This window comes from Billgrantia sulfidoxydans (assembly GCF_017868775.1).
In the GTDB taxonomy this organism is placed as follows: Bacteria; Pseudomonadota; Gammaproteobacteria; order Pseudomonadales; family Halomonadaceae; genus Halomonas; species Halomonas sulfidoxydans.
Genome location: NZ_CP053381.1, coordinates 3,506,143 through 3,618,245 on the forward strand (window position 1 = coordinate 3,506,143; position 112,103 = coordinate 3,618,245).

A 112,103-nucleotide genomic window follows, 5' to 3' on the forward strand; every position below is an offset into this window, starting at 1 on the left:
ATGGGGCCGCGCGAATTGGAAAGCTGGCGGAAGCCGTTCTCGCCCCAGGCCAGCGGAATCACGCCGCGCGATTCGATGGCCTCGAAGATCATCTCGCCGGCCGCACCGCCGGTCACGGCATCCACGGCGGCCTCGTCGGGCATGAAGAACGGCAGCGAGAAGAGGTTGAGTTCGGGTACCTGCGGCGACCAGTTGATGGTCGAGCCGACGGCCATGTCGATCAGGCCCGAACGCATGGCCGAGAATTCCCGCGTCTGATCGCCGTTGACCAGCTGCGAGTTGGGGTAGACACGCAGGGTGAGCTCTCCGTCGGTGCGCTCTTCCACCAGTTCGGCCCACTTCTCGGCCGCCTGCCCCCAGGGGAATGCATCGGAAAGCACGGTGGAAATGGAGAGTTCGCGGGCCTGTGCGGAGAGCGACGCGGCCAGCACGGTGGCCCCGGCCACGGCAGCGGCGATACGGGAGATACGGCTTGCTGAGATCATGACGTGTCCTTGCAGCTGAGGCCGGTTGCGGCACGACCGGCCATGATTATCGTTCCGGCGGGCATCGACGTAAGCATCGCCGCGCCTCGACATTCTACGACGTCACGCGTTGAATGGTAGCCCGTTAACGATATAGGACGACGCCCGGAGACCACCTGCTACCCTCGCCGGGCCGAAGACATGAAGGAATCCGCCGTGCCGCTGCGCGACCTGCTGCTTGGCCTCTCGATCGTGGCGATCTGGGCCCTGAACATCATCGTCATCAAGCTGGGCGTCGAGGAGCTGCCGCCGCTGCTGCTGACCACCCTGCGCTTTCTCCTGGTGGCCGCCCTGCTGGTGCCCTTTCACCCCGTGGCGCGCCACCAGCTGCCCTTCCTGCTGCTGTTGTCGGCCACCTTCGGTACCCTGCACTTCGCCCTGCTGTTCATCGGCCTGGGGCAGGCGGAGGCCGGTACCGGCGCGCTGCTGGTGCAGATGGGCACCCCCTTCGCCACCCTGCTGGCGGTGATCTTTCTGGGCGAGAGGCTGAGCGCCAAGCGGCTGGTCGGGCTGGCGCTGTCGTTCGGCGGCGTGGTGGTCCTGGCCGGCGGCCCCAGCCTGCCTTCGCCGTTGCCCATGGCATTGCTGCTGCTCAGCGCCCTCGGCTGGGCGGTCTCGCAGCTGTTGATCAAGAAGGGACCCAACCTGGCGCCGATGGCGCTGGCCGGCTGGACGGCGCTCTTCGCCGTGCCCCAGGTGGCGCTGGGCTCGTGGTGGTTCGAGCAGGACCAGGTGGGCGCCATGGCCGCGGCCGGCTGGTTCGGCTGGGGCGCGGTATTCTATACGGCGGTGATGTCGTCGATCGTCGCCTACGGGATGTGGTACGGCCTGCTGCGCCGTCATCCGGTCAGCCGGCTGGCGCCGCTGAGCCTGCTGGTGCCGGCGGGAGCCGTAGCGCTGGGTATCGTGCTGCTGGGCGAGACTCTCAACGCCCATATCGTCCTCGGCGGAGCCATGGTCATCGCCGGGGTGGGGCTGATCGTGATTCGCTTTCGCGCCCTACTCGGCCGCTGACCGGCAGCCACTCCGGCGCCCGGGCCAGCTCACGCAGGCGCCCTCCTCGATGCCGCGCGCCTCGAAATAGCCGGCGTTGACCTCCAGCGCGGCGTGGTAGGCGGCACCGGCCAGGGTCACGGGGCAGTCGTAGGGGTTGCGCGAAGGGCACGGCTGCATGGTATGCACTGCGACGATGTGCCCGTCGGCGTCGAGGAAGGCGATGTCCAGCGGAATGCGGGTCCGATACATCCAGAATCCCGCCTGGGCGGGTTGGAGCTCGTCGTAGAGGAACAGCATGCCGGCCTCCGCCGCCAGCTGGTCCCGATCCATCAGCCCCTGGCGCCGCTCGGCCGGGGTGCGTGCCAGCTCCACCTCCAGACGGTGGCGCTCGGTGCCCGCCTGAATCTCCAGCGGTGCGCGCGGCAGCGTCGCCGCCGCATCGGCCCAGGCCGGCACCTGCCAGGCCAGCAACGTCGTCAGCCAGGCGACGGGCAGCACTCGCTTGACAAGCATGGCGTTACTCCTTGCCCAGGCTCATCGCGGCGCCTTCGCGCTGGCCGAGGATCGCCATCAGGTCGATGCGCGATTCGCGGGTCGTGAGATCGAGCAGCCCTTCCAGCGCCCGGAGGTGGTCGTGAATGCCGCGTCGTGCGGCCTCGCCGTCGCCGCTGCGCAGGTGGGCGAGCAGCGCCGGGTGGTCCTCGGCCAGGTAGCAGCTGGCCAGGCCGGCGCGCTTGTACAACGCGATGACGATGGAGGTGCGCAGGATCAGGTCGGTGAGCATGGCGCCGAGCACGCGGTTGGGCGAGTGCTCGGCGAGCAAGTGATGAATGGCCAGCGAGTGCTCGATGCGTGCCGGCTCGTTGCCGCGGGCATGCGCCTCGGCCTCGCGATCGACCAGGGCGGCGATCTCCTCGAGCAACGCCGGGCTGGCGCCTCCCGCCAGCAGCGCGGCCACCTCGCCCTCCACCAGGCGGCGGGCGGCGAAGGTCTCGCGGGTCTCCTCGATGCTGGGTGCGCGCACCCGCGCCACCTGGTTGGGCTGCTGGCTGACCACATGATCGGCCGCCAGCCGGGTCAGCGCCTTGCGCACCACCGAGCGGCTGACGCCGAAGATCTCGCCCAGCGCGACCTCGGGCAGGCGGGTACCCGGCGGCAGGCGCTGGGTCAGCACCGCCGTGCGTACCTTGTCGACGATGAAGCGGTCGCTGATACGGCCACCGGCCCGCGTCTCGGCGGCAACCTCCTCCTGCCAGGTATTGCTCATGGTAGCCTCTCGAAGCCTTTGCTCATGGGCTTACCTTCGCACGTTTCCCCCTGGCCTGACCACAACAAACCGGCCTTTATGTATACAAAAAGGCTCACGCCGGGCAGTGCCGCTCCCCCACGTCGAGAATCTTCAAGGTATTGGTTCCACCGTGGGCGTTCATGTGGTCGCCCCGGGTCAGGATGACATGATCGCCCGGTTCGGCAATCCCCTGTTCCACCAGCAGCGAAAGCGCCCGGTCGTTGAGTTCGCCGGCCGCCATCGCCGTGGTGTCGAACGGCAGCGAGACCACCCCTCGGTAGAGCGCCATGCGGCGCTGGGCCACGGGGCTGTGGGCGAGCCCGACGATCGGCAGCCCCGAGCGGATGCGCGAGGCGATCAAGGGCGTGTAGCCGGTCGAGGTCATGCAGGCGATGGCGGCCACCCCGCTGAGGTGGTTGGCGGCGTACATGGCGGAGAGCGCGATGGTCTCGTCGATGCGCGAGAAGCCCTCGTGGATGCGGTGGCCCGATTCCTGGGCGATGCGCTCGCGCTCGGCGCCGAGGCACACCCGGCGCATGGCCTCGAGCGTCTCCACCGGGTAGTCGCCGGCGGCGGTCTCGGCCGAGAGCATCACCGCGTCGGTGCCGTCGAGCACGGCGTTGGCGACGTCGAACACCTCGGCGCGGGTGGGCAGCGGCGAGCCGATCATCGACTCCATCATCTGGGTCGCGGTGATCACCGCGCGGTTGAGGGTGCGGGCGCGCTTGATGATGCGCTTCTGCATGCCGATCAGCTTCTCGTCGCCGATCTCCACGCCGAGATCGCCGCGCGCCACCATCACCGCCTCGCTGGCCTCGATGATGCCGTTGAGCGTGGCGTCGTCGGCCACCGCCTCGGCGCGCTCGAGCTTGGCGACCAGGCCGATCTCCTTGCCCGCCTCGCCGAGCAGCCGGCGCGCCTCGTGCATGTCCTCGGCATGCCGCGGGAAGGAGACGGCGAGATAATCCACGCCGATCTCGATGGCGGTCGCGAGGTCGGCCTTGTCCTTGTCGGTGAGCGCCGGGGCCGAGAGCCCGCCGCCCTGCTTGTTGATGCCCTTGTTGTTGGAGAGCTTGCCGCCGGTGACCACGGTGGTGTGGACCTGCGCCCCCTCGACCCGCTCCACGTCGAGCACCAGGCGACCGTCGTCGAGCAGCAGGCGGTCGCCGGGGGCGACGTCGTCGATCAGCTGCTTGTAGTCGCAGCCGACGCGGGTGGCGTCGCCGGCGTCGCCGGCCAGCGCCATGTCGAGGACGAAGGGCTGGCCCTCCTCGAGGGTCACGGCGCCGTCCTGGAAGCGGGCGATGCGGATCTTGGGGCCCTGCAGGTCGCCCAGGGCGGCGACGCTGCGCCCCAGGCGGTCGGCGATCTGGCGCACGGCGATCAGCCGGCGGCGGTGGTCGGCGGCGCTGCCGTGGGAGAAGTTGAGGCGCACCACGTCGACGCCGGCGCGGATCATCGCCTCCAGCACGCCCTCGCGGTCGCTGGCCGGGCCCAGGGTGGCGACGATCTTGGTGCGGCGAATGGGATCGTGGATGGGGGCATGGGGCGGAAGCGTCATGGTGTCCTCGGCAAGACCAGGATGGCACGGAAGTCGTTGACGTTGGTGCGAGTCGGCCCGGTGACGATGAGCCGATCCAACGCCTGGAAGAAAGTATACGCGTCGTTGCGTGACAGGTAATCGGCGGGATCGAGGCCCCGCTCCTTGGCACGACTCCAGTCGCCGGGCGAGAACAGCGCGCCGGCGTTGTCCTCGGAGCCGTCGATGCCGTCGGTGTCGATGGCCAGGGCGTGGATGCCCGGCGCCCCGGCCAGCGCCTCGAACAGCCCCAGCAGGTACTCGACGTTGCGCCCGCCGCGGCCGTCGCCGCGCACGGTGACGCTGGTCTCGCCGCCGGAGAGGATCAGCAGCGGCGCGCTGGCGCCGCCTTGCGCTTCCAGGGCCAGGCGCGCATGGTCACGCCCCAGTTCGCGGGCCTCGCCCTCCAGGTCGTCGCCCAGCACACGTACCAGTACGCCGGCCTCCTCCGCCGCGTTCCTGGCGGCTTCCAGGGCGTCGCGGGCGCGCGCCAGGGTCACGCTGTCGTCGCGCTCGAAGGCCTCGTCGTCGGGCGATGGCGCCCCCTGGGACTGCTCCAGATGGCGACGCACGTGAGCGGGCACCTCGATGGCGTAGCGCTCGAGCACCGCCAGGGCGTCGGCCGGGGTCGAGCGATCGGGCAGGGTCGGCCCCGAGGCGATCTGCGTGGCGACGTCGCCGGGAATGTCGGAGATCAGCCAGGTCACCACCTGGGCGGGGTGCGCCGCCGCCGCCAGGCGCCCGCCCTTGATCGCCGAGAGGTGGCGGCGCACCGTGTTCATCTGGCCGATCGGCGCCCCGCAGCGCAGCAGCTCGCGGTTGATGGCCTGCTTGTCGGCGAGCGAGATGCCCTCGGCGGGCAGCGTCATCAGCGCCGAGCCGCCGCCGGAGATCAGCGCGATCACGCGGTCGTCCTCGCCTAGTGGCTCGACGGCTTCGAGCATGCGCCGGGCCGCCTTCTCGCCCAGGTCGTCGGGCATCGGGTGGGAGGCTTCGAGTACTTCGATCACCTCGCAGGGCTCGCCATGCCCGTAACGGGTCACCACCAGCCCGGTGAGCGGCGCATCGGGGCAGCGCGCCCGCCAGGCACGCTCCAGCGCGGCGGCCATGGCAGCGGCCGCCTTGCCGGCCCCCACCACCACGGTGCGCCCCGGGGGCGGGTCGGGCAGCAGGTCGGCGACCAGGGTATCGGGATGCACGGCGGTCACGGCCACGTCGGCGAGCCGGCGCAGCCAGTCCGAGACCTCTACCGTGCGATCCAGGGAAGGGAGTTCATGCGACATGGCACACCTCGGCGGAAGACAGCATCGACGGTAACAGCAGGGTGGGCAGGAAAAAAGCCCGGCGACGGGCGGGGTCCAGCCGGGGATCCCGCCGCCGGGTCAAGGCCGCACCCAGTACGGCCGGTTGGCGGACGCCGGGCCGACGCCCACCTGGAGGGAAATATCGGCTCAGCGTCTGCACGACTGGCAGGCCGAATGGTGCCTCCTTCGAACGCGAATCAGTGGCCCACCTCGTGGTCGGCCAGCGCCTCCAGTGCACGCAGGATGCCGGCGTGATCCCAATCCTCACCGCCGTGGGCGACACAGGCCTGGAACAGCTGCTGGGCGTTGGCGGTACCGGGCAGCGCCAGGTTGAGGCTGCGCGCGCCTTCCAGCGCCAGGTTGAGATCCTTCTGGTGCAGCTTGATCTTGAACCCCGGGTCGAAGGTACGCTTGATCATGCGCTCGCCGTGCACATCGAGGATCTTCGACTGCGCCAGGCCGCCGAGCAGCGATTCGCGCACCTTGGCCACGTCGGCGCCCGCCTTCGAGGCGAACAGCAGCCCCTCGGCCACCGCCTCGATGGTCAGGGCGACGACGATCTGGTTGGCCACCTTGCAGGTCTGGCCGGCACCGTGCCCCCCAATATGGGTGATGGTCTTGCCCATCACCTCGAGGATCGGCTTGGCCCGCGAGAAGCCCTCCTCGGTGGCGCCGACCATGATGGTCAATGCCGCGTTGATGGCGCCGCCCTCGCCGCCGGAAACCGGGGCGTCGACGTATTCGCCGCCGGCCTCATGGATGCGCTTGGCGAAGCCCTGGGTGGCAATGGGCGCGATGGAACTCATGTCGATCACCAGGGTGCCCGGCTTGAGCCCCTCGGCGACGCCGCCCTCGCCGAACAGCACCTGCTCGACGTCGGGGGTGTCCGGCACCATGGTGATGATCACCTCGGCCTGCTCGGCCACGGCGCGGGGGCTGTCGAGCTCGCGCATGCCCTTCTCGGCCAGGGTGGCGTCCAGCGTGCCGCGCTTGACGGTGACGAGTTCGTGGCCGGCATCCAGCAGATGCCCCGCCATGGGACGGCCCATGATGCCAAGGCCAATGAAACCGATCTTGCTCATGATGCTTCTCCTTTCCGCTTGTCTTTGTCGTTGCAATCGGATGCAGTGGCAGTCGCGAATGACGTTGCCACTCGGGGCTGATCCGTCGACAGGCCGTCGAGGAGGCGCTGTGAACCCATCCCTGGGCGCTACTTTTGCCATCCATGGCAAAGGACCTCCTCTTTGGCCTGCCCCCGGCGCCCCTCGTTAGGAGGGGCTGCTGCGCCTCAGCCGCGGCCTTGGTCGAGCCAGCCCAGCCCTTCTTTCGTCGTCGTGGCCGGCTTGTACTCGCAGCCGATCCAGCCGTCGTAGCCCAGCCGGTCGAGGTGGGCGAACAGGAACGGGTAATTGATCTCGCCGGTACCCGGCTCGTGGCGCCCCGGGTTGTCGGCCAGCTGCACGTGGGCGATGCGCCCCAGGTGCTTCTCGATGGTCGGGGCGAGATCGCCCTCCATGATCTGCATATGATAGATGTCGTACTGCAGCTTGAGGTTGTCACTGCCAACCTCGTCGAAGATCGCCAGGGCCTGTTCCGTGCGGTTGAGGAAGAACCCCGGAATGTCGCGAGTGTTGATCGGCTCGGCCAGCAGCACGATCCCGGCGGCCTCGAGCTTGTCGGCGGCGAAACGCAGGTTCTCCACCAGGGTGCGGCGCGCCTGCTCCAGGCTCACGCCCTGGGGCTGGATGCCGGCCAGGCAGTTGACCTGCTTGCACCCGAGCGCGGTGGCGTAGTCGATGGCCTTCTCCACGCCGGCACGAAACTCCTCGACGCGATCCGGGTGGCAGGCGATGCCACGCTCGCCGGCACCCCAGTCGCCTGCCGGCAGGTTGTGCAGCACCTGGGTCAGGCCGTGCTCGTCGAGGCGCGCCTTGATCTCGGTGGCGGGGTAATCGTAGGGAAAGAGGTATTCCACCCCCTTGAAGCCCGCGTCGGCGGCGGCCTTGAAGCGATCGAGGAAATCCTCCTCGGTGAACAGCATGCTGAGGTTGGCGGCAAACTTTGGCATGTGGGTCTCCCTCTCTTGTGTCATCGACTGTGGTACATCGCCGCGCCATCGTCCCCGCGATGGCACGGCGCAAGGCCTTACGTGAGCGCCGCGATCGAGGTCGGCGCATCCTCGCGGTTCTCGGCCAGCGCCTCGAATTCGTTGATGCCGTCGAGATCGGTGCCCATGGCGATGTTGGTCACCCGCTCGAGAATCACCTCGACCACCACCGGGACCCGGTGCTCGGCCTTGAGCCGCTTGGCCTCCTCCAGCGCCGGGGCGATCTCCTCGGGACGGGTGACGCGAAGGGCCTTGCAGCCGAGCCCCTCCACCACCGAGACGTGATCAACGCCGTACTCGTTGATCTCCGGGCAGTTGATGTTCTCGAACGAGAGCTGCACGCAGTAGTCCATCTCGAAGCCGCGCTGGGCCTGGCGGATCAACCCCAGGTAGGAGTTGTTCACCAGCACGTGGATGTAGGGCAGGTTGAACTGGGCGCCCGCGGCCAACTCCTCGACCATGAACTGGAAGTCGTAGTCCCCCGACAGCGCCACCACCTCGGCGCTTGGGTCGGCCTTGCACACACCGAGCGCGGCGGGAATGGTCCAGCCCAGCGGGCCGGCCTGGCCGCAGTTGATCCAGTGGCGCGGCTGGTAGACGTGCAGGAACTGGGCACCGGCGATCTGCGACAGGCCGATGGTGCTGACGTAGCGGGTGTTCTTGCCGAAGACCTTGTTCATCTCCTCGTAGACCCGCTGCGGCTTCACCGGCACGTCGTCGAAGTGGGTCTTGCGCAGCAGAGTGCGCTTGCGCTCCTGGCACGACTCGGCCCAGGCGCTGCGATTCTTGAGCGTGCCCGCCGCCTTGCGCTCACGCGCCACCTCGACGAACAGCTCGAGCGCCGCCTTGGCATCGGAGACGATGCCGTAGTCGGGGCCGAAGATGCGCCCGATCTGGGTCGGCTCGATGTCGACGTGGACGAACTTGCGTCCCTTGGTATAGGTCTCGAGGTTGCCCGTGTGGCGATTGGCCCAGCGATTACCGATCCCCATCACGAAGTCGGACTCGAGCAGCGTGGCGTTGCCGTAGCGGTGCGAGGTCTGCAGCCCCACCATGCCGGCCATCAGCGGATGGTCGTCGGCGATGCTGCCCCAACCCATCAGCGTGGGGATGACCGGCACGCCGGTGAGCTCGGCGAACTCGACCAGCAGCGCGCTGGCGTCGGCGTTGATGATGCCGCCGCCGGCAACCAGCAACGGGCGCTCGGCCTCGTCGAGCATGGCCATGGCCTTCTCGACCTGGGCGCGGGAGGCGCTGGGCTTGTAGGCCGGCAGTGGCTCGTAGGTGTCCGGGTCGAACTCGATCTCGCTCATCTGCACGTCGATCGGCAGGTCGATCAGCACCGGCCCCGGGCGCGAAGAGCGCATCAGTTGGAAGGCCTGCTGGAAAGCCCGTGGCACCTGGGCCGGCTCGAGCACGGTGACCGCCCACTTGGTTACCGGGCCGGCGATGGCCTGGATATCGACCGCCTGGAAGTCCTCCTTGTGCAGCTTGGCACGCGGCGCCTGGCCGGTGATGCACAGGATCGGAATGGAATCCGCGCTGGCCGAGTAAAGCCCGGTGATCATGTCGGTGCCGGCGGGGCCCGATGTACCGATGCACACGCCGATGTTGCCGGCCCGGGTGCGGGTATAGCCTTCGGCCATGTGCGACGCCCCCTCGACGTGACGCGCCAGCACGTGGTCGATGCCGCCGATCTTGCGCAGGGCGGCGTAGAAGGGGTTGATGGCGGCCCCGGGCACGCCGAAGGCGACGTCGATGCCTTCCTTGCGGAGCACGTGAACGGCGGCTTCTGCTGCGGTCATACGAGCCATGACGGTTCCTCCCGTGAGTGGCGACCAGATTGTTTTTGGAAAATATTTCTGTATATCAAGATTAGGCTCGGCCTCGCAGGCCCGTCAAGAAATTTGGAAAATATTTCCAATTAACTTTTCTGAGCTGAAAAAACCCAGGCAATATCAGTTGCCTGGGCTTGTGGCACGCGTCGAACGGCTGCCTAGAACCCCTTGGCCGAGCCGCGTGGCCTGGCGGGCTGCGGCTTGTCACATTTGAGGAATAGACCGTGCCCCGCGTCCACCATGGGTTCGCCGCCACGCGATACCACCCGCCCCCGACACAGGGTCAGTACCGGGCGGCCGGTGAGCTCCACTCCCTCATAAGGGGTGTAGTCGACGGCGTGATGCAAGGCTTCGTTGCGCACCGTCATCTTCGCTTCGCTGTCCCACAGCGTCAGGTCGGCATCGCTGCCGATGGCGATGGTGCCCTTGCGCGGGTAGAGGCCGTAGATCTTGGCCGGATTGGTAGCGGTAAGGGCAACGAAGCGGGTCGCGTCGATGCGCTGCTTGACGACCCCCTCCGAGAACAGGATCGCCAGACGCGTCTCGAGCCCCGGAATGCCATTGGGGATATGGTGGAAACCCGCATCTTCCCCATGCAGCTTCTTGCCCTGCGGATCGTCGTAGCGAAAGGGGGCGTGATCGGAGGAGAAGACCTGGAACACGCCGTTCTCCAGCGCCTGCCAGACCGCCTCTTGCGCCTTCTCGTCGCGCGGCGGCGGGCTGCACACGCACTTGGCCCCCTCGAAGCCCTCCCGGTCCAGGTCATTGGCGGTCAGCATCAGGTACTGCGGGCAGGTCTCGCCGTAGACCCGTAGCCCCCGCCCCTGAGCCCAGCGGATCTGCTCGATGGCCTCGGGCCCCGAGACGTGCACGATCAGGATCGGCACGTCGATCAACTCGGCCAGGGAGATGGCGCGGTGGGTCGCCTCGCGCTCGGCGATCGCCGAATGGGCCTCGCCGTGGAAGTACGGCGCGGTCTTGCCCTGGGCCTCGAGCAGTTCGGTCAGGTAGGCGATGCAGTCGGCGTTCTCCGCATGCACCATCACCATGCCGCCCTCACGGCGCGCCATGGCCAGCACCTCGAGCACCTCGCGATCGTTGAGCTTGAGGTCGTCGTAGGTCAGGTAGATCTTGAACGAGCTGTAGCCCTCCTGGATCAGGGCCGGCAGCTCCTCCTTGAGCACCGTCTCGGTAGGGTCGGTCACGATCATGTGGAAGGCGTAATCGACCATCGCCTTGCCTTCGCTGCGGCGGTGGTAGTCCTCCACCGCGGCGCGCAGGCTCTGGCCCTTCTGCTGGGCGGCGAAGGGAATCACCGTGGTGGTGCCGCCGCAGGCCGCCGAGCGGGTGCCGGTCAGGAAGTCGTCGGCCATCACCGCGCCGTCGCCGAGGGGCTGGTCCAGGTGGCAATGGGCATCGATGCCGCCCGGCATCACCCATAGCCCCTGGGCATCGATGACCTCGTCGGCCCCCTCCAAGCCCTGCCCCAGGGCGACGATGCGTCCATCCTTGATGCCGATATCGGCGTCGTAGCTGTCGGCCGCAGTGATGATCCGGCCGTTCTTGATCAGGGTGTCGAAGCGTGTCATATCGCTCGTCTCGTCATGTCGAAAAACGCACGGCCGGCGCTCACCGGCCGCATTGGTCTAGCCCATGGCCTCGGGCAGCCAGAGCACCAGGCCGGGCCAGAGAATGATCGCCAGCACGAACAGCAGCATGATGGCGAGGAACGGCAGGCTGCCGACCATCACGTCGGTGATGCCACCTCGCCCGCGCACGCCTTGCACCACATAGAGGTTCATGCCGATGGGCGGGGTGATCAGCGAGATTTCCATCATCACCACGAGGAAGATGCCGAACCACACCGGGTCGAAGCCGAACTGGACGACCATGGGCACCACGATCGGGACGGTGGCGATCATCATCGATAGCGTCTCGAGGAAGCAGCCCAGTACCAGGTAGAAGACCACCAGCGCCAGGATCAGCCCGACGGGGGTGAGCCCCAGGTCGGCCACCCAGCGGGTCAGCGTGGTGGGAATACCGAGGATGCCGACGATGTAGTTGAGGAAGAAGGCCGCGACGATGATCAGCATGATCATGGCCGTGGTGCGGGCCATGGAGAGGAAGCTCTCATGCAGCATCTTCAGGCTCAGCTTGCGGTTCCATGCGGCGAGGCCCAGCGCGGCGATCACCCCCAGCGCGGCCGCCTCGGTGGGCGTGGCCCAGCCGCTGTAGATGCTGCCGATGACGATGGCGAAGACGAAGGCCGGCGGCAGCAGGTCCACCAGCGAAGCCAGGCGTTCACGCAGCGATGCCCGCGCGGAGGCCCGGCCCACCACGCCGGGCCGCAACAGGGCAAAGGCCATGATGGTGAGCATGAAGGCACCGGCCAGTGCCAGCCCCGGCAGGATCCCGGCGATGAACAGTTTGCCGATCGAGGTGTTGGTGATCGCGCCGTAGATGATCATGTTGATGCTGGGCGGTATCAGGATGCCCAGGGTCGCCCCGGCGGCCAGGGTGCCCAGCGCCAGCCGCTCGCTGTAGCCGCGCTCGGCGAAGGCCGGCAGGGCCACGGTACCGATGGTGGCGGCCGTCGCCACCGACGAGCCGGACATGGCGGCGAACACCGACGAGGCGCCGATATTGGTGTGCAGCAGGCCACCCGGCAGGCGATCGAGCCACACGGACAGGGCGCTGTACATGCGCTCGGTGACGCCGCTGCGCAGCAGCAGCTCGCCGAGCAGGATGAACAGCGGGATGGCCGTCAGGATGAAGTCGTTGAGCGTGCCCCACAGCGTGTCGCCGAACGAGTAGAGCAGTGGCGTTCCCAGGTACATCAGGGTGCCCAGAGTGGCGACGGTGAAGATCGCCACGGCGACGTGGATGCCGGCCGCCATCATGCCGAGCATGACGAGAAAGCCGACCATGACCTCGAAGGCACCGATCATGACGCGGCCCTCCCCGGTTCGGCGGCGACGTCGCGGCCGTAGTCCTTGCGCGCCTCGTTCAGTTCGTCGTCGGTGGAGCGCGGGCCGTACTCCCGATCCAGCGCGTCCAGCCGGCCGGTGATCAGGAGCCCCAGGGCGTGAGCCGCCAGCAGCAGGGTCAGCACACAGAACACCCCGAGACCCGCCACCCACAGGCCCTGCGGGATCCACAGCGGGGTCTGCAGCGGCGTGCTGGCCAGGCTGCCGAACTCCAGCGTCTCCTCCAGCGTCTCGACGGCGCGCCACAGCATGAAGGTCGCGAAGGCCGCCAGCATGGTCATCGCGGCGGCGTTGAGCGGTGCCTGAAGCGCCCGCGGCAGACGCGTCAGCAGCACGTCGACGCGGGTATGCGCGCGGTGCAGCAGCGCATAGGCAAAGCTGAACGAGACGCCGATGGCCAGCACGTAGCCGCCGATCTCATCGACGCCCTGCAGCGAAAAGGCGAACAGCTTGCGTGCGATCACCTCGAAGGTGATCAGCAGCGACAGTCCGAGGGCGGCATAGCCGGCGGCAATCGCGGCGCCATGGGCCAGCTGTCGGGCCAGCCGGTAAGGAAGCGGTGAAACCATCGCATTTCTCCCGTGTCGCCCCGGCCACCCCCAGGCAGCCGGGGCGAGGCAGTGACTTACTGGGAAACGGACATGCCAGCGGCCTGTCCCACCGTTTCGTTCCAGACCTCGACGCAGCCGTCGTACCGAGCGCTGCAGCTCTCGGCCCATACCGGCAGGACGGCCTCCTGGGTGATCGCCTCCACCAGCGCGCGCGATTCGGGGTCGATCTCCACCAGCGCCATGTCGTAGGCCTCGTGCCGCGAACACTCCGCCTGGCCGGTATTGCAGGCGATGGCGTCGTCGTTGACCTCGTAGGCCAGCTCCCACATCTGTTCCTCGAGCCGCGCGAAGGCCTCGGTCAGCGCCTGCTGCTGGGCCTCGTCGAAGCGGTTCCAGGTGTCCAGGTTCATGAAGTGACCCTGCACCGAGTAGGAGAGCGGCAGCGGCACGAAGGTGTCGGTCACTTCCGGCCACTTGCCGTTGTTGCCGGCCGAGGGGGCGGTCACGCCGCAGTCGGCCACGCCGCGCTGCAGTGCCAGGTAGACCTCGCTGAACTGCAGGGTGACGGGGGTGGCGCCAAGCCCTTCGACCAGCCGCGACATCGACGGCGTGAAGACGCGCACCTTCTTGCCCGAGAGGTCGCCGACGTCGTCGATGTCGCCGTTGCAGAACATCATCTGCGGCCCGAAGGGCCATAGCGTCATCAGCTTGGCGTTGAAGCGGGACTGCAGCCGGTCGTCGAACGCCGCGCGCACGGCGTCGACGGCCTCGCGCTGGGCGTCCAGGTCCGGCGAGACGCCGGCCAGGTCGATGCCCTCGAAGAAGGGTTCGTCGCGGGAGGCCATGCCGATCTGCACCGACATCACGTCGAAGGCGCCGGAGCGGAGGCTGCGCAGCGCATCCGCCGCCTCCACGCCGATGGCATCCATGGTGTTGTAGACCACCGTCACGTCGTCGCGCTGGCCAAGCGACTCGAAGAAGGGTCGCTCCACTTCGTCCACGTGCAGCTTGTTGCCGGAGAAGTTACCGACGACGCGCAGGGTCGTTTCGGCCTGGGCCAGGCCGCCGGCCAGCACGCTGGCCAGGGAAACCCCCAGCGCCAGGGTCTTGATGGTTGCCTTGCGGGGCATGGTGTCACCTCGTGATTGCTGTTGTTGGTGGGTGTTGCCGATGCGTTGCATTGCGATGCGGTCGTCCCTGTCCTGGTACGCCGAGGCGCGAACCCTGTGCCTCACGCGCCGAGGCGCGGATCCTGAAACAATTGTCCCCAGCCACTGATCCGGGCGGGATCCACCCCGGCCAGCACCAGCGACTTCCATACCGTCACGCTCACCGAGTCATAGATGGGCATGCCGATCTCCTGCTCCAGCGCCGGGACGATGCCCGCCCCGCGCAGGTTGGTGCACAGGATGGCGATGGCCTCGGGCTCGGCCCTGGCCACGTCGCGCACCAGCCCCGCCAGCGTCGTCTCGTCGTACTCGGAGAAGGAAAAGTTGCCGCGGTCGCCCAGATGCCGCTCGGCGACGATCTCGATCCCCGCGGCGGCATAGTTGGCGACGATTGCCGCCTGGATATCGTCCAGGTAGGGCGTCACCAGGCCGAGCCGCGTCACGCCGGTACGCGCCAGGGCTTCGTTGAGCGCCAGCACGCTGGTGGTCGCCGCCACCCCGGTGGCCTCGGTGATGGCGGCACACAGCCGGCGATCGGACTCGAAGCCGAGCCAGCTGGCCGAAGTGCCGCCCCAGGCGATGACGTCCATGCGCGCATCATTGAGCCGTTCCGCCGCCGCCAGCAGCGGTGTCGGATCGAACTGGGCCAGGGCCTCGTCGCGCAGGGAGATCTCGCGGACGGTGAAGCGCTGGAAGTGGGCGGTAACGGCGGGAAAGAGATCGCGCAGCAGGGCCGCGCTGAAAGGCTCCAGCACGGTATTGGAGGACGGCGTCAGCATGCCGATCAGCGTGCGTTCCATGGTTGTCTCCGGCTTGTTTTTGGTATTCGGTATACTGTATCCAGGCACGGACATAGCCTTGCACAGCCGCCGAAGATTGCAAGCCAGAAAACCGAAAAACTCCCGAAAAACAGCAAATTTTAATACTTAATTGACTGATTTTTATAGTAAATAAAAAATTTGGTATCCAGTATTTTGTATTCTGATAGATTTTGCCCTAAGGTTCACAAGAGTCGCCCAGGATCGACGGGCGACGTCCACCCAAACGTGAAGAGAGAGAAGCTCGGATGACAACAACAACCCGCCTTGCCCGTCGCTCCGCTACGGTCTTGCTGGCTCTGGGCCTGGGAGCCCCGCTGCTGGCCGGCGCCGAAACCCTGCGATTCAGCGGCAACTTCACCGACGATCACTCCAGCAGCCGGGCCATGGAGGTCTTTCGCGACACCCTGGCCGAGCGCACCGGCGGCGATCTGAACGCCCAGCTGTTCCCCAACATGCAGCTGGGCGGTGCCAGCGAGAACGTTGACCAGGTCAGCACCGGGTCGATTGCCGGCACCTGGATCGGCATCTCCTACCTCTCGCGCACCGTGCCCGAACTCGAGGCGCTGAGCCTGCCGTTCGCCTTCGACAGCCGCGACGAGGCCTTCCAGTTGATCGACGGCGAGGTGGGGGAACTCCTCGACGAGAAGCTGGCCGAGAAGGGCTTCACCGCGCTGGGCTACATGGAGCTGGGCTTCCGCCACGTCACCAACAGCGAGCGCCCGCTCGAGACGCTCGAGGACTTCCAGGGGCTCAAGATTCGCCTGCAGCCCAACGAGACCCACCTGGACACCTTCCGTGCCATCGGCGCGAGCCCGGTATCGATGGACATCAACGAGGTCTATGGCGCACTGCAGCAGGGCGTGCTGGACGGCCAGGAGAACCCCTACAGCATCATCAGCACCAAGCGCATGGACGAGGTGCAGCAGTACCTCTCCGACAGCGGGCACTTCTACGACTTCATCGTGGTGGTGACCCACCGCGACACGTTCATGAGCCTGAGCGAAGAGCACCAGCAGGCGGTACGCACGGCCATGGACGAGGCGGTCGCCTGGCAGCGTCAGACCGCCGCCGAGGAGGACGAGGCCGCGCGCCAGGCGCTGATCGAGCGTGGCATGGAGTTCACCCCCATCAGCGACGCGACCCGGACCGCCCTGCGCGAAGCCAGCCAGGGGGTTGTCGGCGACCTGCGCGACAAGATCGGCGCCGAAATCGTCGATCGCGTGCTCGCGGAGCTCGACGCATGACACCCGCCTGGCAACGGCTGGAGGCGAGCGCCTCCAGCCCGGTCAAGCGCCACTTCCTGCATGGTCTGGCGCTTCTCGACCGGACGTCCTATTACGCCATTCTGGTCGCCATGGGCATGATGACGCTGCTGGTCTCGGCCCAGGTATTCAGCCGCTACGTGCTGTCGAACTCCATCGACTCGGCCGACGAGCTCTCCCGGCTGTGCTTCGTGTGGGCGATCTTTCTGGCCATCCCCCATGGCATCAAGGTCGGCATCCACGTGGGCATCGATGCCCTGGTGACCCATCTTCCCGGCTCGCTGCAGCGGCGGCTCGCCCAGCTGATGGCCTGGCTGAGCGCCGCCATGATGGCCGCCCTGTTCTGGGTCAGCCTCGGCGCGGCGGCCAGCAAGTGGCAGGAACTGATGCCGACGCTGCCCGTCACCGCCGCCGTCTTCTACATCGCCGTGCTGGTCTGCGCCGGCCACAGCTGCCTGCACCTGGTGGCCCAGGCCCTGCGCCTGGAGCCGCTGCCCAGCGCGCCCGAGCGACCCCAAGGAGCCGACTCATGACACCCGCCATCGTCTTTTCCTTCCTGGGGCTCGCCCTGCTGCGCATGCCGCTGGCCTTCGCCCTGGGCCTGGCCTCGCTGGTCGGCCTCTATGTCGGCGGCATGGACTTCTCGGTGCTGCCCCAGCGCATGATGCACTCGGTGAACAGCTTCCCGCTGATGGCCATCCCGCTGTTCATGCTGGCCGGCGAGCTGATGGTGGCGGCGGGCATCCTGCAGCGCCTGGTGGACTTCGCCAACTCGTTGATCGGCCGCGTGCACGGCGGGCTGGCCCACGTGGCCATCGTCGCCGGCATGGTGCTGGCCGCGGTCAGCGGTGCCGCCGTCGCCAGCGCCAGCGCGCTGGGCAGCTCGCTGGTGCCGTCGATGCGCCAGCAGTACGACACCGGCTACAGCAGCGCCGTGGTGGCCTCGGCGGCCAACCTGGGCGCCATCATCCCGCCCAGCAACGCCATGATCGTCTATGCGCTGATGGCCGGTTCCTCGGTCTCGGTGGGCGGGCTGTTCATGGCCGGCGTGGTGCCGGGCATCCTGCTCGCGGTGGGCTTCATGGGCCTGGCCACCTTCATCTCCATGCGCCGCCGCTACCCGCTGGCCGGCGGCGAGATCGGGCTCAAGCACGTCCTGGTGCAGACCTGGCGCGCCCTGCCGATCCTGCTGATGCCGATCGTGGTGGTCGGCGGCATCGTCGCGGGCGCCTTCACTCCCACCGAGGGAGCCGCAATCGCCGTCGTCTATGCGCTGTTCGTCGGTTTCTTCGTGACCCGCAAACTGCGCCTCGCCGATCTCCCTCGGGCGATGTTCAACGCCGCCGTCACCGCCGCCATGGTGGGCGCCCTGATCGCCTTCGCCTCGACCATGACCTTCGCCTTCACCCTCGACCTGATCCCCATGCAGCTGACCGGCTGGCTGCAGGATTTCACCCAGGATCCGCTGGTCTTCCTGCTGCTGGTGATGGCGCTGCTGATCGGCGTGGGGATGTTCATCGAATCCAACGCCGCCTACATCATGCTGGTGCCCCTGCTGGCCCCCATCGCGCTGGCCTACGGCATCGACCCGCTGCTGTTCGGCTTCCTGTTCGTGATGAACCTGGTGGTCGGCATGATGACGCCGCCCGTGGGCGTGCTGCTGTTCGTGATGTGCGGGATCTCCAAAATCAGCCTCAACGAGCTGATGAAGAGCGCCTGGCCCTTCATCGTCTTCCAGTATGCCGTGCTGATCGCCTGCATCGCCTTCCCGGGCCTCGTTACCTGGCTGCCTCGCGCCCTGGGCTACTGACGTCTGCCCCATAACCATAACGATTGAAGGAACACGCCATGAAACTGCTGGTCATCAACCCCAATATCTCGGGCGACGTGACTCGCCTGATCGAATCCGAGGCGCGTCGCAGCATTCGACCGGGGACCGAGCTGACCCTGGCCACCGCCCCGTTCGGGGTGGCCTACATCGAAACGCGCGCCGAGGCCCAGGTCGGCGGCTATGCCGCCATGCAGGTCGCCGCCGAGCGCTACGCCGATCACGACGCGGTCGTGGTCGCGGCGTTCGGCGACCCGGGCCTTGCCGCGCTGCGCGAGATCCTGCCGATCCCGGTGGCGGGCATGACCGAATCGGCGCTGGTCAGCGCCTGCCAGCGAGGCAGCCGCTTCTCCGTCATCGCCATCTCCCAGCGCATCCAGGCCTGGTACCGCGAAACCATCGCCGCCTACGGGTTCAGCGAGCGGCTGGCCAGTATCCGCGCCCTCGACGAGCCGCTCGCTCACATCGGCACGGTGCAGGAGGACCAAGGGGAGCGCCTGGTCGCCCTGGCGGAGCGCGCGGTCTTCCACGACGGGGCAGACGTGCTGATCCTTGCCGGCGCCCCCTTGGCGGGCCTGGCGCGCAGCGTCGCCGAGCGCCTGCCGGTGCCTGCCCTGGACGGTGTCACCTGCGCGATGCACCAGGCCCAGGCGATGGTCGACCTCGGCGCCGCCGCCCCTACCGCCGGCAGCTTCGCACCGCCCCCCGAGAAACCCTGCCAGGGGCTTCCCGAGCCGCTCGCCAGGCTCATGGGACGGCGCACGGCAGCCCCCGTGTCAACGCTCGGTTGATTGTGTCCCGCGCGACAATTCGGAGACAATCGACCCGTCTCCTCAGCAGAGAGGAATGGAAGACATGACGATGGAAGGTGCCGCCCTGCTCGGGCGACGACGCATCACGACCCCCTCGCTGGCAGAGGAAGCCTATGAGGCGCTGCACGACTTGATCGTTCATGGGCGCCTGGCACCCGGCCAGCGCCTCAGCGAGCCGGAGCTGTGCGAGCAGCTCGGCATCTCGCGCACGCCGCTGCGCGAGGCCTTGAAGATGCTGGCCGCCGACGGTCTGGTGACCCTGCGCCGCAATCGCAATGCCCAGGTCTCGCTGATCGAGCCGGAGGAGCTGAAGCACCTCTTCGAGGTGGAAGCCGGGCTGGAGAGCCTGGCCGCCAGCCTCGCCGCCAAGCGCATGACCAACACCGAACTCAAGCGGCTGGAGACGCTCCAGGAGCGCCTGGAGCGGCTGCTGGAGAAGGGCGACCGGAACGCCTATTTCGAGCTCAACCAGCGCATTCACGGGCTGATCGTGTCCGGGGCCAAGAACCCGGTGCTCGAGGAGACCCACCGCAGCCTGCTGGGCCGGCTGGAGCGGGCACGCTACCTGGCGCTGGATCATCTCGGGCGCTGGGAGGAGTCCACGCGTGAGCACCGCGAGATCCTGGAAGCGCTCAAGGCCCGGGACAGCGACCTCGCCCGCCGCCTGCTGGCGGATCACGTCCAGCACACCGGCGATGCCATCGCCGCCATCAACCGCCCTCGCCACTGACGCGCCCGGCGAGCCTCCTCGCGGTGGGCTCGCTGAGTCATCGGCGCATCGTTCGCCCGGGCTTCAGTCCAGGGTGACGCGCAGCGCCAGCGGGTACTCGTCGCAGTTGTTGCCTTCACCGCCGCGATCCAACACCAGGAATTCCCCTTCACGCTCGAGCACCGACTGGATGGCATGCCAGGTGCCGGCGCGGTAGTTGACGCCCTGGCGCCCGTCGGTGACGAAGGCGCGCACCTCGGCCGGGTCGATGGTCTCGCCCGGCGGCGCCACCACGATCACGAAGCGCTCCTCGTGCAGCGGCATGAAGGCCTGGCTGCCCTGGGGATGGCGCTCGAGGAAGTCGAGCTCCAGCGGGATCGACACGGGCTGGCTGACGAAGATGCTGATCAGCGCCCTCGCCTGCTCGCCCAGGGTCTCGACCCTGGCCAGGTCGTGGTAGCGCCGGGTGCGCCCCGCGTTGATGTGAAAGTAGTCCGCCGTGCGGGTGTCGATGACATCGCCGAAGGGCGCGAAGGCCTCAGGCGTCAACGGCTCGGCTTTGAGCTCCAGCATGTTAGCCCCTCGAGTGCAGTACACCGGGGCTGTTCCGGCGGCAGGCCTGCGGGGAGGCGCTGTGAACCCACCCCTGGGCGCTACTTTTGCCATTCCTGGCAAAAGACCTCCTCTTCGGCCTGCCCCCGGCGCCCCTAACGTCGCTGAGATTCGGAAAAACTCGGTAATACTAATGCAAGTCCGCTACGCCTTAGCGAGCACCAAGCCGCAGCGCCGCGTGGCGGTTTACGTCTTTATAGAGCAAATAGCGGAACGGCCCCGGGCCGCCGGCATAGCAGGCCTGCGGACAGAAGGCGCGCAGCCACATGAAATCCCCCGCCTCGACCTCGACCCACTCCTGGTTGAGGTGGTACACCGCCTTGCCCTCGAGCACATAGAGGCCGTGTTCCATGACGTGGGTCTCGTCGAAGGGAATCACTCCCCCGGGCTGGAAGGTGACGATGTTGACGTGCATGTCGTGGCGCACGTCGCCGGGGTCGACGAAGCGGGTGGTGGCCCAGCGCCCCTCGGTGTCCGGCATCTCGCTCGGCGCGATGTCGTTCTCGTTGGTGACGAACGCCTCGGGCACCTCGATGCCCTCGACGAACTCGTAGGCCTTGCGCACCCAATGGAAGCGCACCGGCGCCGCGGATTCGTTGCGCAGCTGCCAGTGGCAGCCCGGCGGCAGGAAGGCGTAGCCGCCTGGCGTCATCTCGTGGCGCTCGCCGGCGATGGTCAGCGTCATCTCGCCTTCCAACACGAACAGCACCCCCTCGGCGGCGGGATCGAGCTCGGGCTTCTCACTGCCCCCGCCGGGCCCCACCTCCATGATGTATTGCGAGAAGGTCTCGGCGAAGCCGGAGAGCGGGCGCGCCAGCACCCACAGCCGGGTCTGCTCCCAGAACGGCAGGTTGCTGGTGACGATGTCGCGCATCACCCCCTTGGGGATGAAGGCGTAGGCCTCGGTGAACACCGCCCGGTCGGAGAGCAGCTGGGTCTGGGGCGGGTGTCCGCCGTGGGGGGCGTAATAGGTGCGTTGGCTCATGAGAGGTCCTTGATGAGATTGGGCCAACCTTAGCCGCTCTCGGGGCTACCCCGGGAACAGACCTTCGAGGAGGCGCTGTGAACCCATCCCTGGGCGCTACATTTGCCAACCATGGCAAATGACCTCCTCTTCGGTCTGTCCCCGGCGCCCCTCGTCAGCCAGCCAGGCTGCCTTGTCGGGATTAGACGTCAGCGCGCCGGCGCCGGGTGGTGCTCGATCCAGTGTCGCGCGATGTCGATGCGCCGCGTCACCCACACCCGATCGTGCGCCTCGATGTGGTCGAGGAAGCGCTGCAGGGCGCGGAAGCGGCCGGGGCGCCCGAGCAACCGGCAGTGCATGCCCACCGAGAGCATCTTGGGCGACTCTTCCCCTTCCGCGTACAGAACGTCGAAGGCGTCGCGCAGGTAGGTGAAGAAGTGATCGGCGGTGTTGAAGCCCTGGGGGGCGGCGAAGCGCATGTCGTTGCTGTCCAGGGTATAGGGTACGATCAGGTGGTCGTGCTCGCTGCCCTGGCTGTCGGTCACCCGGCTCCAGAACGGCAAGTCGTCGCCGTAGTAGTCGCTGTCGTAGAGGAAGCCGCCCTCATCGAGTATCAGGCGCCGGGTGTTGGGGCTGTCGCGGCCGGTATACCAACCCTGCGGCTTCTCGCCGTAGAGGCGCTGGAAAATCTCCATGGCGCGCTGCAGGTGCTCGCGCTCGACGTGCTCCGGCACCTCCTGGTAGTGGATCCAGCGATAGCCGTGGCAGGCGATCTCGTGGCCCAGCTCCCTGAAGGCGTGCGCCACCTCGGGGTGGCGCTCCAGCGCCATGGCCACACCGAACACCGTCAGCGGCAGGCCACGACGCTCGAACTCGCGCAGGATGCGCCACACGCCCGCACGCGAGCCGTACTCGTAGATCGACTCCATGCTGAGGTGGCGATCGGGATAGGCGGCCGCCCCGATGATCTCGGAGAGGAACTGCTCGGAGCCGGCATCACCATGCAGGACGCAGTTCTCCCCACCCTCTTCGTAGTTGAGCACGAACTGTACGGCGATCCTGGCTTGCCCCGGCCAGTTGGCGTGGGGCGGGGTACGGCCGTAGCCGATCAGGTCGCGGGGATAGTCATGACTATCACGCATGGCACTTCCTCTTGTTCTCGTTGGCAGGGGGTGGTGCTAGCTGCTGCCGAAGCGGCCCTGCCTGACAAAGTGTATACAATACAGAAAATAGACTGTATCCACAAAGGTTGCAACAGGCTGTCCCACCCATACGCCGGCGGCCTTGTCAGCGGTTACGTCCGGCGGTTTTATCCGTCCCTGACGCCTGCATAACAGCCCGCCAGATGCCGAAATCCTGTCACGCCGAACCCTCTTTGTATACAAAAATTCGCGACCACTGCAACCCTGAAAGCCAAACTGCCCGCTGGCGGCAGGCCGGCACCTCGACGCCGGGACACCCGGCAGCGAGTCAGCCAACATACTGAAGATCAGAATGTATACACTTTACGGAAGATAAAGTCGTCACTTCGCCTTCAACCCCCTTGCTCTCTACCTTTGTCTAAGAGGCCAGGTGTGTCACGAAGTGCCTCGATATAGATATAAACCATTGAAAATAAAAACCTATATCTGAAATCTCGGGAACCGAAGGAAATCCTTGCGTCGTAGTGGCGCCAGGTCTATTTTGTGTACAAAGAGATTTTTTATTGTTCACAAGAAAAGTTCGGAGTTCGCGATGCGCCTACGCCTCATCAATCCCAACACCACGACCGCCATGACCGACAAGATCGGCGAGGCGGCACGACGCGTTGCGGCACCCGGCACCACCGTGGTGGCGACCCAGCCGGCCGATGGCCCGGTGTCGATCGAGAGCCACTTCGACGAAGCCATCAGCGCGGTGGGCGTTGCGGAAGAGGTACTGGCAGGCGAGAGGGAGGCCACCGACGCCTACGTGATCGCCTGCTTCGGCGATCCGGGCCTGCTGGCCGCACGCGAGCTGACCCGCGCCCCGGTGATCGGCATTGCCGAGGCGGCCTTCCATATGGCCAGCCTGATCAGCACGCGCTTCTCGGTGGTGACCACCCTGTCGCGCACCGCCATCATCGCCGAGCACCTGCTCGAGCAGTACGGCTTCCGCCATCACTGCCGCCGGATCCGCGCCGCCGAGATACCGGTGCTCGACCTGGAGGAGAACGGCACGGCGGCGCTGGCACGCATCATCGACGAGTGCCACCGCGCCCGCGACGAAGATGGTATCGGCGCCATCGTGCTGGGCTGCGGCGGCATGGCCGACCTGACCGAGACCATTTCCCGCGAGGTCGGCCTGCCGGTGATCGAGGGTGTCACGGCCGCGGTCAAGCTGGCCGAGGCCCTCGTCGGCCTCGGGCTCGGTACCAGCAAGCATGGCGACCTGGCCTTCCCGCGGCCCAAGGCCTTCAGCGGACGCTTCGAGAGGTACTCGAATCTCACACCCGAGCTCTGAGACTCTCTGACCGACAACGACACTCATAACAACGCGCCTTGAGCACGTCTCGCCACAAAGCCCAAGAGCAGCATCGGGCACAACCACAACACAGAGCAACGACTTGCGAGGACAGACCCATGCAACACCCCACCCCACACAGCACGGCGGCCGACCCAGCCTCCTTGGCGGCGGCCGAGTCAGGCGCCACCAAGGCACTGGGCGAGGAGTCGCTGGCCCCGCAGAAGACCCGCATCATGGGGCGCACCTCCTACTTCCTGGCCTGGTTCGGTGGCTGCGTGTCGATCGGCACCTTCGCCATGGGCTCCAGCGTGGTCGGCACCCTCAACCTGATCCAGGCGACCCTGGCCATCGCCATCGGCTGCTTCGTGATCGGCATCGCCCTGGCGCTGAATGGCGCCGCCGGCTACAAGTACGGCATCCCCTTCATGGTGCAGGCGCGCAGCGCCTTCGGCTTCGCCGGCACGCGGCTGCCCGGCCTGGTGCGGGCCGTTCCCGCGGTGGTGTGGTACGGCTTCCAGAGCTGGATCGGCGCCGGGGCGCTGAACATGGTCTCGGCCACCCTGTTCGGCTTCGACAATCTGGTGTTCTACTTCATCGCCTTCCAGTTCCTGCAGATCGGTCTCTCGGTGATGGGGTTCCAGGGCATCAAGTGGCTGGAAAACATCGGCAGCGCCTTCATCCTCGCCTCGCTGGTCTACATGTTCTATGCCACGGTGCAGCGCTACGGTGATGAGCTCTCGACCAGCCTGCTGACCATGGAAGGCTCGTGGGGCATGCCGTTCTGGGGCGCCACCATGCTGTTCCTGGGCATCTACAGCACCATGATGCTCAACGTCAGCGACTATTCACGCGAGCACAAGGAGGGCACCGGCCCGGGGATCCTCACCACCATCTACGCCATGTCGATCCTGCCCTGCACGCTGTTCATGGGCCTGATCGGCTACATGGTCTCCGAGGCCACCGGCACCGCCGACCCCATCCAAGTCTTTGCCAACGCGGTAGACAACACGCCGCTGCTGATGACCACGCTGCTGTTCATCGCCTTCGCCCAGGTCACCACCAACGTGCTCAACAACGTGGTGCCGCCGACCTACGTGCTGATGGACGTGTTCAAGCTCAAGTTCACCACCTCTTCGGTCATCGTCGGCCTGCTGGCCTTCGCCACCTTCCCCTGGAAGCTGGTGCAGCCCGATTCCGCGGCCGGCCTGCAGCTCTTCGTGCAGACCTACTCAGCCTTCCTCGGCCCGATCTTCGCCGTCTTGGTGGTCGACTATTACCTGATTCGCCGCCGCACCCTGGACCTCGGCAAGCTCTACGACGAGAACGGCCCCTACCAGGGCGTCAACAAAGCGGCACTGGTCGCCACCGCCGTGGGCATCGCAGCGGCGCTGACATTCTCCGCCGTGTCGTGGTACGCCAGCCTGATCCCGGCCGGCCTGACCTATTATCTGCTAATGAAGCATTGGGCCCCCTGCCAGCGCTTCCGTCAGTGATCCATCGCTGCCCCGTCGCCCTCCGGCCATGCCGGAAGGGCGACGCCCCATGACAACAACGGTGACGACGATGAAAGAGAACGAGCTGGACATCCAGCGTATCGATCCGACGCTTTACAACGCCGACCTCGCCCCACTGAAACACAAGGACCGCAACTGGGGGGCCTTCGAGATCTTCAATGTGTGGTCCAACGACATCCAGAGCCTGTTCGGCTATACCCTGGCGGCCTCGCTGTTCCTGAGCTATGGGCTCAACGGCTGGGCGGTAATGGCGGCGATCATTCTCGCCGGCGTCATCGTCATGGTGCTGGTCAATCTGACCGGCAAGCCCAGCGTCAAGTACGGCATCCCCTTCCCGGTCATGGTCCGCGCCAGCATGGGGGTGCGCGGCGCCAACCTCCCGGCCATGCTGCGCGCTATCATCGGTATCTTCTGGTACGGCGTGCAGACCTATTTCGCCTCCACCGCGGTAGCGCTGCTGATCACCGCGCTGTTCGGCGCCGGCAATGGGGCTACCTTCCTGGGACTTTCCAGTGTGGCCTGGATCTCGTTCGTGATCGTCTGGCTGTTCCAGATCGCGATCTTCTGGCAGGGCATCGAACGCATCAAGCACTTCCTCAACTGGGCGGGCCCGCTGGTCTACGTGGTGATGGTGGCGCTGATGATCGTGGTCTGGTACCAGGCCGGCGATGAGCTGCTGCCGGCCATCAGCACCATCTTCAGCGCCGACGCCGATCGCAGCGGTAGCGCCGTAGCCGCCTTCCTGGCCATCGTCGGCACCATGGTCGCCTACTTTGCGGCGGTGGTGATCAACTTCGGCGACTTCACCCGCTTCGTCAGGACCGAACGCCAGATGAAGCTCGGCAATCTGCTGGGGCTGCCGCTCAACGTGGCCTTCTTCTCGTTCATCGCGCTGATCATCACCGCCGGCACCCTGGTGCTGTTCGGCGACGCCCTGACCAACCCGGCCGACATCGTCGAGCGGGTCGACTCGCTGCCGCTGACCATCGTCGCCGCGCTGACCTTCTTTGCCGCCACCGTCGGCATCAACCTGGTGGCCAACTTCATCCCGCCGGCCTACGACCTGGCCAACCTCTTCCCCAGCAAGATCAGCTTCAAGGTGGGCGGCCTGATCACCGCCATCGTGGCCTTCTTCGTCGGCGCGCTGTGGGTCTCGGTGATCAGCCAGATCGGCGTGCCCGGCTTCGTCAACGCGCTCGGCGCCATCGTCGCGCCCTTCTACGGCATCATCGTGGTGGATTACTACCTGGTGAAGCGTCAGCACCTCGACATGCAGCAGCTGTTCTCCTCCGAGCCGGGAAGCGCCTACTACTACGTGAAGGGCTGGAATACCCGGGCGCTGATGGCCTTCGGCTGCGCTGCGCTGTTCTCGATCTCTACCGTGCTGGTGCCGGCGCTAGCCAGCCTCGGCGGCTATGGCTGGATGATTGGTGCCGCGCTCGGCGGTGCTTTCTACTACGGCTTGATGCTGAGCCACCGCCCGGCGGCTGCAACGCCGGCTATCTAAAGCACTTTGGCAAAAAGCGCCTCCGGCCTGGCCGGGGGCGCCTTCCGTTCCGATACCCCGGGTAAGGACATCCGGCGGCTTTCCACGAGGCGGGCCCCAGAGCTTTCAACCGCGGCCGAACAAATTCTGCTTCACCTCGAGCAGATGCTCCTCGAGCAGGCTGCGAGCCACCTCCTCGTCGCGGTCACGCAGGGCCGCCACGATGGCGCGATGCTGCGTCTCGTAGCGCCTGCGTCGCTCGGACGTCAGTGAGATCCGCTTGAGCCGCCCCCATTCGCCCTCCTCCCGCACCATGTTGGTCAACTCCAGGATACGCAGGAAGAAACTGTTGTGGGTGGCTTCGGCAAAGGCCTGATGTAAGGCACCGTCCCAATGCTCGAAGGCCTCGATGCTGTCGGCCGATTCCGAGTGCTCAAGACATTCATCCATGCGAGCGAAATCGGCGGCCGTGGCGAAGCGCACGATCAATGCCACCATCTGGGGCTCGATCAGCACTCGGGCATCCATCAACTGCGCCGGACTCACCTGCTTCACCATGCTTCCGGCGCTCGTCGATACCGCCGTTGAAGCGCTGCTCCTGGGTTCGGGAAGCAGCTCAGCGGCGCGTTCGCTGACGAAGGTGCCGCTGCCCACGACTTGGGTGATCGCCCCCAGCGACTTGAAGTGCCCCAGCACCCGCCTCACCGCACCGCGAGAGGCACCAAAGCGTTCGCTAAGCTCACGCTCCGTGGGCAGCCGATGACCGGGAGGAAAGCGGCCGCTGGCAATCTCACCCTGCACGTAGCGAGCCAGGGCCTTGGCCCCGTCCGAGCGGATGTCGCTCTCGGCTAGCGAGTCCCATGGGCTCCGAGCTGGATTGGTAGATACCGGCCTTTCGCTCACTGAGCATCCTTATCAATGTACTTCATACGAGTCCAATACTTGCAGAATCTAGCCCATTTGGTTTCTCAGGACAAAGATTTCGGCTTGATTAAGTACCAATCTGCTTCTAGCCTCGGACAATGCAGGACCAAAAACAACCAATGGAGATCCAATTTCATGAGATTCGCCACGCTGCGGCCGGCGCCTGACCAGCCGCCCCGCGTCGCCCTGGTCGACGCTGCAGGCCAGCGCTACTGGCCGCTGGACGAGCTGGTGCCCGAGTTCCAGGGCGACATGCAGCAATTGATTCAAGACTGGGCATCACTGGTCCCCCGGATAGCGCCCAGGGGGGAAGGACGCCTCCTCGAAGCCGCTCGCCTCGCGCCCCCCATCCACCCTCATCGGAACATGTTCTGCGTCGGCAAAAATTACTTCGAACACGCGGCAGAATTCAGTGGCTCCGGCTTCGACAGCAGCACCACTGCCGACGACGTGGTGCCCAAGCATCCGATCATCTTCACCAAGGCCTACAACACGCTGATCGCCCATGGTGACGACATTCCCCGCCACGCCGGAATCACCGATCAGCTCGACTACGAGGCGGAGTTCGCCGTCATCATAGGCAAGGGCGGCCGTGGCATCACCAAGAACAATGCCTACCACCATGTCTGGGGCTACACCATCGCCAACGACGTCACCGCCCGCGATCTGCAGAAGAAGCACAAGCAGTGGCATCTCGGCAAGTCGCTGGACGGCCTCTGCCCGATGGGACCGTGGCTCGTCACCGCCGACGAAGTGGACCGCGATCGCGCCTCCATCAAGTGCTGGGTCAACGGTGAACTGCGCCAGGAGGCCCGCCTCGATCAGTTGATCTTCGACGTGCCCACGCTGATCGAGACCCTCTCCGCCGGCATCGAACTCAAGCCCGGCGACGTGATTCTGACCGGCACCCCGGTCGGCGTCGGTATCGGCTTCACTCCGCCCAGGTTCCTCAACAGCGGCGACAGCGTGCGCATCGAGGTCGAGGGCATGGGAGTACTGGAAAACCGGGTCGGCGACTGACCGGCCAGGCTTCAGCACCGGCAATCGGTCTCACAAGTCGCCATCGAGCGCAACAACAACACAGGAGCACGCCATGACCATTCCCGAAACCCCACTGAAGAGTATCACCGCCGCCGCGCTGGTCGCTGCTGGCGGCCTGGCCGTCGCCCCCGCCATGGCGGAGGAGTACTACGCCGGCAAATCCATCGAGATGGTGGTGCCGTTTGGCGAGGGCGGCGCCGCCTACGTAGCCGCGAAGTTCCTAGAACCCTTCTTGGAGGAGCACCTGCCGGGGAACCCGCAGGTCAATGTCAACACGCGCCCAGGCGGCGGCTCGATCCTCGGCGCCAACTGGTTTGAGCAGAATGCCGAGCCGGACGGCGAAACGATTCTATTCACCACCTCCTCCACCTCCAACCCCTTTGTGCTGGGCATGGAGGCCGTGGAGTACGACCTGGCCGCGATGCGCCCGGCCTTCAGCCTGCCCTTCGGTGCCGTGATCTATGTCTCGCCGAGCACCGGCATCGAAACACCGGCGGACCTGCACTCTCCCAACATGCCGCTGATCTACGGTGGCATCGCGGCCGCCGCCAGCGACCTGCCCGTGCTGCTGGCCTTCGAGCTTCTGGAGCTGGACCTGCAAACGGTTCTTGGTTTCGATGGCCGTGGCCCTGCCCGCCTGGCTTTCGAACGCGGTGAAACCAACATCGACTTCCAGTTCACGCCTGCCTACATGTCGCAGGTGGTGGACATGGTCGAGGCCGGCAGCGCAGTGCCGATCATGTCCGGCGGCGCCGTGGGCGACGACGGCACCCTCAGCGCTCGGGACCCGGCGTTCCCCGACTACCCCTCGGTCTACGAGGTGTACGAGGAGCTGAACGGGGAGGCGCCGTCCGGCGTGGAATGGGATGCCTTCCAGGCGATAGGCGCGACTACCTTCAACTTTGGCCTGACCGCCTACCTGCCAAAAGGCACGCCGGACGAGGTCATGGAGGTCTTCGAGGAAGCCATCGCCGCGATCAATGACGATCCCGATTACCAGTCCAAGAGCGAGGAAGCCGTGGGTGGCTACGACCTGCTGCCGGCGTCGACCGTCGCCGACGCGCTGGGCGCCTCGCTGCAGCCCTCCGACGACGTGCGCGACTACCTGCGCGACCTGCTGTCGAACAAGTACGACGTCGAGCTCTGAGCTCATTGCCGAAGCGGCCAGCCGTCCTGCCGGGGCTGGCCGCGTTCGATGCGCCAGTCAAGGAACCACAACGTGTTCGAGAATATCGTTTCGGCCCTGGATCTGCTGTTCCAGCCCGTCCGGCTGCTGGCGCTTTTCGTCGGCATGCTGGCCGGCATGATCTTCGGCATGTTACCGGGGCTGGGTGGGGTCGCCGCCGTGTCGATCCTGCTCCCGTTCATCTACCTGATGGATGGCTACGCCGGCCTGGCTATGCTGCTCGGCGCCATCTCGGTGATCTATACCGCCGACACCATTACCTCGGTGCTGCTCGGCGCGCCGGGCTCACCGGCGTCGGCGCCGACCGCTATCGAAGGTCATGCGCTGGCGAAACAGGGCAAGGCGTCTCTGGCGCTCGGCGTCGGTTTCCTCGCGTCGATGGTCGGCGGACTGTTCGGCGCCCTGATTCTCTCCGTCGCGATTCCCGTCGCCGGGCCGCTGGTGCTGGCGCTGGGCACGCCGGAGCTGTTCATGTTCGCCCTGGTGGGGCTCTGCTTTGCCGCCAGCATGGTCGGCAAGGATCTCGCCGTGGGCCTCGCCGCCGCCTGCTTCGGCATCCTGCTGGGCGTGGTCGGTGCCGCGCCAGCCGCTGCCAACTATCGCTTCATCTTCGGCCAGTCCTACCTGATGGATGGCCTGTCGCTGCCGATCGTGGCGCTCGGGCTGTTCGCCGTGGCCGAACTGATCGGCATGGTCGCCGCGGGCGGCGGCATTGCCGGTAAGCCGACGCCCCTGGGCAAGTGGAGCGACAGCTTTTGCGAGTTCTGGCGCCACCGCTGGCTGGTCTGCCGTGCCTCGGTGATCGGCATTTTCGGCGGCTTCGTGCCTGCGGTGGGTGCCAGCGCCTCCACTTGGATCGCGTACGGCCACGCCCTGAGTTCCACCAAGGACAAGCGCAACTTCGGCAAGGGCGAGATCCGCGGCGTGGCCAGCGCCGAAGGGGCCAACAACGCCACGATCATCTCCGACCTGGTGCCTACGATGCTGTTCAGCGTACCGGGCGGGCCCGCCGCCGCCATCTTCCTCGGCGCGCTGTTCTCGTTCGGCTTCTATCCCGGCCCACGCATGGTCAGCGAGTCGCCGGACCTGATGTACATGATCGTATGGAGCGTGGCGCTGGCCTCGGTGCTGGGGGCCGCCATCTGCTTCGCCGTGACGCCCTACATCGCCCGGCTGACCCGGGTGAACTTCGCGCTGATCGCCGCCCCGCTGCTGTTGATCATGGTCGCCGGCGCCTATCAGGGTACCCGGACCTTCGGCGACATCCTCGCCTTGCTGGCACTCGGCATCCTCGGCTGGCTGATGAAGAATGCCGGCGTCCCACGCGCCCCAGTGCTGGTCGGCTTCGTGCTGGCCACGCCCATGGAGCAGTACTTCTGGCTGACCACCCAGATCCACGGCTTCACCTGGCTGACACGCCCCGGGGTGCTGATCATCGCCTCGCTGATTGTGATTCCGTTGGTGTTGAACGTGGTGCGCCGGCTGCGCCAGCGGTGGAGCGCCGGCCACGACGAACCGCAGCCTCAAACCGCAGCGGATGGCGGCGAGATCGCGAGCCATGACAGCAGCGTCGTCCTGGTCATGGTGTTGCTGATGGTTGCGGTCTTCGGCTATGCACTGGTGGAGATGCTCGGCTTTCGACCCAATGCGCGGCTGATGCCGAGCCTGGGGATCGTGCCGGGCCTGCTGCTCAGCCTCTACCTGCTGGGACGCCAACTGGTCCGGATGCGTCGCCAGGGAGCAGTGGCGAACCTCGCCAGCCGCAAAGAGCTACCCGTGCTTGGCGGCATTCTGCTGTACGGCATCGCCATGTGGCTGATCGGGTTCAATCTGGCCACGCCGTTGCTGCTGGCCTGGCTGCTCATCGGCTGTGCCAGGATGCGCTGGAACTCCGCCCTGCTCTATGGGCTTGCGGTCTATGCCGTCGCTCAAGGCATGTTCGCCATGATGCGCTCCACGCCGCCCCAGGGTGTGCTACTGAACCTGCCCATGCCGTGGTGATCGGATGCGATACACCGCGCCATGAGCGGCATCGAATATCTCCTCAAGCACCGAAGATACGCTGCAGGTCCGGCGTCTCTTCTTCTTCCTCGACGATCGAGAGCGAGGCTTCGATGGCCTTGAGGTGCCGACTCATGAAGGCGGTGGCCCGCTCGCCATTCTTGGCTTCGAGAAAGCCGATCAGGTCGTCGTGGTCGTGGGACTCGCAGCCCAGATGCCCCGAACTGCCGTAAACTGCCAGGATCAGCGATGAGCGCGAGCAGAGCTGGCCGACGAAAGCGGCCAGGGTGGCGTTGCCGGAGAGCTGGGCGAGGCGTTCGTGGAAGGCGGCGGAGAGCTTGATCGCGCGGCTCTGCTCGCCCGACTTGAGCGCCTCGCGCTCGCGCCGGGCCATGTCGCGCAGCTCACGCACGTCCTCGGGCTTGATGCGGCGGGCCACCTCGGGCATCAGGCCGCACTCGACCATCTGGCGGGCATCAAAGACATCCTTGGCCTCGTCGGCGGTAGGCCGCGTGACGCTGGCCCCACGCCTCGGCGTCAGGGTCACGAGCTGCTCCAGAGCCAGGCGCTGCAGGATCTTGCGCACGCCGGTGCGGCTGATGCCGAACACCTCGGCCAGGGCATCCTCGCGCAGACGCGCACCGGGGCGCAGGCGGTGCTCGATGATGGCATCGCTGATCGTGCGGTAGATCGCCTCGTGGCGCTCCGCCCCATCACCGTTCTTGCCCAGGCGCCGGGGCTTCCCCTCGCCCGCCTCGCCATCGGCCAGGCGCTGCCGCTGGTTCATGTTCCTCCCTCCTGGTCTGAGCCCTTCTGCCATTGTATACATAGTCATCCAACTATCGAACCCGCCAGGACGCATACGGCCCGCCATCCGGCGGGCCGTATGCGGGTGCTGCCGCCTGCCTTCTCACTCCGACCAGGCGGCGATCGCGTCGCGCTCCTCGTCGGTCATACCGGTCATGTTGCCAAGCGGCATGTACCTGCTGACCACCACTTCGCGGATCTTGGCGCGGTGGCCTTCGATCTGTGCCGTGGTGTCGTAGACCACGCCGGCCGGCGCCGAGCCGAAGCCCTCTTGGGTCGGGCTGGCCGAATGACAGGCCACACAGCGCGACTCGATGATGGCCTCGACCTCGGCCAGGCTGGGACCCTCGCCCTCGACGCCCGGCGAGGCCCCCGTTCCCGGCATGCCGGCCCAGAAGGCCACGGCGATCAGCGCCACGCCGACGGCCGGATAGGCGGGCTGGATCGTGCCCGCGTGCATCAGCACGAAGAACTGGCGGATCAGCGCACCGGCGAAGATGAACAGCGCCATCAGCACCCAGGCGTATTCGTGGTTGTAGACGAAGGAGTAGTGGTTGCTGATCATCAGCAGCACCACCGGCAGGGTGAAGTAGGTGTTGTGAACCGAGCGCTGCTTGCCGCGCTTGCCGTCCAGCGGATTGGGCGCCTCGCCCGCCTTCATGGCCTTCACCATGCGCCGCTGACCGGGAATGATCCAGAAGAAGACGTTGGCCGACATGGCGGTGGCCATCACGGCACCGGTCAGCAGGAAGGCGGCGCGCCCCGAGAATAGCTGCACGCTGAGATAGGCCACCACCACCATCATCACCGCCACGGCCAGGCTAAGGACCCCGTCGCGGTCCATGTTGGGGCTGATGCGCTTGCACAGCTCGTTGTAGACCACCCAGCCGCCGAGCAGGAACGCCAGCGCCAGCAGGTTGGCCTGCCAGCCGCTCAGGTTGGCGGCCCAGCTCCAGTCGCTGTCGGGGTTGACCAGATAGAAGCTCGGGTTGGCCATGTACAGCAGCACGAACAGGGCGAAGCCGGACAGCCAGGTGGTGTAGGCCTTCCAGAACGACCAGTGCAGGTCCTCGGGCAGCTTGGCGGGGGCCGTGGCGTACTTCTGGTTGTGGTAGAAACCGCCGCCATGCACGGCCCACATCTCGCCGAACACACCCTTGTCGCGATCCTCGGCCGCCTTGGGCTTGCGCAGGCCGTTGTCCAGCATGACGAAGTAGATCGATTCGCCGATCCAGGCGATCGCCGCGATGACGTGCAGCCAGCGCAGCATGAAATTGACGAATTCCAGCAGGTAAGCTTGCATCAGGTTGTCTCAGCTTAGTTGTTGTTGACGCCGCATGGCGGAGCGCAGCCAGTTTTCAAATCAAGCGCCAGGGAAGCGTTGATCAATTTTGCGAGCGGGATGAAGCACAAGGCGCACGGCGCGCAGAAACCGGAGCCTATGGGGTATAGGTGAGGATTCCGACGGTCCGACGCTTCGGCACCGCGCAACGCAGTGATTCGCCCGCGCAGCCATTGATCAGCGTTTCCCTAGCTGCCGCGGTAGGTGGAGTACCCATACGGCGACACCAACAGCGGCACGTGGTAGTGCTGCGAGGCGTCGGCCACGCCGAAGCGCAGCGGGATGACGTCGAGAAAGCGCGGCTCGCTCGCCGAGACCCCCTGCCGGCGCAGGTAGTCGCCGGCATGGAAGACCAGCTCGTACTCGCCGACGCTGAAGTCGTCGCCCTCGAGGATGGGCGCATCGCAGCGACCGTCGTCGTTGGTGGTCGCCGTTTTCAGCAGCGAGCGGCTCTCGCCCTCCAGGCGATAGACGTCGATGCGGATGCCTTCGCCGGGGCGCCCCTGGGCGGTATCCAGCACGTGGGTGGTCAGTCGTCCCATTTCGTTACTCCCTTTGTCGGCCATATGAAGACAGTTTTAGCGCTTTCGTTGGTACATTTCAAAGATTTTTTGTATACACTTTATCATGGCACGCCACGAGCAATACCCTTGCAGCTCTGACCAAGGAGAACAGGATGAACGACAAGACACTGGCGCCGCGCCCCAGCACGCTCGACCGCGAGGAGTTCGTGACCCGCTTCGGTGACATCTACGAGCACTCCCCCTGGGTCGCGGCGCTGACCTGGGAGCGCGGCCTGCAGCCGGCGCAGGACACCCCCGCCGGCCTCGCCGAGGCCATGGGCCAGACGCTGCGCAGCGCCACGCCGGAGCGCCAGCTCGAGGTGATTCGCGCCCACCCGGACCTGGCCGGCAAGGCCGCCATCGCCGGGGAGCTGACCGACGACTCCACGCGTGAGCAGGCTGGCGCCGGGCTCGATCAGTGCACCCCTGAGGAGATGGCTCGCTTCGAGCGCCTCAATGCGGCTTACAAGGACAAGTTCGGCTTTCCCTTCGTCATGGCTGTGAAGGGCAGTGACCGCCACGCCATCCTCGCCGCCTTCGAGACCCGGCTGGAGAATTCGCCGGAGGAGGAGCGCCGCACCGCCATCGAACAGATCAACCGCATCGCCCGCTTCCGCCTGGAAGCCCGCGTCGAGAAGTGACCCGGCCCGGCCTCTCTCCTCACGGCCCGATGCCGCGCCCGGGGGCACCCCCGGGTCGCGGCCTCATTCCCTAACCGCCCCTGGCCCCGTCGGGCGTCGCCTCGTCGTCCAGCCGCGAGCGCCCGGGCCGGGAGACTTCCCCCGCCTCCTGGCGTCCCACGCCGGGCGCCTCGCCTGCGTCGTCGCACGCCATGGCCTCACGCTCACGTGCCTCGTCGGCCAGGGTGGTGTTGGGCAGCACCAGATTGAGGGTGAAGGCGGTGATGGCGGCCACCACGATGGGCGCCCCGCCGATGACGTTCTGCAGCCACTCGGGGAAGCGTTCGATGGCCGCGGGCACCTCGGCGATGCCCAGGCTGAGCGCCAGGGCCAGCCCCACGATGGTCATGTTGCGGGCGGAGAGCTCGTCCTTGATCAGCAGCTTGATGCCGGTCATGGTGATCATGCCGAACACGGTGATGGTGGCCCCGCCGAGCACCGGATAGGGAATGGTGGTCATCAGCGCGCCGAACTTGGGGCTGAGGCCGGCCAACAGCATGAAGCCGCCGGCCAGCGCCAGCACGAAGCGGCTGATCACCCGGGTCATGGCGACGATACCGACGTTCTGGCTGAACGTGGAGGTGGGCAGGGCGCCGAAGAAGGCGCTCGCCGTCGTGGTCAGGCCGTTGCCCAGCAGGCCGCCGGTCAGCTCGCGGGTCCTGAGTTCGCGATTCATACCGCCCACGGTGGTCGCCGAGAGGTCGCCGATGGTCTGCACCGAGTTGATCACGCAGATCACCACCATGGCGACGATCGCCGAGGCATGGAACTCCATGGCGAAGGGCATGAATGTCGGCACCGCCACCCAGTCGGCGTCGGCCACCGACGCGAAGCTGACCATGCCCAGCGCCAACGACAGCCCGTAGCCGACGAGAATGCCGACGATGATCGCCGAGAGCTTGACGACCCCCTTGCCGAACTGCGAGGCGGCGAGCACCGTGGCGAGCGTCACCAGACCCACGCCCCAGTTCAGCGGCGCACCGAAGTCGGCAGCGTCGACGTTGCCGCTGCCCGCCATGTAGCGCACCGCGATATCGTAGAGCGACAGGCCGATGACCAGCACCACCGTGCCGGCGACCACCGGGGGGAAGAGATGGCGGACGTACTGAATGAAGTACCCCACCACCATCATGGTGACGCCGCCGATGAGCTGTGCCCCCAGGATCCCTCCGATGCCGAACTGGCCGCCGACGGCGATCAGCGTCGGCACGTAGGCGAAGCCGACGCCGAAGATGGCCGGCAAGCGGGCGCCGAACTTCCAGACACCGTACAGATGGAACAGGGTGCAGACCCCCGAGGCCAGCACCGCGATCTGTATCAGCAAGAGCTTTTCCTGCGGTGTGGCACCTACCACTCCCGCGATGATGATGGGGGGCGTGATGACACCGGCGATCATCGCCAGCACGTGCTGCAGCGACAGGGGCAAGGCCGTTGTCAGCGAAGGCCGGCCATGGAAGTCGAAAATCGAAGTGCTCTGAATCTTTCGCATGGATCCATCCAGTCGTTGTTGTGTTTCTGTATACGGAAAGCCAGTACCGTGACTTGTTCGAATTTGCGGCCAGAAGCTTTCCAATACACACCGAGTTAACCGCGCCCGCTGCGACTCGCACTTCCTGTCCAATCGGTCAAAAAAATGTATTCCAAATCGCACACCAATGGGCGACAGTACATCAATTTATTGTATACAGAAATTATTTCCACCTCTTTCTCGCTCTTCCCCTGATCCAGCCGCCTGGCACCGCCCTCTCCCGAGAACGGGCCAGCTACACTGGGAGGAAAATCGGCAGCGGAGGTAAAGGAGAGCGACATGTTTCGTGATCGACTGGACGCGGCAGAGCTACTTGCCGAGCGCTTGGCACACCTGAAGGGTTCCAATCCGCTGGTGCTCGCCATTCCTCGTGGTGGGGTACCCATGGGGCGCTACCTGGCCGATGCCCTCGAGGGGGAGCTCGACGTCGTGCTGGTGCGCAAGATACGCGCCCCCGGGAACCCCGAATTCGCCATCGGTGCCATCAGTGAGGACGGCACCATGAAGCTCGATGCGGCGGCGTCCCATTTCACGCCTGAGGCGGTGGAGCGTGAGGCGGAACAGCAGCGCAAGCTGCTCGCCGAGCGACGCCAGCGTTATAGCCCGGTTCGCCCGCCGATTCCGCCCGAGGGGCGTGTGGTGGTGGTCGTCGACGACGGCAGTGCCACCGGCGCGACCATGGAGGCTGCGCTGAAGACCCTGCACGGCCGTGCCGCACGGCTTGTCGCGGCACTGGGGGTGGCCTCCCCCAGTGCCGTCGCCCGGCTGGAGGCGATCGCCGATGAGGTGGTCTGCCTGGACGTGCCGCCACGCTTCATGGCGGTGGGCCAGTTCTACGCCGATTTCGGCCAGGTCGAGGAGGAGGAGGTGTTGGAACTGCTTGGCGAATGAGGCCACCCACTGGCGGCGGAACTCTTTTCATGGCGCCATAAGGAAGGCCGCCGTCCCAGCGGGGCGGCGGCCTTCTTCGTCAACGGCAGTGCGGCGACTTACTTGGCCGCGGCGCTGGCCGCCTTGACGTTCTGCTCGGTCAGTTGCTGACCCTTCTGCAGAAACTCCTGGCTCAGGTCGACCACCTTCTTGGTGTCGCCCTGCAGGCGCTCGCCCAGCTCCTTGACGGCTTTCTGCTGGGTCTCGAGTACCTGCTTGAGGCCCTCGGAGTCCTTGACGTCAACCCAGGCACGGGCCTGTGCCAGGCTCAGGTCGGAGTAGCTACGAAAAGCGTCCAGCTGCGCCGACAGCAGCTTCTCGTAGTATTCCAGGGTCAGCGAGCCATAGGCGCGCGCCGGGGCGAAGAACAGGGATTCGAACTGCTGGGTCGCCTTGTCTTGGGTCTTGCTCATGAGACACCTCCTACGTTGCGTTGCCAAGGCAGGATCGCGCCTTGTTGCAATGCAACATAGCAGCTCTTTTTGTGCAATGCAACATTCTTTCGCGCCCCACATCGGCTCCCCCGCGGCCGCCCGTTCAGCGATAGGCGCCCTCGATGTCGGTGACCCGCATGGCCTTGCGTCCCAGGCCGTCGTGGAGATCGAGCATACGCTCGATCCAGCCGTAGACGGGATCGGCATTCGACACCAGGTCGGCAGTCGACACCACCCGCGCCCACATGAAGGCGCCAAACACCAGGTAGTCGGCCGCGGCAGGCGCCGCGCCGTCGAGGAAGTCGCTGCCTTCCAGCTGGCCGCGCAACGGTGCCAGCGCGGCATCCAGTTGGGCCAGCCCCTTGGCCGGCGAATGGAACTCCTCGAGGGAACGGCCGAAACGCTTCTCGCGGCTGGTGCGGAAGTAGTCGCGGTCCCTGGGATCGATGGCGTTGAGCAGATCCATGATGATGGTTCTCATCATCGCCGGCTGTAGCGCCCGTTCGGCGTAATGCTTGAAGAAGCGCGCCCGGGCCTCGGCCATGCCATCGCCCAGCAGGGGCGCCTCGGGGTAGGTACGGTCAAGGTAGCGCAGGATCTCGTAGCTGTCGGTGACCGTCTCGTCACCATCGACCAGGACCGGCACCTTGTCGTGATCGGCGAATGCCAGGGCCTGCTTGTCGGTGAAATACCAAGGGCGCGTCTGGGCCTCGAGCCCCTTGTGAGCGAGTGCATAGCGAACACGCCAGCAGTAGGGGGAAAAGCGCAGATCTTCGTCGATACCGCAGAGGTCAAAGAGAACCCTGGCCATGGACGTCTCCTGGAACGTGGTGTGGTCCCCGGATAGTGCCAGCCTTCTCGGCAGCTTGCCAACTGCGCCGACCACGGCCGAGCCGAGGCCTTGAGCCTGTCCATTAGTCTAATAACGAACGGCCTCGTGGCGCATGATCGAACGCCACGCAGCCAGGCAATAGCTTGTTTTTCTTTCATAAAAGAGTAATGTCGCGGTCTTGCCGCTCCGCCAGATATTGGTAAGACCAATGACCCAAGGATGGCAACTTTCCAGCGCTCTTCGTATCGTTGCGTGCCTGGCCGGCAAAGGCAGGGGGTGCCCTTCGCCTTCCGGAGTCCAACAAGGAGAAATCCGAGGAAACGTCATGACGGATACAACCCTAGCACTACTCGCCTTTACGCCATTGATACTGGCCGGCGTGCTGTTGATCGGCTTTCGCATGGCGGCCAGAACGGCCATGCCCATCGTCTTCGTGGTCACCGCCCTGATCGGGCTGTTCGCCTGGGAGATGAGCTTCAACCGGGTACTGGCCTCAACGTTCCAGGGTCTGATCCTGACCGTCTCGATCCTGTGGATCATCTTCGGCGCCATCCTGCTGCTCAATACGCTGAAGCATTCCGGCGGCATCGCGGCGATCCGCAACGGCTTCTCGGGCATCAGCCCCGACCGCCGCGTACAGGCGCTGATCGTAGCGTGGCTGTTCGGCTGCTTCATCGAGGGCGCCTCGGGTTTCGGCACCCCCGCCGCGGTGGCGGCCCCGCTGATGGTGGCGCTGGGCTTCCCGGCCTTGTCCGCGGTGGTCGTCGGCATGATGATCCAATCCACCCCGGTCTCCTTCGGCGCGGTCGGCACCCCGATCGTGGTCGGCGTGTCCGGGGGCGTCAACATGAACGCCATCACCGAGCAGCTCGAAGCGGGCGGCTTCACCTGGCTCGAGTACTTCCGCCTGATCGCCGCGGAAGTCGCCATCGTGCACGCCATCGTCGGCATCCTGATGCCGTTGATCATGGTAGTCATCATGGTGCGCTTCTTCGGCGCCAACCGCTCCTGGAAGGAGGGGCTCTCGATCACCCCGTTCGCCCTCTTCACCGGGGTGGCCTTCGTGGTGCCGTATGCCCTGGCGGGCGTACTGCTGGGGCCGGAGTTCCCCTCGATGATCGGCGCCATGGTGGGGCTCGCCATCGTCGTGCCGGCGGCACGCCGCGGCTTCCTGCTGCCCAAGGATACCTGGGACTTCCCCGAGCGCGACGCCTGGCCGGCCGGCTGGATCGGCAAGATCGAGATCAAGATCGACGACATCGCCGGCAAGACGCCGCTCTCCACCTGGATGGGCTGGCTGCCCTACGTGCTGCTGGCGCTGTTCCTGGTGGCCTCGCGCGTCGTCGATCCGCTGCGTGAGGCGCTCAACGCCTGGACCTTCGGCTGGAGCAACATCCTCGGCGAGGCCGGCGTGTCCGGCAGCATCGCCCCGCTCTACCTGCCCGGCGGCATCCTGCTGATGGTGGTGCTGGTCACTGCGGTGCTGCATCGCATGCGCCTCGGGGAACTCAAGGCCGCCTTCGGCGAATCCTCGCGCACCCTGCTCGGCGCCGGTTTCGTGCTGATCTTCACCATCCCCATGGTACGCATCCTGATCAACTCGGGCGTCAACGCCGCCGACCTGGTGTCCATGCCGGTCGCCATGGCCCAGTTCGTGGCCGATAGCGTGGGTAGCGTCTATCCCTTCTTCGCCCCCGCCGTGGGCGGCCTGGGCGCCTTCATCGCCGGGTCCAACACGGTCTCCAACCTGATGCTGGCCGAGTTCCAGTTCAACGTCGCCCAGCAGCTCGGCCTCTCCACCGCCTTCATGGTGGCGCTGCAGGCCGTGGGGGCCGCCGCGGGTAACATGATCGCCATCCACAACGTGGTGGCGGCCTCGGCCACCGTCGGCCTGCTTGGACGCGAGGGCGAGACGATCCGCAAGACCATCCTGCCGACGATCTACTACCTGGTGTTCGCCGGCGCGATCGGCTTGATCGCCTTCTACGTCCTCGGGGTATCGGACCCGCTGCTGCAAGTCGGCGGCTGAGCCACCCCACCACAGGCGAAGCCTCCCCGCCCCTGCGGCGGGGAGGCTTCGTTCGTTTCTGGCCTCCTCAGTCGATACGCTTGAGCTCGCGGGTGTGGCGTGCACCGCGCTCGACATAGCCGGCCGCGTTTCGCGCCAGCCCGGCAATCGCCTCGGGCGAGAGCTCTCGCACCACCCGCGCCGGCGCCCCGACGATCAGCGAATTATCTGGGAAGTTCTCGCCCTCCTTGACCACCGCTCCGGCGGCCACGAGGCTATTTTTGCCGATGACGGCGCCGTTGAGGATCACCGCCTGGATGCCTATCAGGCTGCCGTCGCCGACGGTACAGCCGTGCAGCATGGCCTGGTGCCCCACGGTCACGTCGCTGCCGACCGTCAGCGGATAGCCCGGGTCGGCGTGCAGCACCGCGCCGTCCTGGATGTTGCTGCGCTCGCCGATCTCGAGTCGGTCGGTGTCGCCGCGCAGCACCGCCTGGTACCAGACGCTGGCCTGCCGCTTGAGGGTGACCTGGCCGATCACATCGGCCGTCTCGGCCACGTAGACGTCCGCCTCGATCTGCGGACGATGTTCGCCGTACTGGTAGATCGCCATTGCGTCTCCTCCTGAGCCTTGCCTTCCCCGGGGTCGCCGCCTGCAGCGCCCGGGCCCTGTCCTCGGCCATGCCTCACGCCAGCGCCTGCTCCAGCAGCAGCGCCACGTGCACCGCCCTGCGGCCACTGCCGTCGTGGATCTGATGGCGGCAGCTGGTGCCATCGGCCACGATCACGGTATCCTCGCCCGCCGCGCGCACGGCGGGCAACAGGCTGAGCTCGGCCATCTGCATCGAAGTCCCGTAATGCTCGGCCTCGTAGCCGAAACTACCGGCCATGCCGCAGCACGAGGAGTCGATGGTCTCGACCGCGAGCCCGGGGATCCATGACAGCACCGTCTCCACGGGGCGCAGCGCGTCGAAGGCCTTCTGATGGCAGTGGCCGTGCAACAGGGCCCGCGCATGACCGACCGGCTTCAGCGCAAGGGGTAACTCGCCGGCTGCCCGCGCCCTGACCAGGAACTCCTCGAACAGCAGGGCCGACTCGGCCAGCCCTCGTGCCGCCTCCCCGAAGCCGTACTGCAGGAACTCGTCGCGCATGCTCAGCAGGCACGACGGCTCGAGCCCGACGATCGGCACGCCGCGCTCGACGTAGGGCAGCAGGTGGTCGAGGGCGCGCCGCGCCTCGGCCCTGGCCTTGTCGAACTGGCCGGAGGAGAGGTAGGTGCGCCCGCAGCACAGCGGGCGTTCGCCCGGCGTGACGTTGAGGTGCACGCGATAACCGGCCGCCTCGAGCACCCGCCTGGCGGCGCGGGCGATGTCGTTCTCCATGTAGTTGTTGAAGGTGTCGACGAACAGCACCACCTCGCGGCTCCCCTGCGCCGATGGAGCATGCGCTTCGGCCAGGAAGTTGCCACGGAACCTGGGGAAGTCCCGCTGCTCGGCCAAGCCCAGCGCCCGCTTGACCCGCCGCGAGACGACAGGCAGCCGCTGGACCGCGCCCAACAGGCCCGACAGCCGGCTCGCCCAGGGGGCATAGCGCGGCAGCTCGCCGACCAGGCGATCGCGCAGTGCAAGCCCCCTGGCCCGGACCCGGGCCGCGCGCGCCTCGATCTTGAACTTGGCCATGTCGACACCGGTCGGGCAGTCGCGCCGGCAGCCCTTGCACGACACGCACAGGTCCAGCGCCTCCTTGACCGCGTCGCCTGCCAGGCCCTCGTCACCGAGCTGCCCCGAGAGCACCAGGCGCAGGGTATTGGCGCGTCCGCGAGTGAGATGCTGTTCCGCCCTGGTGACGCGATAGCTCGGGCACATGGTGCCGGCGTCGAACTTGCGGCAATGGCCGTTGTTGTTGCACATCTCCACCGCCATCGCCAGGCCATGAGTGAGGTCGTCGCCGCTGCCGGGTGCGCTCAGCTCACCGCTCCGCGGGTCCCGCCTGACGTTCCACGCCGACCAGTCGAAGGCCGGCGTCAGCGGAATGCGCTGGTAGTGGCGCGGAAAGCGGAAGTAGCGCTCGTCGTCCATTCTCGGCGTATCGACGATCTTGCCCGGGTTGAGGCGGTTGTTGGGATCGAACAGCCGCTTCACCTCCTTGAAGGCGTCATTGACGGCGCTGCCGAACTGCCAGGCCACCCATTCGCCACGACACAGCCCGTCGCCGTGCTCCCCCGAGTAGGCCCCCTTGTACTCGCGCACCAGGGCCGAGGCCTGCTCGGCGATCTCGCGCATCTTCTCGGCACCGCCGCGGCGCATGTCGAGGATCGGCCGCACATGTAGCGTGCCGACACTGGCATGGGCGTACCAGGTGCCCTCGGTGCCATGCCGATGGAACACCTCGGTCAGCTTGTCGGTGTACTCGGCCAGGTGCTCGAGCGGCACCGCGCAGTCCTCGATGAAGGAGACCGGCTTGGCGTCACCCTTCATGCTCATCATGATGTTGAGCCCGGCCTTGCGCACATTCCACAGCGCCTTCTGCTCGGCCGGCTCGGGCATGTCGACCACGCTCCCCGGCAGGCCCAGGTCGGCCATCAGTTCGTTGAGGCGTGCCAGCGATGCCAGCAGCGCCTCGCGCTCCTGCCCGGCGAACTCCACCAGCAGCACCGCCTGGGGCCGACCGATCAGGGCCTTCTCGATCACCGGACGAAACGCGGGGTTCTCCAGCGACAGCTCGATCATGGTGCGGTCGACCAGCTCCACCGCGGTGGGGTCAAGGGTCACGATGTGCTGGGTGACGTCCATCGCCTGGTAGAAGGTGGGAAAGTTCACCACGCCGAGGACCTTGTGCTCGGGCAACGGCGACAGCCTGAGCGTCAACCGCTGCGTGACCGCCAGGGTTCCTTCCGAGCCCACCAGCAGATGCGCCAGGTTGGGCCGCGCGTCGGGGTCGTAGGGCATCGGATTCTGGCAGTCGAACAGATCGAGGTTGTAGCCGCCTACCCGCCGCAACACCCGGGGAAAGTGCCCGCGGATCTCCTCGGCCACACCGTCGGCGACGGCACGAACCCGGTCGGCCAGTTCCCGCACGCGGCCCGTGTCCGGCAGCCTGTCGACGAAACCGAAGTGGCCTTCACTTCCGTCGGCGAGGATCGCATCCAGCCCCAGCACGTTGTGCACCATGTTGCCGTAGCGGATCGAGCGCGAACCGCAGGAGTTGTTGCCGGCCATGCCGCCCAGGGTGCACTGGGCGCTGGTCGAGACATCGACCGGATACCACAGCCCGTGGGGCTTGAGCCAGGCGTTGAGGTGATCGAGCACGATGCCCGGCTCGACCACCACGGTGCGCGCCTCGGGGTCGAACTCGACGATCCGGTTGAGCCAGCGGGAGGCGTCGAGGATCACCGCCTCGCCCACCGTCTGGCCGCACTGGCTGGTGCCGGCGCCCCGCGCCAGCACCGGCACGCGGGCATCGCGGGCGATATCGAGCGCGCGCCTCAGGTCGTGCTGGTCGCGTGGGACCACCACACCGATCGGCATCGCCTGGTAGATCGAGGCATCCGTCGAGTAGCGGCCCCGCGAGGCGTGGTCGAACAGCACCTCGCCCTGCACCTCGCGCGCCAGCCGCGCGGCCAGTTCGCTGACCGGCTGGACCCGGGCATCCCGAGACCGGGCGTTCTCGTTCAGGGACGTCATGCTGCCCTCCTGGTCGTGCTGGTAAAAGCCGCCGCTCAGCGGATGGCGTCGAGCGGGTGGTGGGCGAAGTAGTCGAGTGCGGCACCCACGCCGCTGCCCGCCAGCGGCACACCGGCGAGTTTCATGCCCGCCTCGCAGCCGCCCAGGGTGGCGATCAGGGTCAGGTCGTTGCAGTCGCCCAGGTGGCCGATGCGGAACATCTTGCCCTTGGCCTTGCCCAGGCCGGTGCCCAACGACAGGTCGAAGCGCTCGTAGATGAGCTTGCGCACCGCGTCGGCATCGACACCTTCGGGCATCACCACGCCGGTCAGCACCGGCGAATAGACGGCAGGATCCTGGCACTGGATCTCCAGGCCCCAGGCCGCCACCGCCTGGCGCACGCCGGCGGCCCAGCGCTGGTGGCGCGCCAGCACCTGGTCGAGCCCCTCCTCCAGCAGCATGTCGAGCGACTCGTTGAGCCCGTAGAGCAGGTTGGTGCTGGGGGTATAGGGCCAGTAGCCGTTCTGGTTGGCCTCGAGGATCTCGTCCCAGGCCCAGAAGCTCTTCGGCATGCGGTTGTGGTGGCTCGCCTCGATGGCCCGCTCGGAGACGGCGTTGAAGCTGATCCCCGGGGGCAGCATCAGGCCCTTCTGGGAGCCGGAGATGGTCACGTCGACCCCCCACTCGTCGTGGCGATAGTCGGCGCTGGCCAGGCCCGAGATGGTATCGACCAGCAGCAGCGCCGGGTGCCCGGCGGCATCGATGGCGCGGCGCACTGCGGCGATGTCGCTGGTCACTCCAGTGGAGGTCTCGTTGTGGACCACGCAGACCGCCTTGATCTCGTGCGCCGGGTCCTCCCTCAGGCGCGCCTCGATCATGTCGGCCCGCACCCCGTGGCGCCACCCCTCGTAGCCGGGCAGGCCGATGAACTCGGGGTCGAGCTGCAGGCGTCGTGCCATCGTGTGCCACAGGGTGGCGAAGTGGCCGGTCTCGAACATCAGTACCCGGTCGCCCGGCGACAGGGTGTTGGCGAGCGCCGCCTCCCAGGCGCCGGTACCGGAGGCCGGGTAGATGATCACGGGACCCTCGGTCTTGAAGACCTGCTTGAGCTTGGCCAGCAGCGTGAGCCCCAGGGCACCGAACTCCGGGCCGCGGTGATCGATGGTCGGCAGGCTCATGGCGCGCAGGATGCGGTCCGGCACCGGTGAGGGGCCGGGGATCTGCAGGAAGTGGCGGCCGGAAGGATGGAAATCGAGATTCAACATGCGACTACCTCCGAGAGGGTTTTGCATTTTTGATAATGAATTCATTTACTGACAACAAAGCAGCGCCCTACTTGATGCAGCCCTCTTCCCGCAGTGTCTCGCGCTGCTCCGCGGAGAGGCCCAGCTGCGCCAGGACCTCGTCGGTGTGCTGGCCGAACAGCGGCGCCGGGCTCCGGATCTGCGACGGGGTGCGCGAGAACTTGCTGGGAAAGCCGAGGGTCTTCATGCTGCCGATGACGGGGTGTTCCATCTCCTGCACCATGCCCCTGGCCAGGTAGTGCTCGTCCTGCATGGCCTGGGCGAAGTCGTTGATCGGCCCGGCCGGGACCCCGGCCTTGTCGCACAGGGCCAGCCAGTGGTTCATGTCCCGTTCGACCAGGATCTCCTCCACCACCGCCTCGAGCTCCTCGACGTGCTGGCCGCGGTCATGGTTGGTCAGGAAACGCGGATCGCTCATCAGGTCCTCGCGCTGGAGCACGTCACGGCAGAAGCGCTCCCAGGTTCGCTGATTGGCGCAGCCCAGCATGATGTAGCCGTCGCTGGTCTTGACCGCCTGGTAGGGCGCCGACACCCGATGCCGCCAGCCGGTGGGCCCGGGGACCCTGCCCTCGGCGAAGTAGGCCGCCGCCTCCCAGGTGAACCAGGGCAGCCCGCATTCGGTGATGGCGATGTCGATGTGCTGCCCCTCGCCGGTGCCGCTGCGGTGGATGTAGGCCGCCAGGATCGAGTAGACGGCCGTGATCCCCGCCCCGATGTCGTAGACCGCGATGCCGGTCTTCAGCGGGCGTCGCCCCGGCTCCCCGGTCATCGACATCAGGCCGGTCATGCCCTGGGCCACCAGGTCGAAACCGCCGCGATGGCTGTAGGGGCCGGTCTGCCCGTAGCCCGAGATCGAGCAGTAGATGATGGCGGGGTTGATCGCCTTGATGGTGTCGTAGTCGATGGCAAGCGACCGTGTCACCCCGGTGCGATAGTTCTCGACGATGACATCGGCGTCCTTGGCCAGGCGGTAGAAGATCTCCCGGGCCCGCTCATCCTTGAGGTTGAGCGAGATGCTCTTCTTGTTGCGGTTGATCTGCGAGAAACAGGTCGACTCGTCGTTGACGTAGGGGCCCATCTGGCGGCTGTCGTCGCCGCCGTTGAGCTTCTCGACCTTGATCACCTCCGCGCCCATGTCGGCCAGCACCATGGTGCAGTAGGGCCCGGCCATGATCTGCGAGACGTCGAGTACCTTGAGTCCTTCCAGGGGAAGCATGGGTTTCACCTCGCTTGTGTGGTTGGCGTGGCGGCCGCGACCACCGGGTCAGCGGCCGGTCCATTCGAAGGGTGTCTTGTGTAGGAACTTTTCCACCGCCGCCTTGAAGTCGCCGCTCGTGTAGCAGGCGGCGACCCAGTCGTCGCCGGCATCGGCGGCGGCCCGGCGCTCGGCCAGTACCCGCCCCACCAGCGCCTTGCTGGCCTGCACGGTGAGCGGCGCGCGCCGGCCGAAGGCGGCGGCGATGGCGGTCACCTCGTCGACGATCGCTTCCGCGGCGAAGACGCCGTTGACCAGCCCCGCCTGCCGCGCCTCCTCGGCATCGAACAGCTTGGCCATCATCAGCGCCTCCTTGGTGCGGGCGACACCGATCATCTCCACCATCCGCGCGACGTTGGTCATCGACAGGGTGTTGCCCAGCGTCCTGGCGATGGGCACGCCGAACTTCATCGACGGCGTGCAGTAGCGGAAGTCACAGACCAGTGCCAGGGCCGCCCCGCCGCCCACGCAGGCACCCTCGATCAGGGCGATGGTGGGCTTGGGCAGGCGTTCCAGCTTGCCCACCACCCGGTCGATCCGCCGCTCATAGTCGATGGCGTCCTCCGCGGCTTCGAAGTGGGCGAACTGGGAGATGTCGGTGCCGGCGACGAAGGCCTCGCCGCCGACGCCGTGCAGCACCACCGCCTGGACCTCGTCGTCCTCGGCCAGGCGGTTGCAGCACGCCTCGAGCGCGTCGTACATCTCCCAGGTCATGGCGTTGCGACTCTCGGGCCGGTTGAAGCCGATCCAGGCGAGGCGGTCCTCGCGTCGGAAGATCAGGGCGTCAGCCATCGGCAGCCTCCTCTCAGTGTCGTCGGGGTCAGCGGTAGAACAGCTCCACCAGGCCCATCGGGAAGAGCGGCACGTAAGTCACCAGCATCAACAGGATGAACAGCAGGATGACGAACGGCACGTTGGCCTTCGACACCTCCCAGATGTCGGCCTTGGCCACCGAGCAGGCCGTCATCAGCACGCTGGCCACCGGCGGTGTCTGCTGGCCGATCGCCAGGTTGAGGGTGACGATCATGCCGAAGTGGACGGGGTCGATGCCGACCATCATCACCAGCGGCATGACGATGGGCACGGTGAGGATGATTGCAGCCGCCGAGTGCAGGATCATGCCGATCAGCAGCAAAAAGAGGTTCAGCAGCGCGAGGACCATGTACTTGTTGGCAGTGAAGTCGCTGATCATCATCGCCAGCATCTGCGGCAGCTGGGCGCGGGTGAGGAAGTCCCCGAGCAGCGCCGAGCTCGCCACCAGCAGCATGACCACGGCGGTCTGCACGCCACCCTCGACCATCGCCGCGCGCAGCTTCGCCCCAACGCAGCTCGCCGTAGCGGAAGCTGATCAGCAGCGCCGCCAGCACCGCCAGGGCCGCCCCTTCGGTGGCGGTCATGAAGCCGCCGAAGATCCCGCCGAGAATGACCAGCGGCAGCACGAAGGCGAGCCCCGCCGCCTTGAAGGTGGTCCACACCCGCTTCAGTTGGAAGGTATGCTCCACCGGCCAGTTGTAGCGGACCGCGAAATACCAGGCGAGCGCCATCATCAAGACCCCGCCGACGAGGCCCGGTACGATGCCGGCGACGAACAGCTGGACCACCGAGGTATCGGCCATGGCGGCATACAGGATCATCGGGATGGAGGGCGGGATGATGATCGCCAGCGAGGCCGACGAGGAGGTAATGGCGGCGGCGAACGGCGCCGGGTAGCCCTTGCGCTTCATCTCCGGCATCAGGATGGAGCCGAGGGCGGCCACGTCGGCCACGGCGGAGCCGGAGATCTCGGCGAAGAACAGCGAGGTGCCGACGTTGACCATGGCCAGCCCGCCGCGGATGAAGCCCAGCAGCGCGGAGGCGAAGTCGATCAGGCGGCGCGAGATACCCCCGGTGTTCATGATGGCGCCGGCCAGGATGAACAGCGGAATGGCGATCAACGGGAACTTGGTCGAGCCCTCGAACATCACCAGCGGGAAACCGAGCAGGCCGTTCGGCCCCTGCAGGACCAGTATCGCGACGATGGAGACCGCTCCCAGCGCCACCGCGATGGGGATGTTGATGAAGATCATGGCCAGCCCGGCCAGCAGGATCAGTGTCGTCGTCATTGCAGCTCCTCCACGATGTCCTGCTCCGAGGGCGGCCGCTTGCCGTCCCAGGCCTCACGCAGGATGGCCGGGAGGTTGAGCAGCTCGGCGACGACATACAGCCCCGCGCCGATGGGGATGGTCGACTGGGTCACGGCCGTGGGAATCGGCACGCTGACCAGGGTCGAGCCGCCGAGTACCTGGATGACGTAGACGCCGTAGTAGGCGAGCAGCACGAAGAAGGCGATGATGATGGCCTCACCGATCGCCACCAGGGTCACGCGCACGGCACGGGGGCGGGAGTAGACGAACCCCGGCACGCTGATATGGGCGCGCTTGAGTGAGGCCAGAGCGGCGCCATAGTAGGTCACCCAGGCCAGCATCACAGCGGCCACCTCGTCGTACCAGCTCAGGGAATTGCCGGTATAGCGGAAGGAGACACCGAGCAGCACGATCACCGTGAGAGCCACCACCAGGAGCATGGTGACGACCTCGAGCAGCCACTCGAAACCCGCTCGCAGTTTCGCAAGGGACATGCCATCGACTCCATCGAGCATGGGAAGGACCGCCCCGGACGGGGCGGCCTTGGGATCACGCAGCGGGGTTCACTCTTCTTCGCCAAGAGCCAGGACCCGGTCGACCAGGTCACCGCCGCCTTCCACCTCCTCGTCGAAGCGCTCGTAGATGGGGCCGCTGGCGTCGATGAACGCCTGCTGGTCGGCCTCGTTGATCTCCATCCCGGCCGCCTCCATCTCGCCGAGCAGCTCCTCGTCCTGCCTGGCGGCGGTCTCGTAGACGAAATCCTGGACCTCCTGGGCAGTCTCCTCCAGCACCTCGCGCACCTCCTCCGGCAGGTCTTCCCAGTGGCTCTTGGAAACCACCACATAGGCCGGCGTGTAGACGTGGTTGGTCATGGAGAGGTAGTCCTGGACCTCTTGGAACTTCTGGGAATGGATCTGCACCAGGGGGTTCTCCTGGCCGTCCATGGTGCCGGTCTGCAGCGCGGTGAAGACCTCCGAGAGCGCCATGGGCGAGGGATTGGCGCCGTACTCCTCGAACATGCGCACTCGCCACCTGCCTTCGGGTGTCCGCAGCTTGAGGCCCTGCAGATCCTCAGGCGTCTCGATCGGCCGCCGACTGTTGGTGATCTGGCGGAAGCCGTTCTCCCACACGGCGAGGATCTTGTAGCCCTCCGCCTCAACCAGCGGGTAGAGATCGGGCTCGATGACCTCCTCGATGACCCGCTTCATGTGCTCCCTGTCCTTGATCAGGTAGGGCATCTCGAACAGGCCGAACTCATCCACCACCGACGACATCACCGTCGACGGAAGCGCGAAGGTCACCTGTCCGAGCTTGAGCTTCTGCATCAGTGAGCTGTCGCCGCCGAGCTGGCTCGACCCATAGACCTCCACCCGATAGTCGTCGCCCAGCTTCTCGTTGGCGCGCTCGGCGAATTCCTTGGCGGAAGCATCGAACAGCGACCCGGGGTTGCCGACGTGGCCGAACTGCAACTCGGTCTGGGCCATGCCCAGGCTTGGCAGGCCCAGTGCCAGGGCGGTGGTCAGGAGGGCTGTCGTTATCGGTTTCATTGGCTGCTCCAGTGCTGGCTTGTTGTTGTACGTCGCTGCCAGAGCGTGTGGCCCGCGCCCGGCAGTCTCCGGTCGTGACAGACACCGCTCATGGGCGGGTCACCTCAGACCACCCAGCCGTGTCAGTGACAAACTCACCGTTTCAATCTGAATTCAAAATTCAGAATTAGGTATTAAACTTTAGTCGCGAGGCGCTTGACGCAGCGTGAGAAAGCGATCCACCACCACTGCCGTACCATCGAGCGGCGCGACACGGGAAGGAAAGGGAAGAGCGTGCCGGGGCCGATCCCTCAGGCGGGATCGGGAGAGAGCCCCCAGGCCAGGCCGGCGGCCGCGATACCGGCCACGGCGGCTCGCTCGTCGTCTGACGACGAGGCACCGCTGACACCAACGGCGCCGATCACGCGCTGCAGCTCGTCGAGGATGAGGACGCCGCCGGCGACCGCCACGAAACGCCCACCGGAGGCGGCCGCCACGCTGGCCAGGAAGGCGGGCCGATCGAGGTTGCGCTCGCCGACCACCGCGCTGGCGACGCCGTTGCCCAGCGCCGCGTAGGCTTTGCCCTGCGCGACCGCAAAGCGCAGCGGTGCGCAGCCGTCCTCGCGCTCGGCCGCCACGACCTGACCGCCCCCATCCAGCACCACGGCGGTCAGGGGCTCCATCTCGCGAATCCGCGCCTCGGCGAAGGCGCCGTCGAGGATGGCGCGTGCTTGGAGGCGGCTGAGCTGAAAGTGGCTGCGAAAGACCTTTCCGGCCATGAGGCATCTCCTGGGGGCAAGTTGGGGGCCACCGTCAAGCGGCCGGGTACGGACTTGTCTGAATTTTGCATTCATTATACCTTGCAGGACATGAGGTCAATCCGCCAAATACGGCCGTGCACCCGGGCGAAGCGGATCTGCAAGTCAAACGAGGCGGCCATCCAAGGAATCGACATGAGCAAGATTCAGCACCGTAACCTGTACCTGGAAGTGGCTGACCGCATTCGTGAGCTCATCGAGCAGGGGGACCTGGCCCCTGGGGAGCGCATATCGGAGAAGGAGCTGTGCGAACGCTTCGGGGTTTCGCGCACGCCGCTGCGAGAGGCCCTCAAGGTGCTGGCCGCCGAAGGGCTCACCGAACTGCTGCCCAATCGTGGCGCCCGGGTGATGCGCCTGACCGTGAAGATGGTGAAGGATACGTACGACCTGATGGGGGCCCTCGAGGGGCTGTCGGGAGAGCTCGCCTGCCGCAACATCAGCGACGAAGGCATCCGCGAGATCCGTCGCCTCCACGACACGATGCTCATGCACTACCGGGAGCGCAATCTGGCCGAGTATTTCCAGATCAACCAGCAGATTCACGAAGGCATCCTGCAGGCCTCCGGCAACGAGGTCCTGCAGGAGATGTACAAGGGGCTCAACCAGCGCGTAAAGCGCGTGCGCTACTCCAAGAAGATGACTGAGAGCTTCTGGCGGCGGGCGGTTCAGGATCACGAGCACATGATCGTGGCGCTGGAAGCGCGCGACGGTAAGCGCCTCGGCCAGATCCTGCGCGACCACCTGTGCAACAAGCTCGAGGTCGCCAGCCTCGCCGGGGTTATCGAGGAAGCCTCGGCCGCCGACGAGATGACCGCCTAGCTCGACTCCCACTCCTTCAGCCGCATGGCCGATCGCTCCAGGCGCTGATCCTCGGCTTCGATCTCGCGCAGCTGCGCCGCGATGCCGGCAAGATGATCGAGCGCCGCGCGACGGGCTGCCTCGGGCTTGCCTTCCATCACCGCCCGATAGAGGCGGGCATGCTGGCGGTTGATCATCTGCCGCGGCACCTCGCGATGATAGAGATTCTTCACCGAGGCGAACACGGAGCTGAGCAGCAGGTCGGTGAGCGACTGCAGCGTATGCACCAGCACGGGGTTGTGCGAGGCCTGGCAGATCGCCAGGTGAAAGGCGTGGTCCAGGTGCGCCAGCCGCTCCACGTCGATGGCGTCGTCTTCGACGTACTCGACCATGGCCTCGTAGCGACGCTGGATCATCACCCGGTCCGCCGGGGTGGCACGCTGCGCCGCGAGCCGGGCCGACTCCCCTTCGAGCAGCGAGCGCACTTCCAGCAGGTCGTACAGCGTGCGTGGGTGGTCGCGAAACAGGTGCATCAGCGGGCTGTCGTCGCGTCCCGTCACCAGCTCCGCCACTACGGAACCCCGCCCCTGTCGGGTCACGATGATGCCCTTGCTGCGCAGCACGCGCAGCCCCTCCCTCAATGAGGTGCGCGAGACGCCGAGGCGATCGCACAGGCGACGCTCCGAGGGCAGCAGCTGGCCCGGGCGGAACACGCCATCAAGGATCAGCCGCTCGAGACGCGCCGCCACCGCATCCGGCGTGCGCGTCGGCAGCTTCTGTTCACTATCCTGAAACATGCCTTCCTCCGGGCCTGTGAAGTTCGCCTTGAGTCGCTCGGCCGAATGCGCCATGGTTTAACATGAAAATAATTTCCAACATAGCCGAGAACAACTGGTCATACCAGTAGACCGCAGGCTGGACAGAAGGGCCGCCTGGGCGCAAATTGGGCCCTGCACAAGGACAACCCTGTCGCCAAGACTCGCAATTGAGGCGCTTGATGAACATCCTCTACGACGAACGACTCGACGGCCCCGTTCCGACGCTGGACAGGGCGGCCATCCGTGACACCCTCGCCCAGGCCATCCCGGGCATGACGCTGCTCGACCGCGAGGAGGACATGCGCCCCTTCGAGTGCGACGGGCTCTCCGTCTATCGCACCCTGCCGCTGCTGGTGGCGCTGCCCGACTCCCTCGACCAGGTCCAGCGCCTGCTGGTGGAGTGCCATCGCCTCGGCGTGCCGGTGGTCACCCGCGGCGCCGGTACCGGGCTTTCCGCCGGCGCCCTGCCGCTCACCCACGGCGTGCTGCTGGTGATGTCGCGATTCGCGCGCATTCTCGAGATCGACCCCGAGGCGCGCATCGCCCGGGTCGAACCCGGCGTGCGCAACCTGGCCATCTCCGAGGCGGCCTCGCCCTACGGGCTCTACTACGCGCCGGACCCCTCGTCGCAGATCGCCTGCTCCATCGGCGGCAACGTAGCGGAGAACGCCGGCGGCGTGCACTGCCTGAAATACGGCCTCACCGTGCACAACGTGATCAAGGTCGAGATTCTCACCATCGAAGGCGAGCGCATGACGCTCGGTAGCGATGCCCTGGACGCCCCCGGCTTCGACCTGCTGGCGCTGTTCAACGGCTCCGAGGGCATGCTCGGGGTGGTCACCGAGATCACCGTCAAGCTGCTGCCCAAGCCCGAGGTCGCCAAGGTGCTGATGGCCAGCTTCGACGACGTCGAGAAGGCCGGCAACGCGGTCGGCGCCATCATCGAGGCCGGCATCATCCCGGGCGGCCTGGAGATGATGGACAAGCTCGCCATCATCGCCGCCGAGGATTTCATTGGCGCCGGCTACCCGGTGGAGGCCGAGGCGATCCTGCTGTGCGAGCTCGACGGCGTCGAGGCCGACGTCGACGACGACTGCGAGACCGTGCGCCGCGTGCTGGAGAAGGCCGGCGCCACCGGCATCCAGCAGGCCCGCGACGACGCCGAACGCGCCAGGTTCTGGGCCGGGCGCAAGAACGCCTTCCCCGCCGTGGGGCGCATGTCGCCCGACTACTACTGCATGGACGGCACCATCCCGCGGCGCGAGCTGGCCCGCGTGCTCAAGGGCATCAGCGACCTCTCCGAGCGCTATGGGCTCAAGGTCGCCAACGTCTTCCACGCCGGCGACGGCAACATGCACCCGCTGATCCTGTTCGATGCCAACCGCGAGGGCGAACTGGCCGTGGCCGAGGCGCTGGGCGGCGAGATCCTCGAGCTGTGCGTGCGGGTCGGCGGCACCATCACCGGCGAGCACGGCGTCGGCCGCGAGAAGATCAACCAGATGTGCGCCCAGTTCCGCCCCGACGAACTGGCCACCTTCCGCGCCGCCAAGGCCGCCTTCGACCCGCGCGACCTGCTCAACCCGGGCAAGAACATCCCCACCCCGGCGCGCTGCTCGGAGTTCCGCACCATCAAGAGTGCGAGCGCCGACACCGCCCCCGGCACCCTGCAAGGCTGAACTGGAGTGACCATGGCAAACGCAACGCATCTCTCCGACCATGACGCCAGCGCAGCCCTGGCCGAGCGTATCCGCCAGGCCAACGCCGAGGACACCCCGCTGCGCATCGTCGGCGGCGACACGCGCTTCTTCTACGGCCGCGAGGTGGCGGGCGAGGAAATCTCGACTCGCGAGCACTGCGGTATCCGCTTCTACGACCCGGTGGAGCTGGTGGTCTCGGTGCGCGCCGGCACGCCGCTGGCCGAGCTCGAGGCGGCCCTGGCCGAGCATGGCCAGATGCTGCCCTTCGAGCCGCCCCGCTACGGCGCGGCAAGCACCGTGGGCGGCATGGTCGCCACCGGCCTCTCCGGCCCGCGCCGCCCCTGGGCCGGCAGCGTGCGCGACTTCGTGCTGGGCGCCCGGGTGATCAATCACGAGGGCAACGAGCAGCGCTTCGGCGGCGAGGTGATGAAGAACGTCGCCGGCTACGACCTGTCGCGGCTGATGGTGGGCGCCCAGGGCACTTTGGGGCTGATCACCGAGGTCTCGTTCAAGGTGCTGCCGATTCCCGGCGCCGTCCACAGCCTGCACCTGGAGCTCTCTCTCGACGAGGCCCGTTTGCGCCTGGCCGAATGGGGCCGCGAACCGCTGCCGATCAGCGCCGCCGCCTGGCTCGACGGCGCCCTGCACCTGCGCCTCGAAGGCGGCCCCAGCTCGGTGGCCGCCACCCGCGCGCGTATCGGCGGCGACGATCTCGATAGCGGCTTCTGGGCTGCCCTGCGCGACCAGCGCCTGCCCTTCTTCCGCGCCGGCCCGCTCCACGAGACCAAAGCACCGCTGTGGCGGCTCTCGCTGCCCCACCGCACATCCACGCTGGAACTGCCCGGCGTCGTCGAGCGGCTGATGATTCACGACTGGGCCGGCGCCCAGCGCTGGCTGTGCGCCGACCTCGACGCCGACACCCTGCGCCGCGCCTGCCAGGCCGCCGGCGGCCACGCCACCTGCTACGGCCCGCGCCCGACCGAGGTGGAACCCTTCACGCCGCTGCCCGAGGTGCTGATGAAGTATCACCGCAACCTCAAGGCCCAGCTCGACCCCAAGGGACTGTTCAACCCCGGCCGGCTCTACGCGGCGTTCTGAGACGTACAGGATCACCACATGCAGACGCATTTCACCGAGGAAGCCCTCCAGCAGCCGCACATCCAGGAGGCCGACCGCGTCCTGCGCAGCTGCGTGCACTGCGGCTTCTGCAACGCCACCTGCCCCACCTACCAGCTGCTGGGCGACGAGCGCGACGGGCCGCGCGGGCGCATCTACCTGATGAAGCAGATGCTGGAGAACCCGGACGACAGCGAGAACGTCACCGAGCAGACCCGGTTGCACCTGGATCGCTGCCTGACCTGTCGCAACTGCGAGACCACCTGCCCCTCCGGCGTGGAGTACCACAAGCTGCTCGACATCGGCCGCGCCGAGATCGAGCGCCGGGTGCCGCGCAGCGCCGCCGACCGCGCCCAGCGCTACGCCCTACGCAAGGCCCTGGTGGAGCCCAAGCGCTTCCAGGCGCTGCTCAAGCTGGGCCAGACCTTCCGCCCGCTGGTGCCCGGCAAGCTCAAGGACAAGCTGCCGCCCAAGCCGGTCGATGCCGGCGCGCGCCCCGACCACCAGCGTCACGCACGGCAGATGCTGATTCTCGAGGGCTGCGTGCAGCCGGGGCTCTCGCCCAATACCAACGCCGCCACGGCGCGGGTGCTGGATCGCCTGGGCATCGGCCTCACGCCAGTGGCCGAAGCCGGCTGCTGCGGCGCCATCGACTTCCACCTCAATGCCCAGGACGACGGCCGCGCCCGCGCGCGGGCCAACATTGACGCCTGGTGGCCGCATATCGAGGCCGGCGCGGAAGCCATCGTCCAGACCGCCAGCGGCTGCGGCGCCTTCGTCAAGGAGTACCGCGACATCCTCAAGGACGACCCCGCCTACGCCGACAAGGCCAGGCGCGTGAGCGAACTGGCCAAGGACCTGGTCGAGGTGCTGCGCGACGAGGAGCTGACGAGCCTCCAGGTCAACGCGGGCCGCCGGCTGGCCTTCCACTGCCCCTGTACCCTGCAGCACGCCCAGAAGCTCGGCGGCGCGGTGGAGGGCGTGCTGGTCAAGCTCGGCTTCACCCTTACTCCGGTCCAGGACGCCCACCTCTGCTGCGGCTCGGCGGGCACCTACTCGATCACCCAGCCGGAACTCGCCACCCAGCTGCGCGACAACAAGCTCAACGCCCTCGAGGCCGGCAACCCGGAAACCATCGTGACCGCCAACATCGGCTGCCAGACCCACCTCAACGGCGCGGGGCGCACGCCGGTCAGGCATTGGATCGAGATTGTCGACGAAGCATTGAGCCGGTAACGAGCAGCGAGCCTCGGGCTTCGAGCGACATCTCACCCCGCCGTAGCCCGTAGCCCGTAGCCCCTAGCCCGTAGCCCGTAGCCCGTAGCCCGTAGCCCGTAGCCCGTAGCCCGTAGCCCGTAGCCCGTAGCCCGTAGCCCGTAGCCCGTAGCCCGTAGCCCGTAGCCCGTAGCCCGTAGCCCGTAGCCCGTAGCCAATACTAAACAAGGAGAGCCCCATGAAGACCAAACCCGTACTCACCCTGACCGACGTCAACGCCATCCTCGATGCCGCCCAGAAAGAAGCGGAAGCCAACGGCTGGGCGGTGACCATCGCCGTGGCCGACGACGGCGGCCACCTGCTCGGCCTGCGCCGCCTCGACGGGGCCCCGGCCATGACCCCGGACATCGCCACCCAGAAGGCCCGCAGCTCGGCGCTCGGCGCCCGTGAGACCCAGGCCTTCGAGGACATGATCAACGGCGGTCGCAACGCCTTCCTCTCAGCACCGATGCAGGGCCTGCTCGCCGGCGGCATGCCGGTGATGGTCGAGGGCCAGATGGCCGGCACCGTGGGCGTTTCCGGCGTCAAGCCCGACCAGGACGTGCAGATCGCCAAGGCCGGCATCGCCGCCATCGGCTGATCTCCCCGCCCTGATCGCAAACGCCCCGTGGCTCGGCCAACGGGGCGTTTCACGTTCTGCGGCGCTTGTGCGGGCTTGCCCCCCCTGGGAGCGGTCAGCGGCTAACGTCGCGTTTGCGGCGCAGCTCGCCGTTCAGTGCCTTGACGATGGAGTAGCACATCAACAGCATCACGATGGAGAACGGAATCGCCGTCGCCGTCACCCCGGCCTGAAGCGCCGCCAGGCCGCCGCCGAGCAGCAGGACGACGGCCACCAGCCCCTCCACCGTGGCCCAGAACATCCGCTGCGGCCTGGGCGCATCGATCTTGCCGCCGGCGGTGATGGTATCGATCACCAGCGAGCCGGAATCCGACGAGGTGACGAAGAACACCAGCGCCAGGAGGATGCCGACGGTCGACATCAGCCCCGTCAGCGGCAACCCATCGAGCATGCCGAAAAGCGCCAGCTCGGGGCGGTAGTCATCGATCACGTACTCCTTGACCAGGCTGCCGGCAGGGTCGGTATAGAGCTGCTCGAGTGCGATGCCGCCGAAGACCCCCATCCAGACGAAGATGAACAGGCTGGGAACCAACAGCACGCAGAGGACGAACTCCCGCACCGTACGCCCCCTCGACACCCGGGCAATGAACATGCCGACGAACGGCGCCCAGCTGACCCACCAGGCCCAGTAGAACACCGACCAGGCTTCACGATAGGCATCGTCGTCGCGCCCGAAGGGAGCCGACAGCGGGATGAACTCCGTCACGTAGCTCGAAAGCCCGGACCAGAAGCCCTTCAGGCCCACCAAGGTCGGGCCGGCGAACAGCACGAAGACGAAGAACAGCACGGCCACCACCATGTTGATCTCGGAAAGCTTCTTCACGCCGCCCTCGAGCCCGCGCCAGACCGACACCAGCGCCACCGCCGTGACCAGCAGGATGACGATGACCTGGAAGGCAGTGCTGATCTCCAGGCCGAAGACGAAGTTCATCCCCGCATTGGCCTGCTGGGCGCCGAGCCCGAGCGCCGTGGCCAGGCCGAACAGGGTGGAGAACACCGCAAGGATATCGATCACGTGCCCCCACCAGCCCCACACGCGCTCGCCCAGGATGGGGAAGAACGCCGAGCGAATCGAGAACGGCAACCCCTTGTTGTAGGTAAAGAGCGACAGCGCCAAGGCCATGACCACATAGACCGCCCAGCCGTGGATGCCCCAGTGGAGAAAGGTGCCGGCCAGCCCCATGGCGCTGGCCTCGGGGATGGCTTCCGGGTTCAGCCCGCCATCGCTGCCGAAGGGAGACGGAATGCCCAGCGGCAGGGAGACGTTGGCATGGTAGACCGGCTCCAGCACGCTGAAGAACAGCAGCCCGATACCGATACCGGCAGTGAACAGCATCGCGAACCAGGACAGGTAGCCATGGTCCGGCCGGGCCTCGGGGCCTCCCAGCCTCACCGAACCATAAGGCAGCACGACGAGCGCCAGGCAGAACAGGATGAAGAAATCCACCAGCAGCATGAAGTACGCATCCAGCGTCCCGGTCGCGAAGCCGACGATGGCCTGGAAGAGGCTCCCCGCCCTTTCAGGAAACAGCAGGGTGAGCAGGATGAACACGACCGACGCCAGCGCGGAGACGACGAAGACCCGATTGTGGATGTCGAAACCGATGGGCCCCAACCGCCCTTCGATATTGTCCTGGCCGACGACGTAGTCCGTCTGCATGTCACTGGCCTCGTGATGCGACGCCGGCCCCCCGGGGTTATTCATTTGCCTTCCCTTTTCTAATATAAAGAATAACTTAGCGTCTTCAGGCTACATGAGTCGGGGCAGGCGTTCCACTGCCGCTCCATGGGCTCAGGCTGTCGATGGCTGTCGTTTCAGTGTACTTCGCCACGGCCATCTATACTGACAGCGCCAGTCATGCACCGCGCGCCTACCCGGCGCCGGGCGATGGCGAGGCGTCCGCCAGAACAACCAAGGCCGGCCCCGGCGTATCGACCGGGCTGCGCCCCATGAGAGGAATCCAACATGATCAGGAAACTGTTTGTCGCACTGGTGCTGATGGCCTTCATCTCACCGGCCTGGGCCAGCCAGTGCCCCATGCTCATGTCCGAGATCGACGATGCGCTGGAGGATGACGCCAAGGTCTCCCAGCTCAGCGAGGACGATCTCGCGCGGGTACGCGAGCTGCGCGAGCAGGGCGAGCAGTACCACAACGACGGCGACCACGCCCAGTCGGAGGAGGCGCTGAACGAAGCCAAGGAGTTACTCGGTATTTGACCCCCATGCCGGGCGCAAGCCCGGCATCCCTTCTACCCCTGCCCGCTCTCCCCTGGCCCCTGCGCGGCGCCTTCCAGCACCCATGCCTGCAGCGCCCGCTTGGCTTCCCCCGTGGCATCGGGCCGCGCATCGACCAACCCATAGCCCCGGCGCGAGCTGAGGCTCAGCTCATGCAAGCCGATCAGCATGTCGCTCTCCAGCAGGTCGTCGACCAGGCCGCGCCAGCCCATGGCGATGCCCTGCCCGGCGATCGCCGCCTGGATCAGCAGGGTGTAGTTGTTGAACGTCAGCTCCGACGCTTCGAGATAGGCGATCCCGCCCAGCTGTTCGAAGTAGCTCGGCCAGTCGAGCCAGCGCTGCCCCTGGTCGGCGGTCAGAGTCAGCAGCGGCGCCCGTCTGAGCCCCTCGAGATCGACGATCGGCCCGTGGCGCTGCAGGAACCCCGGGCTGCAGACCGGGAACACCTCTTCCCGCAGCAGCAGCGGAACGCCACCGGCCAGCGCTCGCTCGTCACAGAACACGATCGCCACGTCGACCTCCTGGGCCCGCCAGTCGAGCACCCCCTGGTTGGTCACGATACGCACGTCGATGTGCGGGTGCCGCTCACGAAAGCGCGGCAGGCGCGGCATCAGCCAGTACGCGGCGAACGAGAAGTCGGTGAGGATGTTGACGTGGGGGTGGCGCTGCTTGTGCTGGAGCCGCTCGATGGTGCGGTCGATGGTCGCGAAGCCCTCCTGCACGCTGACGAACAGCGCATGCCCCGCCTCGGTCAGCTTCACCCCGCGATAGATGCGCTCGAACAGCACGAGGCCGAGCTGCTCCTCGAGCGCGCGCACCTGCTGGCTGACGGCCGACTGGGTCGAGCGCAGCTCGCGCGCCGCGGCGGTGAAGCTCAGGTGGCGAGCCGCCGCCTCGAACACGCGCAAGCCGTTGGGCGATGCCGCCCTGGCGATCCACGACATTAGCCTAGCTTATGCCTCCCATAAAAAATGACCGAGTTTACAGGTCTTGAGATTAGCAAGGAGACTGTCGTCACAACCAGCGAAGACTGGCATCGAGCGCTCGCCCATCGCTCCCATGACCGACAAGAGAGGCCCCATGACGCACAAGCAACCCAATATCCTGTTCCTGATGGCCGACCAGATGGCCGCCTCCGCCCTGCCCTGCTACGGCCACCCGCTGGTGAAGACGCCGCACCTGTCGCGCCTGGCGGAGGAAGGCGTGGTGTTCGACTCGGCGTACTGCAACAGCCCCCTGTGCGCACCGTCGCGCTTCACCCTGATGGCCGGGCAGCTGCCGTCGCGCATCGGCGGCTACGACAATGCCGCCGATTTTGCCGCCGACATCCCCACCTACGCGCACTACCTGCGCGATGCCGGCTACACCACCGCGCTGTCGGGCAAGATGCACTTCTGCGGCCCCGATCAGCTGCACGGTTTCGAACAGCGCCTGACCACCGACATCTACCCGGCGGACTATGGCTGGTTCGTCGACTGGGAGAACTTCGACGCGCGGCCGAGCTACTACCACAATATGTCCTCGGTCACCCAGGCCGGCCCCTGCGTTCGCTCCAACCAGCTCGACTTCGACGACGAAGTCACCTTCCGCGCCAAGCGTTTCCTGTACGACTACGTTCGCAACGGCGAGCAGCGCCCCTTCTGCCTGACCGTCTCGCTGACCCACCCCCACGACCCCTATACCATTCCGCAGGAGTACTGGGACCGCTACGACCACGACGCCATCGACCTGCCGCGCGTACCCTACTCACGCGAACTGATGGACCCGCACTCCAAACGCCTGCGCCACGTTTACCAGCTCGACGAGGAGACCCTCAACGACGCGCAGATCCGCAAAGCGCGGCATGCCTACTATGGGGCGATCAGCTACGTCGACGACCAGATCGGCGCCGTGCTGAAGACCCTCGAGGAGACCGGCCTGGCCGACGACACCATCATCGTCTTCTCCGGCGACCACGGCGACATGCTCGGCGAGCGCGGCCTCTGGTACAAGATGAGCTGGTTCGAGGACTCGGCCCGGGTACCGATGATCGTCCACGCCCCGGGGCGCTTCGCCCCGGGCAGGGTGCGCGAGTCGGTGTCGACCATGGACCTGCTGCCGACCTTCGCCGAGTTCGCCAACGACGGTATCGCGCCGGAATACGCCGCGCCCCTCGACGGCCGCAGCCTGCTGCCGCACCTGACCGGCAGCGGCGGCCACGACGAGGTGATCGGCGAATACCTCGGCGAGGGTGCCATCGCGCCGCTGCTGATGATCCGCCGTGGGCGCTACAAGTTCGTCCACAGCGCGCCGGACCCGGACCAGCTGTTCGACCTCGAGGCCGACCCGCTGGAGCTCGACAACCTGGCGCAGCAACCCGCCTATCTGGACCTGTGCAAGCAATTCCGCGACGAGATCGCCAGCCGCTGGGATTATGCGCGGCTGCACGACGAGGTGATCGCCAGCCAGCGGCGCCGCAAGCTGGTCTCGCGCGCGCTCATGCAGGGCAGGGTCACGCCCTGGGATCACCAGCCGGTCTTCGATGCCAGCACCCAGTACATGCGCAACACCATTGACCTGGACGATCTCGAGCGGCGCGCGCGCTTCCCCGCGGCCTCGGTCGAATAGCCGGGCGGCGCTGTACGCTGCGAAGCAAGGAGGACGTGCCTGGCCCCGGCCGGGCACTCGGGGCCGGCCAAGTCTGCCGGCCCGGACGACGACCAGGTGCCCAGGAGCGTGGGCACCATGAGACGCCAATGACCATAACAATACGAGAGGCACTCCCATGACGAATCCTCACCCCGATGCCGAGTCGAGCAACCGACTCAACCCGGCCGTCTTCCATGGCTCGGTGGCCGGCATCCTGCTCTTCCTGATCTACGCCATCGCCTTCACCGACCACGCCACGGCCTTCTTCAACGCCGGCCTGGACTGGATCGGCAGCACCTTCGGCTGGTACTACATGCTGGCGGTCGTCGCCTACCTGGTCTTCGTGGTGATGATCGGCTTCTCGCGCTTCGGCAAGATCCGCCTGGGTCCCGACCACTCGCGGCCGGAGTTCTCGCTGCTATCGTGGTCGGCGATGCTGTTCGCCGCCGGCCTGGGCGGCGCCATCCTGTTCTTCGTGGTATCCGAGCCGCTGACCCACTACCTGAACCCGCCCCTCGGCGAAGGCGGTACCGCCGAGGCACAGCGGCAAGCCATCGTGCAGACCTTCATGCACTGGGGCATCTCGGGCTGGGGGCTCTACGTGCTGATGGGCATGGCGCTCGCCTACTTCAGCTACCGGCATCGGCTGCCGCTGGCGATTCGCTCGACGCTCTATCCGCTGCTCGGCAGGCGCATCTACGGCCCCATCGGCAATGCCGTGGACATCGCCGCCGTGCTGGCCACCGTGTTCGGCATCGCCACCGCGCTGGGGATCGGCGTGATGCAGATGAATTACGGCCTGACCTACCTGTTCGGCATCCCCGAGGGGCTGCCGGCCCAGGTCGGACTGATCGTGCTGGTGGTGACGCTGGCCACCCTGTCGGTGGTGAGCGGCGTCAAGCGGGGCATCCGCCGGCTGTCGGAGCTCAACCTGGTGCTGGTCGCGGGGCTGGTGCTGTTCGTGCTGCTCCAGGGCGATACCCTCCGGCTGCTCAACATGCTGGTCATGAACACCGGCGACTACCTGGTTGCGCTGACCGGCAAGAGCTTCGACACCTATGCCTACGCGCCCGAGGCACAAGGCTGGTTCAGTGGCTGGACGGTGTTCTTCTGGGGCTGGTGGATCGCCTGGGCGCCGTTCGTCGGCCTGTTCCTGGCGCGCATCTCGCGGGGTCGCACCATCCGCGAATTCGTCGCCGGCGCCCTGTTCATCCCGCTGCTCTTCGTGATGGTGATGATGTCCGTGTTCGGCAACAGCGGCATCGACCTGGTCGACCAGGGCCTGGTGGTGCTCGGCGAGCAGGCCGTGAACCAGCCGCCGGCCACCATCTACACCTTCCTCGAGCAGCTGCCGCTGGTCGGCGTCACCGCCACCCTGGTGTTGATGCTGAGCATCGTCTTCTTCGTCACCTCGGCCGATTCCGGCGCGCTGGTGCTATCCAACTTCACCTATGTGCTGCGCGACGTGAACCATGATGCCCCCGCCCGGCTGCGCATCTTCTGGTCGGCGATCATCGGCCTGATCACCCTGGCGCTGCTGATGGCCGGCGGGCTGCGTACCCTGCAGAGCGCCGTGGTGATCACCGCCCTGCCGTTCTCGGCGATCATCTTCCTGACCATGATCGGCATGTACCGTTCGCTGAAGGTCGAGACCGGCAAGGCCGATGCCCGCCACCAGGTGGTGGCCAGCACCGCCGCCGGCAGCGACTGGCGCGAACGCCTCGACCGCACCCTGGACGGCACCACGCAGAACGGCGCCGAGGCCACGCTGCGCCACGCCATCCGCCCGGCGCTGGTCGAGCTGGCCGAGGAGTTGAACCGGCGCGGCCAGCAGGCCAGCGTCAGCGAGCAGCAGGTGGAGGGCACCCAGCTGCTCTGCCCGACCCTGCAGGTCGACTTCGACGGCGCCCCCAGCTTCGTATATGGCATACGCCCCCAGCGCATGCGGCCACCGAGCTTTCTGCCCGCGGACGATGACTACTACCTGCGCCTTGACGTCCACCTCGCCGAAGGCGGTCTGGGCCAGGACCTCAACGGCTATACGCGCGTGCAGGTCGTACACGACGTGCTCAACGAGTACCAGCGCCACCTGCGCTTCCTGGCCCACGCCAGCGAGCAGGGCTACCTGGCGACCATTCCCGGCCGTCCGACGGAGATCGATGGCCTTCCGCAAGCCGAACCCACGCCCTAGCCGAACCGGTCGCGGTATCGACTGACCCGACGAGCCCCACCGCGGTGGGGCTCTTCTCATGGCAAGGTCCCGCCGCTTGGCAAGGTCCCACCGAATACATCAAACTGAAAGGCCAAGCAGTCGGCGCGCGCGGCGCCGAAGGAGTCGAGCATGGCAGGTGGCTGGTCGCGAGACGGAGCGGTACAAGAGCAGATCGACAGCACCGTCGAGGATGCGTTGCAGCGAGCGCGCAGTGAGCTGCCCCGGGGGGAGAGCCTGACGCACTGCGAGGAGTGCGGTGAGGCGATTCCTCAGGCGCGTCGCGAGGCCATGCCCGGCGTACGCCTGTGCATCGCCTGCCAGAGCGAGCGCGACAGGCAGCGTACGGTCTACAGCGGCTACAACCGACGCGGCAGCAAGGACAGCCAGCTGCGCTGAGCATCGTCCCGTAGCATTTATTAGTCTCCTCATCATTTTCAGCGCCACCATGGCTCGCTATCATGGGGCCTTTGCTCGCCCGATATCGGCGGGCGTCTTCATGCACACGAGACTGCCATGCCGCTGCTCTACTTCCTGCCGCCCCTGGGCGCCGTGCTGATCTGGTCGGGCAACATGACCATCAACCAGCTCACCGTGGGAACGATCGCTCCCAGCAGCATCGCTTTCCTGCGCTGGGTACTGGCGTTGGCCGTGCTGACCCCTTTCGTACTGCCTGCCGCCTGGCGCCACCGCCAGACGCTGCGCCGCGAATGGCCCAAGCTGGCCGTTCTGGGGCTGCTCGGCATGGGGCTCTGGCAGGGGCTTGCCTACGTGGCCGCCGAGACCACCACGGCTACCAACATGGGCATTCTGGCGGCCATGGTGCCATTGCTGACGGTACTGCTCAGCGCCTTGATCCTGCGTGAGGCGCCCAGCCGGGGCGGCACGCTCGGTGGTCTACTCGCGCTGTTCGGGGTGCTGGTGCTGCTGGGACGGGGCGACCCGCTGACGCTGCTGGATCTTCAGGTGGCACTTGGCGATCTGCTGATGGTGGTGGCCGCCACCTGTTACGCGCTTTATGGCGTGATGCTCAAGCGCTGGCCGCTTGGCCTGCCCCCCTGGGTGGTGCTCTACGCCCAGGTGGTGTTCGCCGTGCTGTTCCTGCTGCCTCCTTACCTGCTGGGGCCGATGACCCCGGTCGACGATCACAATGTGTGGCTGATCCTCTACGCCGGTATCCCCGCCTCGATCGTGACGACTTTCCTGTGGATGCGCGCCATCCGCCAGATCGGCGCCAGCCAGGCCAGTATCTTCATCAACCTAATGCCGCTGTTCAGCGCCCTGATCGCCATGCTGTTCCTCGGCGAGCGCATCGCCCTGTTCCACCTGGTCGGCGGACTGCTGGTGCTCGCCGGCGTCATCATGGCCCAGACCCTGACCCAGCCCTTGGGACGCAAGAGCCCTAATCTCTCATGACACTGGACACCACCCAGCTCAACCGCGAGAGGGTCTTCTTCGAGACCGGTCAGACGCTCTGGCTGTTCGGCTATGGCTCGCTGATCTGGAAGGCGGAATTCCCCTTTCACGAGCGGCGTCCCGCCCATATCGAGGGCTGGACACGACGCTTCTGGCAGGGGTCTCACGACCACCGCGGCACACCGGAGGCACCGGGTCGCGTCGCCACCCTGGTCGAATCCTCCGGCGCTTGCTGCCAGGGCATGGCCTACCGCATCGATGCCGATACCCTGGCGCCACTCGACGTGCGCGAGAAGAATGGCTACCTGCGCGAACGCATCACGTTGCATTTTCACGATGGCAGCCATGCCGAAGGCTTGATCTATCTGGCGACAGCCGACAACGCCGCCTACCTCGGTCACGCCCCGCTCGACCAGATGGCACGGCAGATCGCCACTGCCGAAGGCCCCAGCGGCACCAACCGCGACTATCTTCTCAACCTGGCCGCCGCACTCGAAGACCTGGGGGCCGAGGATTCCCACGTCTTCGAGTTGGCCGAGCGAGTGACACGGTTGCCCTGACTGATGATACGTCCTCTCGTCGTCATGCCATGCGCTGAACGCTAGAACAGGTACATGCGCAACGGCATCCATAGGCCCATGCCGATCATGATCAGGTTCTCGGTCAGCGATACGAAACCCAGCGGCACCTGGCTGTCGCCGCCAACGCAGGCACACTTGAGTTCGCGCTTGTCGACATAGACCGCCTTGAACACCGAGACGGCCCCCACCGTGCCGATGAACAGCGCCACCGGCGCGGCCAGCCACACCAGCGCACCGGCCAGCATCAGGATGCCCGCCAGCGTCTCGGCGTAGGGGTAGACGTAGCCGTAGCGCACCTGGCGCTGGGCCAGCAGGTCGTAGTTGAGGAACATGGTGCTGAAGCTCTCCACGTCCTTGAGCTTCTGCAGCCCCAGCAGGGCCATGGCGATGGCCACGAAGTACTCCGGCATACGCGCGCTCAGCAGCGTGCCGGTCGCCGTCCAGCTCACGGCGAACCCCATCAGCAGCGCCGTGGCGAACAGCGCGATCACCGGCTGGTAGGTGGTCTCGTCCTCGCCCGGCGAATCCTTGCCGAAATACTCACGCAGCTCGTCGTAGCCGCCGATGCGCTGGCCGTCGATGAAGGTCTGAGGCGTCGTATCGACGTCATGCTTCTCCTTGAACTCTTCGGTCTCCTCCCGCGTGGTCAGGTGATGGTCCTCCACCGCGAAGCCCTTGCGTTCCAGCAGATCCTTGCTCTTGAGGCCGAAGGGGCACAGGTGCTCCTCCATGACCATGCGGTAAAGCTGGGCATGATTGCTCTGCCCTGCCGTCTGTCCTTGAGCCATGACATCTCTCCTTGGGTCATGCATTCACCCCAAGGGTAGTCAATCGACTTTATTGAGCGAACTTCAGCGAATCCCCGCCCTCAGGAACGACTGCACGAACTGGCGCTGGAACAGCAGGAAGGCGACCAGCAGCGGGGCGATGCTGAGCAGCGTAGCGGCACTGACGGTAGCCCAGTTGACGCCGGTTTCGGGCGCCGAGAATATCCCCAGCCCCACGGTGAGCGGGCGGCTCTCCACCGAGTTGGTGACCACCAGCGGCCACAGGAAATTGTTCCAGTGGTGGCTGATCGAGACCAGGCCGTAGGCCAGGTAGGTGGGCTTGGCCAAGGGCACGTAGACCTTGAGCAAGATCGCCATCCAGCCGCAGCCCTCCACCCGGGCCGCTTCCTCCAGCTCGCGGGGGATGGTCTTGAAGGTCTGGCGCAGCAGGAAGATGCCGAAGGCGCTGGCGACGTACGGCAGGCCGATGCCGGTGATGGTGTCGACCAGGCCCAGCCCACTGGCGATACGGTAGTTCTCGACGATCAGCACCTCGGGAAAGACGAACAGCTGGATCAGCACCAGCATGAACAGGATATCCTTGCCCGGAATCGGGAAACGGGCGAAGGCGAAGCCCGCCAGGGTGCAGACCACGAACTGCGCCAGCACCACCCCGGTGACCAGCAGGAAGGTATTGAGGTAGTAGCGGGCGAACGGCGCCTGGGCCCAGGCGTTGGCGAAGTTGTCCAGCGTCAGCGGGGCGAACAGGTCGAAGCGCACCATGTAGGCCGGCGGATGAAACGCCGCCCAGATCGCGTAGAGCAGCGGGAAGATCCAGACGACGGCGAGCAGCCAGGCGGCCGTGGTCTCGAGGCTCGGCGCGCGCAGGGCAAGGCGGCCGCGATGCGTGCTGATGGCTTGGTTCATTGATAGTGCGTCCGGCGGTCGAGCACGGTGAACTTGAGCGTGGCCACCACCGCCAGCACCAGCAGGATCACCACCGTGATGGTGGCGGCGTAGGTGCGGTCGAAGAACGAGAAGGCGTTCTCGTAGACGTAGTAGAGCAGCAGGTTGGTGGCGTTGTTGGGCCCGCCCTTGGTCAGGATGAACAGGTGGTCGACCACCCGCACGGCATTGATCAGCGCATTGATCAGCACGAACAGCGTGGTCGGCATCAGCAGCGGGAAGGTCACCCGCCAGAAGAAGCTCCAGCGGCTGGTGCCCTCGAGGTCCGAGGCCTCCTTGAGTTCCGGCGGAATGCTCTGCAGCGCCGCCAGGTAGAAGATCATGAAGAAGCCGGCCTCTTTCCATACCGTCATCACGATCACCGAGGTCAGCGCCACGCCGGGGTCGCCCAGCCAGTTGACCCCGGAGAGCCCCAGCGCGCCGAGCAGCTTGTTGAACAGGCCGATCTGCGGGGCGTAGAAGAACATCCACACGTTGGCCGCGGCGATCATCGGCAGGATGGTCGGGGTGAAGTAGGCCATGCGCACCAGGCCCCGCCCCGGCAGGCGGGCGTTGACGAACAGCGCCATGCCTAGCGCCAGGGCGATGGAGGTGGGAATGGTGCCCAGCGCATAGAGCAGGTTGTTGCGCGCCACCTTCCAGAAGGTGGCGTCCTCCACCAGCATGGCGTAGTTCTCGAGCCCGACGAACGCCGGCGGCGCACCGCGAAAGCCGGGCAGGAAGAAGCTGTTCACCAGCGTCGCCACGGTGGGCAGATAAGCAAAGGTGCCAAGCAGCACCGCCGCCGGCAGCAGCAACAGCGCGCCATAGACCTGCATGCGTCTGTCAGCGTTCTGGATCACCATGCCTTGTCCAATCGCGGGGCTGTTCCGGGGGCCAAGGGCCCGGAGTGCCGTACCATTGATGGGGCGCTGTGAATCCTTCCCTGGACGCTACCTTTGCCCTGCGGCGCGCTCTCATCCTGCTCCGCTTGCAGGGCCGGTGCTGGCCATCCATGGCCAGCCCGTTCGGAGCAGTGCTCCTCACCCATGGCAAACGACCTCCTCGCCGCCCTTGCCCCCGGCGCCCCGTTCGCCCAGTCCTGTTGAGTCGGTGGAAGGGAGCGCCGCCATTTGTCAGCGTTTCCTCAGCGGGAGCGTGCATAGCGGCGCAGCGCCGCGTCCGCTTCCGCCTGGGCCTGCTTGAGCGCTTCCTCCGGCGTCATCTGGCCGGTCAGCGCCGCCTGCACGGCGTTGTCCAGCGCCCGGCGCACGCGCCCGCCCTGGTAGGTGGCCAGCTCCGCGGTGGCATGCTCGAGCTGGTCGCGGGCCACCGCCGCCGGCGGGAACTCCTCGACGTAGTTGCGCAGCGCCTCGGTCTCGTAGGAGGCCGGGCTCACGCCCATGTAGCCGGTCTCGATCGACCAGGCCGCAGCGCGCTCGGGGTCGGTCATCCAACGGATGAAGGTCATCGCGGCGCGCTGCTCCTCCTCGGTGGTGTCCTTGAACAGGTAGAAATTGCCGCCGCCGGTGGGGCTGCCGCGCTGGGTGTTCATGGGCAGCATGGCCACGCCGAAGTCGAAGGAGGCCTCGTTGCGTACCGCGGTGAGGTTGCCGGTGCTGTGCCACATCATGGCGGTGGACTCTTCAAGAAAGTTCTGGCGCAGCGTGCCCCACTCGATGGTGCCGTCGGGCATGGCCTCGTGTTCCTCGGCCAGCGAGACCCAGTACTCCAGCGCCTCGATGGCGGCGGGGTCGTCGAAGTAGACCTCGGTGCCCTCCTCGTTCATCAGCCGGTGGCCGTTCTGGAAGGCGAAGGCCTGGAACATCCAGTAGGGGTAGCCGGTGGAGGGCACCATCACGCCCCACTGCTCGCCGCCGCTTGCCTCGCGCACCGCGGCGGCCATCTCGGCCATTTCCTCCCAGTTCTCGGGCGGCGTCTCGGGATCGAGCCCGGCGGCCTCGAAGGCGTCCTTGTTCCAGTAGAGCACGATGGTCGAGCGCTGGAACGGAATGCCGTAGGTCTGACCGTCGATCTGGCCGTTCTCCATCAGCCCGGGGTAGAAGCTGTCGAGCCACTCGCGCTCCTCGTCGCTCTCGATGACCTCGTCGAAGGCGACGATGGCGTCCTGCTCCAGCAGGTCGAACAGGTCGATGGAGAACAGCACCGAGAGCTGGGGCGCCTCGCCCGCCTCGATGGCCGACATCGCCCGCACGCGGGTATCGTCGTAGTTGCCGGCGTAGATGGCATTCACCGTGATATCCGGGTGCTCATTCTCGAACTCGGCCACCAGGCCATCGATCACGTCGGTCAGGGCGCCGCCCACCGCCACCGGGTAGTACATGGTCAGCTCGGTCTGCGCCTGGGCATTCAGCGTACCGGCGGCCAGCAGGCCGGCCAGGGCCACGGCGCCCTTTCGGCGGCCCCTTGCGAGACTGCCCTTAACTAGAGAGAAGCGTGCGTTCATCGGTTCACTCCTGGAGAGTCGTTCCCAGCGGGGTTGGACGAGGCACGGGCCTCGCGGTCTTGTACGGTGGGAGCCACCGCATCTTGTACGCTCGAAGAGGGCGGAGAGTGCGCTTCGAAACGATGCCGGCCCGGTGGCGCGGACAGGTCGTGCCCGGCGATCGCCAGCCGCCGCCCGTCGCCGGCGTCGAAGAAATGCGCCGCCTCGCGCCGCCACTGCAACCGGCACGCCGAACCGGCAGCGACGCTCGGCTTGCCGTCGAGCCGCGCACGCAGCTGCTGGCTGCCGACCCGGAGGCGCACGATGCTGTCGGCGCCGAGGTATTCGGCATCGATCACCTCGGCGGGCACGCCGGGGGCGTCCACGGGCCGCACCCGGATATCCTCCGGACGCACGCCGAGCCAGTGACCCTTGGCGTCGTGAGAGGCGACGCTGCAGTGCGGCTCGCCCTCGATCACCGCGCCGTCGGCGGCGGCGGCGAGCGTCACCAGGTTCATCGCCGGGCTGCCGATGAAACCGGCGGCAAAGGCGCTGGCCGGGCGGTCATAGAGTTCGCTCGGCGTCCCGTCCTGCACGATGCGCCCGTCGTGCATCAGGATCACCCGGTCGCCCATGCTCATCGCCTCGACCTGGTCGTGGGTGACGTAGATCACGGTCATGCCGAGGCGCTGCTGCAGCGCCTTGATCTCGCGGCGCATCTCGCCGCGCAGGCGGGCATCGAGATTGGAGAGCGGCTCGTCCATCAGGCAGATGGGGTGTTCGGAGATGATCGCCCGGGCCAGGGCGACCCGCTGGCGCTGGCCGCCGGAGAGCTGCGCCGGCTTGCGCTCGAGATAGGCCTCGAGATCGACCAGTTGGGCCACCCGCGCCAGCCGCTCGCGGCGCTCGGCCTTGGGCACCTTGCGGCTGCGCAGGCCGAAGACGATATTGTCGGCCACGCTCAAGTGGGGGAATAACGCGTAGGACTGAAACACCATGCTCAGCCCCCGATCGCCCGGCGGCAGGTGGGTGACGTCGCGCTCGCCGATGTGGATACGCCCGGCGCTGGCCTGTTCCAGCCCGGCGATCATGCGCAGCGTGGTCGACTTGCCGCAGCCCGAGGGGCCGAGCAGGATGACGAACTCGCCCGGCGCGACGTCGAAGCCGATGCCGTCGACCGCGGTGGTCTCCGCCCAGCGCTTGCTCACGGCCTCGAGCCGAATGCGCTGGCGCTCCTGCGAGCCGTCGTGCTGCCCGGCCGGCGGGCTGGATGGGTTCCGGCCCTGACTCCGGCCCGGATTATTGTTGTCTGGGTTCATGCTGCGTCCGCGTTGCCGGTGAAGGCGTGGCATGGCTGTCATCGACTCTCCCGAACTCAGCGTAGCCGTTAATTCGAATTTGTGGAGCCATCCTGGCCCCTTCCGGTGACGGAGCGGTGACGAAACGGAGACAGGGCGGTAACAAATCGGCCACCCCGCCGGGCGTGCTAGAATGCGGGCTTCACCCTGATCAGGAACCGAGCGCAATGTCCCTTGACGACCTGCACCTCAACCTCCGCAACCTGACGCAGGACGATTACCCTCAGCTCAAGCAACTGATGGACGCCGTCTACGACGACATCGGCGGCGCCTGGCCGCAGCACACCATCGACCGGCTGATCCAGGAGTTCCCCGACGGCCAGATCGCCATCGAGGACGACGAGCGGCTGGTGGGCGTGGCGCTCACCGTGCGGGTCGACTACGACGAGTTCTCCAACCCGCACCAGTACGACGACCTGGTGGGCAACCGCGAGATCATCTTGAACGATCCCGAAGGCGACGCCATGTACGGGCTGGACGTGCTGATCCACCCCGACTACCGCGGCTATCGCCTGGGTCGGCGCCTCTACGAGGCGCGCAAGGAGCTGTGCCGCTCGCTCAATCTGCGGGCGATCCTGGCCGGTGGGCGCATCCCCAATTATCACGAATACCCCGACCTCAGCCCCACCGAGTACATCGACCAGGTGGCACGCAAGGAGATTCACGACCCGATCCTGTCGTTCCAGCTGGCCAACGACTTCCAGGTCAAGCGGCTGCTGCGCAAGTACCTGCCGGAGGACGAGAAGTCCCAGGGCTACGCCACCCTGCTGGAGTGGAACAACATCCTCTATGAACCCGCCGAGCGGGTGCTGGAGAACCGCCCCACCCAGGTAAGGGTCGGTGCCGTACAGTGGCAGATGCGCGAATGTGCCTCGGTGGAATCGGTGCTGCAGCAGGTGGAATACTTCGTCGACGCCATCTCCAGCTACCAGAGCGACTTCGCCGTCTTCCCGGAGCTGTTCAATGCACCGCTGATGGGCCTGCAGGACCGCGCCACCCAGCAGGACCAGCTCGCCGCCATCCGCTACCTGGCCGGCTTCACCGAGCACTTCAAGAACGAAATCTCGCGCATGGCGGTCTCCTACAACATCAACATCATCGCCGGCTCGATGATCGAGGTGGGCGAGGACGACCGGCTCTACAACGTCAGTTACCTGTGCCACCGCGACGGCGACGTCGAGAAGCAATCCAAGCTGCACATCACGCCCCAGGAGCGTCGCGAGTGGGTGATCGAGGGCGGCGACGAGCTACGCGTGTTCGACACCGACGCCGGACGCGTCGGCATCCTGATCTGCTATGACGTGGAGTTCCCCGAACTCGGCCGGCTGCTGGCCGACCAGGACATGGACATCCTGTTCGTGCCGTTCTGGACCGATACCAAGAACGGCTACCTGCGGGTGCGCCACTGCGCCCAGGCGCGGGCCATCGAGAACGAGTGCTACGTGGTGCTGTGCGGCAGCGTGGGCAACGTGCCGTCGATCCGCAACCTCGACATCCAGTACGCGCAGTCGTCGGTGTTCACGCCCTCGGACTTCGCCTTCCCCCACGACGCGGTGCTCTCCGAGACCACGCCCAACACCGAGATGGTGATCTTCTCCGACCTCGACCTCACCCGCCTCACCGTGGTGCGCGCCGAGGGTTCGGTGACCAATCTCAAGGACCGGCGCAAGGACCTGTTCGACCTGCGCTGGCGCGACTGGTCGTGGAAGTCCGGCGCACGGCAGGAAGAGAGCTGAGCCATGTTGGGTCGCCTGCGCCGCTGGCGGGCCGAGCGCTTCGAGACCCGCCATCCGTTCCCCGCGAACGCCTGGGCCGAGGCCCGCGCGCGCGTGGCGCTGCTGGCCTGCCTCGCCGACGACGAGGCCGAGCGCCTCGGGCGTCGCGCGTGGCGCTTCCTGCATGCCAAGCGCCTGAGCCTGCACCCCGAGCTGGCCGCGAGCACGCCGTTCGACGAGCCCGCGCAGCTCGCCCTGGCCGGCCAGGCCTGCCTGCTGACGCTGGGCTGGTCGGACGACGACCACGACGAGGCGTTCAGCGGCTTTCACGAAATCCTGATCCTGCCCGACGCCTTCCACCGCCAGGTGGAGGAGATGGACGAATTCGGCGTGATGCACGCCTACCAGGACGAGCGGGCGGGAGAGACCTCGCATCAGGGCCCGGTGGTGGTGGCCTTTCCCGATTTGATGGAGAGCGGCGACTTCACCGGCTTCAACGTGGTGATCCACGAGCTCGCCCACAAGCTCGACATGGGCAACTCGCTCGACGTCGATGGTTTCCCGCCGCTGCCGCGCGATATCGACCCGAAGGAGTGGCACCGCGTCTTCACCGCCGTGTGGGACGACCTGCAGGCGCACCTCGAACGCGGCGAGGCACCGCCCATCGACGACTACGCCGCCACCCACCCCGGCGAGTGCTTCGCGGTGTGCTGCGAGTACTTCTTCAGCGCCCCCGATGTGCTCAGCGGCGCCTACGCCGAACTCTACGACCTGCTCAGGCGCTACTTCCGCCAGGACCCGCTACGCCGCCTGCCCGAAGCTGACGCCATCACGCACGCCTGAGCTCATTTTCCCTCCAGCAGGCTGACCAGCTCCGGCACCGGCCGCTCGGCATGGCCCGAGTCGCTGGCCTGCCGGTAGAGTGTGAGCACCGCTTCCGCCACACCATGCTCGGCGGCGAGATCCTCGGTCATGGTGCGGTAGTAGCCGATGTCCTTGAGCGCGTTGGCCACGCTGAAGCGGAATCCGGACGAATCCCCGGCTTCGATGTAGGGGCGCAGCCGCTCGAGGATCACGCCACCGCCGCCGCCCTTGCCCAGTACGTCGAGCAGGGCGGCATCGTCGATGCCGGCTCGGCGCGAGGCCGCCGCGGCCTCGGCCAATACCGCGGTGAAGCCCAGCGAGACGAAGTTGTGCAGCAGCTTCAGGGTATGGCCCGCCCCCACCGGCCCGGCGTGGGCGATGTTCTCGGCGAAGCATTCGAGCAGCGGGCGCACCTCGGTGAACAGCGCCTCCGGCGCGCCGACGATCAGGTTCAGGCGTCCCGTCTCGGCTTCCTTGGGCGTGCGGGTCATGGCGGCGTCCATGAAGCGACCGCCCGCCGCTTCCACCCGGGCGGCCACCCGTGCGGTGGAGCTCGGCAGCGCCGTGGAGCAGTCGATCACTACCGTTTCGGGCGCCAGCCCTTCGAGCACGCCGCCCGGCTCGAACAGCACCGCCTCCACCTGGGGCGAGCCGGTCACGCACAGGATCACCACCTCGGCGGCCTCGGCCACCTCGCGTGCGCTGTGCTTGGCCGTAGCACCGGCGCCCAGCAGGTCCTCCACCGGCTGGTTGCCCGGGTGCTCCAAAAAACAGAGCGCATACCCGCCGCGCAGGATGTTGACGGCGATGCCGTGCCCCATCAGGCCGACCCCGACCAGGCCGACCTTGCGTGTTTGCTTCATGCCACTTCTCCTCTTTCTCCGATGTCTCGTTGCCGGCCGCTATCGGATCATCCGTGCTTCAGTGCCACGGTCTTCAGTCGCGTATAGCTGCGCAACCCCTCGAAACCCTTCTCGCGACCGTGCCCGGAGCGTCCCACGCCGCCGAACGGCAGCTCGATGCCGCCGCCGGCACCATAGTTGTTGATGAATACCTGGCCGCTGCGAATGCCCTTGGCCAGGCGCAGCTGGCGCCCGCCATCGCGGGTCCAGACACCGGCACACAGGCCGAAGTCGGTGGCGTTGGCCAGCCGCAGCGCCTCAGCTTCGTCGTGGAAGACCTGTACCGCCAGCACGGGGCCGAACAGCTCTTTGCGCAACACGGCATGCCCGGCGGGTATGTCGGTGAGCAGCCGTGGCACGACGAAGTGACCGCCGCTCGGTGCTCCTGCGGCCAGCTGCCCCTTGGCCGCCACCCGCACGCCATCGGCCTGGGCGGCTTCCAGGCTCGCCTCCAGCCGGGTCTTCTGGCGGGCGTTGATCAACGGGCCGCAGTCGGCATCCGCCTCGCCGGCGTCGCAGCGCAGCGTAGCGAAACGCTCGGCCAGCGCTCCCAGCACCGCCTCGGCGCAGCTCGCCTCCACCAGCAGACGGCTGCCGGCCGAGCAGGTCTGGCCGGCGTTCTGCACGATACCGCGCACTACCGCCTCCAGCGCGGCCTTGAGGTCGGCATCGGCAAAGACGATCTGCGGCGACTTGCCGCCCAGTTCCAGCGTCACCGGCACATGGTGCGCCGCCGCGGCCTGGGCCACGTGGGTGCCCGTCTCAGGCGAGCCGGTGAAGGAGAGATGGTCGATGGCCGGATGCGACGCCAGGGCCGTCCCCGCTTCACGCCCCAGCCCCGGCACCACGTTCAGCACGCCGGGCGGCAGGCCGTGCTCCTGGGCCAGCTGGGCCAGCCGCAGCACGCTCAGACAGGCGTCCTCCGCGGGCTTGAGCACCACGCTGTTGCCGGTGGCCAGCGCCGCCGCCACACAGCGACCGAAGATCTGCGCCGGGTAGTTCCAGGGAATGATCTGGGCGCATACGCCATAGGGTTCGCGCAGGGTCAGCACGGCGAAGCCCTCGTCGAACGGGATCGTCTCGCCGTGCAGCTTGTCGGCTCCGCCGCCATAGAAGCGGAAATAGCGGGCACAGGCGGCGATATCGCCGCGTGCCTGGGTCATCGGCTTGCCGGTGTCAGCGCATTCCAACGCCGCCAGGTTGTCGCGGTCGGCGTCGATGGCATCGGCGAAGGCCAGCAGCCACTCGCCACGACGCCGGGCCGTCCAGCGCGCCCAATCGCCTACGCTGCCGGCGAAGGCGCGGCGCGCGGCGTCCACCGCGACCATGACCTCCTCGGTCTGACAGCGAGCGATATGCGCAATGGTCTGGCCAGTGGAAGGGGACTCCACCTCCAGCAGCGCCTGGGTCGGCACCCATTCGCCGCCGATCAGGGCCTCGCTCGGTGGTGTTACGGGCAGAGCGGTCATGCGTCCTCCTTGTACTGTTGTCGTTGTCGTTCCTCGAGCGAAGCCTCGTTTCTTCGCTAATAGGCCAGCCATACCAAGCCCAGGGAGATCCACGGCAGGTAGGTGATCGCCACCAGGCACGCCAGCACCACGAGCACGAAACGCGCCAGCCAGGGCAGCATCTGGTCGATGGATATTCTCGCCACGGCGCAGGCGGCAAACAGGTTGACGCCCAGCGGCGGCGTGATCATGCCGAGCGCCAGGTTGACCACCATGATCAGGCCGAAGTGCACCGGATGGACGCCGAACTGCATGGCGATCGGCGTGAGGATCGGCGCCAGCACCAGAATGGCGGCGGAGGTTTCGATGAACATGCCGACGAGCAGCAGCAGCACGTTGACCGCCAGCAGGAAGGTCATCGGGCTGTAGAACACCTGGGTGACCCAGCCGGCGATATGGCCCGGCAGGCCGGTGCGGCTGATCAAGAAGCTGAACAGCGAGGCGGCGGCAATGATCAGCATCACCGCCGCCGTCGAGATCACGCTCTGGCGCAGGATCGGCCACAGGTCGGCGGCCTTCAGCTCGCGATAGTAGAACCCGCCGACCAGCAGGGCGTAGAACACCGCCACCGCCGACGCCTCGGTAGGGGTGAACACGCCACCGTAGATCCCGCCGATCACCACCACCGGCATCAGCAGTGCCGCCCAGGCGCGCTGGAAGGAGACCACGAAGCTGGTGCTGTCCTTGTGATCCTCCAGGCCGTAGCCGCGCACCTTGCAGAACAGGTAGAGAAACAGGATCAGTGCGGTGCCGATGAGCAGCCCCGGCCCCACGCCGGCCAGGAACAGCTGACCGATGGAGGTGTCGGTGCTGACGCCGAACAGGATCAGCGGGATCGACGGCGGGATCAGCACGCCGAGCTCCGCCGAGGAGGCCTGGATCGAGGCCGCCAGCGGTTTGGGGTAGCCGTGGCGCACCATGGCCGGGATCAGGATGGCACCGATGGCGAAGGTGGTCGCCACGCTGGAGCCGGACACGGCGGCGAACATCATGCAGGTCAGCACGCAGGTCATCGCCAGGCCGCCCTGCACGCCGCCGACGATGGACTTGGCCAGATCCACCAGCCGCTGGGAGATGCCGCCCGCCGCCATCAGGTTACCGGCCAGAATGAAGAACGGAATGGCCATCAGCGGGAACTTGTCGATGCCGATGAACATCTGCTGCGGTACCAGCAGCAGCGGCAGCCGGGTGAAGAACTCGATGCCGATGATCGAGGCCAGCATGATCGACACGGCGATCGGCACGCCGAAGGCGAACAGGACGATCAGCGACAGGCCGATGACCAGGTTCATGGGCGTGTCCCTCCCCGACGGGGGGCGTCGGTGCTTTCGGGCACCGTCTGCCTCGGGTCGTGCATTTCCACTTCCGGCGAGGCGTCGTCCAGGTCGGGGCCAAACGCCTCACGCCCGCTGAGCTGCGCCAGGAGTCGCGCCAGCACCGCCACCATGGCGAAACCGGCACCGACGGGAATCGCGGCATAGGCGTAGGCCATGGAGACGTTCATGCCCGACATGGTCTGGTTGCTGACCCGCTGGGTCATCAGGATGCCGAAGTGGATCAGCACCGCCAGCACCAGCAGGCAGCACAGCACGATGGCGACCTCCAGCACCGGCACCAGGCGCCCCGGCACCACCTTGTAGATCGCTTCCACGGCCATCATGTAGCCACCGCGGAAGGTTGCGGCGGCCGCCATGAACACGCACCAGATCATTGCCGTGCGCGCCGCCACTTCCGACCAGGTGGAGGGCGCATTGAACACGAACCGGGTCAGTACCTGGTAGAAGCTGAAGGAGACCGACACCACCAGCATGACCACCGCGACCGCCATGGCCAGGCGCGTCAGCTGACGTTCGAAACGAAGCAACAGGTCCACCATGAGCGCAAGATTCCTGCTGGCATGCCCCCGGCATCACGCCGAGGACATGCATGGAGATTTCGCGTGAGGAGCCTCAACAGCTACTGGCCTTCTCCTGCACCCTCTCCAGCATCTCGCTGCCATGCTGGTTGGTGAAGATCTCGTAGGCCGGCTCCACGGCCTGCTGGAAGGGGCCGATGTCGATCTCCGTATTGACCGTCATGCCGTTCTCGCGCAGCAGTGCCACGCCCTCCTCTTCCAGGCGCGACACTTCGGCGCGGGTCGCCTCGGCGGAGGCACGGGCGGCTTCGCGGAACCACTCGCGCTCCTCGTCGCTGAGCCCGTCGAGCAGCAGCGGCGAACCCAGCACGGCGGCCGGCGAATAGACGTGGCCGGTCAGCGAGAGGTGATCCTGCACTTCCCAGAAGTTGGTGGCGACGATCACCGTGATGGGGTTTTCCTGGCCATCCACGGTACCTTGCTGCAGCGCCGTGAACAGCTCCGGGAAGGCCATCGGCGTGGGTCGCGCACCCAACTGGCGAAACGCTTCCTGGTGCACCTCGTTTTCCATGGTGCGTACCCGCAGCCCTTCGGCGTCGGCGGGGCTGGTCACTTCACGACGGCTGTTGGTCAGGTGGCGAAAGCCGTTTTCCGACCAGGCCAGGCCGACCAGGTCGTGGTTGCTCATCTTCTCCAGTAGCTCGTCGCCGATCTCGCTGTCGAGCACGCAGCGCGCCTGGTCGTAGTTCTCGAACAGGAACGGCAGGTCGAGCACGTAGGTTTCCGGCACGAAGTTGCCGAGCGGGCCGGTAGAGGTGATGACGACATCAACGGTGCCGATCTGCAGGCCCTCGATCATCTCCCGCTCGCCGCCCAGCGCGCCGGAAGCATGCTCATTGACCACGAAGGCCCCGTCGCTGAGTTCTTCCAGCGTCTCCTTGAAGGCCTGGGCGCCCACGGCATAGTGGGAGGTGGTGGAGAGCGTATGCCCCAGGCTGACCTCCTGGGCCGCCTGGGCGTTGACCGCCATCGCAGCGGCACTGACACCACCGATGGCAACCGTCAGGGCATGGCGTACGAACTGCATTTTCATTGTTGTATCCTCTTCGTCGTGAAACACCTTGGTTGTAATTGGCGACTCGTGTGCCGCTCTCTTCTAGCTAGCCGCGCTCGTCGAGGAACGCCTCGACGATCTCACGCAGGCTGCGATCGCCGCTGAAGCCCAGCTCCCGCGCGCGGCGAGTCTCGAAGCGGGCCGGCCAGCTGGCGACGATCGCCTCGACCTGCGGGTCGCGTTCGTGGCGCACTCGCGCCAAGGCCTCCTCCCCTGCCACCTGGCGCAGGGTTTCCAGCATCTCGGCCACGCTGACGGTGATACCGGGCAGCATGAAGGCGCGAAACGGTGCCAGCGCCTCGCCCGCCACCTCGGCAGCGTGCACCAGTGCCTCGACCACCTTGCCTGGCGACATCACGAACATGGTCAGCTCGGTGGGTACGGGGCACACGGCCTCCTCGCCGTTGAGCGGCTCGCGCAGGATGCTGGAGGCGAAGCTCGAGGCAGCGGCGTTGGGCCGCCCGGGGCGCACGATGATGGTCGGCAGGCGCAGCACGCAGCCATCGACAAGGCCGCGTCGGCTGTAGTCGTTGATCAACAGCTCGCACATCGCCTTCTGGGTGCCGTAGGAGTTCTGCGGCTGCAGCGCGGTCATGTCGTCCAGCACCGCGGGCAGTTCGCCGCCATAGGCCGCCACCGAACTGGCCATCACCAGGCGGGTGTTGTTCAGCCCACGTTCACGGCAGCCGTCGAGCAGCATCCGGGTGGCGTCGAAATTGACCCGCATGCCGAGCTCCAGGTCCGCCTCGGCGGCGGAGCTGACCACCGCCGCCAGGTGATAGATCACGCGTGGGCGTGCATCGAGCACGATGTCGATCTCACCGGGCTCGGTGATGTCCATGGCCAGGGATTCGACATCGACCTCTCCAGGGTCGGCGGGCAGCGGCGCCTCGTCCTGGTCGACCAGCGTCAGGCGGTGAATGGGTTGGCCCTGGAGTTCGCCGCGCGCCAGCAGGCGGGCGACGAGGCGTTGGCCGAGGAAGCCGGCGGCGCCGGTGATGACGATATGCATGGGTCTCGTGTCCGTCTTGTCGTTGTGTTGTCGAGCGAACCGGCCGATCAGCCCGCAAGCCCGTAGTCGCGTCCCCAGGACAGGCCCTCGCGTGTGCCCGCCGCAGGGCGGTACTCGCAGCCGACCCAACCGGCGTAACCGAGCCGCTCGAGCTGAGCGAAGAGGGCCGGATAATGCACCTCGCCGACATCCGGTTCGTGGCGCTCCGGCACGCCGGCGACCTGGACATGGGCGATGGCGGAGAACTGCCGCTCGAGGTGGCGGATCAGGTCACCCTCCATGATCTGGCAGTGGTAGAAATCGAACTGCAGCCTGAGGTTGTCGGCGCCTACCTCCTCGAGCACCGCCATGGCCTGGTCCTGGCGCGAAAGAAAGTAGCCCGGCATGTCGCGGGTGTTGATCGGCTCGATCAGCACCTCGCGCCCCAGCCTGGCGGCCTCGGCGGCGGCAAAGCGCAGGTTCTCCACGTAGGTGGCACGGTGGGCGGCCAGGGCGTCGCTGTCGGCGCTTTCCGGCAGCCGCCCGGCCATGGCATGCAGGCGTGGGCAGCCCAGCGCCTCGGCATAGCGCAGCGCCTCGATCACCCCATCGCGAAACTCCGCCTCGCGCCCGGGCAGGCTGGCCAGGCCGCGCTCACCGGCCTGCCAGTCACCCGGCGGCATGTTGAACAGCACCTGCTCGACGCCACTCTCCCGCAGTGCGCTGGCCAGCGCCTCGGGGGCATGAGCATAGGGGAACAGGTACTCCACGCCGCGAAAGCCCGCGTCGGCCGCCGCCTGGAAGCGGTCGAGGAAGCCGTGCTCGGTGAATAGCATGCTGAGATTGGCGGCCAGTCGTATCATCGCTCGTGTCTCGTGTCCTTGGGTCGTGCAGCGGCGTCAGTCACGGGGAAAACGGGCCTCGAGTTCAGCAACCTGCTCGGGCGTCAGCCCGCGCGGATTGTGGCCGCGCAGCAGCAGGTAGAGCTTGGCGGTCTCCTCCAGCTCCTCGGTGGCGTAGACCGCCGCCTCCAGGTTCTTGCCCGCCACCACCGGACCGTGGTTGGCCAGCAGTACCGCGCTGTGCTTGCCAGCCAGGCCGCGCACGGCATCGCCCAATGCCGGATCGCCAGGTATGTGATAGGGCACCAGGGGCAGGCGCCCCACCCGCATTACATAGTAGGCGGTCAGTGGCGGGATGCAGTCGCAGGAGTCGATATCGGGCAGGCAGGAAACCGCCACCGAGTGCGTCGAATGCAGATGCACGATGGCGCCGGACTGCGGCCGCTCGTCGTACATGGCACGGTGCAGGAAGCTCTCCTTGGTCGGCGCGTCGCCGTCGAGCAGGCGGCCGTCACGGTCGAGGCGCGAGATACGCGCCGGGTCGAGCCGCCCCAGGCAGGCATTGGTCGGCGTCATCAGCCAGCCGCCATCGTCCAGGCGCACGCTGATGTTGCCGCTCGACCCCATGGTCAGGCCGCGGTCGAACAGCGACTTGCCGAGCGTGGCGATCTGCTCGCGCAGGCGATTCGCGTCGTTGACGCTCATGGCAGCACCTCGAAAGCACGCAGGAAGAAGTCCTCACCGCCGAAGTTGCCCGATTTCAGCGCCAGCGACAGTGGCGCCTCGTGTCCGGCAAGCGTGGCCTGGGTCCAGGGCACGCCGGGGTCGATCTGCTCGCCGATACGCAGGGCACGCACGCCCAGCGCCGAGACCACGGCACCGGAACTCTCGCCGCCGGCCACTACCAACCGCCCCACCCCCTCATCGACCAGCGCCACCGCCAGCTCCCCCAAGGCCTGCTCGACCAGCTCGCCGGCACGCTCGCGGCCCAGCGCCTGCTGCGCCCGGCTCACGCGCTCGGCCTCGGCCGAGGCGTAGACCAACACCGGACGCCCACCGGCCAGGTGGCGGCGGGCGAACGCCAGCGCCTGGCGCCGGTGCTCGGGCCCCTGGGCCAGCATCAGCGGGTCGAGGGGAAAGCCGGGAAAGCGCGTGAGAAAGGCATCGACCTGGGCCAGGGTGGCGCGCGAGCAGCTACCCGAAAGCACCAGGGCGCTGCCCGAAGCCGGCGCCAGGGCCCCTGCCGCCGAGGCCTCCCCCAACCAGCCACGGCGGCGATACTGGGCCGGCAATGCCTGGCCCAGCCCCGAGCCACCGCAAACCAGCGGCAGGTCGACCGTCGCTTCCGCCAGCACCGCCAGATCGTTGTGATCCAGGGTGTCGCAGATCACTTGACGCACCCCCTGCCCGGCCAGTTCCTCGAGCTGCCGGCTGACGGCGGGGGCGCCCAGGGCCAATGTCGACCACGGCTGCAAGCCCACGGGATACCGGCTCTGGCGCGACAGGACCCGCACCAGATCGGCGTCGCGCATGGGCGTGAGCGGATGATGCTGCATGCCGCTCTCGCTGAGCAGGCGGTCGCCGACGAACAGGTGGCCCTGATAGACGGTGCGGCCGTTGGCCGGGAAGGCCGGCACCATCACGGTGAACGGCGCCTCGAGACGCTCCAGCACGGCCTCGCTGACCGGGCCGATGTTGCCCTCATCGGTGGAGTCGAAAGTGGAGCAATACTTGAAGTAGAGCTGGCGAGCCCCCTCGGCGCGCAGCCATTCCAGCGCCCGTAGCGAATCGCGAACGGCCTCCGCCGGCGGGCACGAGCGCGATTTCAGCGCAATCACCACCGCGTCGATCTCGCCCGCCCCTTCGACCAACTCACCCAGCCCCTGCTCGGGCACGCCGATCAACTGCACGCAGCGCATGCCGCCGCGCACCAGGTTGTTGGCCAGGTCGGTGGCTCCGGTGAAGTCGTCGGCAATGGCGCCCAGCACGATCGCCATGTTCACTGCCCCCCGTCGTTGGCCGCCTCGGGCAAGGCGATACCGGTAAGGCGCTGATAGACCTTGATCACCGCCGAGTCGTCCTCGCGACCGAAGCCGGCACCCCTGGCGGCGGTGAACTGCTGCAGGGCGCTGGCAGCGATGGGCGTGGCCATGGCCAGCTCGCGGCCGGTCTCGTGCACGAGATTGAGATCCTTGACGAAGATGTCCACCGCCGAGAGCGGGGTGTAGTCGCCTTCGAGGATGTGCGGCACGCGATTCTCGAACATCCAGGAATTGCCGGCGGAGTGGGTGATCACCTCATACACGCGGCGCGGCTCCAGCCCCATGCGAATACCCAGCGCCACCGCTTCGGCAGCGGCGGCGATATGCACCCCGGCGAGCAGCTGATTGACCAGCTTCATGCTCGAGCCGATGCCGGGCGAATCGCCCAGCCGATGGACGGTCGCGGCCATGGCGTCGAGCACCGGGCCGGCCTTGGCGAAGGCCTCCTCGCTACCCGATGCCATGACCGAGAGCTGCCCCGCCCGGGCCTTGACCGCCCCACCGCTGATCGGGGCATCGAGCATCAGCAGGTCGCGCTCGGCCAGGCGAGCCCCCAAGCGCTCGGCCAGGCTCGGCGCCACGGTAGCGCACTGGATCACCAGCCCACCCGGCGCCAGGGCGTGGGCGAGTCCCTGCTCGCCGAACAGCACCTGCTCGACCTGAGCGGCATTGACCACTACGACCAGCACCACGTCGCACTGCTCGGCCAGCTCGGCGGGGTTGGCCGCGCAGCGCCCGCCGACACCCTCGAAGGCGCGGCGTGCCGCTGCGGACACGTCGCAGCCCACGACCGCCAGGCCGCGCTCGTGCAACACTGTCGCCGACCCCAGGCCCATCGCACCGAGGCCGATGACACCCACTCGCGGCTTGGTCGTGCTGTCGCTCACCTGCTGCCTCCCGCCGCCGTGCGGCCTCGCGCTACCCATCGATGACATTAAGCCAGTGACAATCGCTGTTAGCGCTATCATGTTAGCGCTATCATGGTTGTAGATGATTTAATGGAGCCCAGCAAGAAGGCGCCAGGAGGATGCGACCAATGTCTAATGAAGCCCACTCGCCACGCCGACGCCGCGGCTCGGAGCAGCCGACGCTCAAAGAGGTGGCAGAGGCCGCCGGCGTCTCGGCGATCACCGCCTCACGCGCGCTGAACCACCCGGACCAGGTCAACGAGCGCACCCGCGCGCGAGTACTCGAGGCCGTGGAACGACTAGGCTACGTACCCAACCTGGTGGCCGGCAGCCTGGCGTCGGCACGCTCGCGCTTCATTGCCGTCATCGTGCCTTCGCTGGCCAATACCGTCTTCATCGAGGTGATCCAGGGGCTGCAGGAAACCTTCGAGGCCCAGGGCTACCAGATCCTGCTGGGCAACACCGACTACGACACCGAGCGCGAATACCAGCTGGTGCGCACCTTCCTCGGCTGGTCCTGCTCGGCACTGGTGACCGCCGGCCTGCGCCACAGCCAGGCCTGTCGTACCCTGCTCGCCAACTGGGACAAGCCGATCATGGAGGTCATGGAGCTGGGGGAGGCACTGGATCTCAACGTGGGGCTGGACCATACCGAAGCCGGCCGCTGCATGGCTCGCCACCTGTTGGAACGGGGCCATCGCCGGGTGCTCTTCGTCGGCGCCCGCCTGGCAAGCGACTATCGCGCAGGAATGCGCTACGCCGGCCATCGCGAGGTGCTGGAACAAGCCGGTCTCGCGGCACCGCTGATCGAACTCGACCATGGCGGACTGGATGCCGGCGCCGCGGGGCTGGCGCGCGCACTGGAGAATCATGGCGATGTCAGCGCCATTCACTTCGCCAACGACGACCTGGCCACCGGCGCCCTGCTGCACGCCCAGCGGCTCGGCATTCGCGTACCGCACGAGCTGGCCATTGCCGGGTTCAATGGGCTTCCCATCGGCCAGCACATCACCCCGCGGCTGACCACCATACGCTCACCGCGCCAGCACATGGGGCAGCTCGCCGCGTCCGAAGTGATACGCCGCCTGGAAGGCAAGCGGATCCAGCGCCTGCAGCACGATGTCGGCTTCGAACTGCTGATCGGCGAGAGTACGTAGTCGACGCGAGTCTCACGCAGGCAGACTGGCCGCAGGCCTTCACCACGCGCTTCGGAGGTCCTGCTATGTTGATGGCAAAGGAGCCTCGGAGGCAGTGCCGCCGGAGGCCCTGCTGGCCGCAACAGGCGGTATACGATGAACCTCACGATCCTCGTTCGCCACGCATGCCTGACATTGCTCTTCGGCCTGGGGCTGGCCGGGAGCCAGCTGCGAGGCGACACCTCATCCGCGGCAGTGGCCGTCGCCGATGACGGCGTGCAGCGGGTCACCCTGGTCGGCGGCAGCTACTACTTCGAACCCGAACACATCGTAGTCCGCGCCGGCGTGCCGGTGGAGCTGCAGGTGCGCCGACGGCCGGGCCTCGCCCCACACAACCTAGTGATCCGCTCCACGATGATGGGGCTCGACATCGAGGCCTCGCTCGACACCGAGCCGACGACGATCCGCTTTACCCCCAGGGTAGCGGGACGCGTCGAGTTCTACTGCGACAAGCGGCTGCTATTCCTGCCCAGCCACCGCGAGCGCGGCATGGTCGGCGTGCTGGAGGTGGTCGAGTGAACCTCGCGCATGCCCGATTTGGCCGTCGCGAACGGCCCGCCTATGCTGAAGCCACGCCCCTGCGCAGGCCGCCTGAATGTCCCGCAAGGTCCTCCTCGTTCTCGCCGTTCTGGTGACACTCGCCCTGCTGGGATTCGCGTGGCAGTGGCTGGCCGAACGCGACATGTTCGACGCCAACACGCTCTTCGGCATGCTGCAAGGCTCGCTGGCCTGGCGCGACCGGCCCTGGGCCGGTGCCGTGGTGATCACAACCTTTGTAGCTGCCTCGCTGGTGCTGTTCCCGCTGAGCGTGCTGGTGGTGCTGGCGGGCCTGATCTTCGGTTCCGTGTGGGGCTTCGTCTATTCGCTGATCGGCACGCTCCTCGGTGCCATCGCTACCTTCTGGCTGGGACGCTGGCTCGGACGCGACGCCCTCTTGCGCTATGGCGGCAGGCGACTGCTGGGCCTGTCGCGCTATCTGGCCGGGCGCGGCGTGCGTACCATCACCGTGCTCAACCTGCTGCCCCTGGCGCCCTACACCCTGACCAACCTGCTGGCCGGCGCCTTCCACATCCGCTTCCGCGACTTTCTGCTCGGCACCTTCATTGGCGCCACGCCGGGCTTGGCCGGCATCATCCTGCTGAGCAGCCAGCTCGGTACGCTGCTGACCGCCGAGGATCGCCACGAGCTGGCCTGGGCGGCCGGTGGCATCGCCGTGGGGCTCGCGCTGCTCTACGGGCTCAAGCGCTACGCCGATGGCCGCCAGCGTCGCCGCCACTGAGTTCATCAGCAGGCGTCGTCGATCGCCGGCACCCGGCCCGGCATGTGCTCCTCGAGAAAGGCCACGAAGGCGCGGATGCGCGCCGGCACGTGGCGGCGTTGCTGGTAGACGGCATGGAAGTCGGCACGCACCCCGCGCCACTCGGGCAGCAGCGCGACCAGCCTGCCCTCCGCCAGGTGCCGGTGCACGTCCCACCATGAGCGCAGCGCGATCCCGTGGCCGTCGAGCGCCAGCCGCACGATCACCTCGCCGTCGTTGCTGGCCAGCGGGCCGGCCACCTTGACCGCCTGCTCCTCCCCGCTGCCGCCGCGGTGGCGAAAGCGCCAGACGGCGTAGTCGCTTTCGTTCTCGCGCAGCACCAGGCAGGAGTGAGCGGTGAGGTCGGCGGGCGACGCCAAGGGGGGCATGCGTGCCACGTAAGCGGGGGAGGCACACAGCACCCGCCGGTTGGCGAGAATGCGTCGCGCCACCAGGCGCGAATCGGGCGGTTCGCCCACGCGGATGCCGACATCGAAGCCCTGCTCGCCCAGGCTCAGCGGATAGTTGGAGAGTTCCAGCGTCGCCTCGATGGACGGATGCCGCGCGCAGAATGCCGACAGCAGCGGCGCCACGTGACGGCGTCCGAAGCCGAAGGTGGCGTTGACCCGCAGCGGCCCCGAGAGGGCCGCCTGCTGCTCGCCCAGCGCCTCCTCCAGTTCGGCCAGCTCCTCGAGGATGGCCGCGCCGCGCTCCAGGTAGCGCTCGCCCTCGGCGGTCAGCGACAGGCGCCGCGTGGTGCGGCTGGCCAGCTCCACGCCCAGGCGGGCTTCGAGCTGCTTGAGACGCTTGCTCACGGCCGACAGCGACAGGCCCAGGTCGCGCGCCGTGGCCGTCAGGCTGCCGGCACGCGCCAGTTGCTGGAAAAAGACCAGGTCATCGAGCTGAGCCATGTCACTCTCCACTCTCGTTCAACAATGGCTTTCCATTCAGCCCGATTATCTCCATGAAGCCAAGGGGCTAGACTGGGGGCAGTCAGAATTCAAAGGAAGCACTCATGTTCGAGGGATTCCGTACGTTCGACGTCGCCCACGGCGACATTCGCATCCACGGCCGCATCGGCGGCTCGGGGCCACCCCTGCTGTTGCTGCACGGCCACCCACAGACCCACGTGATCTGGCATCGCCTGGCCGAGCCGCTGGCAAGCCGCTTCACCGTGGTGGCCACCGACCTTCGCGGCTATGGCGATTCGTCCAAGCCACCCGGCGAGCCGGATCACGCCAACTACAGCAAGCGAGCCATGGCCGACGACCAAGTCGCGGTCATGCGCGAGCTGGGTTTCGAACGCTTCTTCCTGTGCGGCCACGATCGTGGCGGGCGCGTCGCCCATCGCCTGGCGATGGATCACCCCGCGGCGGTGCAGAAGCTGATGCTGCTCGATATCGCCCCGACGCTTGCCATGTACGAGCAGACCGACCGCACCTTCGCCACCGCCTATTTCCACTGGTTCTTCCTGATCCAGCCCTCGCCGCTGCCGGAGACCCTGATCGAGGCCTCGCCCGCCGACTACATCACTCGCACCATGGGTGGGCGGCATGCCAGCCTCGACGCCTTCGACCCAGCGGCCATTGCCGAATACCAGCGCTGCCTGGCCCAGCCCGGCGCGGCTCATGCCCTGTGCGAGGACTACCGCGCCAGCAACGGCATCGACCTGGAACACGACCGCGCCGACCGTGAAGCGGGACGCCGCATCGGCTGCCCGGTCAGCGTGCTGTGGGGCAAGCACGGCATCATCGAGCGCTGCTTCGACCCGCTGGCAGAGTGGCGCGCCGTGGCCGAGCGGGTCGAGGGCGAAGCCCTGCCCTGCGGCCACTATCTCCCCGAGGAAGCGCCGGAAGCGCTGTATTCACGCATCACTCACTTCATGACCACCCCCACCTGAGGATACAACCATGACCCATCGTATCGCCGTCATTCCCGGCGACGGCATCGGCAACGAGGTGATGCCGGAAGGCCTGCGCGTGCTCGAAGCCGCCGCCAAGCGCTTCGACATCGACCTGACCTTCGAGCACTTCGACTTCGCCTGCTGCGACTACTACGCCAAGCACGGCAAGATGATGCCCGACGACTGGTTCGAGCAGCTCAAGGACTTCGACGCCATCTTCTACGGCGCGGTGGGCTGGCCCGACACGGTGCCCGACCACGTCTCGCTGTGGGGTTCGCTGCTGCAGTTCCGCCGCCAGTTCGACCAGTACATCAACCTGCGCCCGTGCAAGCTGCTGCCGGGGATCAAGAGCCCGCTGGCCGACCGCAAGCCCGGCGACATCGACTTCTACGTGGTGCGCGAGAACACCGAGGGCGAGTACTCCAGCGTCGGTGGCAAGATGTTCGAGGGCACCGAGCGCGAGGTGGTGATCCAGGAGACGGTGATGACCCGCCACGGCACCGACCGGGTGCTCAAGTTCGCCTTCGAGCTGGCGGCCTCCCGTCCCAGGAAAAAGCTCACCTCGGCAACCAAGTCCAACGGTATCGCCATCACCATGCCGTGGTGGGACGAGCGGGTCGTGGCCATGGCGGGCCACTATCCCGAGGTCAGCGTCGACAAGTTCCACATCGACATCCTCACTGCCAACTTCGTCATGCATCCCGACTGGTTCGACGTGGTGGTGGCCAGCAACCTGTTCGGCGACATCCTCTCCGACCTGGGCCCCGCGTGCACCGGCACCATCGGCGTGGCGCCCTCGGCCAACATCAACCCCGAAGGCACCTTCCCCAGCCTGTTCGAGCCGGTCCACGGCAGCGCCCCGGACATCGCCGGCAAGGGCATCGCCAACCCCATCGGCCAGATCTGGTCCGGCGCCATGATGCTCGAGCACCTGGGCCACAAGGAGGCCGCCGACGCCATCGTCACTGCCTTCGAAGCGGTACTGGCGGAGGCCGACCCGGCCGTGCTGACGCCGGACATCCGCGGCCAGGGCACTACCGAGACACTGGGCCGGGCCATCGTCGAGCGGGTAGCGGTGTAGCACAGCCGATTTCGTTGACCTGTGTCAACTTGCGGTAAGAATCAAGAAGCGAGCAATACCGAAAAGGGATAGGTTATAAGCATATAACAATAATAGCCGACCCATTCCGCAGGAGACTCGCCACCCATGTCTGAACAGGATCACGAGCCCTCTCGCCTCAACCGCCGCCAGTTCCTGAAGTATGGCGCTGGCGCCGGTGCGGCCGGACTGCTCTATTCATCGGGTCTCCAGGCCCGTGCCTTGGCCACCAAGTCCCGCATCGTCATCCTCGGTGGCGGAGCCGGCGGCATGGCCATGGCCAACCGGCTGTCGCGCCGCCTCGATGGCGCCCGCATCAGCCTGGTCGAGCCGCGCGAGGTCCACCACTACCAGCCCGGCTGGACCCTGGTGGCCTCTGGCGTGTGGAACCCCGAAAAGACCATGCGACCAAATTCCCGCTTCGTGCCGAACGGCATCAACTGGATTCGCCAGCTCGCCGCCGGCATCGATGCCGCCAACCGCAAGGTCGAGCTGGAGGATGGCTCGCAGCTCGACTATGACTACTTGATCGTTGCCACCGGCCTGCAGCTCAACTATCAGCTGATCGACGGCATGTCTCCCGACCTGGTCGGCAGCCACGGCATCGGCAGCGTCTATGCCAGTATCGAGGGCGCCACCCGCACCCGGGACGCCATCGACGCCTGGATTGCCCAGGGCAGTGGCAAGGGTATCTTCACCGCGGCCCCCACCCCGGTGAAATGCGCCGGCGCCCCGCTCAAGATGACCTTCACCACACTCTCTCGCCTCGAGGCAAGCGGGCGACGCGAGGCCTTCCAGGTGGAGTACATGGCCCCGGGGGACGCACTCTTTACGCAGCCCTACATCAACGACTTCGTCAAACAGCGTTTCGATGATCAGGGCGTGACCCGCCGCCACCACTACCGGCTCTCAGCCATCGACCCGCAGGCTCGCAAGGCCGAGTTCACCTTCGTCGGACCCGACAGCGAGTTCACTTCGCACCACGAGCTGCGTGAAGCAGAATTCTCCCGCGAGGGCGAACGCAAGGTGGTGACCGGCTATGACTTCATCCATGTCGTGCCGCCAATGAGTGCGCCTGACTACCTCAAGAGCAGCGATCTGATCGCGCAGGACGGCCCCTTCCGCGGCGAGTGGCTGGACGTGGACATGCATACCCTGCAGCACAACCGTTACCCCGAAGTCTTCGGCATCGGCGACGTGATCGGCGCCCCCATCAACAAGACCGCAGCCAGCGTCAAGGCACAGGCGCCGGTGGTCGAGGCCAATCTGATCGCGCAGTTGCAGGGTCAGACGCTTCCGCGCCGCCACAACGGCTATACCTCCTGTCCGATGATCACGGGAATCGGCAAGGCGATGCTGGTGGAGTTCGGCTATGACAACGACTTCGCCTTCCTGCCCTCCTTTCCTTTCATCGATCCCCGCGACGAATCCTGGGTCACCTGGGTAATGAAGGATCGCATGCTGCAGCCCGCCTATTATGCGGTGCTGGAAGGCCGAGCCTGAGGAGAACTCCCATGACCATGACAGGCATCTTGACCATTTTGATGTATGCCCTGGCCCCTTTCCTGTGGCTGATAGTAACCAGCGTGGTGCTACTGCTGACCGTTCAGCTTCTGGCACACCTGCGTGGCTACAGAATTCTCGGCTATCGTTGTCTGGGTGCCAATCTAGCCGCAATTGCAGTAGGCCTCACCGGGCTATGGTGGATTCCGCTCTTCACCCATTCGCGGCTGGCTTATGTCGCCAGCGTGTTCGATTGGATCGCTCTGATCGGGGCTTTGTTCGCAACGGCGATACTGGCGTGGCTCGTCTTGCATCCGCTGAGCTTTCTACTGCGTGGAAAGTCGGCAAGTTCCGCCTGACGCGAACCCTTGATTAAGGGGAGCCCTGGTAGGCGATACCAATCTACCTTGCCTGGGCGCCTCGCGTATTCGACCTGATCCGTGTTAACCCGATGCCGCAAAGAATGAAACAGGCATTCTCCTGCGTAACGCTCTGCTTTGTTTTCGTTTCCATTCGGTAAGCAGCCACTTTTAAAGCAAATTCTTCGTCTAGCCTGATCAGTGCCAGCCCACTAGGGCAAAGCGCAATGAAAGGAGGAACGGCATGAAAAGGACAGCAATTGCCATTGCGGTGGGTGCACTGAGCACCGGTTTGAGCCACGGCCTGCTCGCCCAGGAGACTCAGGACGAGGAGACTCAGCCGCTTAACGAACAGCAGCAGATGAGCGAAGAGAGCGCTCAGGATCAGGGCGCTCAGGCCCAGTCAGGCAGCGAAGCCGCTGAGATTCAGGTCGAGGAAGAACCCGCCGACGTGAACGTCGATCAGGAACCGGCCGAAGTGCAGGTCGAGCAAGAGCCGCCCGACGTCCAGGTCGAGCAGAACCCCCCCGAGGTCACCATCGAGCAGCAGGACCCCAACGTCGATGTGGAGCAGGCCGAGCCTAACGTTACGGTCGAGAAGAAGGGCGAGGCCGACGTCGAGGTGGAGCATGCCGAAGAGGCCGAGGCCGAGATTCGCAATCCGGACGAGCAGCAGGACCAGCAGCAGGAGTCCGAACAGGCCTCGCAGAACCAGGCTGACCAGGACCAGGCCGCACAGGGCGATGACCTGATGAGCATGGAGGTCAGCGAGGTCGAAGGACAGGCCGTCTACAGCAAACAGGATGACGAGAAGATCGGTGACGTCGAGCGCGTGGTTCGCGACACCGAGAGCAACGACACTTACGTCGTCATCTCCGAGGGCGGCTTCCTCGGCTTCGGCGAGGACGAGATGGGCTATCCCATCGACGAACTCGAGATTCGCAGCGAAGGCGAACTGGTCGTGGAGTCCGGTGACAGCGGGCAATCCGGCGATTACGGTAGCGACCAGTACGAAGAACTCGACGACAACCAGACCCTGCGGGAGGCCATGCAGAGCAACTGAGCATGGACCGTCAGGTCTGGCGCATGGCCCTGGCGGCCATGCCAGCAAGGCGCGGCATTTGCCGCGCCTTCTTTCGTCTTCGCAGTCGCTTCAGGAGGCGAGCCTGACCGCGACGTCGGCCACGCTCCTGCCCTGCATCCGGGCCAGTTCCAGTTCGTGCTCGGTCGGTTGGCGCGAGCCGTCGGCCCCGGCCAGGGTCGATGCCCCGTAGGGCGAGCCGCCCTGCACGCTGGAGATGTCGAACTGCGACTCGAGGCCATAGCCGATCGGCACGATCAGCATGCCGTGGTGCGCCAGCGTGGTCCAGGAGGTCACGATGGTGGTCTCGTTGCCACCGCCAGTGCCGGTCGAGGTGAACACACTGCCCACCTTGCCGCGCAGCGCCCCCTTGGCCCACAGGCTGCCGGTCTGGTCGAGGAAGGTGCGCATCTGCCCGGTCATGTTGCCGAAGCGGGTCGGCGTGCCGAAGATCACCGCATCGTAATCGGCCAGCTCCTGGGGCTTGGCCTCGGGAGTATCGAACGTCTTTCCGCCGGCCTTGGCAAAGGCCTCGGAATCCATGGTCTCGGGTACGCGCTTCACCCAGACTTCGGCACCTTCCACCTGGCGCACGCCTTCCGCCACTGCCTTGGCGAGGGTATCGATATGGCCATGCATGGAGTGATAGAGCACGAGTACCTTGGTCATCTTACGCCTCCTTTCCTGGTTGCCGTCCAAACGCCGGCTCCGCCGGCGGGTACCTGACAGCATAGAAAGGAACGCAATGAAGAAAAGCGAAGCATTTCGTCCAGGCGTTTCGAATTTATCGTCGCGCCAGCCGCCAGCCGCCCTGGAGCACCCGTACCCTGCCGGCGGCCAGGTTGTCGCGCAGGTTGCATCCCATGCGCCCGAATTCCGCACCGAACAGCAGCGTCGGCCCCGGGAGCCCGGCCGCGTCAAGGCCACCATCCCGTCGACCGGGTGCCTGCCGCCAGGCCAGGGCCGCCTCGGTGACGTCCGCCACCGCGAAGGGCTCGAAGCCGGCCAGCACCATGGCACGCTCGAGCCGCTCCCGACTGCGCAAATGGCTGGTGGCCTCGGTACGCGCCCAGGGCACCGGCAGCGCTAGCGACTCGGGGTTGTCGCCGGCCACCAGTTCGTGCAGCAGCACGCGGCCGCCGGGTACCAGCAGGCGCCGCCACTCGGCCAGCACCCGCGGCAGGTGCGGCATGTTCATCAGCGCATGCTGGCACCACACCAGGTCGAGGCCGCCCGCCGCCAGCGGCACGTGGGCGGCGTCGGCGCAGGAGAAGCGGCATCGCTCGGCCAGACCGGTGGCCGCGCTGAGCCAGCGCGCCACCTCGACGAAGGCCACCGTGATATCGACCCCGACCACGTCGCAGCCGTACTCCGCGGCCAGCAGCCGGCTGGCGCCGCCGGTGCCACAGCCGACGTCGAGCACGCGCTCGCCGCCGCGCAACTCACCCAGTGCCGCCAGGGCCCGGCTGGCGCTGCGACCGCCGAGGTGCAACTGATCGATGCCGGCCACGTCGTCGAGACTCAAGCGCTCCGGGTCGCACCCCGCCGCCCGGAACGCCTCGCGCAGGTGCGCCAGCAGGGGCTGTCCCGCCACGTCGCCGGCAGCGTAATGCTCATTGAGCTGGCGACCATGAGCGAAGGTGTCGTCACCGAGGGCGGTTGGCATGACGGGCTCCTCGTCGGGCGGAATGGAAGGGTCAGCTTAGTCCCCGCCTGGCCCCGCCCCTATTGGCCAAAGGTCGGCACGCCCAGTTTCAATATCGCACCCGGGCTTTCACCAGCCCGACGCACGATCTTGCGATATGGACCCGCGCACCGGATGGTGGCCAAGGTCTCACCATCCTACTCACAACCGACCCGGACATCCCATGCTGTCGGAATGGATCGAGCTAAGCCTGGAAGACGCCAGCCCCAGCCAGCCCAGCGGGCCCCTTCCCGGCGGTACCTATACCCTGCACGCGGCCGGCGTTCTCGAGCTGACGCCCGCCGCCTGCCGCGATGATGCGCCGGCCTGCGTGCTCTCGGCCGGCATCCACGGCAACGAAACCGCGCCCATCGAGTTGCTGGGGGCGTGCCTCGCCCGCCTCGAAGCGGGCCTGCTGAGGCTGGGCGCACCGGTGCTTGTGATCCTGGGCAACCTCGAGGCGATTCGGCGCGGCACGCGCTACGTGCACACCAATCTCAATCGCCTGTTCCGTCGCGACCTCGGCGAAACCGGCATGGAGCCGGACCGTGCCCGCCTGCTGATGCGTGCGGTCGACGACTTCTTCGCCCGCTATCCCGGCCGCGAGCGCCTGCATTACGACCTGCACACGGCGATTCGCGACAGCCGCTACCCGCGCTTCGTGGTCGAGCCCTACGCCGAGACCGCGACACGTCATGAACAGTGGCGTTGGCTGGCGGCGGCGAACATCCAGGCGGTGCTGCACCAGCATCGGCACAGCTGGACGTTTTCGCACTACTCAAAGCATTATCACCGCGCGCAGGCCTTCACTCTGGAGCTGGGACGCGCGCTGCCCTTCGGCGAGAACGACCTTGCCCCGCTGATGCCGATGGCCCGGCTTATCGAAGCCTTACTGGCAGGGCGCGAACCGCGGGGAGCCGATCCCGAGCGCATGGTGTTCTTCCGCGTGGCCCACGAACTGATGCGCCATTCCAGCGACTTCCGCCTGTGCTTCGCCGACGACACGCCGAACTTCACTGAGTTCCAGCCCGGCGCGCGGCTCGCCGAGGACGCCGAGGCCGGCCCCTTCGTCGTCGCCGATGCGCCGCTCAGCGTGGTGTTTCCCAATGCCGAGGTCGAGCTGGGTGCGCGTGCTGCGCTGCTGGCCCGGCCGACACCACCACCCGACTGACACCAGAAAACACCTGCAAGAACCGGCAAATCCAGCGTTTCTTCTCGCCTCAGAACAATAATCAGGAGCCTTTTAATGATCCTTGACCGCCAGAATATCGACTATCGTCCCATGGGATTGGCCTGGCTTCCCTCTGCCGAAAGCCCTCAGGCCTGTTAGAATCGCCCCTTTTTCGCGCCTGCCCGCTTAACCGGCCGTCGCCCCGGCGACTCGTCCCGATCTGGAGCCCGTCCCATGGCCGATACCCCGATTCCCCTCGAAGTGCGCAACATCAAGAAGCGCTTCGGCGATACCGAAGTCCTCAAGGGCCTCTCCCTGCAGGCCCGCAAGGGCGATGTCATCACCCTGATCGGAGCCTCCGGCTCCGGCAAGAGTACCTTCCTGCGCTGCATGAACCTGCTGGAGCAGCCCGACGAGGGCGACCTGATCGTGCACGGCGAGGAGATCCGCTTCAAGCAGACCCGGCACGGTCGCGAACCGGCCGACTGGAAGCAGGTCGTGCGCATGCGCGCCAAGCTGTCGATGGTGTTCCAGAGCTTCAACCTGTGGGCACACATGACGCTGCTCGAGAACGTCATCGAGGCGCCCATCCACGTGCTCGGCGTGCCGCGCAAGGAGGCCATCGAGAAGGCCCGCGCCCTGCTCGAGCGGGTCGGCCTGACCGCCCGCGCCGACGCCTATCCGGCACAGATGTCGGGCGGCCAGCAGCAGCGTGGGGCGATCGCCCGGGCGCTGGCCATGGACCCCGAGGTGATGCTGTTCGACGAGCCCACCTCGGCGCTCGACCCGGAGCTGGTCGGCGACGTGCTCAAGGTCATGCGCGACCTGGCCGAGGAGGGTCGCACCATGGTCGTGGTCACCCACGAGATGGGCTTCGCCCGCGACGTGTCGAGCCAGGTGATCTACCTGCACCAGGGACTGGTCGAGGAGGCGGGGCCGCCCCAGGAGGTACTGGTCAACCCCACCTCGCCGCGGCTCCAGCAGTTCCTGGCACCGAAGTACTGAGGGGACATCCATGCTCGATCTACACGGCTACGGCCCTCGCCTGCTCGAAGGCGCCGGTGTCACGCTGCAACTGGCGGTGCTGTCGCTGGCGTTGGCGGTCCTGCTCGGCCTGCTGACCGCCAGCGCCAAGATGTCGCGCAGTTGGCTGCTCCATCGCACGGCCACGCTCTATACCACACTGATTCGCGGCGTCCCCGATCTGGTGCTGATGATGCTGCTGTTCTTCGGCGGCCAGATGGGGCTCAACCTGCTCACCGACAAGCTTTATGACCAGTTCGGCGTGGACTGGTACATCGATCTCAACGCCTTCGTCGCCGGCGTCATCACCATCGGCTTCATCTTCGGCGCCTACATGGGCGAGACCTTCCGCGGCGCCTTCATGGCGGTGGACCACGGCCAGATCGAGGCGGCCAAGGCCTACGGCATGGGTTCGTGGCTGGTGTTCCGCCGCATCCGCTTCCCGCTGATGATGCGCCACGCGCTGCCGGGGCTCTCCAACAACTGGATGGTACTGCTCAAGACCACGGCGCTGGTCTCGGTGATCGGCCTCACCGACATGGTCCGCGTCGCCGCCGAAGCCTCCCGCGCCACCCACGAGCCGTTCACCTTCCTGATCCCCGTGGCGGTCATCTACCTGTTGATCGCTAGCGTATCGGAGTGGATCTTCGCCCGCCTGCAGAAGCGCTACGATATCGGCTTCGGAGAGCACTGACATGGAACCACTGAACCAATGGCTCGCCGCCGTGCTGGAAGGCAACGTCATCTTCACCCCGCAGACGCTGGGCTATTACTGGGGGGGGCTGGTCACCACCAGCCAGCTGGTCTTCCTGTCGCTGCTGGTCGGCCTGGTGCTGGCCGTGCCGCTGGCCATCCTGCGCGGCTCGAAGCACCGCTGGATCAAGCTGCCGGTCTACTTCTACACCTACGTGTTTCGCGGCACGCCGCTGCTCGTGCAGCTCTATATCATCTATTACGGCGTGGTCTTCGTGGAGGGCATTCAGGACACTATGTTCTGGCCCATCCTCAAGGAGGCCTTCTATCCGGCGCTGATCGCCTTCACGCTCAATACCGCCGCCTACACCACCGAGATCTTCCACGGCGCGATCAAGGCCACCTCGCGCGGCGAAATCGAGGCGGCGCGGGCTTACGGCATGTCGCAGGGGCTGACGATGCGCCGCATCATCCTGCCCAGCGCCTTCCGCCGCGCCCTGCCGGCCTACGGCAACGAGGTGATCTTCATGCTGCACGCCAGCGCCATCGCCAGCGTGGTCACGCTGATGGACATCACCGGCGCGGCCCGCTTCGTCTACGCACGCTACTACGCACCCTTCGAAGCGTTCATCTTCGCCGCGCTGATCTACCTCTGCCTGACCTTCGCCATCCTCTATCTCTTCCGCTACCTGGAGAAGCGGCTGCTGGCACACCTCAAGCCGTTGAGCGGGAACTGATCAACGTCAAACAGGCGTTGGAAATACCGCGTGCGGGGACTTTCGGCCCCGGCGTGGCTGCGCTAAATTCAGGCGCGACGTCACCTTAACGGTGCACGAACGAAAACAAGGAACTGAACGATGAAAAAACTGCTGACTGTATCCCTGCTGGGCGTCGCCATCGCCGCCGGTACCGCCCAGGCCCGTGATTACGATCACGTTCGCTTCGGCGTCGACGTGCCCTACGAGCCGATGGAGTACCGCACGCCCGAAGGTGAACTGACCGGTTTCGACATCGAGCTCGGCAACGCCATGTGCGAAGAGATCGGCGTGACCTGCGAGTGGATCGAGCAGGAGTGGGACGGCATCATTCCCGGCCTGCTGTCGCGCAAGTACGACGCCATCATGTCCTCGATGACCATCAACGACGAGCGTCGCGAGACCGTGCTGTTCTCGGATGCGTACATCACGCCGCCGTCGGCCTGGTTCGCCCCCGCCGAACTCGACCTCGAGGAGCCCACCCCCGAGGCGCTCGACGGCATGACCATCGGCGTGCAGCGCGGTACCCTGCAGGACAACTACGTCACCGACCTCTACGGCGACGTGGCCGAGATCAGCCGCTACTCCACCGCCGACGACATGGTGCTGGACATGGAAGCCCAGCGTCTCGACATCGTCTTCCTCGACTTCCCGGTGGGCAAGTCCACCCTGCTCGACAGCGAAGAGCGAGAGTACAAGGTCGTGGGCGAGACCATCACCGAGCCCAAGGAGTACTTCGGCGACGGCTTCGGTATCGCCTTCCGGCCGCGCGACGAGGCGCTGGCAGAGCGCTTCAACGAGGCCCTGGCCACGCTGAAGGAAGACGGCACCTACGACGAGATCTACCAGCGCTACTTCGAAGACTAAGCGCACGCCTCTCCCCTCCCCGGCCCCCGGGGAGGGGTTGACAAGCCCGGTCGGCTGATCGACAGTCGATCTCTCCAAGCATCGCATCGGGACACCGTCCATGATCGATTCCGCCACCCACCGCCACCAAGCGCTCGAGGCCTACCGCTGTTTCTTCGACAGCTTCTACCTCAGCGAATGGTTCGACGAATAAGCCCTTCCGCGGCCTTCCCGGCCGTATCGGCACGCCCCGTGCCAGCCGATGCCTCACGGTCCCTGTGCCCGTGATCGCATGACCCGTTGCCGCGCGTACGCGGCGACCCCCTAACCACCGCAACGCACCACAACAAACGCCTTCCCGGGAGGAAGCCCCATGCGTTCTATCCAACTGTTCCTGGCCGCCGGCCTGGTCGCCAGCCTGTTCTCCGGTATCGCTCAGGCCCAGGACGACGACATTCGCCTCGGCGTCGACGTTCCCTACGAGCCCTTCATGTTCCGCACCCCCGACGGGGAGTTGACCGGCTTCGAGATCGAGCTGGGCAACGCCGTGTGCGACTACCTCGAGGCCAGCTGCACCTGGGTCGAGCAGGACTGGGACGGCATCATTCCTGGCCTGCTGGCACGCAAGTACGACGCCATCCTGTCTTCCATGTCGATCACCGAGGAGCGCGCCCAGCAGGTGCTGTTCTCCGAGCCCTACTACACCACGCCGAGCGTCTGGATCACCGCCAACGACCGCGACATTGACGTCGAGGATCGTGACAGCCTCGAAGGCATGACGGTCGGCGTACAGCGCGCCACGCTGCAGGACAACTACGTCTCCGAACTCTACGGTGACCTGGTGGAGATTCGTCGCTACACCAGCGCCGACGACGTGGTGACCGACCTGCGCGCCGGCCGCCTCGACCTCACCTTCATGGACTACCCGGTGGCCGAGTCGACCATCGCCATCGATACCGCAGGCAGCGACTTCAAGCGTATCAGCGGCTTCATCAAGGAACCCCAGCACATCTTCGGACAGGGCGTGGGGGTGGCCTTCCGCAAGCGCGACCGGGAGCTGGCCGAGCGCTTCAACGAGGCGCTTGCCGCGCTCAAGGAGAACGGCACCTACGACGCGCTGATGGAGAAGTACTTCAACTACGATATCAAGCTGTAACGCGGCTTGACCCCACCCGCGAGCGCCGGCGCCCGCCGGCGCTCGTCTTTCCTCAGGAGCCTGCATGCTGACCCTGCTGAAGAACGCCCGCCTCTACGCCCCGCGCGCCATGGGACTGTGCCACCTGCTGATCGCCGACCGGCGCATCGCTGCCGTCGTGCCTGCCCCTGAGTCGGTGCCCGCGGCCGGCTCGGCCATCGAGGCGATCGACCTCGAGGGGCGCCGGGTGATTCCCGGGCTGGTCGACCCGCTGGTGCACTTCATCGGCGGCGGCGGCGAGGGCGGCTTCGGCACTCGCACCGCCGAGCTGACGCTCGCGGACGCCCTGGCCTCCGGGGTCACCACCCTGGTCGGTGCACTGGGCACCGACGCCCTGACCCGCACCCCGGCCAATCTGCTGGGCAAGGCCCGCGAACTCGCCGCCGGCGGACTGACCACCTACTGCTACACCGGCTCCTACCAGCTGCCGCCGGTCACCCTGACCGGCTCGGTAGGCAGCGATATCCTGTACATCCCCGAATTCATCGGCCTCGGCGAGGTGGCGATCAGCGACCATCGTGGCTCGCAGCCCTCCGCCTTCGAGCTGGCACGCCTGGCCTCGGAGGCCCGCACCGCCGGCATGTTGGCGGGAAAATCGGGCATCGTCTTCATTCACACCGGCGACGCCCCTTCCCATCTGGAGCCGCTGCGCGCGGCGAGCCGCGACAGCGCCATTCCCCTCGCCCAGTTCCTGCCGACACACATCAACCGCACCGCCGAACTGTTCGAGGACGGCCTGCGTTTCGCCCGCGAGGGCGGGCGCATCGACTTCACCACCAGCACCACGGCGGAGCTGCTGGCGGGCGGCGAGATCGCCGCCGCCGAGGCCGTGGCCCGCGCCCTGCACGCCCGCGTCGAACCATCGCGTATCACGCTCTCCTCGGATGCCAACGCCTCGCTGCCGCGCTTCGATGCCGAGCGTCGTTTCATCGGCCTCGAGCCCGGCCGGCTCGCCAGCCTGTTCGAAGTGCTCGGTGAGTGCGTCGACGAGCAGGGTATCGCCCTGGAACAGGCCATCGGCGTGGCCAGCACCCACGCTGCCGACGCGCTCGGCCTGCCCGCCAAGGGGCGGCTAGAACCCGGCCGCGACGCCGACCTGCTGGTGCTCGCCGAGGACGCGTGGGCCATCGATGAGGTTTGGTCGCTGGGCCGCCGGGTCCATCGGCGCGACTGAGCCGACCGCCAAGCTTCAGCGGCCGCCGTGCGGCCCGGGAACGTGGCTGGGCTCGCCGGTTTCGGCGGGCAGCTGGCTCGCTGCCGGCTGGGCCAGCTCCTGAAGGATGCCGCAGTGGCTGGAGTCGGTCTCGCCTTGGCAACGTGAGCGCAGGGTCGCCAACGCCTCGCGTAGCGCCTGGAGCTGCTCGATGCGCGCCTCGACGTGGGCCAGATGGTCATCGATCAGGCCGTTGACCGCGTTGCACGGTTGACGCGGGTTATCGTGGTAGTCGAGCAGGGTGCGAATCTCGTCGAGCGTCATGTCCAGCGTGCGGCAGTGGCGGATGAAGCGCAGCCGCTCGGCGTGGGGCTCGGCATAGAGCCGGTAGTTGGCGCTCGAGCGAGCCGGCTCGGGCAGCAGCCTTTCCCGCTCGTAGTAGCGGATGGTTTCCACCGGGCAACCGGTGCGGGTGGCCAGTTCGCCGATCTTCATGGTGGCCTCTCAATCGCTTGACTCTGTAGTCACTACAGGGTGTTTCCTCATGGTAGACCATCCACACGGAGTCCTACCATGGCGGAACGATCCTGCTGCTCGGGCAGCACTTGCCCTACCGCCGCGCCTGCGGCCCCGCCCCGGCGCGATGCCCTCCCCTCCGACGCACAGTCGCTGCACCTGCGCATCGAGGCGATGTGCTGTCCCACCGAGGAGGGACTGCTGCGCCGGGCGCTGGAAGACATGCCGGGCATCGAGCGGCTCGACTTCGACCTGATCGGCCGCAAACTTACCGTGCACCATCGCGATGTCGGCGAGGAGGCCATTCGGCGCCGAATCGCCGCCACCGGCATGACCGCCGAGCGCGATGACCCAACCCAGCGCACGGCGCCGACGGCGAGCGACGAGGCGCCCTGGTGGAAGCTGGGCGTCGCCACGCTGCTGGCGCTGGCGGCCGAGGCCAGCCACTGGCTGGGGCTGGCCGAACCCTGGCTCGCCGCGGCCTTGGCGCTGGCCGCCATCGCCCTGGTCGGCCTGCCGACCTGGAAGAAGGGCTTCATCGCCCTGCGCCACCGCACGCTCAACATCAACGCGTTGATGAGCGTGGCGGTGGCCGGCGCGTTGCTGATCGGCCAATGGGCCGAGGCGGCCATGGTGCTGGTGCTGTTCACCCTGGCCGAGCGCATCGAGGCGCGCTCGCTGGGCCGGGCGCGCAACGCCATTCGCGAGCTGCTCGACCTGGCGCCGGAACGCGCCAGCGTGCGCCAGGCCGACGGCAGCTTCCGCAGCGTGGCGGCCAGCGACGTCGCCGAGGGCAGCCTGGTGCGGGTCCGCCCCGGCGAACGCCTGGCGCTGGACGGCAGCATCGCCGAAGGCCACCCGGCGCTGGACGAATCCCCGATCACCGGCGAGAGCCTGCCGGTGGACAAGGCGCCGGGCGAGGCCGTGTTCGCCGGCAGCGTCAACCAGGGCAGCGAGTTCCTCTACCGCACCACCCGCGCGGCGAGCGACACCACCCTGGCCCGCATCATCCACACCGTGGAGCAGGCCCAGGCCAGCCGTGCGCCGACCCAGCGCTTCATCGACCGCTTCGCCGCCGTCTACACTCCCACGGTATTCGCCCTTGCCCTGCTGGTGGCGCTCACCCTGCCGTGGCTGTTCGGCATCGGCTGGCTCGAGGGCACTTACCGCGCCCTGGTGCTGCTGGTAATCGCCTGTCCCTGTGCGCTGGTGATCTCCACGCCGGTAACCATCGTCAGCGGCCTGGCCGCCGCCGCGCGCTCGGGCATCCTGATCAAGGGCGGCAACGTGCTCGAGCAGGGCCACCGCCTCACGACGCTGGCCTTCGACAAGACCGGCACCCTGACCCGGGGCCGCCCCGCACAGCGGACCTGGCAGCCGCTCGACCCGACGCTGGACGCACCTGATCGAGACTGGCTACGTGCGCTGGCGGCGGGCCTCGCCGCACGTTCGTCGCACCCGGTATCGGCGGCCCTGGCGCGCGCCGCCGAGGCGGACGGCGTCGCCCCGCTGGAGGTGAGCGACGTGCAGGAGCTGCCCGGCCACGGCGTCGTCGCTCAGTTCGGGGGACGGGCCGTATGGCTCGGCAATCGCCGACTGATGCAGCGGTTCGCAACGACGGACGAGGCGCTCGACGCCCAACTGGCCGAGCACGAGGCTCGCGGCGAAACGCTGGTGCTCCTGGGCGAAGCGACCCGCCCGCTGGCGCTGTTCGCCGTCGGCGACCCACTGCGCGCGGAGAGCCGCGAGGCCATCGAGGCGCTGCACCGTCTGGGCGTGACCACGCTGATGCTGAGCGGCGACACCCCGGCGAGCGTGGCTGCGGTGGCGGCCCAGGCGGGCATCGACGAGGCCCACGGCTCGCTGCTGCCGGAGGACAAGCTGGCAATGATCGAGGCCCGCGCCCAGCAGGGCTCGGTGGGCATGGTCGGCGACGGCATCAACGACGCCCCGGCGCTGGCCCGCGCCGACATCGGCTTCGCCATGGGCGCGCTGGGCAGCGACGCCGCCATCGAGACCGCCGACGTGGCCCTGATGGACGACGACCCGCGCCGGCTCGCCGACTTCCTGCGCCTGTCGCGGCGCACGCGCAACATTCTCGTACAGAACATCGCCATCGCCCTGGGTCTCAAGGCGGTGTTCATGGCACTCGCCTTCACCGGCCACGCCACCCTGTGGATGGCGGTGTTCGCCGACATGGGCGCCAGCCTGATCGTGGTGGCCAACGGGCTGCGCCTGCTGCGTCAGCCAGGCGCCCAGGGGCGGGTCAGCGAAGCACCCGCCGGACCATGAACGGCCCTGCGACCTCGAACACGACCGTGGAGGCCACTACCGCCGAGAGCAGCATGCCACCGTACTCGGGGTATCGTTCACTGACCAGCAGCGCCATGCCCATGGCGATGCCGGCCTGGGGCGTCAGGGCCAGGCCAAGGTCGTGCGGCAGTTCGCGGCGCTGCTGGCGGGCGAGACCGCCCGCCACAACGCCCCCCAGGTAGCGGCCCAGCGTGCGCAGCAGAAGGTAGGCTAGGATCAAGCCAACCGAGGCGCCGACGTAGCGCAGGTCGATGCTGGCTCCCGAGAGAACGAAGAAGAACACCAGGAAGGGCCATTCGATATGCTCGATCTCGTTGAAGGAGCGAGTGTGATGGGTCGAAAAATTGGCCACCAGAGCACCGGCGAACATGGCCGCCAGCAGCGCCGATACCTCAAGCCACTCGGCAAAACCGGCCAGCAGCAGAATCAGGGCGATGGCTTCGATCTGGGTGGGCTCACCGGGGCGTAACCGGCCCGTCAGCCACACGGCCGGCACGCCAATGAGCGCCCCCAGTAGCAGCGCCCCACCCAACTCCCAACCCGCCTCGACCATTGCCGTCCCACCGTCGCCCGAGACATGCCAGCCGAGCAGCGCCATCGCCAGCCCGAACGTTAGGATGCCCCAGGCGTCGTCGATGGCGACGATGCCCATCAGCAGCCGGGCACGCAGCCGTGTATCGTGCTTCTCGCGGATCACTTCCCGCACTTCGGCCGGGTCGGTGGCCACCGAGATCGCCGCCAGGCTCACCGCGACCAGCAACGGAAAACCTAGCAGCAGCAGGCCGCAGCCGACGACGACAATACTCACCCCCAGCACCGCGAGGGAGACGAGCAGGATCAGCGGCCCCGTACTTCGCAGCCTGTCGAGCGTCAGCTCGCCTCCCAGCAGGAAGGCCACCATCACTAGGGCGACCTGGATCAGCGGCTCGCCAAGCCCCTCCAGGGGGCGCCCTCCCTCGTGCCCCAGGCCCCACTGCTGGACCACGGCGACAGCCACGCCCACCAGTACCAGCAGCGAGATGCGCGGCAGCCGGGTGCGATTGGCGATGGTATCGGCCAGGATGCTGAAGCTGAGTATCAGGCCGAGCAGGATGAGGTTGGTCGTGGCAAGGTCGAGGGGCTGGATGGCTACCTGCCAGGCGTCGCTCAACGTCATCTCCCTGGGTCTCCGTGTCTCGCTCGAAGGTGTCTGCTGGTCCTCAGCGTATCCTCCCGCAGGGTCCAGGGCGATGCCTGTCCGGCTTGTCGTTCAACGCCGCGACAGTGAGAATCGTAGGCAGGACGTTACGACAACGACACCCCGACACAGGCGATACGACAATGAGCCAGCCAACCCAGCGCGCCGAGATCATGGTCATCGGCGCCGGTATCGTCGGCCTGGCCTGCGCCTGGCACCTGCAGCGGCAAGGCTTCGAGGTCACCCTGGTCGATCCCGAGCCGCCCGGCGCCGCGGCCTCCTCCGGCAACGCCGGCCTGCTGGCCAACTTCGCGATCGAACCCTTGGCGCATCCCATGCTGTGGCGCGAGATGCCGCATTTGCTGCTGTCGCCGCACTCCCCCTTTCACCTGCGCTGGCGTCACCTGCCTGGGCTCGCCCCCTGGCTGTGGCGCTTCATGCAGCGCGCCAATCGCCGCAGTGCCACCCAGGCGACCCAGATCCTGAGCGAACTGCTGGCACCGTCGATCGACGATTGGCGGCACATCATCGGCGACCTGGAAGACACCGGCGACCTGCTGCAGCAGCGCGGCAGCCTGTGCTTCTATCTCAGCGCCAAGGGGTGGCACGAGGCCCAGGCCGAGTTCACCGAGCGCGAGCGTTTCGGTATCAAACAGGAGCGCCTCGACGCTCGTGCCCTGGCGGAGCTGGAACCGGCCCTCGAGGGCCTGGCCCAGGGCGGCATCCTGTTTCCCGACGCCTGCCACGTCAGCGACCCGCTGACCCTGGCCCAACGCCTGGCCGAGCGCCTGAAAGGCCGCGGTGTTCAGCTGGTGCGCGCCAGGGCGCAGGGGCTCGCGTCGCACGCCGGCGGCGTTGGCATCGACACCGATCAGGGGCCTTGGCAGGCGGAAAAGGTGGTGATCGCCGCGGGCGCCTGGTCGCGCCCCCTGGCGCTGGCCGCCGGCGACCGCATCCCGCTGATCTCCGAGCGCGGCTATCACCTGGAATTCTCTGCCGCCAAGGAACTGGTCAGCCGGCCTTGCAGCCCCGGGGAGTACGCCTTCTATCTCACGCCGATGCAGGGCCGCCTGCGCATCGCCGGCACCGTGGAGCTGGGTCACAACGACGACCCGGCCAATCCCCGGCGGCTCGACTACATTCGCCGTCACGCCGAGAGCCTGTTCGGCCCGCTCGGCGAGCCCAGCCACACCTGGCTCGGCCTGCGCCCCTCGCTGCCCGACTCGCTGCCGGTAATCGGCCCCGCCTCGTCCCTGCCCGGTGTCGGCTACGCCTTCGGCCACGGTCATCTGGGGTTGACCCTGGCGGCCACCACCGGGAGGCTGCTGGCCGCCAGCATCAAGGACGAAGCACCCGACTGGTTGAAAGCTTGTAGTGCCACGCGCTTCCGCTGACGGCATGGCTTCGGGATCAGCCGCGCGCCGCTATCGCACGCCGCAGGAAATTAAGGATCCAGCGCGCCATCAGGGTGTCGTCGACCTCGGTGGCAAGCGAGCTCTGCCCTTCGCGCACGCGCTCGTCGCCGACCAGCTCGCGGCGCAGCGCCATGAGGTCGCGGGAATACGCCTTGGTGAACTCGGGATGGCCCTGCACGCCGAGGAAGTGCTCGCCGATCTGCATCAGGTAGTGGGGGCAGAAGTCGCTGCCGCCGACGACGACGGCCTCGGGCGGCAGCGCCTCGATCTGATCCTGGTGGCTGACCAGCAGGTCGAGCCCCGGCTGCCAGGGTTCCATCCATTCCGCCCGCGCCTGGATGCGGTTGAACGACATGCCCACGCCCCAGCCGCGTTCGCTTTTGACCACCTCGCCGCCCAGCGCCTTGGCCATCAGCTGATGGCCGAAGCAGATGCCCACCAGCGGCTTGCCGGCGCGCCACAGCTCGCGCACGAAGTCGCACAGCGCATCGACCCAGGCCAGCCCATCGTTGACGCCATATTTCGAGCCGGTGGTCATCCAGGCATCGACGGCATCGATGTCGTCGGGAATCTCACCGTCCAGGCAGCGCCACACCTGGAACTCCAGCGTGGGCTCGACCTGCCGGAACAGGGCGGCGAACATCTCGGGGTAGTTGCCGTGGGCCTCGCGCAGTTCCGGCGCCACGTCATCGCACTGCAGAAGTCCGATGCGCATCGGTGAATCTCCTTTCATTGAGCCATCCCTGCCGTCTCGGCCTGCCACAACGGCGCGATCAGATCCGGCCTTCCACGGCGGCCACGAAGATGCCGCGGTACTCGTCGGCGTCGAAAGCGACCGGGTTGGTGCCCGACGAGGGATCCGCCACCGCCATGCGCCCGACCTTGTCGGCCTGACGCGTATCGATGCCGAGTTCGGCCAGGCTGTGCGGAATGCCGAGCCGCTCGCGCAGGCCGAGCACCCAGTCGATCACCGCCGCCGTACCCGGCTGGTCCAGGTTGAGATAGCGCCCCAGGCGCACCATCGGCTCGCCGATGGCGCGCTCGTTGGCACGCAGCACGTAGGGCATCAGCACCGCGTTCAAGGTTCCATGGTGGGCGTCGTAGAGCGCGCCGAGCGGATGCGCCAGGGCATGCATGGCGCCCAGGCCGCGCTGAAAGGCGGTGGCCCCCATGCTCGACGCCACCAGCATGTTCATGCGCGCCTCGAGGTCGTGGCCATCGCTGTAGGCGCGCTGCAGGTAGAGGTCGATGCGGCGCATGCCCTCCACCGCGATGCCCTCGGCCATGGGGTGAAAGAGCGGCGAACACCACGCCTCCAGGCAGTGCGACAGCGCATCCATGCCGGTGGCGGCGGTGACCGCCGGCGGTAGCCCCACGGTGAGCTCGGGGTCGAGGATTACCGAGGCCGGCACCATGCCGGGGTGGAAGATGATGCGCTTGACGTGCTCCGCCTCATCGGTGATCACCGAGGCGCGCCCCACCTCGGAGCCGGTGCCGGCGGTGGTGGGCACGGCGACGATGGGGGCGATGGCCCGGGCATCGGCATTCTTCCAATTGTCGCCGATGTCCTCCAACGACCACAGCGACAATCCCTCACGCTGATTGGCCATCAGCGCCACCGCCTTGGCGGCGTCGAGCCCCGAGCCGCCACCGAAGGCGATCACGCCGTCGTGACTGCCGCTGCGGAAGGCGGCGATGCCGTCGAGCACGTTGCGCCCGGTGGGGTTGCCCTTGACCTGGCTGAACACGGCGATGCGCAGGCCAGCATCCTGGCACGCCTGCACGCAGGCCTGCACCATCGGCAGCGCCGCCAGGCCGGGGTCGGTGACCAGCAGCGGCGCGCCCATGCCCAGCGCCTTGCAGGCCTCGGGCAGGTCGCGAATCCGCCCCGCCCCGGTGAGGATGTTCGAGGGATAGTTCCAGCCCATGGTGTAGTGGTTCATGTCGTGGCTCATGGCGTTCTCCTGGGCCAGCTCAGGCGTGTTTGAGGTGGAACGACTTGGGCCGGGTCAGCGTCTCGTAGCCGACGCGGGACAGCGAACAGCCGCGCCCCGATTGCTTGACGCCGGTCCAGGCCAGCTCCGGGTCGAGGTAGTCGCAGCGGTTGGTGAACACGGTGCCGGCTTCCAGACGTCGGGCGATGGCCTCGCCCGCCGCGATATCGCGGGTGAACACGGCGGCCGTAAGGCCGAAGTCGCTGTCGTTCATCAGCCGCACGGCTTCGTCGTCGTCCGCCACCGGCATGATGCCGACCACCGGGCCGAAGCTCTCCTCGTGCATCACCCGCATCGAATGATCGACCTCGGTCAGCACCTGCGGCGCCAGGTAGGCGCTGCCCGGACGCGACAGCGGATACTCGCCGGGGTCGACCCAGGCCTTGGCGCCGGCGGCGACCGCCTCCTCGATCTGGCCGCGCACGAAGTCCGCCGCCGCGGGGCGCACCAGCGGCCCCAGGGTGGTCGCGGGATCGGTGGGGTTGCCGAGCTTGAGCTGGCGCACCCAGGCCACCGCGCGCCCGACGAAGTCGTCGAGGATCGATTCGTGCACATAGATGCGCTCGATGCCGCAGCAGCTCTGGCCCGAGTTGAAGAAGGCACCGTCCATCACTCCGGGCACCGCTTCGTCGAGGTTCACATCGGCGCGGATGTAGGCCGGGTCCTTGCCGCCCAGCTCAAGCCCGGTGGCGATGAAGCGCCCGGCGGCGTTGCGCTCGACCATCGCCCCGCCCGCCACCGAGCCGGTGAAGGAGACGTGGGCGATGCGGGCGTCGCGAATCAGCGCCTCGGCGGCGTCATGGGAGAGGTGCAGGTGCTGGAACACGCCCTGCGGCAGGCCGGCCTCGTCGAAGGCCTGCTGGAAGCGTTCGGCGCACAGCGGGGTCTGGGCGGAGTGCTTGAGGATCACCGCATTGCCCGCCATGATCGCCGGCACCACGGCGTTCACCGCGGTCATGAAGGGGAAGTTCCACGGCGCGACGATGAACGACACGCCCAGGGGCTCGCGGGTGATGTAGCGGGTGAAGCCCGGCTTCTCGGCCAGGCGAATCGGCGCCAGCGCCTCCTCGGCCATGGCGATCATGGTGCGTGCGCGATCCTCGAAGCCGCCGATCTCGCCGCCGGCCACGGCGATCGGCCGGCCCATCTGCCAGGTCAATTCGCGCGCCAGCTCGTCGCGACGGGCAACGAAGGCATCGACCATCCTCGAACACAGCCGCGCCCGTTCGGCCAGGCTCGTCTCGCGCCAGGCCCGCTGCGCCGCCACCGCCCTTTCCAGCGCCGCCTCGACCTGCGCCGGGTCGGCCAGCTCCCGCTCGACGTAGACCGACCCGTCGACCGGGGAAATCGTCTTCTGTATGGCCACTTGGCGTTCTCCTGCTAATTCATTGCCTCAAGTACAAGGTGAGCGCTGAGCGAGCGGTTCGCAGGCAAGGCGGAGCGAAAAGGAGCGAGCGGAGTTGACTGTAGCCAATGAGCATCGCGAGTTTTCGCTCCAACACAGCCTGCGGATCGCGCAGCCAGTGCGGATCAAATAATTTCGAAATAGCGATCGAGCTCCCAATCGGTGATGTGGCGTCGGAACTGGCGTTCTTCCCATTCACGCGTGGCCGCGAAGTGCTCGACGAAGGCATCGCCGAACAGGCTGCGCGCCGCGTCGGAAGCTTTCAACCGCTGGGCCGCTTCCCACAGCGTGCGCGAAAGCGCCTGATGTTCGGGGTGGGCCAGCGCGTAGGCGTTGCCGGTCACCATTTCGTCGGGCTCGAGCCGGTGTTCGATGCCATGGAGCCCCGAGCCGATCGCCGCGGCGAGCGCCAGGTAGGGGTTGGCATCGGCGCTGCCCAGGCGGTACTCGACCCGCTGCGACTTGGCGCTGCCGGGAATCACCCGCAGCGCGGTGGTGCGGTTCTCCACCCCCCAGGTGGCATCGGTAGGCGCCCAGAAGCCGGGAATCAGGCGGGTGTAGCTGTTCACCGTGGGGGCGAACATGGCCAGGAACTGCGGCATCAGCTGCTGCTGGCCGGCGACGAAGTGGCGCTGGACGTCGCTCATGCCGTGGGGCTTGTCGGCATCGAAGAAGGCCGACTCGCCGCTGTCGACGTGATTGAGCGAGAGGTGGATGTGACCGCTCTGGCCGGGGTAGTCCGGCGACCACTTGGCCATGAAGGTGGCCATCAGCCCGCGGCGCTGCGCCCACACCTTGGTGAAGGTCTTGAACAGCGCGCCCTTGTCGCCGGCGGCCAGCGCCTCGTCGACGCGGATCGCCGCCTCCAGCACGCCG

104 protein-coding genes and 1 pseudogene (2 of these 105 only partly in view) are annotated in these 112,103 nt (G+C 66.9%); 45 read left to right on the plus strand and 60 right to left on the minus strand.

Annotated elements, in window-relative coordinates:
• A protein-coding gene (locus tag HNO51_RS16145; protein ID WP_197448265.1) for a DctP family TRAP transporter solute-binding subunit crosses the window boundary here: on the minus strand, nt 1-485 show its start. It extends 526 nt beyond the left edge of the window; 485 of the gene's 1,011 nt are visible here — the first part of the coding sequence; its start codon is at nt 483-485; the stop codon falls past the left edge of the window.
• A 195-nt stretch (nt 486-680) separates the two neighbouring features.
• Between HNO51_RS16145 and HNO51_RS16150 the strand changes: the two genes are divergently transcribed.
• Nucleotides 681-1,538 (plus strand): DMT family transporter, encoded by an 858-nt coding sequence (locus tag HNO51_RS16150; protein ID WP_209539254.1) that lies wholly within the window; start codon nt 681-683, stop codon nt 1,536-1,538.
• On the opposite strand, the gene HNO51_RS16155 is transcribed toward HNO51_RS16150, so the two are convergent.
• The 12 genes from HNO51_RS16155 to HNO51_RS16210 all read right to left on the minus strand — a co-directional run bounded on the left by HNO51_RS16155 (nt 1,524) and on the right by HNO51_RS16210 (nt 15,143).
• Nucleotides 1,524-2,033, minus strand: coding sequence for a DUF192 domain-containing protein (locus tag HNO51_RS16155; protein ID WP_209537863.1), 510 nt, complete (start codon nt 2,031-2,033; stop codon nt 1,524-1,526). The two genes, HNO51_RS16150 and HNO51_RS16155, sit on opposite strands and share 15 nt — an antisense overlap.
• 4 nt (nt 2,034-2,037) lie before the next feature.
• Nucleotides 2,038-2,787: a GntR family transcriptional regulator gene (locus HNO51_RS16160; protein WP_209537864.1), complete on the minus strand. Its 750-nt coding sequence runs from the start codon at nt 2,785-2,787 to the stop codon at nt 2,038-2,040.
• Between the two features lie 94 nt (nt 2,788-2,881).
• On the minus strand, nt 2,882-4,369 hold the full coding sequence (pyk, locus tag HNO51_RS16165) for a pyruvate kinase (RefSeq protein ID WP_197448268.1): 1,488 nt from the start codon (nt 4,367-4,369) through the stop codon (nt 2,882-2,884).
• Nucleotides 4,366-5,670: a glycerate kinase type-2 family protein gene (locus HNO51_RS16170; RefSeq protein ID WP_197448269.1), complete on the minus strand. Its 1,305-nt coding sequence runs from the start codon at nt 5,668-5,670 to the stop codon at nt 4,366-4,368. Before HNO51_RS16170 ends, pyk begins: the two co-directional genes overlap by 4 nt.
• A gap of 218 nt (nt 5,671-5,888) precedes the next feature.
• Entirely contained in the window at nt 5,889-6,773 is an 885-nt protein-coding gene (locus HNO51_RS16175) for a 2-hydroxy-3-oxopropionate reductase (RefSeq protein WP_209537865.1), read from the minus strand.
• Nucleotides 6,774-6,979: 206 nt separating this feature from the next.
• Entirely contained in the window at nt 6,980-7,759 is a 780-nt protein-coding gene (hyi, locus tag HNO51_RS16180; RefSeq protein WP_209537866.1) for a hydroxypyruvate isomerase, read from the minus strand.
• A gap of 77 nt (nt 7,760-7,836) precedes the next feature.
• Nucleotides 7,837-9,612, minus strand: a complete 1,776-nt coding sequence (gene gcl / locus HNO51_RS16185; RefSeq protein ID WP_197448272.1) for a glyoxylate carboligase — start codon at nt 9,610-9,612, stop codon at nt 7,837-7,839.
• A gap of 182 nt (nt 9,613-9,794) precedes the next feature.
• Entirely contained in the window at nt 9,795-11,225 is a 1,431-nt protein-coding gene (gene hydA, locus HNO51_RS16190; protein ID WP_209537867.1) for a dihydropyrimidinase, read from the minus strand.
• A gap of 57 nt (nt 11,226-11,282) precedes the next feature.
• Nucleotides 11,283-12,584 carry a TRAP transporter large permease gene (locus HNO51_RS16195; RefSeq protein ID WP_209537868.1) on the minus strand — a complete coding sequence of 434 codons (1,302 nt, stop codon included), beginning with the start codon at nt 12,582-12,584 and terminating at the stop codon, nt 11,283-11,285.
• The gene (locus HNO51_RS16200) at nt 12,581-13,192 is read right to left on the minus strand and encodes a TRAP transporter small permease subunit (RefSeq protein ID WP_209537869.1); all 612 of its coding nucleotides are present in this window, start codon (nt 13,190-13,192) and stop codon (nt 12,581-12,583) included. The genes HNO51_RS16195 and HNO51_RS16200 overlap by 4 nt, the downstream gene beginning before the upstream one ends.
• Before the next feature lie 56 nt (nt 13,193-13,248).
• Nucleotides 13,249-14,304: a TRAP transporter substrate-binding protein gene (locus HNO51_RS16205; RefSeq protein WP_197448276.1), complete on the minus strand. Its 1,056-nt coding sequence runs from the start codon at nt 14,302-14,304 to the stop codon at nt 13,249-13,251.
• Nucleotides 14,305-14,405: 101 nt separating this feature from the next.
• Nucleotides 14,406-15,143, minus strand: coding sequence for a maleate cis-trans isomerase family protein (locus HNO51_RS16210; RefSeq protein ID WP_197448277.1), 738 nt, complete (start codon nt 15,141-15,143; stop codon nt 14,406-14,408).
• Between the two features lie 266 nt (nt 15,144-15,409).
• Here HNO51_RS16210 and HNO51_RS16215 point away from each other — a divergent pair, with 266 nt between their 5' ends.
• From HNO51_RS16215 to HNO51_RS16235, 5 genes are all read left to right on the plus strand, one after another.
• Nucleotides 15,410-16,408 (plus strand): TRAP transporter substrate-binding protein, encoded by a 999-nt coding sequence (locus HNO51_RS16215; protein ID WP_209537870.1) that lies wholly within the window; start codon nt 15,410-15,412, stop codon nt 16,406-16,408.
• Nucleotides 16,405-16,959: a TRAP transporter small permease gene (locus tag HNO51_RS16220; RefSeq protein ID WP_209537871.1), complete on the plus strand. Its 555-nt coding sequence runs from the start codon at nt 16,405-16,407 to the stop codon at nt 16,957-16,959. Before HNO51_RS16215 ends, HNO51_RS16220 begins: the two co-directional genes overlap by 4 nt.
• The gene (locus HNO51_RS16225; RefSeq protein WP_197448280.1) at nt 16,956-18,236 is read left to right on the plus strand and encodes a TRAP transporter large permease; all 1,281 of its coding nucleotides are present in this window, start codon (nt 16,956-16,958) and stop codon (nt 18,234-18,236) included. Before HNO51_RS16220 ends, HNO51_RS16225 begins: the two co-directional genes overlap by 4 nt.
• 38 nt (nt 18,237-18,274) lie before the next feature.
• Nucleotides 18,275-19,045, plus strand: a complete 771-nt coding sequence (locus HNO51_RS16230) for an aspartate/glutamate racemase family protein (RefSeq protein WP_197448281.1) — start codon at nt 18,275-18,277, stop codon at nt 19,043-19,045.
• 64 nt (nt 19,046-19,109) lie between these two features.
• Nucleotides 19,110-19,796, plus strand: coding sequence for a GntR family transcriptional regulator (locus HNO51_RS16235; RefSeq protein WP_234283700.1), 687 nt, complete (start codon nt 19,110-19,112; stop codon nt 19,794-19,796).
• A gap of 63 nt (nt 19,797-19,859) precedes the next feature.
• Here the strand turns inward: HNO51_RS16235 and HNO51_RS16240 are convergent, their stop codons facing one another.
• The 3 genes from HNO51_RS16240 to puuE form a co-directional block, all read right to left on the minus strand.
• Nucleotides 19,860-20,348 (minus strand): ureidoglycolate lyase, encoded by a 489-nt coding sequence (locus HNO51_RS16240; RefSeq protein ID WP_209537872.1) that lies wholly within the window; start codon nt 20,346-20,348, stop codon nt 19,860-19,862.
• 190 nt (nt 20,349-20,538) lie between these two features.
• Nucleotides 20,539-21,372, minus strand: coding sequence for a bifunctional allantoicase/(S)-ureidoglycine aminohydrolase (locus HNO51_RS16245; RefSeq protein ID WP_209537873.1), 834 nt, complete (start codon nt 21,370-21,372; stop codon nt 20,539-20,541).
• A gap of 188 nt (nt 21,373-21,560) precedes the next feature.
• Nucleotides 21,561-22,493, minus strand: a complete 933-nt coding sequence (gene puuE / locus HNO51_RS16250) for an allantoinase PuuE (protein ID WP_209537874.1) — start codon at nt 22,491-22,493, stop codon at nt 21,561-21,563.
• A gap of 592 nt (nt 22,494-23,085) precedes the next feature.
• On the opposite strand from puuE, the gene HNO51_RS16255 reads away from it, so the two are divergent.
• The 3 genes from HNO51_RS16255 to HNO51_RS16265 all read left to right on the plus strand — a co-directional run bounded on the left by HNO51_RS16255 (nt 23,086) and on the right by HNO51_RS16265 (nt 26,856).
• Nucleotides 23,086-23,832, plus strand: a complete 747-nt coding sequence (locus HNO51_RS16255; RefSeq protein ID WP_197448285.1) for an aspartate/glutamate racemase family protein — start codon at nt 23,086-23,088, stop codon at nt 23,830-23,832.
• A gap of 119 nt (nt 23,833-23,951) precedes the next feature.
• A complete protein-coding gene (locus HNO51_RS16260; RefSeq protein ID WP_234283701.1) occupies nt 23,952-25,328 on the plus strand; it encodes an NCS1 family transporter in 1,377 nt (458 codons plus the stop codon).
• 70 nt (nt 25,329-25,398) lie between these two features.
• Nucleotides 25,399-26,856, plus strand: coding sequence for an NCS1 family nucleobase:cation symporter-1 (locus HNO51_RS16265; RefSeq protein ID WP_197448286.1), 1,458 nt, complete (start codon nt 25,399-25,401; stop codon nt 26,854-26,856).
• Between the two features lie 105 nt (nt 26,857-26,961).
• On the opposite strand, the gene HNO51_RS16270 is transcribed toward HNO51_RS16265, so the two are convergent.
• Entirely contained in the window at nt 26,962-27,738 is a 777-nt protein-coding gene (locus HNO51_RS16270) for a FadR/GntR family transcriptional regulator (protein ID WP_197448287.1), read from the minus strand.
• A 156-nt stretch (nt 27,739-27,894) separates the two neighbouring features.
• Here HNO51_RS16270 and HNO51_RS16275 point away from each other — a divergent pair, with 156 nt between their 5' ends.
• From HNO51_RS16275 to HNO51_RS16285, 3 genes are all read left to right on the plus strand, one after another.
• A complete protein-coding gene (locus HNO51_RS16275; RefSeq protein WP_209537875.1) occupies nt 27,895-28,779 on the plus strand; it encodes a fumarylacetoacetate hydrolase family protein in 885 nt (294 codons plus the stop codon).
• A 73-nt stretch (nt 28,780-28,852) separates the two neighbouring features.
• Complete coding sequence (locus tag HNO51_RS16280; RefSeq protein WP_209537876.1) at nt 28,853-29,947, plus strand: type 2 periplasmic-binding domain-containing protein; 1,095 nt, start codon at nt 28,853-28,855, stop codon at nt 29,945-29,947.
• 72 nt (nt 29,948-30,019) lie between these two features.
• Nucleotides 30,020-31,987 carry a tripartite tricarboxylate transporter permease gene (locus HNO51_RS16285; RefSeq protein ID WP_209537877.1) on the plus strand — a complete coding sequence of 656 codons (1,968 nt, stop codon included), beginning with the start codon at nt 30,020-30,022 and terminating at the stop codon, nt 31,985-31,987.
• A 43-nt stretch (nt 31,988-32,030) separates the two neighbouring features.
• On the opposite strand, the gene HNO51_RS16290 is transcribed toward HNO51_RS16285, so the two are convergent.
• The 3 genes from HNO51_RS16290 to uraH form a co-directional block, all read right to left on the minus strand.
• Nucleotides 32,031-32,774: a GntR family transcriptional regulator gene (locus HNO51_RS16290; protein WP_197448291.1), complete on the minus strand. Its 744-nt coding sequence runs from the start codon at nt 32,772-32,774 to the stop codon at nt 32,031-32,033.
• Nucleotides 32,775-32,897: 123 nt separating this feature from the next.
• Nucleotides 32,898-34,097: a urate hydroxylase PuuD gene (locus HNO51_RS16295; RefSeq protein WP_197448292.1), complete on the minus strand. Its 1,200-nt coding sequence runs from the start codon at nt 34,095-34,097 to the stop codon at nt 32,898-32,900.
• Nucleotides 34,098-34,324: 227 nt separating this feature from the next.
• Nucleotides 34,325-34,678 (minus strand): hydroxyisourate hydrolase, encoded by a 354-nt coding sequence (gene uraH, locus HNO51_RS16300; RefSeq protein WP_197448293.1) that lies wholly within the window; start codon nt 34,676-34,678, stop codon nt 34,325-34,327.
• A gap of 134 nt (nt 34,679-34,812) precedes the next feature.
• On the opposite strand from uraH, the gene uraD reads away from it, so the two are divergent.
• Nucleotides 34,813-35,340, plus strand: coding sequence for a 2-oxo-4-hydroxy-4-carboxy-5-ureidoimidazoline decarboxylase (gene uraD, locus HNO51_RS16305; protein ID WP_209537878.1), 528 nt, complete (start codon nt 34,813-34,815; stop codon nt 35,338-35,340).
• 70 nt (nt 35,341-35,410) lie between these two features.
• Here uraD and HNO51_RS16310 read toward each other — a convergent pair whose 3' ends face one another.
• Nucleotides 35,411-36,868, minus strand: coding sequence for a uracil-xanthine permease family protein (locus tag HNO51_RS16310; protein WP_209537879.1), 1,458 nt, complete (start codon nt 36,866-36,868; stop codon nt 35,411-35,413).
• Nucleotides 36,869-37,186: 318 nt separating this feature from the next.
• Here HNO51_RS16310 and HNO51_RS16315 point away from each other — a divergent pair, with 318 nt between their 5' ends.
• The gene (locus HNO51_RS16315) at nt 37,187-37,798 is read left to right on the plus strand and encodes a phosphoribosyltransferase (RefSeq protein ID WP_197448296.1); all 612 of its coding nucleotides are present in this window, start codon (nt 37,187-37,189) and stop codon (nt 37,796-37,798) included.
• A gap of 98 nt (nt 37,799-37,896) precedes the next feature.
• Here HNO51_RS16315 and HNO51_RS16320 read toward each other — a convergent pair whose 3' ends face one another.
• Both HNO51_RS16320 and HNO51_RS16325 read right to left on the minus strand, forming a co-directional pair.
• Nucleotides 37,897-38,250 carry a phasin family protein gene (locus HNO51_RS16320; RefSeq protein WP_197448297.1) on the minus strand — a complete coding sequence of 118 codons (354 nt, stop codon included), beginning with the start codon at nt 38,248-38,250 and terminating at the stop codon, nt 37,897-37,899.
• Nucleotides 38,251-38,374: 124 nt separating this feature from the next.
• Complete coding sequence (locus HNO51_RS16325) at nt 38,375-39,082, minus strand: glutathione S-transferase N-terminal domain-containing protein (protein ID WP_197448298.1); 708 nt, start codon at nt 39,080-39,082, stop codon at nt 38,375-38,377.
• A 346-nt stretch (nt 39,083-39,428) separates the two neighbouring features.
• Between HNO51_RS16325 and HNO51_RS16330 the strand changes: the two genes are divergently transcribed.
• The gene (locus tag HNO51_RS16330; protein ID WP_197448299.1) at nt 39,429-41,132 is read left to right on the plus strand and encodes an L-lactate permease; all 1,704 of its coding nucleotides are present in this window, start codon (nt 39,429-39,431) and stop codon (nt 41,130-41,132) included.
• 67 nt (nt 41,133-41,199) lie between these two features.
• On the opposite strand, the gene HNO51_RS16335 is transcribed toward HNO51_RS16330, so the two are convergent.
• From HNO51_RS16335 to HNO51_RS16375, 10 genes and pseudogenes are all read right to left on the minus strand, one after another.
• Complete coding sequence (locus HNO51_RS16335; protein WP_209537880.1) at nt 41,200-41,724, minus strand: gamma carbonic anhydrase family protein; 525 nt, start codon at nt 41,722-41,724, stop codon at nt 41,200-41,202.
• 73 nt (nt 41,725-41,797) lie between these two features.
• Nucleotides 41,798-44,794, minus strand: a complete 2,997-nt coding sequence (locus HNO51_RS16340; RefSeq protein ID WP_209537881.1) for an FAD-binding and (Fe-S)-binding domain-containing protein — start codon at nt 44,792-44,794, stop codon at nt 41,798-41,800.
• Nucleotides 44,795-44,829: 35 nt separating this feature from the next.
• Nucleotides 44,830-46,038, minus strand: a complete 1,209-nt coding sequence (locus tag HNO51_RS16345; RefSeq protein WP_209537882.1) for a pyridoxal-phosphate-dependent aminotransferase family protein — start codon at nt 46,036-46,038, stop codon at nt 44,830-44,832.
• Between the two features lie 67 nt (nt 46,039-46,105).
• Complete coding sequence (locus tag HNO51_RS16350; protein WP_209537883.1) at nt 46,106-47,293, minus strand: CaiB/BaiF CoA transferase family protein; 1,188 nt, start codon at nt 47,291-47,293, stop codon at nt 46,106-46,108.
• A gap of 48 nt (nt 47,294-47,341) precedes the next feature.
• Nucleotides 47,342-48,124 carry an enoyl-CoA hydratase gene (locus HNO51_RS16355; RefSeq protein ID WP_209537884.1) on the minus strand — a complete coding sequence of 261 codons (783 nt, stop codon included), beginning with the start codon at nt 48,122-48,124 and terminating at the stop codon, nt 47,342-47,344.
• Nucleotides 48,125-48,152: 28 nt separating this feature from the next.
• Nucleotides 48,153-48,632 carry a TRAP transporter large permease subunit gene (locus HNO51_RS21055; protein ID WP_338035284.1) on the minus strand — a complete coding sequence of 160 codons (480 nt, stop codon included), beginning with the start codon at nt 48,630-48,632 and terminating at the stop codon, nt 48,153-48,155.
• 67 nt (nt 48,633-48,699) lie between these two features.
• A pseudogene (locus HNO51_RS21060) lies at nt 48,700-49,434 on the minus strand (TRAP transporter large permease subunit); the annotation flags it as partial.
• Nucleotides 49,431-49,949 carry a TRAP transporter small permease gene (locus HNO51_RS16365; RefSeq protein ID WP_209537885.1) on the minus strand — a complete coding sequence of 173 codons (519 nt, stop codon included), beginning with the start codon at nt 49,947-49,949 and terminating at the stop codon, nt 49,431-49,433. The gene HNO51_RS16365 and the pseudogene HNO51_RS21060, both read right to left, overlap by 4 nt.
• A gap of 69 nt (nt 49,950-50,018) precedes the next feature.
• Nucleotides 50,019-51,002 carry a TRAP transporter substrate-binding protein gene (locus HNO51_RS16370; protein WP_197448307.1) on the minus strand — a complete coding sequence of 328 codons (984 nt, stop codon included), beginning with the start codon at nt 51,000-51,002 and terminating at the stop codon, nt 50,019-50,021.
• 290 nt (nt 51,003-51,292) lie between these two features.
• The gene (locus tag HNO51_RS16375; RefSeq protein WP_197448308.1) at nt 51,293-51,760 is read right to left on the minus strand and encodes a GlcG/HbpS family heme-binding protein; all 468 of its coding nucleotides are present in this window, start codon (nt 51,758-51,760) and stop codon (nt 51,293-51,295) included.
• A 174-nt stretch (nt 51,761-51,934) separates the two neighbouring features.
• Here HNO51_RS16375 and HNO51_RS16380 point away from each other — a divergent pair, with 174 nt between their 5' ends.
• The gene (locus HNO51_RS16380) at nt 51,935-52,618 is read left to right on the plus strand and encodes a GntR family transcriptional regulator (RefSeq protein ID WP_197448309.1); all 684 of its coding nucleotides are present in this window, start codon (nt 51,935-51,937) and stop codon (nt 52,616-52,618) included.
• Here HNO51_RS16380 and glcC read toward each other — a convergent pair.
• Nucleotides 52,615-53,394, minus strand: coding sequence for a transcriptional regulator GlcC (gene glcC / locus HNO51_RS16385; protein WP_209537886.1), 780 nt, complete (start codon nt 53,392-53,394; stop codon nt 52,615-52,617). The genes HNO51_RS16380 and glcC overlap by 4 nt on opposite strands.
• A 200-nt stretch (nt 53,395-53,594) precedes the next feature.
• Between glcC and glcD the strand changes: the two genes are divergently transcribed.
• From glcD to HNO51_RS16405, 4 genes are all read left to right on the plus strand, one after another.
• Nucleotides 53,595-55,091 carry a glycolate oxidase subunit GlcD gene (glcD, locus tag HNO51_RS16390; RefSeq protein WP_209537887.1) on the plus strand — a complete coding sequence of 499 codons (1,497 nt, stop codon included), beginning with the start codon at nt 53,595-53,597 and terminating at the stop codon, nt 55,089-55,091.
• Nucleotides 55,092-55,103: 12 nt separating this feature from the next.
• Nucleotides 55,104-56,210 carry a glycolate oxidase subunit GlcE gene (glcE, locus tag HNO51_RS16395; protein ID WP_209537888.1) on the plus strand — a complete coding sequence of 369 codons (1,107 nt, stop codon included), beginning with the start codon at nt 55,104-55,106 and terminating at the stop codon, nt 56,208-56,210.
• 18 nt (nt 56,211-56,228) lie between these two features.
• On the plus strand, nt 56,229-57,464 hold the full coding sequence (gene glcF / locus HNO51_RS16400; protein ID WP_209537889.1) for a glycolate oxidase subunit GlcF: 1,236 nt from the start codon (nt 56,229-56,231) through the stop codon (nt 57,462-57,464).
• A 217-nt stretch (nt 57,465-57,681) separates the two neighbouring features.
• Entirely contained in the window at nt 57,682-58,083 is a 402-nt protein-coding gene (locus tag HNO51_RS16405; protein WP_209537890.1) for a GlcG/HbpS family heme-binding protein, read from the plus strand.
• Between the two features lie 94 nt (nt 58,084-58,177).
• On the opposite strand, the gene HNO51_RS16410 is transcribed toward HNO51_RS16405, so the two are convergent.
• On the minus strand, nt 58,178-59,782 hold the full coding sequence (locus tag HNO51_RS16410; RefSeq protein ID WP_209537891.1) for a BCCT family transporter: 1,605 nt from the start codon (nt 59,780-59,782) through the stop codon (nt 58,178-58,180).
• 306 nt (nt 59,783-60,088) lie between these two features.
• Here HNO51_RS16410 and HNO51_RS16415 point away from each other — a divergent pair, with 306 nt between their 5' ends.
• Nucleotides 60,089-60,340 (plus strand): hypothetical protein, encoded by a 252-nt coding sequence (locus tag HNO51_RS16415; RefSeq protein ID WP_197448315.1) that lies wholly within the window; start codon nt 60,089-60,091, stop codon nt 60,338-60,340.
• A 32-nt stretch (nt 60,341-60,372) separates the two neighbouring features.
• Here HNO51_RS16415 and HNO51_RS16420 read toward each other — a convergent pair whose 3' ends face one another.
• Complete coding sequence (locus tag HNO51_RS16420; protein ID WP_209537892.1) at nt 60,373-61,302, minus strand: choline sulfate utilization transcriptional regulator; 930 nt, start codon at nt 61,300-61,302, stop codon at nt 60,373-60,375.
• A gap of 136 nt (nt 61,303-61,438) precedes the next feature.
• On the opposite strand from HNO51_RS16420, the gene betC reads away from it, so the two are divergent.
• From betC to HNO51_RS16445, 5 genes are all read left to right on the plus strand, one after another.
• Nucleotides 61,439-62,965 (plus strand): choline-sulfatase, encoded by a 1,527-nt coding sequence (gene betC / locus HNO51_RS16425; protein ID WP_209537893.1) that lies wholly within the window; start codon nt 61,439-61,441, stop codon nt 62,963-62,965.
• 157 nt (nt 62,966-63,122) lie between these two features.
• Nucleotides 63,123-65,177 carry a choline BCCT transporter BetT gene (gene betT, locus HNO51_RS16430; protein WP_209537894.1) on the plus strand — a complete coding sequence of 685 codons (2,055 nt, stop codon included), beginning with the start codon at nt 63,123-63,125 and terminating at the stop codon, nt 65,175-65,177.
• 150 nt (nt 65,178-65,327) lie between these two features.
• On the plus strand, nt 65,328-65,594 hold the full coding sequence (locus HNO51_RS16435; RefSeq protein WP_209537895.1) for a DksA/TraR family C4-type zinc finger protein: 267 nt from the start codon (nt 65,328-65,330) through the stop codon (nt 65,592-65,594).
• A gap of 117 nt (nt 65,595-65,711) precedes the next feature.
• Nucleotides 65,712-66,611 (plus strand): DMT family transporter, encoded by a 900-nt coding sequence (locus tag HNO51_RS16440; RefSeq protein WP_197448319.1) that lies wholly within the window; start codon nt 65,712-65,714, stop codon nt 66,609-66,611.
• Nucleotides 66,608-67,171 carry a gamma-glutamylcyclotransferase gene (locus HNO51_RS16445; RefSeq protein WP_197448320.1) on the plus strand — a complete coding sequence of 188 codons (564 nt, stop codon included), beginning with the start codon at nt 66,608-66,610 and terminating at the stop codon, nt 67,169-67,171. The genes HNO51_RS16440 and HNO51_RS16445 overlap by 4 nt, the downstream gene beginning before the upstream one ends.
• 41 nt (nt 67,172-67,212) lie before the next feature.
• Here the strand turns inward: HNO51_RS16445 and HNO51_RS16450 are convergent, their stop codons facing one another.
• The 5 genes from HNO51_RS16450 to HNO51_RS16470 all read right to left on the minus strand — a co-directional run bounded on the left by HNO51_RS16450 (nt 67,213) and on the right by HNO51_RS16470 (nt 72,669).
• The gene (locus HNO51_RS16450) at nt 67,213-67,980 is read right to left on the minus strand and encodes a glutaredoxin family protein (RefSeq protein ID WP_209537896.1); all 768 of its coding nucleotides are present in this window, start codon (nt 67,978-67,980) and stop codon (nt 67,213-67,215) included.
• Between the two features lie 63 nt (nt 67,981-68,043).
• On the minus strand, nt 68,044-68,886 hold the full coding sequence (locus HNO51_RS16455) for a carbohydrate ABC transporter permease (RefSeq protein WP_197448322.1): 843 nt from the start codon (nt 68,884-68,886) through the stop codon (nt 68,044-68,046).
• Complete coding sequence (locus HNO51_RS16460) at nt 68,883-69,770, minus strand: carbohydrate ABC transporter permease (RefSeq protein ID WP_197448323.1); 888 nt, start codon at nt 69,768-69,770, stop codon at nt 68,883-68,885. Before HNO51_RS16460 ends, HNO51_RS16455 begins: the two co-directional genes overlap by 4 nt.
• Before the next feature lie 281 nt (nt 69,771-70,051).
• Nucleotides 70,052-71,248: an ABC transporter substrate-binding protein gene (locus HNO51_RS16465; protein ID WP_422674272.1), complete on the minus strand. Its 1,197-nt coding sequence runs from the start codon at nt 71,246-71,248 to the stop codon at nt 70,052-70,054.
• Between the two features lie 119 nt (nt 71,249-71,367).
• The gene (locus HNO51_RS16470; RefSeq protein ID WP_209537898.1) at nt 71,368-72,669 is read right to left on the minus strand and encodes an ABC transporter ATP-binding protein; all 1,302 of its coding nucleotides are present in this window, start codon (nt 72,667-72,669) and stop codon (nt 71,368-71,370) included.
• Between the two features lie 206 nt (nt 72,670-72,875).
• Here HNO51_RS16470 and HNO51_RS16475 point away from each other — a divergent pair, with 206 nt between their 5' ends.
• On the plus strand, nt 72,876-74,444 hold the full coding sequence (locus HNO51_RS16475) for a bifunctional GNAT family N-acetyltransferase/carbon-nitrogen hydrolase family protein (RefSeq protein ID WP_197448325.1): 1,569 nt from the start codon (nt 72,876-72,878) through the stop codon (nt 74,442-74,444).
• A 3-nt stretch (nt 74,445-74,447) separates the two neighbouring features.
• Entirely contained in the window at nt 74,448-75,266 is an 819-nt protein-coding gene (locus HNO51_RS16480; protein ID WP_209537899.1) for a M90 family metallopeptidase, read from the plus strand.
• 2 nt (nt 75,267-75,268) lie between these two features.
• Here the strand turns inward: HNO51_RS16480 and HNO51_RS16485 are convergent, their stop codons facing one another.
• The 10 genes from HNO51_RS16485 to ltnD all read right to left on the minus strand — a co-directional run bounded on the left by HNO51_RS16485 (nt 75,269) and on the right by ltnD (nt 85,428).
• Complete coding sequence (locus tag HNO51_RS16485; protein WP_209537900.1) at nt 75,269-76,150, minus strand: NAD(P)-dependent oxidoreductase; 882 nt, start codon at nt 76,148-76,150, stop codon at nt 75,269-75,271.
• 47 nt (nt 76,151-76,197) lie between these two features.
• Nucleotides 76,198-77,658 carry an aldehyde dehydrogenase family protein gene (locus HNO51_RS16490; protein WP_209537901.1) on the minus strand — a complete coding sequence of 487 codons (1,461 nt, stop codon included), beginning with the start codon at nt 77,656-77,658 and terminating at the stop codon, nt 76,198-76,200.
• Between the two features lie 56 nt (nt 77,659-77,714).
• Nucleotides 77,715-78,989, minus strand: a complete 1,275-nt coding sequence (locus HNO51_RS16495) for a TRAP transporter large permease (RefSeq protein ID WP_209537902.1) — start codon at nt 78,987-78,989, stop codon at nt 77,715-77,717.
• Complete coding sequence (locus tag HNO51_RS16500) at nt 78,986-79,573, minus strand: TRAP transporter small permease (protein ID WP_197448335.1); 588 nt, start codon at nt 79,571-79,573, stop codon at nt 78,986-78,988. Before HNO51_RS16500 ends, HNO51_RS16495 begins: the two co-directional genes overlap by 4 nt.
• A gap of 73 nt (nt 79,574-79,646) precedes the next feature.
• Complete coding sequence (locus HNO51_RS16505; protein ID WP_197448336.1) at nt 79,647-80,645, minus strand: TRAP transporter substrate-binding protein; 999 nt, start codon at nt 80,643-80,645, stop codon at nt 79,647-79,649.
• 67 nt (nt 80,646-80,712) lie between these two features.
• Entirely contained in the window at nt 80,713-81,678 is a 966-nt protein-coding gene (gene denD, locus HNO51_RS16510; protein WP_209537903.1) for a D-erythronate dehydrogenase, read from the minus strand.
• A gap of 47 nt (nt 81,679-81,725) precedes the next feature.
• Nucleotides 81,726-82,520 (minus strand): 2-oxo-tetronate isomerase, encoded by a 795-nt coding sequence (gene otnI, locus HNO51_RS16515; protein ID WP_197448338.1) that lies wholly within the window; start codon nt 82,518-82,520, stop codon nt 81,726-81,728.
• Between the two features lie 36 nt (nt 82,521-82,556).
• Nucleotides 82,557-83,204, minus strand: coding sequence for a 3-oxo-tetronate 4-phosphate decarboxylase (gene otnC, locus HNO51_RS16520; RefSeq protein WP_197448339.1), 648 nt, complete (start codon nt 83,202-83,204; stop codon nt 82,557-82,559).
• The gene (gene otnK / locus HNO51_RS16525; RefSeq protein WP_197448340.1) at nt 83,201-84,496 is read right to left on the minus strand and encodes a 3-oxo-tetronate kinase; all 1,296 of its coding nucleotides are present in this window, start codon (nt 84,494-84,496) and stop codon (nt 83,201-83,203) included. Before otnK ends, otnC begins: the two co-directional genes overlap by 4 nt.
• Before the next feature lie 2 nt (nt 84,497-84,498).
• A complete protein-coding gene (ltnD, locus tag HNO51_RS16530; RefSeq protein WP_276571207.1) occupies nt 84,499-85,428 on the minus strand; it encodes an L-threonate dehydrogenase in 930 nt (309 codons plus the stop codon).
• Nucleotides 85,429-85,577: 149 nt separating this feature from the next.
• On the opposite strand from ltnD, the gene HNO51_RS16535 reads away from it, so the two are divergent.
• The 3 genes from HNO51_RS16535 (at nt 85,578) to HNO51_RS16545 (ending at nt 87,924) form a co-directional block, all read left to right on the plus strand.
• On the plus strand, nt 85,578-86,606 hold the full coding sequence (locus HNO51_RS16535) for a LacI family DNA-binding transcriptional regulator (protein ID WP_197448342.1): 1,029 nt from the start codon (nt 85,578-85,580) through the stop codon (nt 86,604-86,606).
• A 135-nt stretch (nt 86,607-86,741) separates the two neighbouring features.
• Entirely contained in the window at nt 86,742-87,164 is a 423-nt protein-coding gene (locus HNO51_RS16540; protein ID WP_197448343.1) for a cupredoxin domain-containing protein, read from the plus strand.
• A 76-nt stretch (nt 87,165-87,240) separates the two neighbouring features.
• Entirely contained in the window at nt 87,241-87,924 is a 684-nt protein-coding gene (locus tag HNO51_RS16545) for a TVP38/TMEM64 family protein (protein ID WP_197448344.1), read from the plus strand.
• Between the two features lie 5 nt (nt 87,925-87,929).
• Here the strand turns inward: HNO51_RS16545 and HNO51_RS16550 are convergent, their stop codons facing one another.
• Nucleotides 87,930-88,853 carry a LysR family transcriptional regulator gene (locus tag HNO51_RS16550; RefSeq protein ID WP_197448345.1) on the minus strand — a complete coding sequence of 308 codons (924 nt, stop codon included), beginning with the start codon at nt 88,851-88,853 and terminating at the stop codon, nt 87,930-87,932.
• Nucleotides 88,854-88,957: 104 nt separating this feature from the next.
• Between HNO51_RS16550 and HNO51_RS16555 the strand changes: the two genes are divergently transcribed.
• The 5 genes from HNO51_RS16555 (at nt 88,958) to HNO51_RS16575 (ending at nt 93,869) form a co-directional block, all read left to right on the plus strand.
• A complete protein-coding gene (locus HNO51_RS16555) occupies nt 88,958-89,842 on the plus strand; it encodes an alpha/beta fold hydrolase (RefSeq protein ID WP_197448346.1) in 885 nt (294 codons plus the stop codon).
• 10 nt (nt 89,843-89,852) lie between these two features.
• Nucleotides 89,853-90,926: a tartrate dehydrogenase gene (locus HNO51_RS16560; protein ID WP_209537905.1), complete on the plus strand. Its 1,074-nt coding sequence runs from the start codon at nt 89,853-89,855 to the stop codon at nt 90,924-90,926.
• Nucleotides 90,927-91,052: 126 nt separating this feature from the next.
• Nucleotides 91,053-92,447: an NAD(P)/FAD-dependent oxidoreductase gene (locus HNO51_RS16565; protein WP_197448348.1), complete on the plus strand. Its 1,395-nt coding sequence runs from the start codon at nt 91,053-91,055 to the stop codon at nt 92,445-92,447.
• Between the two features lie 11 nt (nt 92,448-92,458).
• Nucleotides 92,459-92,806 carry a DUF5368 family protein gene (locus HNO51_RS16570; RefSeq protein WP_197448349.1) on the plus strand — a complete coding sequence of 116 codons (348 nt, stop codon included), beginning with the start codon at nt 92,459-92,461 and terminating at the stop codon, nt 92,804-92,806.
• Between the two features lie 244 nt (nt 92,807-93,050).
• The gene (locus HNO51_RS16575) at nt 93,051-93,869 is read left to right on the plus strand and encodes a PRC-barrel domain-containing protein (RefSeq protein ID WP_209537906.1); all 819 of its coding nucleotides are present in this window, start codon (nt 93,051-93,053) and stop codon (nt 93,867-93,869) included.
• 90 nt (nt 93,870-93,959) lie between these two features.
• Here HNO51_RS16575 and wrbA read toward each other — a convergent pair whose 3' ends face one another.
• Nucleotides 93,960-94,556, minus strand: a complete 597-nt coding sequence (wrbA, locus tag HNO51_RS16580) for an NAD(P)H:quinone oxidoreductase (protein ID WP_197448351.1) — start codon at nt 94,554-94,556, stop codon at nt 93,960-93,962.
• Nucleotides 94,557-94,671: 115 nt separating this feature from the next.
• Nucleotides 94,672-95,553, minus strand: coding sequence for a class I SAM-dependent methyltransferase (locus HNO51_RS16585; RefSeq protein ID WP_209537907.1), 882 nt, complete (start codon nt 95,551-95,553; stop codon nt 94,672-94,674).
• A 202-nt stretch (nt 95,554-95,755) separates the two neighbouring features.
• Here HNO51_RS16585 and HNO51_RS16590 point away from each other — a divergent pair, with 202 nt between their 5' ends.
• The 7 genes from HNO51_RS16590 to iadA all read left to right on the plus strand — a co-directional run bounded on the left by HNO51_RS16590 (nt 95,756) and on the right by iadA (nt 102,428).
• Nucleotides 95,756-96,742 (plus strand): succinylglutamate desuccinylase, encoded by a 987-nt coding sequence (locus HNO51_RS16590; RefSeq protein WP_209537908.1) that lies wholly within the window; start codon nt 95,756-95,758, stop codon nt 96,740-96,742.
• Between the two features lie 234 nt (nt 96,743-96,976).
• A complete protein-coding gene (locus HNO51_RS16595) occupies nt 96,977-97,747 on the plus strand; it encodes an ABC transporter ATP-binding protein (protein ID WP_197448354.1) in 771 nt (256 codons plus the stop codon).
• A 10-nt stretch (nt 97,748-97,757) separates the two neighbouring features.
• Nucleotides 97,758-98,459 (plus strand): ABC transporter permease, encoded by a 702-nt coding sequence (locus tag HNO51_RS16600; protein ID WP_197448355.1) that lies wholly within the window; start codon nt 97,758-97,760, stop codon nt 98,457-98,459.
• A gap of 1 nt (nt 98,460) precedes the next feature.
• Complete coding sequence (locus tag HNO51_RS16605) at nt 98,461-99,195, plus strand: ABC transporter permease (protein ID WP_209537909.1); 735 nt, start codon at nt 98,461-98,463, stop codon at nt 99,193-99,195.
• A 120-nt stretch (nt 99,196-99,315) separates the two neighbouring features.
• Nucleotides 99,316-100,080, plus strand: a complete 765-nt coding sequence (locus HNO51_RS16610; protein ID WP_209537910.1) for a transporter substrate-binding domain-containing protein — start codon at nt 99,316-99,318, stop codon at nt 100,078-100,080.
• A gap of 352 nt (nt 100,081-100,432) precedes the next feature.
• Nucleotides 100,433-101,215 (plus strand): transporter substrate-binding domain-containing protein, encoded by a 783-nt coding sequence (locus HNO51_RS16615; protein WP_197448358.1) that lies wholly within the window; start codon nt 100,433-100,435, stop codon nt 101,213-101,215.
• Between the two features lie 64 nt (nt 101,216-101,279).
• Entirely contained in the window at nt 101,280-102,428 is a 1,149-nt protein-coding gene (gene iadA, locus HNO51_RS16620) for a beta-aspartyl-peptidase (RefSeq protein ID WP_209537911.1), read from the plus strand.
• A gap of 15 nt (nt 102,429-102,443) precedes the next feature.
• On the opposite strand, the gene cadR is transcribed toward iadA, so the two are convergent.
• A complete protein-coding gene (gene cadR, locus HNO51_RS16625; RefSeq protein WP_197448360.1) occupies nt 102,444-102,902 on the minus strand; it encodes a Cd(II)/Pb(II)-responsive transcriptional regulator in 459 nt (152 codons plus the stop codon).
• Nucleotides 102,903-102,980: 78 nt separating this feature from the next.
• On the opposite strand from cadR, the gene HNO51_RS16630 reads away from it, so the two are divergent.
• Entirely contained in the window at nt 102,981-105,215 is a 2,235-nt protein-coding gene (locus HNO51_RS16630) for a heavy metal translocating P-type ATPase (RefSeq protein WP_209537912.1), read from the plus strand.
• Here the strand turns inward: HNO51_RS16630 and HNO51_RS16635 are convergent.
• Nucleotides 105,190-106,392, minus strand: a complete 1,203-nt coding sequence (locus HNO51_RS16635) for a cation:proton antiporter (RefSeq protein ID WP_197448362.1) — start codon at nt 106,390-106,392, stop codon at nt 105,190-105,192. The genes HNO51_RS16630 and HNO51_RS16635 overlap by 26 nt on opposite strands.
• A 164-nt stretch (nt 106,393-106,556) precedes the next feature.
• Here HNO51_RS16635 and HNO51_RS16640 point away from each other — a divergent pair, with 164 nt between their 5' ends.
• Complete coding sequence (locus HNO51_RS16640; protein ID WP_209537913.1) at nt 106,557-107,807, plus strand: NAD(P)/FAD-dependent oxidoreductase; 1,251 nt, start codon at nt 106,557-106,559, stop codon at nt 107,805-107,807.
• A gap of 16 nt (nt 107,808-107,823) precedes the next feature.
• Here the strand turns inward: HNO51_RS16640 and HNO51_RS16645 are convergent, their stop codons facing one another.
• The 4 genes from HNO51_RS16645 to HNO51_RS16660 form a co-directional block, all read right to left on the minus strand.
• Nucleotides 107,824-108,543 (minus strand): glutamine amidotransferase-related protein, encoded by a 720-nt coding sequence (locus HNO51_RS16645; protein WP_209537914.1) that lies wholly within the window; start codon nt 108,541-108,543, stop codon nt 107,824-107,826.
• 58 nt (nt 108,544-108,601) lie between these two features.
• The gene (locus tag HNO51_RS16650; RefSeq protein ID WP_209537915.1) at nt 108,602-109,783 is read right to left on the minus strand and encodes an iron-containing alcohol dehydrogenase; all 1,182 of its coding nucleotides are present in this window, start codon (nt 109,781-109,783) and stop codon (nt 108,602-108,604) included.
• Between the two features lie 19 nt (nt 109,784-109,802).
• Nucleotides 109,803-111,188 (minus strand): aldehyde dehydrogenase family protein, encoded by a 1,386-nt coding sequence (locus HNO51_RS16655; protein WP_209537916.1) that lies wholly within the window; start codon nt 111,186-111,188, stop codon nt 109,803-109,805.
• 164 nt (nt 111,189-111,352) lie between these two features.
• Nucleotides 111,353-112,103, minus strand: partial view of a glutamine synthetase family protein gene (locus HNO51_RS16660; protein WP_209537917.1) — the 3' portion only. The gene runs 629 nt beyond the window's last position; 751 of the gene's 1,380 nt are visible here — the last part of the coding sequence; its start codon lies off the right edge, out of view; the stop codon is at nt 111,353-111,355.

Bases quoted from the DNA above. Each gene is read 5' to 3' on its own strand.
- HNO51_RS16500 (WP_197448335.1), bottom strand. From the start codon at position 79,573: ATGGTGGACCTGTTGCTTCGTTTCGAACGTCAGCTGACGCGCCTGGCC.
- otnC (WP_197448339.1), bottom strand. From the start codon at position 83,204: ATGAGCGTCAACGACGCGAATCGCCTGCGCGAGCAGATCGCCACGCTC.
- HNO51_RS16645 (WP_209537914.1), bottom strand. From the start codon at position 108,543: ATGCGCATCGGACTTCTGCAGTGCGATGACGTGGCGCCGGAACTGCGC.
- HNO51_RS16600 (WP_197448355.1), top strand. From the start codon at position 97,758: ATGCTCGATCTACACGGCTACGGCCCTCGCCTGCTCGAAGGCGCCGGT.
- HNO51_RS16540 (WP_197448343.1), top strand. From the start codon at position 86,742: ATGAACCTCACGATCCTCGTTCGCCACGCATGCCTGACATTGCTCTTC.
- HNO51_RS16410 (WP_209537891.1), bottom strand. From the start codon at position 59,782: ATGCAGACGGACTACGTCGTCGGCCAGGACAATATCGAAGGGCGGTTG.
- HNO51_RS16155 (WP_209537863.1), bottom strand. From the start codon at position 2,033: ATGCTTGTCAAGCGAGTGCTGCCCGTCGCCTGGCTGACGACGTTGCTG.
- HNO51_RS16550 (WP_197448345.1), bottom strand. From the start codon at position 88,853: ATGGCTCAGCTCGATGACCTGGTCTTTTTCCAGCAACTGGCGCGTGCC.
- HNO51_RS16340 (WP_209537881.1), bottom strand. From the start codon at position 44,794: ATGACGTCCCTGAACGAGAACGCCCGGTCTCGGGATGCCCGGGTCCAG.
- HNO51_RS16465 (WP_422674272.1), bottom strand. From the start codon at position 71,248: ATGTACTACCCGGTGGCGGTGGGCGGCGCCCTGACCGACGTGATCGAT.
- HNO51_RS16320 (WP_197448297.1), bottom strand. From the start codon at position 38,250: ATGAGCAAGACCCAAGACAAGGCGACCCAGCAGTTCGAATCCCTGTTC.
- HNO51_RS16415 (WP_197448315.1), top strand. From the start codon at position 60,089: ATGATCAGGAAACTGTTTGTCGCACTGGTGCTGATGGCCTTCATCTCA.
- HNO51_RS16245 (WP_209537873.1), bottom strand. From the start codon at position 21,372: ATGAGCCAACGCACCTATTACGCCCCCCACGGCGGACACCCGCCCCAG.
- hyi (WP_209537866.1), bottom strand. From the start codon at position 7,759: ATGCCAAAGTTTGCCGCCAACCTCAGCATGCTGTTCACCGAGGAGGAT.
- cadR (WP_197448360.1), bottom strand. From the start codon at position 102,902: ATGAAGATCGGCGAACTGGCCACCCGCACCGGTTGCCCGGTGGAAACC.
- betT (WP_209537894.1), top strand. From the start codon at position 63,123: ATGACGAATCCTCACCCCGATGCCGAGTCGAGCAACCGACTCAACCCG.
- HNO51_RS16590 (WP_209537908.1), top strand. From the start codon at position 95,756: ATGCTGTCGGAATGGATCGAGCTAAGCCTGGAAGACGCCAGCCCCAGC.
- HNO51_RS16460 (WP_197448323.1), bottom strand. From the start codon at position 69,770: ATGGTGATCCAGAACGCTGACAGACGCATGCAGGTCTATGGCGCGCTG.
- HNO51_RS16205 (WP_197448276.1), bottom strand. From the start codon at position 14,304: ATGCCCCGCAAGGCAACCATCAAGACCCTGGCGCTGGGGGTTTCCCTG.
- HNO51_RS16475 (WP_197448325.1), top strand. From the start codon at position 72,876: ATGTCCCTTGACGACCTGCACCTCAACCTCCGCAACCTGACGCAGGAC.
- HNO51_RS16610 (WP_209537910.1), top strand. From the start codon at position 99,316: ATGAAAAAACTGCTGACTGTATCCCTGCTGGGCGTCGCCATCGCCGCC.
- HNO51_RS16435 (WP_209537895.1), top strand. From the start codon at position 65,328: ATGGCAGGTGGCTGGTCGCGAGACGGAGCGGTACAAGAGCAGATCGAC.
- uraD (WP_209537878.1), top strand. From the start codon at position 34,813: ATGAACGACAAGACACTGGCGCCGCGCCCCAGCACGCTCGACCGCGAG.
- HNO51_RS16330 (WP_197448299.1), top strand. From the start codon at position 39,429: ATGACGGATACAACCCTAGCACTACTCGCCTTTACGCCATTGATACTG.
- HNO51_RS16355 (WP_209537884.1), bottom strand. From the start codon at position 48,124: ATGGCTGACGCCCTGATCTTCCGACGCGAGGACCGCCTCGCCTGGATC.
- HNO51_RS16640 (WP_209537913.1), top strand. From the start codon at position 106,557: ATGAGCCAGCCAACCCAGCGCGCCGAGATCATGGTCATCGGCGCCGGT.
- HNO51_RS16275 (WP_209537875.1), top strand. From the start codon at position 27,895: ATGAGATTCGCCACGCTGCGGCCGGCGCCTGACCAGCCGCCCCGCGTC.
- HNO51_RS16195 (WP_209537868.1), bottom strand. From the start codon at position 12,584: ATGATCGGTGCCTTCGAGGTCATGGTCGGCTTTCTCGTCATGCTCGGC.
- HNO51_RS16495 (WP_209537902.1), bottom strand. From the start codon at position 78,989: ATGAACCTGGTCATCGGCCTGTCGCTGATCGTCCTGTTCGCCTTCGGC.
- HNO51_RS16650 (WP_209537915.1), bottom strand. From the start codon at position 109,783: ATGAGCCACGACATGAACCACTACACCATGGGCTGGAACTATCCCTCG.
- HNO51_RS16440 (WP_197448319.1), top strand. From the start codon at position 65,712: ATGCCGCTGCTCTACTTCCTGCCGCCCCTGGGCGCCGTGCTGATCTGG.
- HNO51_RS16595 (WP_197448354.1), top strand. From the start codon at position 96,977: ATGGCCGATACCCCGATTCCCCTCGAAGTGCGCAACATCAAGAAGCGC.
- gcl (WP_197448272.1), bottom strand. From the start codon at position 9,612: ATGGCTCGTATGACCGCAGCAGAAGCCGCCGTTCACGTGCTCCGCAAG.
- HNO51_RS16350 (WP_209537883.1), bottom strand. From the start codon at position 47,293: ATGCTTCCCCTGGAAGGACTCAAGGTACTCGACGTCTCGCAGATCATG.
- HNO51_RS16505 (WP_197448336.1), bottom strand. From the start codon at position 80,645: ATGAAAATGCAGTTCGTACGCCATGCCCTGACGGTTGCCATCGGTGGT.
- HNO51_RS16235 (WP_234283700.1), top strand. From the start codon at position 19,110: ATGACGATGGAAGGTGCCGCCCTGCTCGGGCGACGACGCATCACGACC.
- HNO51_RS21055 (WP_338035284.1), bottom strand. From the start codon at position 48,632: ATGGTCGAGGGTGGCGTGCAGACCGCCGTGGTCATGCTGCTGGTGGCG.
- HNO51_RS16445 (WP_197448320.1), top strand. From the start codon at position 66,608: ATGACACTGGACACCACCCAGCTCAACCGCGAGAGGGTCTTCTTCGAG.
- HNO51_RS16230 (WP_197448281.1), top strand. From the start codon at position 18,275: ATGAAACTGCTGGTCATCAACCCCAATATCTCGGGCGACGTGACTCGC.
- HNO51_RS16260 (WP_234283701.1), top strand. From the start codon at position 23,952: ATGCAACACCCCACCCCACACAGCACGGCGGCCGACCCAGCCTCCTTG.
- HNO51_RS16215 (WP_209537870.1), top strand. From the start codon at position 15,410: ATGACAACAACAACCCGCCTTGCCCGTCGCTCCGCTACGGTCTTGCTG.
- hydA (WP_209537867.1), bottom strand. From the start codon at position 11,225: ATGACACGCTTCGACACCCTGATCAAGAACGGCCGGATCATCACTGCG.
- glcF (WP_209537889.1), top strand. From the start codon at position 56,229: ATGCAGACGCATTTCACCGAGGAAGCCCTCCAGCAGCCGCACATCCAG.
- HNO51_RS16345 (WP_209537882.1), bottom strand. From the start codon at position 46,038: ATGTTGAATCTCGATTTCCATCCTTCCGGCCGCCACTTCCTGCAGATC.
- HNO51_RS16375 (WP_197448308.1), bottom strand. From the start codon at position 51,760: ATGGCCGGAAAGGTCTTTCGCAGCCACTTTCAGCTCAGCCGCCTCCAA.
- wrbA (WP_197448351.1), bottom strand. From the start codon at position 94,556: ATGACCAAGGTACTCGTGCTCTATCACTCCATGCATGGCCATATCGAT.
- HNO51_RS16280 (WP_209537876.1), top strand. From the start codon at position 28,853: ATGACCATTCCCGAAACCCCACTGAAGAGTATCACCGCCGCCGCGCTG.
- HNO51_RS16420 (WP_209537892.1), bottom strand. From the start codon at position 61,302: ATGTCGTGGATCGCCAGGGCGGCATCGCCCAACGGCTTGCGCGTGTTC.
- HNO51_RS16560 (WP_209537905.1), top strand. From the start codon at position 89,853: ATGACCCATCGTATCGCCGTCATTCCCGGCGACGGCATCGGCAACGAG.
- HNO51_RS16635 (WP_197448362.1), bottom strand. From the start codon at position 106,392: ATGACGTTGAGCGACGCCTGGCAGGTAGCCATCCAGCCCCTCGACCTT.
- HNO51_RS16170 (WP_197448269.1), bottom strand. From the start codon at position 5,670: ATGTCGCATGAACTCCCTTCCCTGGATCGCACGGTAGAGGTCTCGGAC.
- HNO51_RS16175 (WP_209537865.1), bottom strand. From the start codon at position 6,773: ATGAGCAAGATCGGTTTCATTGGCCTTGGCATCATGGGCCGTCCCATG.
- HNO51_RS16630 (WP_209537912.1), top strand. From the start codon at position 102,981: ATGGCGGAACGATCCTGCTGCTCGGGCAGCACTTGCCCTACCGCCGCG.
- glcD (WP_209537887.1), top strand. From the start codon at position 53,595: ATGAACATCCTCTACGACGAACGACTCGACGGCCCCGTTCCGACGCTG.
- glcE (WP_209537888.1), top strand. From the start codon at position 55,104: ATGGCAAACGCAACGCATCTCTCCGACCATGACGCCAGCGCAGCCCTG.
- HNO51_RS16290 (WP_197448291.1), bottom strand. From the start codon at position 32,774: ATGAACCAGCGGCAGCGCCTGGCCGATGGCGAGGCGGGCGAGGGGAAG.
- HNO51_RS16605 (WP_209537909.1), top strand. From the start codon at position 98,461: ATGGAACCACTGAACCAATGGCTCGCCGCCGTGCTGGAAGGCAACGTC.
- HNO51_RS16490 (WP_209537901.1), bottom strand. From the start codon at position 77,658: ATGACCGCTCTGCCCGTAACACCACCGAGCGAGGCCCTGATCGGCGGC.
- HNO51_RS16265 (WP_197448286.1), top strand. From the start codon at position 25,399: ATGAAAGAGAACGAGCTGGACATCCAGCGTATCGATCCGACGCTTTAC.
- HNO51_RS16380 (WP_197448309.1), top strand. From the start codon at position 51,935: ATGAGCAAGATTCAGCACCGTAACCTGTACCTGGAAGTGGCTGACCGC.
- otnK (WP_197448340.1), bottom strand. From the start codon at position 84,496: ATGGCGATCGTGCTGGGCGCCATTGCCGACGACTTCACCGGAGCCACC.
- HNO51_RS16255 (WP_197448285.1), top strand. From the start codon at position 23,086: ATGCGCCTACGCCTCATCAATCCCAACACCACGACCGCCATGACCGAC.
- pyk (WP_197448268.1), bottom strand. From the start codon at position 4,369: ATGACGCTTCCGCCCCATGCCCCCATCCACGATCCCATTCGCCGCACC.
- HNO51_RS16200 (WP_209537869.1), bottom strand. From the start codon at position 13,192: ATGGTTTCACCGCTTCCTTACCGGCTGGCCCGACAGCTGGCCCATGGC.
- otnI (WP_197448338.1), bottom strand. From the start codon at position 82,520: ATGATACGACTGGCCGCCAATCTCAGCATGCTATTCACCGAGCACGGC.
- HNO51_RS16315 (WP_197448296.1), top strand. From the start codon at position 37,187: ATGTTTCGTGATCGACTGGACGCGGCAGAGCTACTTGCCGAGCGCTTG.
- HNO51_RS16555 (WP_197448346.1), top strand. From the start codon at position 88,958: ATGTTCGAGGGATTCCGTACGTTCGACGTCGCCCACGGCGACATTCGC.
- iadA (WP_209537911.1), top strand. From the start codon at position 101,280: ATGCTGACCCTGCTGAAGAACGCCCGCCTCTACGCCCCGCGCGCCATG.
- puuE (WP_209537874.1), bottom strand. From the start codon at position 22,493: ATGCGTGATAGTCATGACTATCCCCGCGACCTGATCGGCTACGGCCGT.
- uraH (WP_197448293.1), bottom strand. From the start codon at position 34,678: ATGGGACGACTGACCACCCACGTGCTGGATACCGCCCAGGGGCGCCCC.
- HNO51_RS16450 (WP_209537896.1), bottom strand. From the start codon at position 67,980: ATGGCTCAAGGACAGACGGCAGGGCAGAGCAATCATGCCCAGCTTTAC.
- HNO51_RS16455 (WP_197448322.1), bottom strand. From the start codon at position 68,886: ATGAACCAAGCCATCAGCACGCATCGCGGCCGCCTTGCCCTGCGCGCG.
- HNO51_RS16565 (WP_197448348.1), top strand. From the start codon at position 91,053: ATGTCTGAACAGGATCACGAGCCCTCTCGCCTCAACCGCCGCCAGTTC.
- HNO51_RS16470 (WP_209537898.1), bottom strand. From the start codon at position 72,669: ATGAACCCAGACAACAATAATCCGGGCCGGAGTCAGGGCCGGAACCCA.
- HNO51_RS16615 (WP_197448358.1), top strand. From the start codon at position 100,433: ATGCGTTCTATCCAACTGTTCCTGGCCGCCGGCCTGGTCGCCAGCCTG.
- HNO51_RS16545 (WP_197448344.1), top strand. From the start codon at position 87,241: ATGTCCCGCAAGGTCCTCCTCGTTCTCGCCGTTCTGGTGACACTCGCC.
- HNO51_RS16485 (WP_209537900.1), bottom strand. From the start codon at position 76,150: ATGAAGCAAACACGCAAGGTCGGCCTGGTCGGGGTCGGCCTGATGGGG.
- HNO51_RS16210 (WP_197448277.1), bottom strand. From the start codon at position 15,143: ATGGAACGCACGCTGATCGGCATGCTGACGCCGTCCTCCAATACCGTG.
- denD (WP_209537903.1), bottom strand. From the start codon at position 81,678: ATGCATATCGTCATCACCGGCGCCGCCGGCTTCCTCGGCCAACGCCTC.
- HNO51_RS16570 (WP_197448349.1), top strand. From the start codon at position 92,459: ATGACCATGACAGGCATCTTGACCATTTTGATGTATGCCCTGGCCCCT.
- glcC (WP_209537886.1), bottom strand. From the start codon at position 53,394: ATGTTTCAGGATAGTGAACAGAAGCTGCCGACGCGCACGCCGGATGCG.
- HNO51_RS16575 (WP_209537906.1), top strand. From the start codon at position 93,051: ATGAAAAGGACAGCAATTGCCATTGCGGTGGGTGCACTGAGCACCGGT.
- HNO51_RS16225 (WP_197448280.1), top strand. From the start codon at position 16,956: ATGACACCCGCCATCGTCTTTTCCTTCCTGGGGCTCGCCCTGCTGCGC.
- HNO51_RS16365 (WP_209537885.1), bottom strand. From the start codon at position 49,949: ATGTCCCTTGCGAAACTGCGAGCGGGTTTCGAGTGGCTGCTCGAGGTC.
- HNO51_RS16370 (WP_197448307.1), bottom strand. From the start codon at position 51,002: ATGAAACCGATAACGACAGCCCTCCTGACCACCGCCCTGGCACTGGGC.
- betC (WP_209537893.1), top strand. From the start codon at position 61,439: ATGACGCACAAGCAACCCAATATCCTGTTCCTGATGGCCGACCAGATG.
- HNO51_RS16310 (WP_209537879.1), bottom strand. From the start codon at position 36,868: ATGCGAAAGATTCAGAGCACTTCGATTTTCGACTTCCATGGCCGGCCT.
- HNO51_RS16405 (WP_209537890.1), top strand. From the start codon at position 57,682: ATGAAGACCAAACCCGTACTCACCCTGACCGACGTCAACGCCATCCTC.
- HNO51_RS16335 (WP_209537880.1), bottom strand. From the start codon at position 41,724: ATGGCGATCTACCAGTACGGCGAACATCGTCCGCAGATCGAGGCGGAC.
- HNO51_RS16220 (WP_209537871.1), top strand. From the start codon at position 16,405: ATGACACCCGCCTGGCAACGGCTGGAGGCGAGCGCCTCCAGCCCGGTC.
- HNO51_RS16295 (WP_197448292.1), bottom strand. From the start codon at position 34,097: ATGCAAGCTTACCTGCTGGAATTCGTCAATTTCATGCTGCGCTGGCTG.
- HNO51_RS16585 (WP_209537907.1), bottom strand. From the start codon at position 95,553: ATGCCAACCGCCCTCGGTGACGACACCTTCGCTCATGGTCGCCAGCTC.
- HNO51_RS16535 (WP_197448342.1), top strand. From the start codon at position 85,578: ATGTCTAATGAAGCCCACTCGCCACGCCGACGCCGCGGCTCGGAGCAG.
- HNO51_RS16160 (WP_209537864.1), bottom strand. From the start codon at position 2,787: ATGAGCAATACCTGGCAGGAGGAGGTTGCCGCCGAGACGCGGGCCGGT.
- HNO51_RS16240 (WP_209537872.1), bottom strand. From the start codon at position 20,348: ATGCTGGAGCTCAAAGCCGAGCCGTTGACGCCTGAGGCCTTCGCGCCC.
- HNO51_RS16325 (WP_197448298.1), bottom strand. From the start codon at position 39,082: ATGGCCAGGGTTCTCTTTGACCTCTGCGGTATCGACGAAGATCTGCGC.
- HNO51_RS16480 (WP_209537899.1), top strand. From the start codon at position 74,448: ATGTTGGGTCGCCTGCGCCGCTGGCGGGCCGAGCGCTTCGAGACCCGC.